Raw genomic sequence first — 109,017 nt, forward strand, 5'->3', positions numbered from 1 at the left:
GGCGCCCCCAGCGTCATTTACGAAGACCTGGGCCTGGCCCTGCGTACGCTGCGCGATCTGGTCAGCCCGAAGATCGAGAAGATCCGCATCGACTCCCGGGAAACCTTCCAGAAAACCACGCAGTTCGTCGCCGAACTGATGCCGGAAATCGCCGATCGCCTGGAGCACTATCCGGGCGAGCGGCCGATCTTCGACCTGTATGGCGTCGAAGACGAAATCCAGAAAGCCCTGGAGCGCAAGGTGCCGCTCAAGTCCGGTGGTTACCTGGTGGTCGACCCGGCGGAAGCCATGAGCACCATCGACGTCAACACCGGGGCTTTCGTCGGTCACCGCAACCTCGAAGAAACCATCTTCAAGACCAATCTCGAGGCGGCGACCGCCATTGCCCGCCAGCTGCGCCTGCGCAACCTGGGTGGGATCATCATCATCGACTTCATCGACATGGAAGATGAAGAACACCAGCGCCAGGTGCTGCGCACCCTGGAAAAACAGCTGGAGCGCGATCATGCCAAGACCAACATCATCGGCATCACCGAGCTGGGCCTGGTGCAGATGACTCGCAAGCGTACCCGGGAGAGCCTGGAGCAGGTGCTGTGCGAACCCTGCAGCAGCTGCCAGGGCCGCGGCAAGCTGAAAACCCCGGAGACCATCTGCTACGAAATCTTCCGGGAAATCCTGCGGGAGGCGCGGGCCTATCAGGCCGAAGGTTATCGGGTCCTGGCGAACCAGAAAGTGGTCGACCGGCTGCTCGACGAAGAGTCGGGTAACGTCGCGGAATTGGAGGCTTTTATCGGCCGGACCATCCGTTTTCAGGTCGAAACCATGTATTCCCAGGAACAATACGACGTGGTGCTGCTCTGAGTCCGCGTACCTTACATTTACCGGATACAGCTGGCCTCGTTGTGCATGACTCTTGCCACGGGGGCCAACTGACATGGAGCGTCTGATGCGCTTTCTCGCTGCTCTGACCCGCTGGGGGCTGGGGCTTTGTGCATTGCTGCTGGTGCTGACGGCCTTGTACGTCAGCCTGGGTCGGGAACTGACCCCGCTGGTGGCTGAATATCAGGCCGAGGTCCAGGCCAAGGCTCAGGAAGCCCTGGGCATGCCGGTGCAGGTCGGCCGGCTGGAAGGCAGCTGGAGCGGTTTTTCGCCGATCCTGCTGGCCCGCGACGTGATAGTCGGCGAGGGCGCCAACGCCTTGCGCCTGGATCAGGTGCGGGTGGCGCCCGATCTGCCCGGCAGCGCCCTGGCGCGCCAGCTGCGGATCAAGCATCTTGAGTTCAGTGGCCTCAACCTGAGCCTGAAGGAAGGTCTGGATGGGCGCTGGGCGCTCGAAGGCCTGCCAGTGCGGGATAACCAGCCTATCGACCCCGAGCAGTTGCTCAACCGCATGCAGATGGTCAGTGAGCTGTCGGTGCTCGACAGTCAGGTGACCCTGCAACCGCTCGACCATCCCGCGATCGCCTTGACCTACGTTGGCCTCAATCTGCGTGCCGGCCCCAGCCGTCAACGCCTGGATGCGCGCCTGACCCTGCCGGATGGTCAGCCTCTGGCGGTCAGCTTGCGCACGCGAATCCGCGCCAGCGCCTGGCGCGAAGGGCAGGTCGACGCTTACCTGAGCCTGCCACAAAGCGACTGGGCGAAATGGCTGCCGCCGCACGTGACCCAGCAGTGGAAGTTCTCCGAGCTCAAGGCCGGTGGCGAGTTCTGGCTCAGCTGGGGCGATGGTTTATTGCAGAGCCTGGTCGCGCGCCTGAATGCACCGCAGGTCAGCGGGGCCTATGACGAGCGCAAACCAATCACCGTGAAGAACCTGGCGCTCAATGCCTATTTCCAGCGCAACGACCAGGGCCTCAGCGTCGCCTTCGACTCGCTGGCCATGAACATCGGCGAGACGCGCTGGGAGTCCCGCCTGCAGTTGCAACAGACCGGTACCGTCAACAGTGCCGAAGAGCTCTGGCACTTGCAGGCCGACCGCCTCGACCTGACGCCGCTCACGCCGGTCCTGGATGCCTGGGCGCCGTTGCCGGAAAAGGTCGCGACCATCATCGACAACCTCAAGGTCACGGGCGCGCTGCGCAACATCCTGTTCGACTTCCGGCCGCAGGTCAGCGGCGATCAGCGCCTGAGTTTTGCTGCCAACCTGGAACAGGTCGGGTTCAACGCCTATCACGGCGCGCCGGCGGCCCGTAACGTCAGCGGCAGCATCAGCGGCGACCTGGGGCAGGGCGAGTTGCGCATGGACAGCAAGGACTTTGCCTTGCACCTGGACCCGATCTTCGCCAAGCCCTGGCAGTACCTCCAGGCCAATGCCCGGCTGACCTGGAAGCTCGACCAGCAGGGTTTCACCCTGATCGCGCCGTACCTCAAGGTCCTGGGCGAGGAGGGCAAGATCGCCGGCGACTTCCTGATCCGCCTGCATTTCGACCACACCCAGGAAGACTACATGGACCTGCGGGTCGGCCTGGTCGATGGCGACGGTCGTTATACTGCCAAGTACCTGCCCGAAGTGCTCAGCCCGGCCCTGGACGAATGGCTGCGCACGGCGATCCTCAAGGGCGCGGTGGATGAAGGTTTCTTCCAGTACCAGGGTTCGCTGAACCATGGCGCGGCCGACACCGCGCGCAGCATCAGCCTGTTCTTCAAGGTGCACGATGCCGAGCTGGCCTTCCAGCCGGGCTGGCCGCATATCGGCAAGGTCAGCGGCGATGTGTTCATCGAGGACAGCGGTGTGCGCATCCTGGCCAGCAAGGGCCAGTTGCTCGACACCCAGGTGAGCGACGTCTACGTCAATATTCCCCATGTACCCGCGGGGCAAAGCCCCCATATGTTCATCGACGGCGAGTTCGCCGGCGGCCTGGGTGATGGTCTGAAAATTCTTCAGGAAGCGCCGATCGGCACGGGCCCGACCTTTGCCGGCTGGCAGGGCGAGGGCGACCTGCAGGGCAAGCTGAAGCTGGATATCCCGCTGGTCAAGGGCGAAGAGCCGAAGGTGCTGGTGGACTTCAAGACCAACAAGGCACGGCTCAAGTTGAGCGAACCGGAGTTGGAGTTGAGCCAGCTCAAGGGCGATTTCCGTTTCGACAGCAGCAAAGGCTTGAGCGGCCAGGGCATCAGCGCCCAGGCCTTCGAGCGCCCGGTGACCGCGCAGATCTTTGCCGATGGCCGTCCCGGCAAGCTCGATACCCGGGTCGTCGCCAAGGGCCAGGTGTCGGTCAATAAGCTCACGGAGTGGCTGAAATACAACCAGCCGTTGCCGGTTTCCGGCGATATTCCCTACCAGCTGCAGCTCAACCTCGACGGTGCGGACAGCCAACTGATGGTCAGTTCCAGCCTCAAGGGGGTTGCCGTCGACTTGCCCGCGCCTTTCGGCATAGCGGCCAGCCAGGGGCGTGACAGTGTATTGCGCATGACCTTGCAGGGCGCCGAGCGGCGTTACTGGTTCGATTACGGCGATCTGGCCAACTTTACCTTCGCTGCGCCGAGCGGCAATTTTGCCGATGGCCGTGGCGAGTTGTTCCTCGGCGAGGGCGACGCCGTGTTGCCGGGGGGCAAGGGCCTGCGGGTGCGCGGTGTGCTGTCGGAACTGGATGTGGAGCCGTGGAAGGCGCTGGTCGATCGCTATGCCGGGCAGGACGCGGGCGGTAGCGCCAAGCAACTGCTCAGTGGCGCCGACTTCCGGGTCGGCAAGCTCAGCGGTTTTGGCACAACCCTGGATGAGGCCCGTGTGCAGTTGACGCGCAAGCCGTCCTCCTGGGCCCTGCAGCTCGACAGCCAGCAGGCCAAGGGCAACGTGGCGATTCCCGATGCCAAGGCCGCGCCGATGGCGGTCAATCTGCAGTACGTGCGCCTGCCAGCCGCCGATCCGACGGTGCAGGCCGACGAGAACGCACCGGACCCGCTGGCCTCGGTCGACCCGAAGAAAGTCCCGGCGCTGGATCTCTCGATCAATCAGCTGTACCAGGGCAACGACCTGATCGGCGCCTGGTCGCTGAAAGTGCGCCCGACCGCCAAGGGCATGGCCTTCAACAGCCTCGACCTGGGCCTCAAGGGCATGGTCCTGCAAGGCGCCGGCGGCTGGGAAGGCGAACCCGGCGCGGCCACCAGCTGGTACAAGGGCCGCCTGGGCGGCAAGAACCTGGCGGACGTGCTCAAGGGCTGGGGCTTTGCGCCGACCGTGACCAGCGAAGAATTCCATATGGATGTGGACGGGCGCTGGCCCGGGTCGCCGGCCTGGGTCGGGCTCAAGCGGTTCTCGGGCAGCCTGGATGCGACCCTGCGCAAAGGCCAGTTCGTGGAAGTCGAAGGCGGGGCGCAGGCCCTGCGGGTCTTCGGCCTGCTGAACTTCAACTCCATCGGCCGGCGCCTGCGCCTGGACTTCTCCGACCTGTTCGGCAAGGGCCTGAGCTACGACCGGGTCAAGGGTTTGCTGGTGGCCAGCAACGGCGTCTACGTGACCCGCGAACCCATCACCCTGACCGGGCCGTCGAGCAACCTGGAGCTCAATGGCACCCTGGACCTGGTGGCCGACCAGGTGGACTCGAAGCTGCTGGTGACGCTGCCGGTGACCAACAACCTGCCGATCGCCGCGCTGATCGTCGGTGCGCCGGCGGTCGGCGGTGCGCTGTTCCTGATCGACAAGCTGATCGGCGACCGGGTGTCGCGCTTCGCCAGCGTCCAGTACAGCGTCAAAGGGCCCTGGAAGGACCCGAAAATCACCTTCGACAAGCCTTTTTGAAAAACCGCGGCCCGGGCCTATGGAGTAGCATGGCCACATATCCAACCTGGAGTGCGCCATGTCTCTTGCGGTGATTCAAATGGTCAGCCAGAGCGACGTGCTGGCTAATTTGCAGCAGGCGCGCAGCCTGCTGGAACAGGCGGCTGCCGGCGGTGCGCAGCTGGCTGTACTGCCGGAAAACTTCGCCGCCATGGGACGCCGCGACGCGGCGGCCATCGGTCGTGCCGAGGCCCGGGGCGAAGGTCCGATCCTGCCCTGGTTGAAACAGACCGCCCGCGACCTCAAGTTATGGATAGTGGCCGGCACCTTGCCGCTGCCCCCGGTGGACCAGCCGGAGGCCAAGGCCCGTGCCTGTTCGCTGTTGATCGACGAGCACGGCGAGCAAGTGGCGCGCTACGACAAGCTGCATCTGTTCGACGTGGACGTGGCCGACAATCGCGGCCGTTACCGGGAGTCGGATGACTATGCTCATGGAGAGCAGGTGGTGGTGGCGGATACGCCGGTGGGCCGGGTTGGCCTGACCGTGTGCTACGACCTGCGTTTCCCCGAGCTGTACAGCGAATTGCGAGCCGCCGGGGCGGAACTGATCAGCGCTCCTTCGGCGTTCACCGCCGTGACCGGCGCGGCGCATTGGGACGTATTGGTCCGCGCCCGGGCCATCGAAACCCAGTGTTACCTGCTGGCGGCGGCGCAGGGCGGCATTCATCCGGGACCCCGGGAGACCTTCGGCCATGCGGCCATCGTCGACCCCTGGGGCCGGGTGCTGGCGCAACAGGATCAAGGCGAGGCCGTGCTGCTGGCCGAGCGCGACAGCAGCGAACAGGCGTCCATCCGGGCGCGCATGCCGGTGGCCAGTCACCGGCGCTTTTTCTCGCAAGGCGCGCAGCGACTTGCTTAAGAACGACGAATTTAAGGCGTAAAGCATATGAGCGGGTTTTTATCTTCAGTCAGTGAACACCTTCTGGCGCCCGGCGGCGTGACCCTGGAAAGCCTGCAGGGCGTGCTCGGCGATCTGGCCGGCCCGGGCATCGATGCCGCCGACCTGTATTTCCAGGGGCAGATTTCCGAGTCCTGGTCGCTGGAAGACGGCATCGTCAAGGAAGGCAGCTTCAATCTGGACCAGGGCGTTGGCGTGCGGGCGCAGTCGGGTGAGAAAACCGGTTTTGCCTACAGCAATGCCATCACCCTCGAAGCGCTTGGCCTGGCTGCCCGGGCCGCGCGCTCGATTTCCCGTGCCGGGCAGAACGGCACCGTGCAGGCCTTTACCACCCAGGACGTGGCCCAGCTGTATGCGCCGGACAACCCCCTGGAAGTCATCAGCCGCGCGGAAAAGGTCGAGCTGCTCAAGCGTGTCGACGCCGCGACCCGCGCTCTGGACCCACGCATCCAGCAGGTCAGCGTCAGCATGGCCGGGGTCTGGGAGCGCATTCTCGTAGCCTCCACCGATGGTGGCCTGGCGGCGGATGTGCGGCCTTTGGTGCGCTTCAACGTCAGCGTAATCGTCGAGCAGAACGGCCGCCGCGAGCGTGGCGGTCATGGCGGCGGCGGGCGCACCGATTACCGTTATTTCCTCAGTGAGGACCGCGCCATGGGTTACGCCCGTGAGGCTTTGCGTCAGGCCCTGGTCAACCTGGAAGCCATCCCTGCGCCAGCTGGCACTCTGCCGGTGGTACTGGGTTCCGGTTGGTCCGGCGTGCTGTTGCACGAAGCGGTGGGTCACGGCCTGGAAGGCGATTTCAACCGCAAGGGCAGCTCGGCCTACAGTGGGCGCATGGGCGAGATGGTGGCCTCGAAACTCTGCACCATCGTTGACGATGGCACCCTGGCCGGGCGGCGTGGTTCGCTGAGCATCGACGACGAAGGCACCCCGACCGAGTGCACTACCCTGATCGAGAACGGTGTGCTCAAGGGCTATATGCAGGACAAGCTCAATGCCCGCCTGATGGGCGTGGCCCGCACCGGCAACGGTCGCCGCGAATCCTATGCGCACCTGCCGATGCCGCGCATGACCAACACCTACATGCTGGGTGGCGAAAGCGATCCGGCGGAAATCATCGCCTCGGTGAAAAAAGGCATCTACTGCGCCAACCTGGGTGGCGGTCAGGTGGACATCACCAGTGGCAAGTTCGTGTTCTCCACCAGTGAGGCGTATCTGATCGAAGACGGCAAGATCACCGCGCCGGTCAAAGGCGCAACCCTGATCGGCAACGGGCCGGAAGCCATGAGCCGGGTGTCGATGGTCGGTAACGACCTGGCGCTGGACAGTGGCGTGGGGACGTGTGGCAAGGATGGGCAGTCGGTGCCGGTGGGTGTCGGCCAGCCGACCTTGAAGATCGATGCGATCACCGTGGGTGGCACGGGCGCTTGAGGCGTGAAGCGGCGGGTGAGTTGCAGGGCAACCCACCCGGATCGAGGCTCAGCGCAGGCCGCGTTGAGTCTCGTCCAGCTCGCGGATGTATTTGAAGATTTTACGGCTGGAGGCAGGCGGCTTGTTATGGGCCACCTCATGCTGGGCCTGACGGATCAGGGAACGCAGCTGCTGACGATCCGCTTCCGGATAGTCAGCGATGAACTTCTCCAGGACCGCGTCATCGCCGGCGATCAAGCGATCGCGCCAGCGCTCCAGGCCATGGAAACGTTCGTTGTACTGGCGAGTCGAGGCGTCGAGCTGGTCCAGCAGCACCAGGATCGCGCTGGTGTCCTGATCGCGCATCAGCTTGCCGATGAATTGCAGGTGGCGTTTACGCGCGATATGGGCGACATGCTTGGGCGCATCCGCCAAGGCCCGGCGCAGGGCGTCGGTCAACGGCAGTTTGTTCAGCAAGTCGGGCTTGAGTGTTGTAAGGCGCTCGCCGAGGTCAACCAGAGCATGCAGCTCGCGTTTGACCTGGGATTTGCTTTTCTCCCCATCGAGGGAGTCGTCGTAAGAATCAACCATGGTGGCAGTCCGCAAAGAAACGCCGCCATGATAACCAGTCGGGGGCCGCTTGTCCGGCCCGGTCGCTCGAAGGCCTTAACCGAAAGCAGAATTTGAGTGGAGAAAACCATGAGTGCAGCACAAAGCGTCGGCCCGCAGGCTTTGCCGGCACTGCAGGAACAAGTCGAGCAGATCATCGCCGAGGCCAAGCGCCAGGGCGCCAGTGCCTGCGAAGTGGCGGTTTCTCTGGAGCAGGGCCTGTCGACTTCGGTTCGCCAGCGGGAAGTGGAAACCGTCGAATTCAATCGCGACCAGGGTTTTGGCATCACGCTCTACGTCGGTCAGCGCAAGGGCTCGGCCAGCACTTCGGCCAGTGGTCCCGAGGCGATTCGCGAAACCGTTGCCGCGGCCCTGGCCATCGCCAAGCACACCTCGGAAGACGAAAGCTCGGGGCTGGCCGATGCCGCGCTGATGGCCCGGGACGTGCCGGACTTCGACCTGTTTCACGCTTGGGACATTACCCCGGAGCAAGCCATCGAACGGGCACTGGCCTGTGAAGCCGCGGCTTTTGCCGCCGACAGCCGGATCAAGAACGCCGACGGCACTACCCTGAGCACCCACCAGGGCTGCCGTGTGTACGGCAACAGCCACGGTTTTATCGGCGGTTACGCCTCGACCCGACACAGCTTGAGCTGCGTGATGATCGCCGAGGCCGACGGCCAGATGCAGCGTGACTACTGGTATGACGTCAATCGCCAGGGCCATCTGCTGACGGACCCGGTGACCATCGGCCAGCGCGCCGCGCAACGGGCCGCGAGCCGTCTGGGCGCGCGCCCGGTACCGACCTGCGAAGTGCCGGTGCTGTTTTCCGCGGAACTGGCTGGTGGATTGTTCGGCAGTTTCCTGGGGGCGATTTCCGGCGGCAACCTGTACCGCAAGTCGTCCTTCCTCGAGGGCGCGCTGGGACAGCGGCTGTTCCCCGAGTGGCTGACCATCGATGAGCGTCCGCACTTGATGCGCGCCCTGGGCAGTTCGGCCTTCGATGGCGATGGCCTGGCTACCTACGCCAAGCCTTTCGTCGAGAACGGCGAACTGGTGTCCTACGTTCTGGGGACTTATTCCGGGCGCAAGCTCGGCCTGCCCAGCACCGCCAACGCCGGTGGCGTGCACAACCTGTTCGTGACCCATGGCGAGGAAGACCAGGCGGCCTTGCTGCGCCGCATGGGCCGGGGCCTGCTGGTCACCGAGCTGATGGGCCACGGGCTGAACATGGTCACCGGCGATTACTCTCGGGGCGCGGCCGGTTTCTGGGTCGAAAATGGCGAAATCCAGTTCGCTGTCCAGGAAGTGACCATTGCCGGCAACATGCGCGACATGTTCAAGCAGATCATCGCCGTGGGTAACGATCTGGAGCTGCGCAGCAATATCCGCACCGGTTCGGTATTGATCGAACGCATGACGGTCGCCGGCAGCTAAATCGCAGCAGCGGCAACGAAAGCGCGCGTCCCGTCCGGGGGCGCGCGCTTTTTTATTGCCCGGCTTTTGAACACTGACCAACCCTAGCCACCTGTGCAGGGCTCGCTTGGTTTCGAGCTTGTTTTGATTCTCAATATTATATAATAATAAATCTCATTATCGAATGAGCCCAGGTCATGAGTTCTGCCTTGCACGAGCAGCCTTACCTCGAAAGCTGGCGCTGGATGAGCCGCCAGATCCGTTGTGCCCTCGATCCGGACGAGCCGCGCCTGATCGAGCATTACCTGGCTGAAGGGCGCTATCTGGCGTGTTGCACCGCCACCTCGCCCTGGCTGATCGCCGAAACCTCATTTCGCCTGTTGCTCGATACCGCTACCGATACCGCGCTGCCCTGGCATTGGCGCAGCCAGTGCCTGGACCAGGCCTGGCGTCCGTTGCGTGACCTGGAACGCCTGTCTTTCTGCAAATGCCGGCTCAAGCGCTGGCAAAGCCATGCCTGGCAACTGGCGACCTGCTCGTTGCTGCCATCCATTCCCCTTATCGAACTGGTGCAAGGATTTCCCGATGAGTAATACCCGTATCGAACGCGACAGCATGGGCGAGCTGCATGTTCCGGAGCAGGCGCTGTATGGCGCACAGACCCAGCGTGCAGTGGATAACTTTCCCATCAGCCACCAGCGCATGTCGGCGCAGTTCATCCGCGCGCTGATCCTGGCCAAGGCGGCCGCGGCCAAGGCCAACGTCGAACTCAAGCAACTGAGCGAATCCCAGGGCAAGGCCATAGTCGATGCCGCCCAGGGCCTGCTGGAAGGCGATTTCATGCAGCACTTCCCGGTGGATATCTTCCAGACCGGGTCCGGCACCAGTTCCAACATGAACGCCAACGAAGTCATCGCCACCCTGGCCAGCCGTCTGCTCGGCGAGCCGGTCAACCCCAACGACCATGTGAACTGCGGGCAGAGCAGCAACGACATCATCCCGACCACTATTCACGTCAGCGCCGCGCTGGGCTTGCATGAACAACTGCTGCCGGCGCTGGTGCATCTGGTACAGGTCATCGAACGCAAGGCGGTCGAGGTCCATCCGTTCATCAAGACCGGTCGCACTCACCTGATGGACGCGATGCCAGTGCGCATGAGCCAGGTGCTGGAAGGGTGGGCGCAGCAGCTCAAGGCCAATATCGGTCATCTGCAGGATCTGCTGCCGAGCCTGCAATCCCTGGCCCAGGGCGGTACCGCGGTGGGCACCGGGATCAACGCCCACCCGCAGTTCGCCGTGGGTTTCAGCCGGCAACTGAGCAGCCTGACCCAGGTGCAGTTCACACCGGGCAAGAACCTGTTTGCCCTGATCGGTTCCCAGGACACCGCGGTGGCGGTCTCGGGCCAGCTCAAGGCCATCGCGGTCACCTTGATGAAGATCGCCAACGACCTGCGCTGGATGAACTCCGGGCCTCTGGCCGGCCTCGGCGAGATCGAGCTGGAAGGGTTGCAACCGGGTTCCTCGATCATGCCGGGCAAGGTCAACCCGGTGATTCCGGAAGCCACGGCGATGGTGGCGGCCCAGGTGATCGGCAACGACACCACGATCACGGTGGCGGGGCAGTCGGGCAACTTCGAGCTGAACGTCATGCTGCCGATCATCGCCCAGAACCTGTTGAGCAGCATCGAGCTGCTGGCCAACTCCAGCCGCCTGCTGGCGGACAAGGCGATTGCCAGCTTCAAGGTCAACGAGCCCAAGCTCAAGGAGGCGCTGTCGCGCAACCCGATCCTGGTCACGGCGCTCAACCCGATCATCGGTTACCAGAAGGCCGCTGAAATCGCCAAGACCGCCTACAAGCAGGGGCGCCCGGTAATCGACGTCGCCCTTGAACACACTGATCTGTCACGCAGCCAGCTGGAGATCCTGCTCGATCCGGAAAAACTCACCGCGGGCGGCGTGTAAATCCCGACATTGCTTTGGAGGTTCACCATGGAGCACTGGAAACGCACGATCGAAAGGGCAAACCGTTTCTTCATGCAGGGCGACCTGGTGGACGCCCGTGAGTATTACTTGCAGGCCCTGGCCCTGGCGCAGGTGTTGTTCGAGCGCTGGAGCGATGCCGATGAAGCGGTCGCGGCCTGTGTCATCTCCCATCACAACCTGGCGGACCTGCACCTGCGCCTGAACCAGCCGGAGGAGAGCGCGGAATACCTCTGCGCCATCCATCAGCGGCTGTTGCAGACCATGCAGGACAACCGTCTGGCTCCAGCGCTGCGGGAAGCTGCGTTGCGCCAGAGCAGCAAGACCTACGTCGAGTTGCTCAACTTCATCAGTGAGCACGGTGAATACCCCCGTACGCATCGCCTGCTGGAGCGCAATGTCGCGCAATCGACTTCTGGCGCCGCGGCCCCGAATGCCCCTCATTACGGAGCACATTGATATGTCCTTTACCTTGCCTGCATTGCCCTACGCCTACGACGCCCTGGAACCGCACATCGACGCGCAGACCATGGAGATTCACTACACCAAGCATCACCAGACCTATATCAACAACCTCAACGCGGCCGTGGAAGGCACCGAATGGGCCGACTGGTCGGTGGAAAGACTGGTGGCCGGGGTCCAGCAGTTGCCGGAGAAGCTGCGGGCGGCGGTCATCAACCAGGGTGGTGGCCATGCCAACCATTCGTTGTTCTGGGCAGTGATGGCGCCAACCGGCGGAGGCAAGCCGGACGGTGCGCTGGCCAAGGCAATCGATGAGCAGTTGGGTGGTTTCGAGCGCTTCAAGGAAGTCTTCACCAAGGCCGCGCTCACCCGTTTCGGCAGCGGTTGGGCCTGGCTCAGCGTGACCCCGCAAAAGACCCTGGTGGTCGAGAGCAGCGGTAACCAGGACAGCCCGTTGATGAATGGCAATACCCCGATTCTCGGTCTGGACGTGTGGGAGCACGCGTATTACCTGCGTTACCAGAACCGGCGGCCGGAATACATCAATGCGTTCTACAACGTGATCAATTGGCCTGAAGTAGCCCAGCGCTATCAGGCCGCACTGGTTTGAGCCCCCACCGATAAAAAGACCTAAGGCTGACTATGGGCACTGAAACACTGACGATCAGCAGCGGGCGGATGTTTCGTTACGCGTTCGGTTCGCTGTTGCTGTTGGCGGGTACTGCATTGCTGGTTGCCCAGGGCTTGTCCTGGCTGGAGCTGGAACCGCGCTTGTTGCGTGCGTTGCAGGGCGGGGCGGTGTGTGCCCTGGGAACCGCGCTGGGGGCAGTGCCGGTGCTGGTCATTCGCAAGATGCCGCTGGCGCTGAGTGACACCCTGTTGGGATTCGGCGCCGGGGTGATGCTGGCGGCCACGGCCTTTTCGCTGATCGTGCCCGGGATCGCCGCGGCGGAAAAACTCGGGTTGTCGCCCTGGGCTTCGAGCGGCCTGATCAGCTTCGGCATCATGCTCGGTGCCTTGGGGTTGTTTCTAGTGGATCGCAAGGTGTCGGGGGGCAGCCCGGAGAAACTGATGGGCACCCTTGAGCACCCGGTCATCCCGCCGCGAATCTGGCTGTTTGTGTTTGCCATCATCGCCCACAACATTCCCGAGGGAATGGCCGTGGGCGTTTCCGCGGGTGGCGGTATGCCGGAGGCGGATAGCCTGGCCATGGGCATCGCCTTGCAGGATGTACCGGAAGGCCTGGTGATTGCTCTGGTGCTGGCTGGCGCCGGCATGTCCCGGGTCAAGGCATTCCTGATCGGTGCCGCTTCGGGCCTGGTGGAGCCGGTGTTCGCCTTGCTTTGTGCGTGGCTGGTGAGCCTGGCCGAGATGCTGTTGCCGCTCGGGTTGGCGTTGGCGGCGGGGGCCATGCTGCTGGTGGTGACCCACGAAGTGATCCCCGAATCACGACGCAACGGTCATGAAAAGCTGGCGAGCCTGGGCTTGTGTGTCGGCTTTTGCCTGATGATGGTCATGGATACGGCACTCGCCTGAGTGCCTTTCGGCGGGCTTGCCCCGCCGACCTTACTCGCCTTCGTCGAAGAAGTTATTGATCAGTGCCACCAGCGCTTCCAGCGCCTCCTGCTCCTGTTCGCCTTCGGTCTTCAGATGAATCTTGGTGCCTTTGCCGGCGGCCAGCATCATCATCGCCATGATGCTCTTGCCGTCGACCATCGACTCCGGCGTTCTCCCTGCACGGATCTGGCAAGGAAACTGACCGGCCACGCCGACGAACTTTGCCGAGGCACGGGCATGCAGACCCAGTTTGTTGATGATTTCAATTTCCAGAGCAGGCATCGCGGGGTAGATCCTTTCAGCTAAGGTCGCGGTGGCGAACCTGGACGTTCTTCAGGGACTTTTGCAGGACTTGGCCCAAGCGTTCGGTCAGGTAGACCGAGCGATGGTGGCCGCCCGTACAGCCAATGGCAATAGTGACGTAGGCGCGGTTGCTGGCGGCAAAGCGTGGCAACCATTTCAGCAGGTAGCTGGAGATGTCCTGGAACATTTCCTCGACGTCCGGCTGGGCGGCCAGGTATTCGGCAACCGGCTGGTCGAGCCCGGACTGGGCGCGCAACTCGGGCTTCCAGTACGGGTTGGGCAGGCAGCGCACATCGAACACCAGGTCGGCGTCGACCGGCATGCCACGCTTGAATCCGAAAGACTCCACCAGGAAGGCGGTGCCCGGTTCCGGCTGGTTCAACAGGCGCAACTTGATGGTATCGCGCAGTTGGTACAGGTTCAGGTTGGTGGTGTTGACCTTGAGGTCGGCGAGGTCGGCAATCGGACCCAGCAGGTGGCTTTCGTCTTGAATCGCCTCGGCCAGCGAGCGATTGTTGCTGCTCAAGGGGTGGCGACGGCGGGTTTCGGAAAAGCGCTTGAGCAGGGTTTCTTCGTCAGCGTCCAGGTACAGCACATCGCACTGGATATGCCGGCTGCGTACTTCCTCGAGCAGTTCGGGAAAGCGCGACAAGTGGCTTGGCAGGTTGCGGGCGTCGATCGACACGGCGACCAGTGGCTGCGTCAGCTCGGTATGGATCAGCGCTCGCTCGGCCAATTCGGGCAACAGCCCGGCCGGCAGGTTGTCGATGCAGTAATAGCCATTGTCCTCGAGTACATCGAGGGCGGTGCTTTTACCCGAGCCGGACCGGCCGCTGACGATGATCAAACGCATGATTACTGACCGTTCTGTTCGTCCAGGACAACCTTGTACAAGGCTTCATTGCTGGTGGCGCTGCGCAGCTTGTCGCGCACCTCTTTGCGGTCCAGCATGCTGGCAATCTGCCGGAGCAGTTCCAGGTGCGCATCGGTGGCGGCTTCCGGGACCAGCAGTACGAACAGCAGGTCGACCGGTGCGCCGTCGATGGCGTCGAAATCGATGGGGGCGTCCAGGTGCATCAGGGCACTGATGGGCGACTCACAGCCTTTGAGGCGGCAGTGTGGAATGGCGATGCCGTTGCCAAAACCGGTAGAACCCAGCTTTTCACGGGCAATCAGGCTTTCGAAGACATCTTGCATCTCCAGATCAGGCACTTCGCGGCTGATCAGGTTGGCAATTTGTTCGAGGGCACGTTTTTTACTGCCGCCCGGCACGTTCACCAGGGAACGGCCGGGGGTCAGGATGCTTTCAAGTCGGATCATGGGAGGGGAGTGTTAGCGACCCGTGCCTTGGAGAAGGTGGAGTTGCTTTTCCTTATGCTTTTTCAGTTGGCGGTCAAGCTTGTCCGTGAGCAAGTCGATTGCGGCATACATATCGTCATGTTCTGCATTGGCGACGACTTCCCCACCATGGATGTGCAGCGTGGCCTCGATTTTCTGCTTCAGTTTCTCGACGGCCAGCGTTACCTGCACATTGGTAATCTTGTCAAAGTGCCGCTCCAGTCGGTCGAGTTTTTCGCCGATGTAAGCGCGCAGAGGTTCGGTCACTTCCAGTTGGTGTCCACTGATGTTGACTTGCATACAGCTTCTCCTTCGTTGCCAGTGCATAAAGCGGCAGGTCGATTGACCTGCCACTGGAACGCTGTGGCGAGCCCGGCGGCTACATCAACCGCTTCCGTTCGCTGGAAGGCGCGATCCCCAGGGATTCGCGGTACTTGGCGACGGTACGACGGGCTACCTGAATGCCTTGTGCCTCCAGTAAACCAGCGATCTTGCTGTCACTCAACGGCTTTTTCTGATTTTCCGCGGCGACCAGTTTTTTGATGATCGCGCGGATCGCCGTGGACGAGCATTCACCGCCTTCGGAGGTACTTACGTGGCTGGAGAAAAAGTATTTCAGTTCATAAATGCCCCGTGGGGTATGCATGAATTTTTGCGTGGTCACCCGGGAAATCGTCGACTCGTGCATGCCCACCGCTTCGGCGATGTCATGCAGGACCAACGGTTTCATCGCCTCATCGCCGTACTCGAGGAAGCCGCGCTGATGCTCGACGATCTGGGTGGCGACTTTCATCAGGGTTTCGTTACGGCTCTGCAGGCTCTTGATGAACCAACGGGCTTCCTGCAGCTGGTTGCGCATGAAGGTGTTGTCAGCGCTAGTGTCGGCGCGTCGCACGAAACCGGCGTATTGCGGGTTGACGCGCAGGCGCGGCACGGACTCCTGGTTCAGCTCCACCAGCCAGCGTTCGTTGTCCTTGCGCACGATGACGTCGGGAACCACGTATTCGGCTTCGGTGGATTCGATTTGCGAGCCCGGTCGTGGGTTGAGGCTCTGCACCAGTTCGATGACCTGGCGCAGTTCGTCTTCCTTGAGCTTCATGCGCCGCATCAGCTGGCTGTAGTCGCGGCTGCCGAGCAGGTCGATGAAGTCGGTGACCAGGCGCTTGGCTTCAGTCAGCCAAGGGGTCTTGGCGGGTAGCTGGCGCAGTTGCAGCAGCAGGCACTCACCCAGGTTGCGGGCGCCGATGCCGGCGGGTTCGAATTGCTGGATGCGATGCAGGACGGCCTCGATTTCGTCGAGTTCGATGTCCAGCTCCGGATCGAAGGCTTCGAGGATTTCCTCGAGGGTTTCGTCCAGATAGCCCTGATTGTTGATGCAGTCGATCAGGGTCACGGCGATCAGGCGATCGGTGTCGGACATGGGCGCCAGGTTCAACTGCCAGAGCAGATGGCTCTGCAGGCTTTCGCCGGCCGAAGTGCGGGTGGTGAAATCCCACTCGTCGTCATCGTTGCTGGGCAGGCTGCTGGCGCTGGTCTGGTAGACGTCTTCCCAGGCGGTGTCGACCGGCAGGTCGTTGGGAATGCGCTCGTTCCATTCACCGTCCTCGAGGTTGTCCACCGTCGGGGCGGTTTCCTGGTAAGAGGGTTCCTGGATATCGGTATTGGGCTTCTGCTCGGCGTTGTCGGCCAGCGGATCGGTGTTATCGAAGTCGTCGCCTTCTTCCTGGCGCTCGAGCATCGGGTTGGACTCCAGGGCCTCCTGGATTTCCTGTTGCAGGTCCAGGGTCGACAATTGGAGCAGGCGGATGGCCTGTTGCAGCTGCGGTGTCATCGTCAGCTGCTGGCCCATTCTGAGGACTAGCGATGGTTTCATGGCAGGGGCTTAACACCTTATTCGCCGGCGCACATGCGCCATCCACTACAGGGCGCGTGAGCGCCAAACATAAGCAAATTATATGCCTGAAACTGAAGTGTTTGCCTAGAGCGCTGTAACAATAAAAACAGCAGGGTTTTATTGGGGCGGGCGCTCTGGCGACCAGCCAAACACCTCAGGGCTTACAGGCGGAACTCATGGCCCAGGTAAACTTCCTTGACCAGCTCGTTGGCGAGGATGGTTTCGGCGTCGCCTTCGGCGATCAGCTGACCGTCGTTGACGATATAGGCGGTTTCGCAGATATCCAGGGTTTCACGGACGTTGTGGTCAGTGATGAGTACGCCGATGCCCTTGGCTTTCAGGTGATGAATGATCTGCTTGATGTCGCCTACCGAGATCGGGTCTACGCCGGCGAAGGGTTCGTCGAGCAGGATGAACTTGGGGGCGGTGGCCAGTGCGCGAGCGATTTCCACGCGGCGACGTTCACCGCCGGAAAGGCTCATGCCCAGGTTGTCGCGAATGTGGTTGATGTGGAATTCCTGCAGCAGGCTTTCCAGTTCCTGGCGACGGCCGGCCTTGTCGAGCTCCTTGCGGGTCTCGAGGATGGCCATGATGTTGTCGGCCACCGAGAGCTTGCGGAAGATCGAGGCTTCCTGCGGCAGGTAGCCGATCCCGGCGCGGGCGCGGCCGTGCATCGGCTGGTGGCTGACATCCAGGTCGTCGATCAGGATGCGTCCCTGATCGGCCTGGACCAGGCCGACGATCATGTAGAAGCAGGTGGTCTTGCCGGCGCCGTTAGGGCCGAGCAGGCCGACGATCTGGCCGCTGTCGATGGACAGGCTGACGTCACGCACGACCTGGCGGCTCTTGTAGCTCTTGGCCAGGTGCTGAGCTTTCAGAGTTGCCATTACTGGGCCTTTTCGTCAGTTTTCTTTTTCGGCTGGATGACCATGTCGATCCGTGGGCGCGACTCGGTGACCTTGCTGCCGGTAGCGCGACCGGCGCTGGCCAGCTTCTTGTTGGTGTCGTAGACGATTTTCTCGCCCTGGGTGATGTTGCCGTCCTTGTCGACGACCTTGGCACGGTCGATCAGCACGACGCGGTTCTGCGCAGCGTGGTACTGGATGGTCACGCCATAGCCCTGGACCGGCTTGGTATCGCCCTGGGTTTGGATCTGCTCGAAGTAGGCCAGGTTGCCCACCGAGGTCACCACGTCGATGTCACCGGTCTGGGTGCGGGTGATGGTCACGGTATTGCCGGTGACCTTCATCGAGCCCTGGGTGATGATCACGTCGCCCCTGTAGGTGGCTACGCCATTCTTGTCGTCCAGTTGAGCGTCGTCGGCCTGGATGCGGATTGGTTGCTGGCTATCGTTCGGCAGAGCCCAGGCGCTCACGCTTCCCAGTGCTGCGCCCAGACCGAGCAAAATAGGGAGGGTTTTAACGAGCCTCATACTGTCCTCTTACGTTCGATAGCAGGTTCATCCTGCCGTCTTTCAAATACGCTTTCATTCCCTTGCCAGTCGTCACGCCGCCGGCGCCGTCGATTCTAACGTCTTGATCGGTCTGCGCATATTGCTTCTGCGGGAATACTGTCATGCGGGTCGTGGTGATCAGCAGGTTGCGATTTTTCTCGTCGGTGCGCGAAACCCGTACCGAATCGATCAGCTCGACCTGGGTGCCATCCGGGTTGACTTCGCCGTGCTCGCTCTGGACGTGCCAGGGGAAGGCGGTGCCGCGATACATCTGCAGGTCCGGCTTGGTCAACAGTGTCACCTCGGTGGCCTTGAGGTGTTCGACCTTGTCGGACGTCATTTCGTACTGCAGCTTGCCGTCGGGCAGGTACTGCACGCTACGGGCGTTGATGGCGTAGTAGTCGATGGCGCTTTCGTCGACCTGCGCGACCGGCTTGTCGAGGAAGCGTTCCGGGCTGATGTTCCAGTACCCCACCGCCAGGAACAGCACGGTGATGATGCCGAAGATCAGGATGTTGCGAATCTTTTTGCTCAGCATGGGAGGCTCTATAAGTAGGCGGCGTGGGCCGCTTCAAGGCTGCCTTGGGCGCGCAGGATCAACTCGCAGAACTCGCGGGCGGCACCTTCGCCGCCACGGGCCTGGGTGACGCCATGGGCGTGTTCACGGACAAAGCTGGCGGCATTGGCGACGGCCATGCCCAGGCCGACCCGGCGGATTACCGGCAGGTCCGGCAGGTCGTCGCCCAGGTAGGCGACCTGCTCATAGCTTAGGCCCAGTTGGGCAAGAAGCCCGTCCAGCACCACCAGTTTGTCTTCGCGACCCTGAAACAGATGGGGAATCCCCAGGTTTTTCGCCCGGCGCTCGACCACCGGCGTCTTGCGACCGCTGATAATTGCCGTCTGCACGCCCGTGGCCATCAGCATCTTGATGCCCTGGCCATCGAGGGTGTTGAAGGTCTTGAACTCGCTGCCGTCTTCAAGGAAGTACAGGCGACCGTCGGTCAGTACGCCATCCACGTCGAATACCGCCAGCTTGATGTTCTTGCCGCGTTGCAGCAGATCCGTGCTCATTACATGACTCCCGCGCGCAGCAGGTCGGACAGGTTGAAGGCGCCGATCGGGCGATCGTCCTTGTCCACTACGACCAGTGCGTTGATTCGATTGTCTTCCATGATTTTCAGGGCTTCGGCCGCGAGCATTTCGGCGCGGGCGGTCTTGCCGTGAACGGTCATGACTTCATCGATGGTGGTGTGGTGAATGTCGATGGTGCGGTCCAGGGTGCGGCGCAGGTCGCCGTCGGTGAAGACCCCTGCCAGGCGGCCGTCGGCCTCGACAATGACGGTCATGCCCAGGCCCTTGCGGGTCATTTCCATCAGGGCGTCCTTGAGCAGCGTGCCACGCTGGACCTGCGGCAGCTGCTCGCCGGCATGCATGACGTTCTCGACTTTCAGCAGCAGGCGCCGGCCCAGCGCGCCGCCCGGATGGGAGAAGGCGAAGTCTTCGGCGGTGAAGCCGCGGGCTTCCAGCAGCGCCACGGCCAGGGCGTCGCCCATGACCAGGGCGGCGGTGGTCGAAGAGGTCGGGGCCAGGTTCAGCGGGCAGGCCTCTTGCTTGACCTGGACGTTGAGGTTGACCTCGGCGGCCTTGGCCAGCGCCGAATCAGGGTTGCCGGTGATGCTGATCAGCTGGATGCCCAGGCGCTTGATCAGCGGCAACAAGGTCACGATTTCATTGGTCGAGCCGGAGTTGGACAGGGCCAGGATCACGTCGTCCCGGGTAATCATGCCCATGTCGCCATGGCTGGCTTCGGCCGGATGGACAAAAAACGCGGTGGTGCCGGTGCTGGCCAGGGTGGCGGCGATCTTGTTGCCGATATGCCCGGACTTGCCCATGCCGACCACGACTACGCGGCCTTTGCTGGCCAGAATCATCTCGCAAGCGCGTACGAAATCTGCGTCGATATGTGGCAGCAAGCCTTGTACGGCTTCTATCTCGAGGCGGATGGTGCGTTGTGCCGATTGAATCAGGTCGCTGGATTGGCTCATGTCAGAAATCGTATAGCCTGATGAAAAGGCGGCGATTATAGCGGTAATGATCGATTCCCTCACGCAAGTTCGTCAGCCTTTGTCCTTCTATAGGCTGGAATTGTCCTGTAAAGCCCGTTTTAGCCTGTCGTGAACCTGAACGCGGATGGCTTCGGCCTTGGGGGCTCCGTATCAGCAGTGATATAGTTCGCCGCCAGTTCGGCCTGCCCTGGGTGCATGTACTCCCGGCAGGGAGCCAAGCGTCCGAGTGAGAGGCTGCATCGCAAGGAGTTTAGATGAGTGCCGATAACGCCTACGCGGTCGAGCTGAAGGGACTGTCCTTCAAGCGCGGTGCGCGCAGCATCTTCAATAATGTCGATATCCGTATTCCGCGGGGCAAGGTCACCGGCATCATGGGGCCTTCCGGTTGCGGCAAGACCACGCTCCTGCGGTTGATGGGCGCGCAATTGCGTCCCAGCAGCGGTGAAGTCTGGGTCAACGGCCAGAACCTGCCCAAATTGTCGCGCGGCGATCTGTTCGACGCCCGCAAGCAGATGGGCGTGCTGTTCCAGAGCGGCGCGCTGTTCACCGATCTCGATGTGTTCGAGAACGTCGCCTTTCCGCTGCGCGTTCATACCCAGCTGCCGGATGAAATGATCCGCGATATCGTCCTGCTCAAGTTGCAGGCGGTCGGGTTGCGCGGTGCCATCGACCTGATGCCCGACGAGCTGTCCGGCGGCATGAAGCGTCGTGTGGCCCTGGCCCGGGCCATCGCCCTGGACCCGCAGATCCTCATGTACGACGAGCCGTTCGTAGGCCAGGACCCCATCGCCATGGGCGTGCTGGTGCGCCTGATCCGTCTGCTCAACGATGCGCTGGGTATCACCAGTATCGTGGTTTCCCATGATCTGGCGGAAACCGCGAGCATCGCCGACTACATCTATGTGGTGGGCGATGGCCAGGTGCTGGGGCAGGGCACGCCCGACGAGTTGATGGATTCCGATAACCCGCGGATCCGCCAGTTCATGAAAGGCGATCCCGACGGTCCGGTACCCTTTCACTTTCCAGCGCCGGATTACCGCGCAGATCTTCTGGGGAAGCGCTGATGCGCAAAGTATCTTTATTGGAGCGAATTCGTCTGTTCGGTCACTCGGGCATCGACGTTCTCGCGGTGCTCGGGCGTTCGAGCCTGATGCTGTTTCATGTGTTGTTCGGTCGCGGCAGTATCGGCGGCAGCTTCGGCCTGTTGGTCAAGCAGTTGCATTCGGTGGGGGTGATGTCGCTGGTGATCATCGTGGTCTCCGGGATATTCATCGGCATGGTACTGGCGCTGCAGGGCTTCAATATCCTGTCCAGCTACGGTTCGGAGCAGGCGGTGGGGCAGATGGTCGCCCTGACCCTGCTGCGTGAACTGGGGCCGGTGGTCACGGCATTGCTCTTCGCGGGCCGGGCCGGCTCGGCGCTGACCGCGGAAATCGGCAACATGAAAGCCACCGAACAGCTCTCCAGCCTGGAGATGATCGGTGTCGACCCGCTCAAATACATTGTCGCGCCACGTCTGTGGGCCGGTTTCATTTCTCTGCCGTTGCTGGCGATTATCTTCAGCGTGGTGGGCATCTGGGGCGGTTCGTGGGTGGCCGTCGACTGGCTGGGGGTCTATGAAGGTTCCTACTGGTCGAACATGCAAAACAGCGTGACGTTCAATGAGGACGTGCTCAATGGCATCATCAAGAGCATCGTTTTCGCCTTTGTCGTGACCTGGATCGCCGTATTCCAAGGCTATGACTGCGAGCCCACTTCAGAGGGGATCAGTCGTGCCACTACCAAGACCGTTGTGTACGCCTCGTTGGCTGTACTCGGCCTGGACTTTATTCTGACCGCCTTGATGTTTGGAGATTTCTGATGCAAAACCGCACCCTGGAAATCGGTGTCGGCCTTTTCCTGCTGGCTGGCATCCTGGCTTTGCTGTTGCTTGCCTTGCGGGTCAGTGGCTTGTCCCCGACCTCGAGCACCGATACTTATAAACTTTACGCATATTTCGACAATATCGCCGGTTTGACGGTCAGAGCTAAGGTGACCATGGCCGGTGTGACCATCGGCAAGGTCACGGCTATCGATCTGGACCGCGACAGTTTCACCGGTCGGGTCACGCTGCAGTTGGAAAAGCGCGTAGATAACCTGCCGACCGACTCGACTGCATCTATCCTGACCGCTGGGCTGCTCGGCGAGAAATACATTGGTATCAGCGTCGGCGGCGAAGACACGTTGCTCAAGGATGGCGGGACCATCCACGACACCCAGTCTTCACTGGTGCTTGAGGACCTGATCGGTAAATTCCTGCTCAATACCGTTAGCAAAGACGCCAAATGAGGATTTTTTCATGATCTCTACCTTGCGACGTAGCCTGTTGGTATTACTGGCGGCATTGCCGTTGATGGCTCACGCCGTGGCGGCGCCTTCCGCGCATGATCTGGTACAGGACACCACCAACCGTCTGCTGGCCGACCTGGCCGCCAACAAAGAAAAGTACAAGCAGGACCCGCAAGACTTTTATGCGGCGCTGAACAGCATCGTGGGCCCGGTCGTGGATGCCGAAGGTATTTCCAAGAGCATCATGACGGTCAAGTACTCGCGCAAAGCCACGCCGGAACAGATGCGCACCTTTGAGGAAAACTTCAAGAAGGGCCTGTTCCAGTTCTATGGCAACGCCTTGCTGGAGTACAACAACCAGGGCATCGTCGTTGATCCTGCCAGGGACGAGTCGGGCGACCGTACCAGCGTCGGCATGACGGTCAAGGGCAGCAACGGCGCGATCTATCCTGTGTCGTACACGCTGGAGAAGATCAACGGCGAGTGGAAGCTGCGCAACGTGATCATCAATGGCATCAATATCGGCAAGCTGTTCCGCGATCAGTTCGCCGATGCCATGCAGCGCAACGGCAACGACCTGGACAAGACCATCAACAACTGGGCCGGCGAAGTGGCCAAGGCCAAGGAAGCGACCGAAAACTCGCCTGAGAAGGTCACGCAATGAGTGAGTCGGCCGTCCGTCTGGGTGAAGCCGGTGAATTGCTGATCAGCGGTGTGCTGGACTATCGCTCCGGCCCGGGCCTGCGCAAGCAGGGGCAGGCCCTGATCGCCTCGAGCACCGCGGCGGCGCTGGTGCTCGACTGTTCGGCGGTGGAGAAGTCCAGCAGCGTCGGCTTGTCGTTGCTGCTGGCCTTCATGCGCGATGCCGCGGCAGCCGGCAAGGCCGTCAGCATTCGTGCGTTGCCTGACGACATGCGCGAAATCGCCGAGGTTTCCGGTTTGACCGAGCTGCTGGCGCAGCCTTAGTAACCCATCGACAAGCAAGCCCCCCGTCAGAGTCCTGCTATGCGGGGTTCGCAGGCGCGGGGCTTTTTTGTATGATGTCCGACCCGCGCGCACAGGGCGCCGATTGAGGTTGAGCATGCAGGCCAACGAAGTGAAGAGCTTCCTTGAAGGAAAGCTGTCCGAGACTCTTTCATCCGTTCAGGTAGAAGTTGAGGGCGAAGGCTGCAACTTTCAGCTGAACGTGATCAGTGACGAACTGGTGGCCTTGAGTCCGGTCAAGCGTCAGCAGAGCATCTATGCCCATTTGAACCCGTGGATCGCCGATGGCAGCATCCATGCGGTCACTATGAAATTTTTCAGCAGCGCGGCCTGGGCCGAGCGCACCTGAGCCCAAGGGCGTCGAGATTCTTATGGATAAATTGATTATTACCGGCGGCGTTCGTCTTGATGGCGAGATCCGCATTTCCGGGGCAAAGAACTCTGCCCTGCCGATTCTGGCTGCAACCCTGCTGTGCGATGGCCCGGTCACGGTCGCCAACCTGCCGCACCTGCACGACATCACCACCATGATCGAGCTGTTCGGTCGCATGGGCATTGAGCCGGTGATCGACGAGAAGCTCAGCGTCGAAATCGACCCGCGCACCATCAAGACCCTGGTCGCGCCGTACGAGCTGGTCAAGACCATGCGTGCCTCGATCCTGGTGCTGGGCCCGATGGTTGCCCGTTTCGGCGAAGCCGAAGTCGCGCTGCCTGGCGGTTGCGCCATTGGTTCGCGTCCGGTCGACCTGCACATCCGTGGCCTCGAAGCCATGGGTGCGGTGATCGACGTCGAAGGCGGCTACATCAAGGCCAAGGCGCCTGAAGGCGGCCTGCGCGGTGCGCACTTCTTCTTCGATACCGTGAGTGTGACCGGTACCGAGAACATCATGATGGCCGCTGCCCTGGCCAAAGGCCGCAGCGTGCTGCAGAACGCCGCCCGTGAACCTGAAGTGGTCGACCTGGCGAACTTCCTCAACGCCATGGGCGCCAAGGTTTCCGGCGCCGGTACCGACACCATCACCATCGACGGTGTCGAGCGCCTGCACTCGGCGACCTACAAGGTCATGCCTGACCGTATCGAAACCGGCACCTACCTGGTCGCCGCCGCCGTGACCGGCGGTCGCGTGAAGGTCAAGGATACCGATCCGACCATCCTCGAAGCCGTCCTGGAAAAACTCAAGGAATCCGGCGCCGAAGTCACCACCGGCGAGGACTGGATCGAGCTGAACATGCACGGCAAGCGTCCGAAGGCGGTCAACGTGCGCACCGCGCCGTACCCGGCGTTCCCGACGGACATGCAGGCCCAGTTCATCTCGCTCAACGCCATTGCCGAAGGCACGGGCGCAGTGATCGAGACCATCTTCGAAAACCGCTTCATGCACGTCTACGAACTGCACCGCATGGGCGCGAAGATCCAGGTCGAAGGCAACACCGCCATCGTCACCGGCACCGAAATCCTCAAGGGTGCCCCTGTCATGGCCACCGACCTGCGGGCTTCGGCCAGCCTGGTGATCTCGGCCCTGATGGCCGAAGGCGACACCCTGATCGATCGCATCTACCACATCGACCGTGGTTACGAGTGCATCGAAGAGAAGCTGCAGATGCTCGGCGCCAAGATCCGCCGCGTACCGGGCTAGTTTGCGTGATGGGCACAGGGACGTGCCCCAAGGTTTCGTTCCAAGTCGAGCCTGTGTTCAGGCTCGATGCGTGTCTGGCGCTGTTTGCGACCGGGCATGAGTATCCTGATAAGGACTTACGTTTCCCATGTTGACCATCGCACTGTCCAAGGGCCGCATCCTTGATGACACCTTGCCGCTTCTGGCTGAAGCCGGCATCGTGCCCACCGAGAATCCGGACAAGAGCCGCAAGCTGATCATCCCCACGACCCAGGCCGACGTGCGCTTGCTGATCGTGCGCGCCACCGACGTGCCGACCTATGTCGAACATGGTGCCGCCGACCTCGGCGTCGCCGGTAAAGATGTGCTGATGGAATACGGCGGCCAGGGCCTGTACGAGCCGCTGGACTTGCAGATCGCCCAGTGCAAGCTGATGACCGCCGGTGCCATCGGCGCGGTCGAGCCCAAGGGCCGCCTGCGCGTCGCCACCAAGTTCGTCAACGTTGCCAAGCGTTACTACGCCGAGCAGGGTCGCCAGGTCGACATCATCAAGCTGTACGGCTCGATGGAGCTGGCGCCGCTGATCGGTCTGGCCGACAAGATCATCGACGTGGTCGACACCGGCAACACCCTGCGGGCCAACGGCCTGGAGCCCCAGGAGCTGATTTCCATGATCAGTTCCCGTCTGGTGGTCAACAAGGCCTCCATGAAAATGCAGCACGCCCGCATCCAGGCACTGATCGACACCCTGCGCAAAGCAGTGGAGTCGCGACACCGCGGTTGATTCACTCGCGCGGCGCGAGCCGCGCCCGTCTATCCGTGTCATAGCCAATTTTCTCAGGTGCCCGCGCGAATGGACTGGTAGCTTAGGGTGCCTGAGCATTAGCCATTCAATGAGGCCCTCGCTATGACCGCTCCCACTTCGATTCGCCGACTCAACGCTGCTGACCCGGATTTCGCGCATCATCTGGATCATCTGCTGAGCTGGGAAAGTGTGTCTGACGACTCGGTCAATCAGCGGGTGCTGGACATCATCAAGGCGGTGCGCGAGCGCGGCGACGCGGCGCTGGTGGAGTTCACCCAGCGTTTCGACGGCCTGCAAGTGGCGTCCATGGCCGACCTGATCCTGCCGCGCGAGCGCCTGGAACTGGCCCTGACCCGGATCACCGTGGCCCAGCGCGAAGCCCTGGAAAAAGCCGCGGCGCGGGTGCGCAGCTACCACGAAAAACAGAAACAGGACTCCTGGAGCTACACCGAAGCCGACGGCACGGTGCTGGGCCAGAAGGTCACGCCGCTGGATCGCGCCGGCCTGTATGTGCCGGGCGGCAAGGCGTCTTATCCATCCTCGGTGTTGATGAATGCCATCCCGGCCAAAGTGGCGGGCGTCACCGAAGTGGTGATGGTGGTGCCGACCCCGCGCGGCGAGGTTAACGAACTGGTGCTGGCCGCGGCCTGTATCGCTGGCGTCGACCGGGTGTTCACCATCGGTGGCGCCCAGGCCGTAGCCGCCCTGGCCTATGGCACCGAGAGCGTGCCGCAGGTGGACAAGGTGGTCGGCCCGGGCAACATCTATGTGGCCACCGCCAAGCGTCACGTATTCGGCCAGGTCGGCATCGACATGATCGCCGGTCCTTCGGAGATCCTGGTGGTGTGCGACGGCCAGACCGATCCGGACTGGATCGCCATGGACCTGTTCTCCCAGGCCGAGCACGACGAAGACGCCCAGGCGATCCTGGTCAGCCCGGACGCGGCGTTCCTCGATCAGGTCGCCGCCAGCATCGCCAAGCTGCTGCCGACCATGGAGCGCGCGGAAATCATCAACACGTCGATCAACGGCCGTGGCGCCCTGATCCAGGTGCGCGACATGCAACAGGCCATCGAAGTGGCCAACCGCATCGCTCCGGAGCACCTCGAACTGTCTGTCGCCGATCCGCAGGCCTGGTTGCCGCAGATCCGTCACGCCGGTGCGATCTTCATGGGGCGTCACACCTCCGAGGCCCTGGGCGACTACTGCGCGGGTCCGAACCACGTGTTGCCGACTTCCGGCACGGCGCGCTTCTCTTCGCCGCTGGGGGTGTATGACTTCCAGAAACGTTCGTCGATCATTTTCTGCTCGGAGCAGGGCGCTTCCGAACTGGGCAAGACCGCCTCGGTGCTGGCCCGTGGCGAGTCGCTGAGCGCCCACGCCCGCAGTGCGGAATACCGGATCATCGCTGACTAGGAACAGGGGCAATAAGCATGAGTAAATTCTGGAGTCCGTTCGTCAAGGGCTTGGTGCCCTATGTGCCGGGCGAACAGCCGAAGCTGACCAAGCTGGTCAAGCTCAACACCAACGAAAACCCTTACGGCCCTTCGCCCAAGGCGCTGGCCGCGATGCAGGGTGAACTGAACGATAACCTGCGCCTGTACCCCGACCCCAACAGCGACCTGCTCAAGCAGGCGGTGGCCCGGTATTACGGGGTACAGAGCAACCAGGTGTTCCTCGGCAACGGTTCCGACGAAGTGCTGGCGCACATCTTCCACGGCTTGTTGCAGCACGACCAGCCGCTGCTGTTCCCGGACATCAGCTACAGCTTCTATCCAGTGTATTGCGGCCTGTATGGCATCGACTTCGACGCGGTGCCGCTGGACGAGCAGTTCCAGATCCGCCCAGCCGATTACGCCAGGCCGAACGGCGGGATCATCTTCCCCAACCCGAACGCGCCGACCGGCTGCCTGCTGGCCCTGGAGGCCGTCGAGCAGATCCTCAAGGCCAGCCCGGATTCGGTCGTGGTGGTGGACGAGGCGTACATCGACTTCGGCGGTGAAACCGCCATCAGCCTGGTGGACCGTTATCCGAACCTGCTGGTGACCCAGACCCTGTCCAAGTCCCGTTCGCTGGCGGGCTTGCGGGTCGGCCTGGCGGTGGGGCACCCGGACCTGATCGAAGCGCTGGAGCGGATCAAGAACAGCTTCAACTCCTACCCGCTGGATCGCCTGGCGATCGTCGGCGCCGCGGCGGCATTCGAGGATCGCGAGTACTTCGCCAAGACCTGCCAGCTGGTGATCGATAGCCGCGAGCAGGTGGTGGCGCAGTTGCGTGCCAAGGGCTTTGAAGTGCTGCCGTCGGCCGCCAACTTCATTTTCGCCCGTCATCCGCAACACGATGCGGCGGGCCTGGCGGCCAAGCTGCGGGAGCAGGGGGTGATTGTCCGGCACTTCAAGCAGGAGCGGATTGCCCAGTTCCTGCGGATCAGTATCGGCACGCCGGAGCAGAACCAGGCCCTGATCGACGGCCTGGGCGAGCTGTAAGCCCTATCGCCAGCCAGCTCTCTCCCGTTGGAGCGAGCTGGCTGGCGATGCTTTTACTCTTTTTCCTTGACCGGCGCCGGTGGCGGGCGCAGGCCGATTTCGGCGGTGAGCTTGAGCTCCTTGCCGTTGCGCATCACCTGGATGCTGACCTTGTCGCTGGGTTTGATCCGCGCCACCTGGTTCATCGAGCGACGGCCATCGCCGGCCGGTTCGCCATCGATGCTGAGAATCACGTCACCCAACTGCATGCCGGCCTTTTGCGCCGGACCGTCGCGGAAAATCCCCGCCACCACGATGCCCGGACGCCCGGACAAGCCGAACGATTCGGCCAGTTCCTGGGTCAGCGGCTGCACCTCGATGCCCAGCCAGCCACGAATCACCTGGCCGTGCTCGATGATCGACTTCATCACCTCCATGGCCAGCTTGATCGGGATGGCGAAGCCAATGCCCTGGGAGCCGCCGGACTTGGAGAAGATCGCCGTGTTGATCCCGGTCAGGTTGCCGTTGGCATCCACCAGCGCGCCGCCGGAGTTGCCCGGGTTGATCGCCGCGTCGGTCTGGATGAAGTCTTCGTAGTTGTTCAGGCCCAGCTGATTGCGTCCGGTGGCGCTGATGATGCCCATGGTCACGGTCTGGCCGACCCCGAACGGGTTGCCGATGGCCAGGGTCACGTCACCGATGCGGATGCTGTCGGAGCGCCCGACGGTGATCGAGGGCAGGTTCTTCAGGTCGATCTTGAGGACCGCCAGGTCGGTTTCCGGGTCGCTGCCGATTACGTGGGCCAGGGTTTCACGACCGTCCTTGAGCGCCACCACAATCTGCTCGGCGCCGGAGGTCACGTGGTTGTTGGTCAGCAGATAACCTTCGGGGCTCATGATCACCCCGGAACCCAGGCTCGACTCCATGCGCTGCTGCTTGGGCAGGTTGTCACCGAAGAAGCGGCGGAACTGCGGGTCCTCGAACAACGGGTGCGCCGGTTTGTTGATGACCTTGGTGGTGTACAGGTTGACCACCGCCGGCGCGGCGATTGCCACGGCATCGGCATAGGACACCGGGCCTTGTCGAAGCGCCTTGGTTTGCGGGGCTTGCTGCAGGTTGACGTCCAGGCTGGGCAGGCCGACCCATTGCGGGTAACGCTGAATTATCAGCAACGCGATAAGCACGCCGGCCAACAGCGGCCAGCCAAAAAAACGCAGAGCCTTGAGCATTGAGCAAGTCCTGAGAGGTTGCAGGCCGCCCGGGACGGCCCATAATGTCGCGCATTATACGAGGCCGCGCGCGCCTCTGAACGGGATATTTAGGAGTCTTTTATGGCCGTTGCCCTGAGCACTCTGGTAGAGGAGGCGGACCGCTACCTGGGCAGTTCGCGAATTGCCGATTACTGCCCCAATGGCCTGCAGGTCGAAGGTCGTCCACAGGTACTGCGTATCGTCAGCGGCGTCACGGCCAGCCAGGCATTGCTCGATGCCGCGGTGGAGGCCAATGCCGATCTGGTGCTGGTGCATCACGGCTATTTCTGGAAAGGCGAGAACCCTTGCATCACCGGCATGAAGCAGCGTCGGCTGAAAACCCTGCTCAAGCACGATATCAGCCTGCTGGCTTATCACCTGCCGCTGGACCTGCACCCGGACGTCGGCAACAACGTGCAACTGGCGCGGCAACTGGATATTACTGTGGAAGGCCCGCTGGACCCGGACAACCTGAAGATCGTCGGGCTGGTCGGTTCCCTTGCCGAGCCCATGACCGCGCGGGACTTCGCGCGCAAGGTCCAGGAGGTGATGGGGCGCGAGCCGCTGGTGGTCGAAGGCAGCAAGATGATCCGGCGTGTCGGCTGGTGCACCGGTGGCGGCCAGGGCTACATCGACCAGGCGGTGCTGGCCGGCGTCGATCTGTACCTGAGCGGCGAGGCCTCGGAGCAGACCTTCCACAGCGCCCGGGAAAACGACATCAGTTTTATCGCCGCCGGTCACCACGCCACCGAGCGTTACGGCGTGCAGGCGCTGGGGGATTACCTGGCCCGCCGCTTCGCCCTCGAGCACTTGTTCATCGACTGCCCGAACCCTATATAAAGCCTTGTCCTGTAGCCGCTGCCGCAGGCTGCAACAAAGCCCCCAGGGCCTTCAGAGCACGCCTGCGGCAGCGGCTACAGAGAGGCGTAAACACAGCAAACAGGCGGGTATATTCATATACCGTTTCGATCTAGCTGGCGTCCTGATTAGAAGAGGTCGCTGTGCTAGCATGCCCCGCTCGAACACGGCCCGCAGGCCGTCCATAAGAAAGCTTTCGTGAGTAGCCATGGTCGACAAACTGACGCATCTGAAACAGCTGGAGGCGGAAAGCATCCACATCATCCGCGAGGTGGCCGCCGAGTTCGACAACCCGGTGATGCTGTACTCCATCGGTAAAGACTCCGCCGTGATGCTGCACCTGGCGCGCAAGGCGTTCTTCCCGGGCAAGCTGCCGTTTCCGGTGATGCACGTCGACACCCAGTGGAAATTCCAGGAGATGTACAAGTTCCGCGATCGCATGGTCGAGGAGCTGGGCCTGGAACTGATCACCCACGTCAACCCGGAAGGCGTTGCGCAGGGCATCAACCCCTTCACCCACGGCAGTGCCAAGCACACCGACATCATGAAAACCGAGGGCCTCAAGCAGGCGCTGGACAAGTACGGTTTCGATGCGGCGTTCGGCGGTGCCCGGCGTGACGAAGAGAAGTCCCGCGCCAAGGAGCGCGTGTACTCGTTCCGCGACAGCAAGCATCGCTGGGACCCGAAGAACCAGCGCCCCGAGCTGTGGAACGTCTACAACGGCAAGGTCAACAAGGGCGAGTCGATCCGCGTCTTCCCGCTGTCGAACTGGACCGAGCTGGACATCTGGCAATACATCTACCTCGAAGGCATCCCGATCGTGCCGCTGTACTTCGCCGCCGAGCGCGAAGTGATCGAGAAGAACGGCACCCTGATCATGATCGACGACGAGCGCATCCTCGAGCACCTCTCCGACGAGGAGAAGGCCCGCATCGTCAAGAAGAAGGTGCGTTTCCGTACCCTTGGCTGCTACCCGTTGACGGGCGCGGTGGAGTCCGAGGCCGAAAGCCTGACGGACATCATTCAGGAAATGCTCCTGACGCGAACTTCCGAGCGCCAGGGCCGGGTCATCGATCACGATGGCGCCGGTTCCATGGAAGACAAGAAACGTCAGGGCTATTTCTAAGTAGGGTCTAACATGTCGCATCAATCCGAATTGATCAGCGAGGATATCCTCGCCTACCTGGCCCAGCACGAACGCAAAGAACTGCTGCGCTTCCTGACTTGCGGTAACGTCGACGACGGCAAGAGCACCCTGATCGGGCGCCTGCTGCACGACTCGAAGATGATCTACGAAGACCATCTGGAAGCCATTACCCGCGACTCGAAAAAAGTCGGCACCACCGGTGACGACATCGACCTGGCGTTGCTGGTCGACGGCCTGCAGGCCGAGCGTGAGCAGGGCATCACCATCGATGTCGCCTACCGCTATTTCTCCACCGCCAAGCGCAAATTCATCATCGCCGACACCCCCGGCCATGAGCAGTACACCCGCAACATGGCCACCGGTGCTTCCACCTGTGACCTGGCGATCATCCTGGTGGATGCCCGCTACGGCGTGCAGACCCAGACCCGTCGCCACAGCTTCATCGCTTCCCTGCTGGGCATCAAGCACATAGTCGTGGCCATCAACAAGATGGACCTCAAGGACTTCGACCAGGGCGTGTTTGAGTCGATCAAGGCCGACTACCTGAAGTTCGCCGAAGGCTTGAAGATGAAGCCCACCAGCCTGCACTTCGTGCCGATGTCGGCCCTCAAGGGCGACAACGTGGTGAACAAGTCCGAGCGCTCGCCGTGGTACACCGGCCAGTCGCTGATGGAAATCCTCGAGACCGTGGAAGTGGCGGGCGATCGCAACTTCACCGACCTGCGTTTCCCGGTGCAGTACGTCAACCGTCCGAACCTGAACTTCCGTGGTTTCGCCGGGACCCTGGCCAGCGGCATCGTGCACAAGGGCGACGAAGTCGTGGTGCTGCCGTCGGGCAAGAGCAGCCGAGTGAAATCCATCGTCACCTTCGAAGGCGAGCTGGAGCATGCTGGCCCGGGCCAGGCCGTGACCCTGACCATGGAAGACGAGATCGACATCTCCCGTGGCGACCTGCTGGTGCATGCCGACAACGTACCGCCGGTGACCGACAGCTTCGAAGCCATGCTGGTATGGATGGCCGAAGAGCCGATGCTGCCGGGCAAGAAATACGACATCAAGCGCGCCACCAGTTACGTGCCGGGCTCCATCGCCAGCATCGTCAACAGAGTCGACGTGAACACCCTTGAAGAAGGTCCGGCCAGCGCTCTGCAGCTGAACGAGATCGGCAAGGTCAAGATCGCCCTCGATGCGCCGATCGCCCTCGACGGTTACGACAGCAACCGCACCACCGGTGCCTTCATCGTCATCGACCGCTTGACCAACGGCACCGTCGGCGCCGGCATGATCGTCGCCCAGCCTGTGGTGCATGGCAGCGCCACGCACCATGGCAAGCTGGCCCATGTCGCCACCGAGGAGCGCGCCCAGCGCTTCGGCCAGCAACCGGCCACCGTGCTGTTCAGCGGCCTGTCCGGCGCCGGCAAGAGCACCCTGGCCTATGCGGTCGAGCGCAAGCTGTTCGACATGGGTCGTGCGGTGTTCGTCCTCGACGGCCAGAACCTGCGTCACGACCTGAACAAGGGCCTGCCCCAGGATCGCGCCGGGCGCACCGAGAACTGGCGGCGTGCCGCACACGTGGCGCGTCAGTTCAACGAAGCCGGCCTGCTGACCCTGGCGGCATTCGTCGCACCGAGTGCGGAAGGTCGTGAACAGGCCAGGGAGCTGATCGGCAAGGAGCGTCTGCTGACGGTCTACGTCCAGGCTTCGCCGGCGGTCTGCGCCGAGCGTGATCCGCAGGGCCTGTACGCCGCGGGTGGGGATAACATCCCGGGCGAGTCCTTCCCGTACGACGTGCCGCTGGATGCCGATCTGGTGATCGACACCCAGTCCGTGTCGCTGGAAGAAGGCGTCAAGCAAGTGCTGGAACTGCTGCGCAAGCGCGGCGCGATCTAAGCCTTAGCGTCCAATAAAAAGCCCGCCGTCGAGTGATCGACGGCGGGCTTTTTTGTGGCCTTGAGAAGGCTATCGCGGGCAAGCCTCGCTCCTGCACAGGAGCAACACGCTCGCTTCTGTAGGAGCGAGGCTTGCCCGCGATGAGGCCCTTACAGGCGCTTCATTACTTCCCCGGATACTCCCGATGCATCTGCTCCAGCAGCGCATCCTTGTTCTGCCACAGCTGGTTGATCCAGCCCTGGAACTCCAGGCGGTACACGCCATCCTGGTCGTAGTTCTTGCCGATGAACTGCGGTGGAATCGGCAGCTCCTCGAAATGCACCACCACTTCATTGACCTTGCCGCACAACAGGTCCCAGTAACCCGGCTGGCCCGCCGGGTAGTGGATGGTGACGTTGACGATGGACTCCAGTTGCTCGCCCATGGCGTCCAGCACGAAGGCAATGCCGCCGGCCTTGGGCTTGAGCAGGTGGCGGAACGGCGAGGCCTGTTGCGCATGCTTGGCCTTGGTGAAGCGTGTGCCTTCGACGAAGTTGAAGATGCCCACCGGGTTGTCGCGGAACTTCGCGCAGGTCTTGCGGGTGGTCTCCAGGTCCTTGCCCTTTTTCTCCGGGTGTTTTTCCAGGTAGGCCTTGGAGTAGCGCTTCATGAACGGGAAGCCCAGGGCCCACCAGGCGAGGCCAATCACCGGGACCCAGATCAGTTCCTGCTTGAGGAAGAACTTCAGCGGGCGGATACGCCGGTTGAGCACGTACTGCAGGACCATGATGTCGACCCAGCTCTGGTGGTTGCTGGTGATCAGGTACGAGTGCCGGTAGTCCAGGCCGTCGAGCCCGCTGAGGTGCCAGCGGGTGTGCCCGAGCAGGTTCATCCAGGCCTTGTTGTTGCTGATCCAGGCTTCATGGATGTGGCTCATCAGCCAGTCGGTGAAGCGCTGGGCCGCCGGGAAAGGCAGCAGCAACTTGAAGATCGCCACCACGAACAACGGTGTACAGCAGACGATGGTGTTGAGCGCCAACAACAGCGAGGCGATCACGCCTCGCAGCGGTGCAGGTAGAAAATCCAGCATTTACACATCCAGAGGTCGGTTGGCGGCTTGAATCGCGGTCAGGGCAATGGTGTAGACGATGTCGTCGACCTGGGCGCCACGGGGCAGGTCGTTCACCGGCTTGCGCAGGCCTTGCAGCATCGGCCCGAGGCTGACGCAGTCGGCGCTGCGCTGCACGGCCTTATGGGTGGTGTTGCCGGTGTTCAGGTCGGGGAACACGAACACCGTGGCCTTGCCGGCGACCTGGCTGTTGGGTGCCAGTTGCTGGGCCACGGCTTCGTTGGCCGCGGCGTCGTATTGCAACGGGCCGTCGATCAGCAGCGAGTTCTGGGCTTCATGGGCCAGCAGGGTGGCTTCGCGGACTTTCTCCACTTCTTCACCGCTGGCCGACTCGCCGCTGGAGTAACTGATCATCGCCACCCGCGGGGTGATGCCGAACGCGGCCGCCGAGTCGGCGCTTTGCAGGGCGATCTCGGCCAGTTCGCTGGCGCTCGGGTGCGGGTTCATCACGCAGTCGCCGTAGACCAGCACCTGCTCGGGGAACAGCATGAAAAACACCGACGACACCAGGGTGCAGCCCGGCGCGGTCTTGATCAGTTGCAGGGCCGGGCGGATGGTATTGGCGGTGGAGTGGATCAGCCCTGACACCAGGCCATCGACCTCGTCCAGGGCCAGCATCATGGTGCCGATCACCACCGGGTCTTCCAGTTGCTGTTCGGCCATCGGCGCGTTGAGGCTCTTGCTCTTGCGCAGCGCCACCATCGGCTCGACGTAGCGTTCGCGGATCTGGTCCGGGTCGATGACTTCCAGGCCAGGCGGCAACTCGATGCCCTGGGCCCGGGCGACCGCCTCGACATCCGCCGGCTTGGCCAGAAGCACGCAACGGGCGATGCCGCGCGCCTGGCAGATCGCCGCGGCCTGCACGGTCAGCGGTTCGCTGCCTTCGGGCAGGACGATGCGCTTGTTGGCTTCCTGGGCGCGCTGGATCAACTGGTAGCGGAACACCGCTGGCGACAGGCGCATTTCCCGCGGCGTGCCGCAACGCTGGTGCAGCCACTTGGCGTCCAGGTGGCTGGCGACGAAGTCGGTGATGATCTCCGCGCGCTCGCGGTCATCGATGGGGATTTCCTTGTTCAGGCTGTTCAGCTGGTTGGCGGTGTCGTAGGAGCCGGTGCTCACCGACAGCACCGGCAGGCCGGCATTCAGGGCGCCACGGCACAGGTCCATGATCCGCGGGTCGGGCAGGGTGTCGCTGGTCAGCAGTAACCCGGCCAGGGGCACGCCGTTGATCGCCGCCAGGCTCACGGCGAGGATGATGTCGTCGCGATCGCCGGGCGTCACCACCAGCACGCCGGGCTTGAGCAGTTCCACGGTGTTACGCATGGTGCGCGCGCAGATGATGATCTTGGTCATGCGCCGGCTTTCGTAGTCGCCGGCGTTGAGCACCTGGGCGCCCATCAGGTCGGCGACGTCGCGGGTGCGCGGTGCGTTCAGTTCCGGCTGGAAGGGGATGCAGCCGAGCAGGCGGAAGTCGCCGCTGCGCAGCAGGGGCGAGTGCTCTTTCAGACGGGCGGAAAAGGCCTCCATGCTTTCGTCGGTATGCACCTTGTTGAGGATCACCCCCAGCACTTTCGGGTCGCGCGGGCCGCCGAACAGTTGCGCCTGCAACTCCACGCGGCCGGACAGCTCGGTGAGCACTTCGTTTTCCGGGGCGGACACCAGGATCACCTCGGCATCCAGGCTTTTCGCCAGGTGCAGGTTGACCCGTGCGGCATAGCTGGCGCTACGGGTCGGCACCATGCCTTCGACCACCAGCACGTCCTTGCCGACGGCCGCCTGCTGGTACAGGGTGATGATTTCTTCCAGCAACTCGTCCAACTGGCCGTCGCCGAGCATTCGTTCGACATGGGCCAGGCCCAGCGGCTGCGGCGGTTTCAGACCGTGGGTGCGGGCCACCAGCTCGGTCGAGCGCTCAGGGCCGGTATCGCCTGGGTGCGGCTGGGCAATGGGTTTGAAGAAGCCGACCTTGAGGCCGGCCCGTTCCAGGGTACGCACCAGCCCGAGGCTGATGGAGGTCAGACCCACGCCAAAATCGGTGGGTGCGATAAAAAAAGTTTGCATGCGGATTCTCGAAGGGTGCATGGCAACGGTGAGTCGCTTATGTGTACTGCTCTACCGGAAATTCAGGCGCCAAGGTTAGCGCTAACCGAGCCTTGTGCGCACCAACCGCAGGCAAAGGGCTGGCCTATTTTTTCCAGGCGTTTGTGCGGATCCAGGATCCAGGCCCGTGATTGCCAGGGCGGCTGGTGGCGCAGGTGCTGGGTATGGCCACAGGACAGCTCGACGACCCAGTGGCCGTCTTCATCCTGATGAAAGCCGACGATCGTCGAGCCTGGCGCCGCGTTCCGTTTGTCCGGGTTCCGTTCGCTTTCGGGCGATTGCTTCGCTAAACTTGGACGTTCTTCATTCTTATGCAAAAGGTCTCGCCCCATGCTGATCGCCGCCAATAAGGCTGTCTCCATCGACTATACCCTCACCAACGACGCTGGTGAGGTCATCGACAGCTCTGCCGGCGGCGCCCCGCTGGTCTACCTGCATGGCGCAGGAAACATCATTCCAGGCTTGGAAAAGGCCCTGGAAGGCAAGAACGTCGGCGACGAGCTGAGCGTTGCCGTTGAGCCGGAAGATGCCTACGGCGAATACGCCGCCGAACTGGTCAGCACCCTGAGCCGCAGCATGTTCGAAGGCGTCGACGAACTGGAAGTGGGCATGCAGTTCCACGCTTCCGCTCCGGACGGCCAGATGCAGATCGTCACCATCCGCGACCTGGACGGCGACGACGTGACCGTCGACGGCAACCACCCGCTGGCCGGCCAGCGCCTGAACTTCAAGGTCAAGGTTGTCGACATCCGTGACGCCAGCCAGGAAGAAATCGCCCATGGTCACGTCCATGGCGAAGGTGGCCATCACCACTGATTTCTGCGCTAAGCTCAAATCTGACTGGAGAGGCGCCCGAGGGCGCCTTTTTAGTCGGCGGCTTTTATCGCCGGACAACAGGCGGTACTGTCGAGTGGCTGTTTTCTGCAAGAACACGGGAATTTGGAGTTCGTCATGAGTGCTTTTCACGACCTTAAATTGAAAGCCCTGGATGGTCAGGAGCTACCGCTCGCGCCTTTCAAGGGGCACGTCGTGCTGGTGGTCAACGTCGCCTCCAAGTGTGGTCTGACACCACAATACGCGGCGCTGGAGAACCTCTACCAGCAATACAAAGGCCAGGGGTTCAGCGTGCTGGGCCTGCCGTGCAATCAGTTCGCCGGGCAGGAGCCGGGCTCCGAGCAGGAGATCCAGGAGTTCTGCAGCCTCAACTACGGGGTGACCTTTCCGTTGAGCAGCAAGCTGGAGGTCAACGGTCCGGAGCGCCATCAGTTGTACCGTCTGCTGGCGGGCGAAGGGGCGGAATTCCCGGGCGACATCACCTGGAACTTCGAGAAGTTCCTGCTGGGCAAGGACGGTCGCGTCCTGGCGCGTTTCTCCCCACGTACCGCACCCGATGATCCGACCGTGGTCCAGGCCATCGAAAAAGCCTTGAGCTGAATCTGCACGCCGGGCCCCGCTGCCCGGCCGGTTTTACCGCGCGTTCGCGCATCCCTCGCTTCTCTGCGCTTTGGCACCTTAATCACCCCGGTCAATAGTGCTGGGCGTTGCCTGGGGTACGGAATATTATCGCCATCATAAGGCCGTCGGCGTACCCGCCCGACCTGCCGCTTCCTGCGATTCAGACCCTCAGCCCTGGAGTACAGCATGCCCGTTCAAGCCTTGTTCAAACCCTTTCAGCTGGGTGCCCTGGAGCTGTCGAGCCGTGTGGTGATGGCGCCGATGACTCGTTCGTTTTCCCCGGGTGGCGTGCCGAACTCGAAAGTCATCGAGTACTACCGTCGTCGCGCCGCGGCCGGGGTCGGCCTGATCATCACCGAAGGCACCACGGTCGGGCACAAGGCCTCCAACGGTTATCCGAACGTGCCGCGCTTTTATGGCGAAGCGGCCCTGGCCGGCTGGAAGAAGGTGGTGGACGCGGTGCATGCCGAAGGCGGCAAGATCGTTCCGCAGCTGTGGCATGTGGGCAACGTGCGCCGCCTGGGCACCGAGCCGGATGCCAGCGTGCCGGGTTACGGCCCGTCGGAAAAACTCAAGGACGGCCAGGTGGTGGTCCACGGCATGACCCAGGACGATATCCGTGAAGTGATCGCCGCCTTCGCCCAGGCCGCCAAGGATGCCCAGAGCATCGGCATGGACGGCGTGGAGATCCATGGCGCCCACGGCTACCTGATCGACCAGTTCTTCTGGGACGGCAGCAACCAGCGCACTGACGAATACGGTGGCGACCTGGCCCAGCGCTCGCGGTTTGCCATCGAACTGATCCAGGCCGTGCGCGCCGCGGTGGGCCCTGGCTTCCCGATCATCTTCCGCTTCTCGCAATGGAAGCAGCAGGACTACAGCGCCCGCCTGGTACAAACCCCCGAGGCCCTGGGTGAGTTCCTCAAGCCGCTGGCGGAGGCCGGTGTGGATATCTTCCACTGCTCCACCCGGCGTTTCTGGGAGCCGGAGTTCGAAGGATCCGAGCTGAACCTGGCCGGCTGGACCCGCCAGCTCACCGGCAAGCCGACCATCACCGTGGGCAGCGTCGGCCTCGACGGCGAGTTCCTGCAGTTCATGGTCAACACCGACAAGGTGGCGCAGCCGGCAAGCCTGGAAAAGCTCCTGGAGCGCCTGAACAATGATGAGTTCGATCTGGTGGCGGTAGGGCGCGCATTGCTGGTGGACCCGGACTGGGCGCAGAAGGTGCGTGACGGCCGCGAGCAGGACATCCTGCCGTTCAGCCGTGAGGCGTTGATGACGCTGGTCTGAGCGCAGCGCCTGGAAAGGCTATCGCGGGCAAGTCGGATCGCCTCCCGCTCGCTCCTGTACGAACGGTGATTCTGTAGGAGCGAGGCTTGCCCGCGATGCTTTTTAATCTAGGGCAACAACCGCCCCTCAGGCACCAGCACTTCTTCCGTACAGACGCCCCGCAGCTGGGTTTCAAACTGTTCGATGATCGCCGCCCAGCCCTGACGGCTGGCGTGCTGGCGGGCATTGAGGCGTACCCGGCGCAAGGTCTCGCGCTCCTCCAGCAGCCAACTGGCCGCATCACAGAACGCAGATTCGTCCCCGGGCATTGCCAGCACGCCGTTGTAGCCATGGCGAATATGCTGGGCCGCCGCGGCCTGGTCGTAAGCCACTACGGCCAGCCCCGAGGCCAGGGCCTCGAGCACCACGTTGCCGAAGGTTTCGGTCAGGCTCGGGAACAGAAACAGATCCCCCGAGGCATAGTGACTGGCCAGTATTTCACCGCGCTGCGAGCCGCAAAACACTGCGTCCGGCAACTCCTTCTGCAGCACCGCGCGTTGCGGGCCATCGCCCACCACGATCAACTTCATGGACTGCTGTGGATAAGTCTCCTGCAGCTGGGCGAAGCAGCGCTTGAGCAGGCCCAGGTTCTTCTCCGGCGCCAGGCGGCCGACATGGATCACCGCGATATCGTCGCTGCCCAGGCCCCAGCTTTCGCGCAGCTTGTTGAGGCGTTTGGCTGGGTGGAACAGTTGGCTGTCGACCCCGCGGGACAGCAGTGCCAGGCGTTCGAAGTTACGCCGCTCCAGTTCCAGGCGTTGGCTGGCGCTGGGCACCAGGGTCAGCTTGGAGCGGTTGTGGAACCAGCGCAGGTAGTGGGTCAGCAGGCGCGTCAGCAAACCCAGGCCGTACTGGCTGGAGTACTGCTGGAAGTTGGTGTGGAAACCGCTGACCACGGAAATCCCCAGGCGCCGCGCCGCTCGTAGCGCGGACAGGCCCAGCGGGCCTTCGGTGGCGATGTACAGCACATCCGGGCGATGGCGTTTCCAGCGCCGCAACAACTTGTGCATCGACGACTGGCCCCATTGCAGCCCCGGATAGCCTGGCAGCGGCCAGCCACGGCACAGCAGCAGACCGTCGTCGCTGACCCGGCTCTGATCGCTGCCCTGGCGCGGGCGGATCAGTTCCACCTGGTGGCCACGGGCGCGCAATCCATCGCACAAGCGGCCAAGGGTATTGGCCACGCCATTGATTTCCGGTGGGAAGGTTTCGGTGATCAGAGTGATATGCAGAGCTGTCGTCATGACCTCAGTGTCAGCCGAGGCCATGTCGTCATTGTGACGTTGCGATGATGGATTTATGACCTGCTCAGCGTTGCTGGACCACCAGGTTTTCCGCGCCGCGCTCACGCACCCAGAACAGCGTCGCCCCGGCCACCGCCGCCGGCATCATCAGGATGTTGACCACCGGGATCAGCAGCACCAGGTAGACGATCCCGCCAAAGCTCATGCTCTGCCAGCGCTTTTCCCGCAGCCAGGCGAGCATCTCGTTCCAGCCCAGCTTGTGGTTGTCCGCCGGGTAGTCGATGTACTGGATCGCCATCATCCACACGCCGAACAGCAGCCACAGCGGCGCGGCCACCAGGTTCACCACCGGAATGAAGGACAGGATGAACAGGCCGATGGCCCGCGGCAGGAAATAGCCCAGCTTGCGCATTTCCCGGGCCAGGGTGCGCGGGATCATGGCCAGCAGTTCGGCCCAACTGAAGGGCGGGAAATTGTCGGTGCCGCGGACCACCACTTCGACTTTCTCCGCGAGAAAACCGTTGAAGGGCGCGGCGATCACGTTGGCCAGCATGGTGAAGGTGAAAAACACCATCAGCAGCACCAGCACCACGAACAGCGGCCAGAGGATGTAGCTGAGAAAGCTCAGCCAGTCCGGCAAAGAAGGCATCAGGGTGTCGACCCACAGGCTGAACTGGTGGCCGGCGAAATAGATCAATCCGACGAACAGCACCAGGTTGATGGCCAGGGGCAAAAGGACGAACAGACGCAGGCCGGGGCTGAGCACCAGCTTGAGGCCTTCGCGCAGGTATTGCGGGCCGGACAGAACGGGGGCGGGCATAGGGAGCTCCGTGCAAGGGGAAAACGCGCCGACCTTACCGGCTTTGCCCCACCGGCGAAAGCGCGGTCGCAAGGTCGACATCAACTGTAACAAAGGCGCCGGTAAATACACCGATACCGGATAGAGACCTCCTATGAGCTGGATTGTTAAACCGTATTTCCTTAATCTTCGCCCCCTCTATACGCTGCACCCATTATTTTCGGACGGGCGAACCTGAAGCCTTCCCCAAGTGCTTTCGCCGTCCTTTTTTATTCCAGCCGGCAATCCGGCGTTCCGCGCCAGAGATCCGGGCCGGTCGATAGGAGTGAGTCATGTCTGATGTACGTCATTCGCGTGTGATTATTCTCGGTTCCGGCCCTGCCGGTTACAGCGCCGCGGTCTATGCCGCCCGCGCCAACCTGAAGCCGCTGTTGATTACCGGCATGCAGGCCGGCGGTCAGCTGACCACCACCACCGAAGTCGACAACTGGCCGGGCGACGTCCACGGCCTGACCGGCCCGGCGCTGATGGAGCGCATGCGTGAACACGCCGAGCGTTTCGAAACCGAAATCGTCTTCGATCACATCAATGCCGTGGACTTCGCCGCCAAGCCTTACACCCTGACCGGCGACAGCGCGACCTACACCTGCGACGCCCTGATCATCGCCACCGGCGCCAGCGCCCGTTACCTGGGCCTGCCTTCGGAAGAAGCCTTCATGGGCAAAGGTGTGTCGGCCTGCGCGACCTGCGACGGTTTCTTCTATCGCAACAAGCCAGTGGCCGTGGTCGGTGGCGGCAACACCGCTGTCGAAGAAGCCCTGTACCTGGCCAACATCGCCAGCAAGGTCACCCTGATCCACCGTCGCGATACCTTCCGCGCCGAGAAGATCCTGATCGACAAGCTCAATGCCCGGGTTGCCGAAGGCAAGATCGAGCTCAAGCTGAACGCGAACCTGGACGAAGTGCTGGGCGACAACATGGGTGTCACCGGTGCGCGCCTGAAGAACAACGACGGCAGCTTCGACGAGATCAAGGTCGACGGCGTGTTCATCGCCATCGGCCACACCCCGAACACTTCGCTGTTCGAAGGCCAGCTGGAACTCAAGGATGGCTACCTGGTGGTGCAGGGCGGCCGTGAAGGCAACGCCACCGCGACCAGCATCGAAGGCATCTTCGCCGCCGGTGACGTGGCCGACCACGTGTACCGCCAGGCCATCACCTCGGCCGGCGCCGGCTGCATGGCTGCGCTGGACACCGAGCGCTACCTGGACGGCCTGCAGAACGCTTCGTTCTGAGACCGTTGAAATGAAAAAACCGGCCCAGGCCGGTTTTTTTGTATCTGTTGCTTCTATAGGAGCGAGCGGGCGGCGATCCGACTTGCCCGCGATCCAGACAACGCGGTGCTTCAGATAGACCGCATGGTGATCATCGCGGGCAAGCCTCGCTCCTACAGAGATCAGCGGCGCTTGAGTGGCTGCTGCGCGAACTTCACACCCGCCAGGCCATGGGCGATCAGCGCGCGGATATTGCCGTGGTCGCTGCCTTCAGGGGTGGCCAGCACCGAGCGGTAATGCTCGCCGAACGCCAGCAGCGCTTCTTCGTCGCTCAAGCCTTCCAGCAGGGCCAGGCCCAGGGTCTTGCACGAACCTTCGTTCTGCCCGGCGGCGTTCTCCACGCCGCCGTTGTCGAAGGCCTGTGGCTGGTAGTCGTAGCCAGCGGCGATAAAGGCCAGGGTGTCGGCGAAGACGTGCTCGCCGCTCTTGAGGCTGGCGCGCAGGGTGTTCAGGTCAGTCATGGGGTTTTCCTTTGGCGAACGCCGCTTGCTGCTCGGCGCTGGCTTCTTTCTGGTAGAGAGTCTTCCACTCGGCGTAGGGCATGCCATACACCACTTCACGGGCGTCATCGAGGCTGACCTCGATCTGGCGCTCGTCGGCCTCGGCCTTGTACCACTTGGACAGGCAGTTGCGGCAGAAGCCGGCGAGGTTCATCAGGTCGATGTTCTGCACGTCCTTGCGGCTGTCCAGGTGCGCGACCAGGCGGCGGAAGGCGGCGGCTTCGAGTTCCAGGCGTTGTTGCTCGGTCATGTTCGGCTCTGTGCGATCAAATGTGGCGCGGATGATATCAGCGGCTGGCCGCGAGGGTGATCGACACCGACTCGGCGAAACGCAGGGCGTGGGGTTTGTCGACCTCGACCTCGGCGTACAGCACCGATTCGTTGGCCATGATCAGATCGAGGATCTCCTGGGTCAGGCGCTCGAGCAGGGCAAAGCGGTTGCCCTCCACGTGGGCGATGATCGCCTTGGTGATGGTGCGGTAGTTCAGCGCATGGTCGATGTCGTTGTCGCGCACGGCTTCCTGCGCGGCATACAGGATGGTCAGGTTGATCAGCACATCCTGCTTGTTGAGGATCTCGTCCTCGTTGATTCCGATGAAGGTCCGCAGGCACAGGTCCTTGACCCGGATGCGAGCCATTCCTGGCTGAAGTTGTGGCATTGCTACTTGCTCCGTCCGATCAATTGCAGGAATTCCTGGCGCGTGGTGCTCGACTCGCGAAAGACGCCGAGCATCACCGAGGTGTGCATGGTCGAGTTCTGCTTCTCGACGCCGCGCATCATCATGCACATGTGCTGGGCTTCGATGACCACCGCGACGCCGGCGGCCTGGGTCACCCGCTGCACCGCGTCGGCGATTTCCCGCGTGAGGTTTTCCTGGATCTGCAGGCGGCGGGCGAACATGTCGACGATCCGGGCGATCTTCGACAGGCCCAGCACCTTGCCGGTGGGAATATAAGCCACATGGGCCTTGCCGATGAAGGGCAGCAGGTGATGTTCGCACAGCGAATAGAGCTCGATGTCGGCGACTATGACCATTTCATCGTTGTCGGAGGCGAACAGCGCGCCATTGACCACCTCGTCCACCGACTGGCTGTAGCCATGACACAGGTACTGCATGGCCTTGGCCGCGCATTGCGGGGTGTCGAGCAGACCTTCGCGCTCGGGGTCTTCGCCGAGATCCTTGAGGATCTCGCGGTAATGCTGGGGCAGGGAAAGCGTCATGTAACGTCCTCGCGGGAAGCCTTACTTGAGGTGCCGCCCGCCGTTGACGGTCAGGGTAGTGCCGGTGACATAAGGGTTGTCGAGCAGATAACGCAGGCTCTGGTAGATCACTTCGCAACCGGGCTCGATGCCCAGGGCGGACTTGGCCAGGGCCTTGGCGCGGTAGGCCGCGTCGTCGTCGGGATTGAACATTAACAGAGCCGGGGCGATGCCGTTGACCTTGATCGTCGGGGCATATTTCGCCGCGAAGGACAGGGTCAGGCTGTCGAGGCCGGCCTTGGTGGCGCAGTAGGCAATGTGCTTGCTGCTGCCGCGGCGGGTGACGTCGTCGCCGATATGCACAATGTCGGCGGGGCTTGCGCGTCGCAGCAGGTCGGCGCAATGCAGATTGATCAGGTAGGGCGCGAGCATGTGCACGCTGAACATGTCGACGAAGGCCGCGCTTTCCTGGCCGGGTGTTTCCTCCAGCCATTGCGAGGCGTTGTGCACGATCGCCCGCAGGCTGTCGGTGTGCTCGTGCAATTGGCTGATGAAGGCCTGGATCCCGGCTTCGCTGGAGAAGTCGGCGAACAGGGCCATCGCGCCACGCTCGCGCAAGGCCTGCACGCCCGGGCGCTCGGTGCGGTAGCTGATGATCACCCGATGACCGTCTTCCAGCAGGCGCAACGCGCAATGCAGGCCGACACGCTGGCCGGCGCCGGTGATCAGGATCGGGGCAGGGGAAGTAGTCATGAACGGCTCGCGTCGCAGGTAGAGCAAAACTATACCAGCGCCGGGCGGGGTTCGCCCAAGCCGCTGCAGGAGCGAGCGGACGGCGATTCGACTTGCCCGCGATGATGGCGCCGCGGTCTGTCTGGCAGACCGCGTTATCGCTCATCGCCGGCGAGTCGGCTGCTACAGGTGGCTCTGTGGGGACGGTGCTGTCGGCAGCGGACGGGCTGGCGTGCTGTTCAACCATCCGGACAACAGGCGGGTGGACAGCGGAATGAACCAGTAGACCATCAGCGGCGTCAGGGCCAGGGTGCTGACGAGCACCCGCGGCACCAGGCTGAGTTCACCCAGCAGCGGGTTGAGGATAAAGTTGAAGATCAGCGACACCGGGAAGAAGGCCAGCCAGATGGCCACCGCCTGTTTCCAGCGGGGTGGACGCTGGTCGGCCGCGCCGAACCAGCCGTCTATGCCGCTGACCCGGTGTTCATGGGGATGGGCGAACAGGTCGCTGCCGCGGGCCAGCCAGGCCGTGCGCGAGGCGGAGTGTTCCCAGACGTGCAGGGTCTGCTCGTCGGCGAAGCGGAAGATGATCTGGAATTCGTCATCGTCGGGCGGCGGGGCGAGCACGCCGGAGCCGAGATAACCGGGGAAGTCGGTGGCCAATTGTTCGCCTTCGCGCAGCCAGGCGATCAGGTCCTGGTAACGGCCATCGGCGACACGCCGGGCGACCATCAGGGTGACGGGTGAGGTAGACATTATGTATCTCCGTAAAACCAATGCGTTGCCTGGGTAAGGCAGTACGCCGGACGCAGCTGCGGGGTATTGGGCTGCGTCTTGGAAGCAAGCAAGGATTATTCCTGATTGTGACAAATACACCAGAGGCAGCGGTCGCTTTGCCCTGTGTTGAAGAACTGTCACCGATGGGGAGTAGAATGGCCGTCACTTTATCCATCGGTGTTTTCTGCCCAGATGCCCGTCATTACTGAACTTGCCCGCCCGACACAGCCCCTCGACCAGCCCTCGCAGGACGATCTGTTTCCGATCCGGGAAGTTTCACGGCTCACGGGGATCAACCCGGTGACCCTGCGGGCCTGGGAGCGTCGTTATGGCTTGATCCAGCCGACACGCACCGAAAGTGGGCATCGTCTGTATTCGATGCACGATGTCGAGACCGTCCGCGAGATCCTCGGCTGGATCGATCGTGGTGTCGCGGTCAGCAAGGTCGGCAAGATCCTCGCCAAGACCCGGGCCGCCCGCGAGGCGCCACAGGCCATGCCGGGCGACAGCGAATCGGGCGATTACCTGCAGTGGCAGGGGCAGCTCAAGCGGGCGGTTGGCGAATTCGACGAGCCGTACCTGGAGCGGCTGTACGGCCAGATCTTCTCCAGCTATTCGCTGTCGGTGGTGTTCCAGGACATTCTCATGCCGTTCTGGCGGCAGCTGGCGCAGCACCAGGAACCTTACGGCCACACCAGCGAATGGCTGTTCTTCGATCAATTCCTGCGTTCGCGGATCTCCCAGCGCCTGCTGTTGCAGCGCGGCAGCCAGCCGCGCCCGGTGCTGCTGGCGGCGCTTGCCGGGCAATGCCGGGAGCTGGAGTTGCTGGTGGCGGCGCTGATGCTTGGCAGTGCTGAAGTGGAAGTGCGGGTGCTGGCGCTGGGGCAGCCGTTCGATGAGCTGACCCTGGTCTGCGAGAAGATCAAACCCCAGGCACTGGTGCTGTTTTCCAATCACGCCCCGGCGCCAGAGCTGCCTCGACGCTTGAACCGCCTGGCGCTGACCCTGGAGTGTCCGCTGATGCTGGCGGGAGATGTCGCCGAGTTGGCCCAGGACAGCCTGAGCGCTTCGCCGGTGGGCTGCCTGGGGAGTGACGGACGTTTGATGATGCAGCGCCTGCGGCAGTTTCTCAGCGGCACGCTCGATACCTGAGTTCATACCCAGGCAGAGAAACGCGCGACTTCAGACGTGCAGGTTGGGGTGTGCCAGGCGGTGCTGCTGCAGGATGAACTGGCGCAGGCGCTCGGTTTCATCCTTGTCGCTCTGGTTCAACCGATAGGCATAGAAGCCTGCCTCGGTCTGGCGTTCGAGGCGGCCGCGCAGGGCGATGCGCTCGTAGCCCGACGGGCTGAACCACTGGGCGAACTGCTTCGGCGCTTTGGCCCGGTTGCGGATCTCCAGCAACACGCTGTTGAACGACACCTCATGCACCCACAGCGCAGTGGGCTGCCCCTTGGCGTTTTCCAGGGCCACCGGCTCCGCCAGCGTCAGGCGCCATGGGCGGACCCTCGGCCCGTCCTCGAAGATGCTCGGCACGCCCAGGCGCAGATGCAGGGCGTGGAATTCGTCCTCCACCAGATGCAGGGGAAAGGTTATCTGCTGGTTTTCAAAGTGCGCCTGGATGGTCACTTGCTCGTTGGCCGCCAGGCGGGTGAGCAAGTCGCGGATCTGTGAGCCCCCGTTGACCAGCAGGCTCGAGTTCGCATCCCGCACGTTGAGTTGCGGGTTGTGCTGCATGGTCTGAATGAAGTCCAGTTCATCCTGGGTGAGGAGAGCGTCACGGCGCATGATGTTGCTCGAAGGAGAAAGTGACAAAATCATTGGTGATTAAGCGTACTGACAACTAATTCGACATCTTGTTAGCGCCATTCGTCGCCTGGTAATCGGCGAGTTTCGCGCGGGTTTCGGCCAGCTCCTTTTCCACCTGCGCCAGCCGTTGCTGGGCCTTGATCTGGACCGTCACATCTTTCTGCACACCGACAAAATAGGTCAGTTGGTCGCTTTCGTTGAACACCGGGGTGATCGACAGCTCGTTCCAGAAGTGACTGCCGTCCTTGCGGTAGTTGCGCAGTACCTGGCGGCAGGGCTGGCCGCTATCCAGGGCCTGGCGAATCAGCGGGATTCCCGGTTGGTCACGGTCGCCCGACTGGAGAAAGCGGCAGTCCTGATACAGCACCTCGTCGGCGCTGTAGCCGGTGAGGCGTTCGAACGCCGGGTTCACGTAGATGATGATGTTGTCTTCGCCTTCCTGTTCGGCAACGACGATCCCGTCGTTGGAGGCGTTGATCACCAGTTGCAGCAGGTGGGCGTTGATCATCGGGAGCTTCCGCAAGCGATCGGCAAGTGGCGGCAATTCTAAGACATGGCGCGAAGCTGTCCACTGGCCATTATGGGTAAATCGCGCTACAAGGCTGGATTTTATCGCGCAGCTGCTAATATCCCAGCCTTTTACTCAGCTTCAGGATCAGATTGATGAAAGTCGCCATCCTTTCCGGCTCGGTGTACGGCACGGCTGAAGAAGTCGCCCGGCACGCCGCCAAACTCCTCAATGCCGCAGGTTTCGAGGCCTGGCACAACCCGCGCGCGACCCTCGCGGACGTCCAGGCGTTCGGCCCCGAGGCCTTCCTGGCCGTGACCTCGACCACCGGCATGGGCGAGCTGCCGGACAACCTGCTGCCGCTGTATTCGGCCATTCGCGATCAACTGCCGGCGGCCTGGCGCGGTTTGCCCGGCGCGGTGATCGGCCTGGGCGATTCGAGCTATGGCGACACCTTCTGCGGCGGTGGCGAGCAGATGCGCGAGTTGTTCGCCGAACTGGGCGTGCGGGAAGTGCTGGAAATGCTGCGCCTGGACGCCAGCGAAAGCGTGACCCCGGAAACCGACGCCGAGCCTTGGCTGGCCGAGCTGATCAGCGCTCTGCGCGGCTGACCGGACGCTCGCGCAGCAGCGCCAGCCAGGCTTGCGCGGCCTTGGACAGATAGGCGCCCTGACGCCAGATGAAGGCGATGTCCCAACGCAGGTAGTCGGGCGCTTTCAGCGTCAGGCGCACCACGCCGGGCCGGACCAGGCCGCGCGCCACCACGCTGGGCAACAGCACCACGCCTTGCCCGGCGGCCACCAGGGCGGCGAGAAAGTCCGCCTGGCCGCTGCGCCCGCCTTCCTTCGGGGTGAACCCCACCTGCTGACAGGCCTGCAACAGCCGGTCGTTGAGCACGAAACTGCGCTGATAAAGCAGGAACGGCGTGTCCGCCAGTTCCTCCAGGCGCACCTGGGCGTTCATAGCCAGCGGATGATCGGCCGGTAGCAAGGCGTCCAGCGGTTCGTCGCAGAACGGCTGGTAGGCGAAGGTCGGATCCTTGGGCGTCAGGCTGCCGCCGATCTCCAGTTCCCCATTGAGCACTGCCTGCTCGATATTCAGGCTGCCGCCTTCCAGCAGCTGCACGCTGATGTTCGGGTAGCGTCGGCGGTACTCGGCGAACAGGCTGGCGAACAGTGCGTCGCTGCCCAGCAGGGGCAGGCCCAGGCGCAATTCCCCGCGGGCCAACTGGCTCAGGTCATCGAGCTCGCTGAGCAGCTCATTGCGCAGGCGCAGCATGCCCTCGGCGCGTTGCAGCACCACGCTGCCGGCGGCGGTGAGGTGAATGTGCGAGCCCTGGCGATCTAGCAATGGCGTGCCCAGGCTCTGCTCCAGCTGGGCGATCTGCTTGCTCACCGCCGACTGGCTGATATGCAGGGTCTTGGCGGCCTGGGTGAAGCCGCCCTGGTGAATCACTTCGACAAAGCTGCGCAGCTGTTTGAAATCCATGTTTTGGGTCCGTGTTCTGAATTCCATTCTGGAATGGCTTCCAGTCTAACAATTCGCTTCGGTGATGGCAGGCGCTTGCCTAAAATGCAGGCCTGCGAGGACCGAATTCCATGAACGCTTCCACCTTGAAACACCTGGGTCGCCTGTTATCCGAACTGGCGGTGTTGCTGGCTATTTATCTGTTCGGCTGCCAGCTGGCCGGGTGGCTGGCGTGGCCGATTCCTGGCGGGGTGGTCGGGCTGGCCCTGCTGTTGCTGGCGTTCGCCCTGGGCTGGATCAAGCCGGCGGCATTGCAGATGGGCGCGGGCCTGCTGATGGCCGAGATGCTGCTGTTCTTCATTCCGGCGCTGATGAGCCTGCTGGACTACGGCGGCCTGCTGCGCCAGGACGGCTGGCGGATCCTGTTGGTAATCGGCGTCAGTACGCTGATGGTGATGCTGGTCACCGCGTTCACGGTGGAATGGGTGTGCCGCTGGAGAATGCGCCATGACGCTTGAACCCATGCCGATGTTCTGGCTGCTGCTGACACTCGCGGCCTATCTGTTCAGTCGCTGGATCTACCGGCGCACCGGGCGCTACCTGCTGTCGCCGCTGATCCTGGTGCCGGCCCTGTTGCTGGCGATCGCTGTGCCGCTGCACACCGCCTATGCCGAATACTCCGCCAACACCCACTGGCTGATGCTGGTGCTGGGACCGGTCACCGTGGCCTTCGCGGTGCCGATCTGGCAGCAGCGGCAACTGCTGATACGCCATTGGCCGGCATTGCTGCTGGGCATGCTGGCGGGCAGCGCGGCGTCCATCGCCAGCTCCTTCGGACTGGCGCGGGTGCTGGCCCTGGACAGCTCGGTGACTATGTCCCTGGTGCCGCGTTCGATCACCACGCCCTTCGCCATGCCGCTGGCCCATGACCTGGGCGGCGTACCCGAACTGACGGCGGTGTTCGTGATGTTCACCGGGGTGTTCGGCGCCATGCTCGGCGGTGTCCTGCTCAAGTGGCTGCCGCTGCGCAGCGCCCTGGCTCGCGGTGCGTTGTTTGGGGTCGGCGCCCACGGCGCCGGGGTCAGCCGCGCCCATGAAGTCGGCGGTGAAGAGGGCTCGGTGGCGGGGCTGGTGATGGTTCTCACCGGCCTGCTGAACCTGTTCGCCGCCCCTTTATTGGCGTCGTTGCTTTGACGTTTGACCTGTGCCGATTGGAACTAAAATGACCACTGACTCGCTCGGTCAGTAAGCTGGCTGCAAAGGCAACTACCTGAACCCGAGGGGCTGACTAGACTGACTCCACGTCCGAAAAAATAATAAAAAAACTGCCGTCACTGAGGTCCTTGCCGTGAGCCTATCCTCCGTTCCGTCGACATCGAGTGTGAAAGACCAGGTCAGCGCCGCCGAATGGCAGACCCGCGTCGATCTGGCCGCCTGCTATCGCCTGGTGGCGATGCATGGCTGGGACGATCTGATCTTCACCCACATCTCCGCCAAGGTCCCTGGCACCGAAGATTTCCTGATCAACCCGTTCGGCCTGATGTTCCATGAGATCAGCGCCTCCAGCCTGGTGAAGGTCGACCAGGCCGGCAACAAGCTGATGGACAGCCCCTACGAGATCAATCCCGCCGGCTACACCATCCACAGCGCCGTGCACGAAGTGCGGCACGATGTGGCCTGTGTGCTGCACACCCACACCGCGGCCGGGGTCGCGGTGTCCGCACAACAGCAGGGGGTGTTGCCCATCAGCCAGCAGTCGCTGTTCGTGCTGTCGAGCCTGGCCTATCACGCCTATGAAGGCGTGGCCCTGAACCACGAGGAAAAGGCCCGGCTGCAGGCCGACCTCGGCGACAGCAATTTCCTCATGCTGCACAACCACGGTCTGCTGACCTGTGGTGGCACCATCGCCGACACCTTCCTGATGATGTTCACCTTCCAGCGCGCCTGCGAGATCCAGGTGCTGGCGCAGAACGGTGCGGCGCAATTGATCGCCATCGAGCCGCAGATTCTGGCCGGGGCCAAGGCGATGATCGCCGGGGTCACCAAAAGCGCTCAAGGCATGGGCGGCGCGCTGGCATGGCCGGCACTGCTGCGCAAACTCGATAAACACGACGCGGGTTATAAACTCTGATGCCTATGGCCGAGATTCCTCTGTGCGTGTGGCGCAAGCGCGGACATAGCTTCGCGTTTCGCGGCCATGCCATTCGCTACTGGACCGCGGGGCAGGGCGAGCCACTGCTGCTGATCCATGGTTTTCCCACCGCCGCCTGGGACTGGCACTACCTGTGGCAACCCCTGGCCCAGCGCTATCGAGTGATCGCCTGCGACATGCTGGGGTTTGGCGATTCGGCCAAGCCGCGGAACCACGAGTACAGCCTGCTGGAGCAGGCGGACCTGCAACAGGCCTTGCTCGAGCACCTGGGGGTCGATACCCCCGTGCACCTGCTGGCCCACGATTATGGCGACAGCGTCGCCCAGGAAATGCTCGCCCGGCACTACGAAGAGCGCTGCGACATTGCCAGCTGTGTGTTCCTCAATGGCGGCCTGTTCCCGGAAACCCATCGTCCGGTGCTGACGCAGAAGCTGCTGCTCAGCCCGCTGGGCTGGATGCTCGGCCGCGTCTTCAGCCGTGAGGGCCTGGCCAAGAGCTTCGCCCAGATCTTCGGCCCGCAGACCCGGCCCAGCGAAAGCGTGCTGGATGACTTCTGGAGCCTGGTGGAGGCCAATAACGGCCCGCGGATCCTGCACAAGCTGATCGGCTACATTCCCGAGCGCCGGGTGCAGCGCGACCGCTGGGTGAGTGCGATGCAGCGCGGCGACGTGCCGCTGCGGGTGATCGACGGCGCGGTGGATCCGATTTCCGGGGCGCACATGGTCGAGCGTTACTGCGAACTGATCCCTGCCCCGGATACCGTGCTGCTGGCCGGTATCGGTCACTACCCGCAGACCGAAGCCCCGGTCCAGGTGCTCAAGCACTATCTGGCCTTTCGCGACAGCCTGGAGTTTCCACCGCGCAAACTGGCCTGTTCCTGAGACACCCGCTGTCCGCAGCTATCGCGATGCTGCGAACTTGGCCTGTGCACGCCAGGCCCTGATACGCCCCACACCGTCGTTACCCCTCGATCATCCCCCTGCCTTATTGCGCACCATTCAGCTCCAGCCGTGTTTATTGTGACCGCCAGCCGCGTGCCTGAGACTCGAAGTCGTTGTCCGTCTGTTGTCCATCTGGCCTGTGGGAGTTCGGTATGAGTGAGTCTGTACGCTTCGAGAATAAAGTCGTGATCGTCACCGGTGCCGGCGGCGGTCTGGGGCAGGCTCATGCATTGCTGTTCGCCAGGCACGGGGCGAAGGTCCTGGTCAACGACCTGGGTGGCTCGACCCAGGGCGAGGGCGCCAATGCCTCGGCGGCGGACCGGGTGGTGGCGCAGATCCGCGAAGCCGGCGGCATCGCCGAGGCCAACCATGACTCGGTGACCGACGGCGACAAGATCGTGCAGAACGCCCTGGATGCCTTCGGCCGGGTGGATGTGGTGGTGAACAACGCCGGCATCCTGCGCGACAAGACCTTCCACAAGATGGAAGACGCCGATTGGGACCTGGTGTACCGCGTCCACGTCGAAGGCGCCTACAAGGTGACCCGCGCCGCCTGGCCGCACATGCGCGAGCAGGGTTATGGCCGGGTGATCTTCACCGCGTCCACGTCCGGCATCTACGGCAACTTCGGCCAGTCCAACTACGGCATGGCCAAGCTCGGCCTCTACGGCCTGACCCGCACCCTGGCCATCGAAGGCCGCAAGAACAACATCCTGGTCAACGCCATCGCACCGACCGGCGGCACGCGGATGACCGAAGGGCTGATCCCGCCGCAGGTGTTCGAGCAACTCAAGCCGGAGCTGGTCAGCCCGCTGGTGGTGTACCTGGGCAGCGAGAACTGCCAGGAGACCTCCGGCCTGTTCGAGGTCGGCGGCGGCTGGATGGGCAAGGTGCGCTGGGAGCGCAGCCTGGGCCTGGGCTTCGATCCGCGCGAAGGTTTCTCCCCGGAAGATGTCGCCGCACACTGGCAGCAGATCTGCGACTTCGAAGGCGCGGTGCACCCCAAGGACAATATCGAAGCCTTGAGAGAGATGATGCAGAACCTGCAGAAATACACGATCTGAAGCAGCCCTCCGGCCGACCCGTACAGCCGCGGCCCGCGCGGCTGTACGCCTGATGTGTGGGTCACTATGCTCGTCGAACATCGACCGCATAAGGACACGCAGCCCATGTACGAATCCAAGACCCAGCCGCTGTTATCGCGCCTGTTGTTTCTGCGCCGCTTGTTTCTGCACGTCCTGGCCACCCTGGGCCTGATCGGCGTCTCGCTGTTGCTGGGGATTGCCGGGCATCTGTATTTCGAGCCGGGTGTCAGCGGCTACGACGCCCTGTTCAACGCCGCGATGATGCTCGGCGGTATCGGGCTCGCGGCCATGCCCGCCACGGCGGGGGGCAAGCTGTTCTTCGCCAGCTACGGCCTCTATTATACCAACCTGGTGTTCGTTGCCGCCTTCGGCCTGATCCTGGCGCCGGTGGCCCATCGTCTGTTGCATCGCTTCCACTGCGAACCCGACGAGCCCAAAGGCTGAAATGCCCCCCCTGTAGGAGCGAGCTTGCTCGCGATAGCCGCAAAGCGGCGCTCCATCAGCCACACCGCATCATCGTTGAGGTTCTTCGCGAGCAAGCTCGCTCCTACAGAAAACTGTGGGCATAAAAAAGGCCGCTGCAAGGCAGCGGCCGAAGGAAGACGTTAGATCAAGGAGCAACAAATCAACGTCAGTGAACACCCGGTGAAGATCTGAATATCCTTGCTTCAAACCTTCTGAATCCTCTTGCCCCAAGGTGGCGTGATCACACCTCTGGGCGACTCTGCGTGGCTGTTTGCCGTGAGAGCGAGGCCAGAATAAGGGCTGGCCGCTCAATGAAAAATAGCGATTGTGGACAAGGACTGTTACAGCCTGGGCAATAGTAGTGCACGCCGTGCGGACATGCCCTGCAAGTGCGCAATCCATCCACCTGATACCCGTCCATCCAGCCCGTCGATGCACCGCGCAAAGGCCCGGCTGGCGGGGGCATTCATCCTTTCGGGCGACAGCGCGAATACCTCCTTGGTGCGCTTATCGCTCCCGTGCCCCGGCAGTAGGGTGAGGCCTTCTGTCACTCACCGGGGAAGACGCATGACAAAAACAACAATGCGCGCCATCTTCACACCGCGGACGCTGGCCGTCGCGGTGGCCTTGGGGGGCTGCGCCCAGGCGCAGGCCGTTTCATTCAACATCGGGGAGATCGAGGGGCAGTTCGATTCTTCGCTGTCCATCGGCGCCAGCTGGGGCATGCGCGATGCCGACAAGGACCTGGTGGGTGTCTCCAACGGCGGTCGCGGGCAGTCCTCCACTGGCGACGACGGGCGCCTGAACTTCAAGAAGGGCGAGACCTTCTCGAAGATCTTCAAGGGCATCCACGACCTTGAATTGAAATACGGCGACACCGGCGTCTTCGTCCGGGGCAAATACTGGTACGACTTCGAACTCAAGGACGAAGACCGCGAGTTCAAGCCCATCAGCGACCACAACCGCAAGGAGGGCGCCAAGTCGTCCGGCGGGCAGATCCTCGACGCCTTCATCTATCACAACTATTCCATCGCCGACCTGCCGGGCACCGTGCGCGCCGGCAAGCAGGTGGTCAGCTGGGGCGAGAGCACCTTCATCGGCAACTCGATCAACAGCATCAACCCGATCGACGTGTCCGCTTTCCGTCGTCCTGGCGCGGAGATCAAGGAAGGCCTGATCCCGGTGAACATGCTGTTCGCTTCCCAAGGCCTGACCGACCAGCTGACCGTGGAAGGTTTCTATCAGCTGGAGTGGGACCAGACCGTGGTCGACAACTGCGGCACCTTCTTCGGCAACGATGTGGTGGCGGACGGCTGCACCACGGGATACACCGTCGGCAGCCCGGCGATCCGGCCGCTGCAACCGATTGCCGCGGCGTTCGGCCAGGGCTTCACCGTGGCCCCCGAAGGCGTGGTGATCGGCCGCGCCGGCGACCGCGATGCCCGCGACTCCGGGCAGTGGGGCACCGCTTTGCGCTGGCTGGGCGACGACACCGAGTACGGCCTGTACTTCATGAACTACCACGCGCGCACCCCGACGGTCGGCACCATCACCGCCGGCAGCAGCACCCTGGCGAGCATCCCGGGGATCGTCAGCAGCGCCAACAGGATCGCTCCGGGCACCGGTTCGGCCCTGGCCCAGAGCGTGATGCTCGGGCGCGGCCAGTACTACCTCGAATACCCGGAAGACATCCGCCTGTACGGCGCCAGCTTCTCCACCACGCTGCCCACCGGCACCGCCTGGACCGGCGAGATCAGCTACCGGCCCAACGCCCCGGTGCAGGTCAACACCAACGACTTGACCCTGGCCCTGGTCAACCCGATCGCCGGTGGCCTGGCGTCGCCGGTGCGGACCTCGGCGGGGGCCGACAACACCGGTTATCGGCGCAAGGAAATCACCCAGGTCCAGAGCACCCTGACCCAGTTCTTCGATCAGGTGCTGGGCGCCGACCGCCTGACCCTGGTGGGCGAGGCGGCCATCGTGCATGTCGGTGGCCTGGAGTCGAAAAGCCAGCTGCGCTACGGCCGCGACTCGGTCTACGGCCAGTACGGTTTCGGCGGCGATACCGACGGTTTCGTCACGGCCACGTCCTGGGGTTATCGCGCCCGGGCGATCCTCGACTACAACAACCTGATCGCCGGGATCAACCTCAAGCCCAACCTGTCCTGGTCCCACGACGTCAACGGCTACGGGCCCAACGGCCTGTTCAACGAAGGCGCCAAGGCGGTGAGCCTCGGGGTCGATGCCGACTACCGCAACACCTATACCGCCAGCCTCAGTTACACCGACTTTTTCGGCGGCGACTACAACACCCTCAAAGACCGCGACTTCCTCGCGTTGAGCTTTGGCGTGAACTTCTGACCCGACCCAGGAAGGACAACTTTATGCGCAAGACGATTTTGCAATGCGGTGCCCTGGCCTTGACCCTGCTGGCGGCCAACGTGATGGCGGCGGTCACCCCGCAGGAAGCGGACAAGCTCGGCACCAGCCTGACCCCGCTCGGTGCCCAGAAGGCCGGCAATGCCGACGGCTCGATCCCGGCCTGGACCGGCGGCATCGGCAAGAACGCCGGGGCGGTGGACGCCAAGGGCTTCCTCGCCGACCCGTTCGCCAGCGAAAAGCCGCTGTTCACCATCACCGCGGCCACTGTCGACAAGTACAAGGACAAGCTCTCCGACGGCCAGGTGGCGATGTTCAAGCGCTACCCGGAAACCTACAAGATCCCGGTCTACCCGACCCATCGCACGGTCGGCCTGCCGGCGGACATCTACGAGTCGGCCAAGCGCAGCGCGCTGAATGTCACCTCGATCAACGAAGGCAACGGCCTGGCCAACTTCACCGGCAACCGCTACTACGCCTTCCCGATTCCGAAGACCGGTGTGGAAGTGTTGTGGAACCACACCACCCGTTATCGCGGCGGCAACCTGCGCCGGATCATCACCCAGGCCACGCCACAGACCAACGGCAGCTACACGCCGATCCGCTTCGAGGAAGAAGTGGCGGTGCCGCAGCAGATCCCGGACCTGGACCCGGAAAAAGGCGCCAACGTGCTGACCTTCTTCAAGCAGGCGGTGACCGCTCCGGCGCGCCTGGCCGGCAACGTGCTGCTGGTGCACGAAACCCTCGACCAGGTGAAGGAGCCGCGCCTGGCGTGGATCTACAACGCCGGTCAGCGCCGGGTGCGCCGCGCCCCGCAAGTGGCCTACGACGGGCCGGGCACCGCCGCCGACGGCCTGCGCACCTCGGACAACTTCGACATGTTCTCCGGCGCGCCGGACCGCTACGACTGGAAGCTGGTGGGCAAGAAGGAGATGTACATCCCCTACAACAGCTACAAGCTGGATTCGCCGAGCCTCAAGTACGACGACATCATCAAGGCCGGGCATATCAACCAGGACCTGACCCGCTACGAGCTGCACCGGGTCTGGGAGGTGATCGGCACGGTCAAGCCCAGCGAGCGGCATATCTATGCCAAGCGCCACATGTACATCGACGAAGACAGCTGGCAGGTGGCGCTGGTGGATCACTACGACGGTCGCGGCCAGCTGTGGCGGGTGGCCGAAGGGCATGCGCAGTTCTATTACAACGCCCAGGTGCCGGCCTACACCCTCGAAGCGCTGTACGACATCATCGCCGGGCGCTACATCGCCCTGGGGATGAAGAACGAAGAGAAGCACAGCTTCGAGTTCGGCTTCGCCGCCAAGGCCGCCGACTACACCCCGGCCGCCCTGCGCGCAGCCGGCGTGCGGTAAGGCCCGGGATACAAACGATGGCAAAAGGCGACCGATCGGTCGCCTTTTTTATGGGCGCGGATCAGCGCGCTGAATACTTCTCAACAAGCACCGGCGACAAGGCTAGGGTGAGGGCACGCAGGCTAAAACTATAAAAAAGGCACGCCGCAATGACCGCCATGACCCCCTGTCCTGGATTCCTGCCCCGTTTGTCCTCCCACCACCTGTCCCGCAGCCGTCTGAGTGCCCCGCTCCTGGCATCGCCGGCGCGGGTGAAGCTGCTCTGTGCGCCGGCCGGCAGCGGCAAGACGGCCCTGCTCGCCGAGTGCCTGTTGCAGGCGCCGGCCGAATGCCGGGTGTGCTGGTTGCCCCAGGCCGGGGCGGCGCAGACACCGCTGCAACTGTGCGCCGAGCTGGCGCGGGCGCTGGGCCTGGCCGCGGCGGACGAGGCTGCGGTGCTGGAGCATCTGGCGCAGGTGCAGGCCCCGACCTGGCTGTTCCTCGACGACTACTGCCGGGTCGCCGCGCCGCAGCTGGACCTGCTGCTCGACCGCCTGCTGGCGATCGGCAACCCGGCGCTGACCTGGTGGCTGGGTGGCCGCCGCCGGCCGCAATGCAACTGGCCGCGGCTGCTGCTCGACGACCAGCTCCACGAATGCACGGGGCCCGAGCTGGCATTCACCCAGGAGGACATCGAGCGACTGCTGCAGCAACTGCCGCAACCCTTGTCGATCCATACCGCCAGCCGGATTTTCCAGCGCAGTGCCGGCTGGTGCGCCGGGGTGCGCATCGCCCTGCTCGAAGGCAGCGACCTGGCGGCCGCGCCGTGCCGGCAGGGGCGGCCCAATACCCTGCTGGAATACCTGGAGCACGAACTGTTCAGCGTGTTGCCGGCGGAACTGTCCGAGGTCTGGCATGTGCTGGCGCACCTGCCGCGTTTCAATGCCGCGTTGTGCGAGCACCTGTTCGGCGCCGGGGAGGGGGCTCAGTATCTGCGGGCGTTGCAGGAGCTGGGCTGCTTCATCGAACCCTGGGACCCTGCGCCGGAGTGGCTGCAAGTGTTCGCCCCCCTGGCCCGGCTGATGCGTGACGAGCCCTGGCCGGCGGGACGCTCCTGGCATCGCCGCGCCTGCCAGTGGTTCGCTGCGCAGGAGGACTGGCAGGTGGCGTTCGAGCAGGCGTTGCTGGCGCAGGAATACGAAGTGGCGGTCAGCCTGTTGCAGCACTTCAGTTTCGAGCAGCTGTTCGAGCAGCAGAACGTGGTGTTGCTGTTGCGTCTGCATGAACAGCAGGGCGACGAACTGCTGCTCGGCAGCCCGCAACTGGTGGGGCTGTTGACGGCGGCCTTGCTGTTCGCCGGGCGTTTCGATCAGGCGCAATCCTGCGTGGCGCAGATGGCGCGTTTCGCGCCGCAGCCGACGGCCTCCGGGCAGCGGCAACTGGTGGCGCGCTGGCAGGCGCAGCAAGGGTGGCTGCTGCATCTGCAAGGGTTGATGGAACCGGCGCGGATGCATTTTCTCGAGGCGCTGACCGAACTGCCGGCCCATGCCTGGCCGACCCGCCTGCTGTGCCTTTCGGGCCTGACCCAGCAGGCTTTGCTCAGGGGTGAACTGGAGGTGGCGCAGATGCTCAACCGCGAGGCGCTGTGCCTGGCCCGGGCCCAGCATTCATTGGTGTTCGAAGCGCTGCTGGAGCTGGACCATGCGCAGTTGCTGGAGCAGCGCGGGGCGCCCCACAGGGCGCAGAGCCTACTGGACGAGGTGCAGCGATTATTGAGTCGCCAGGCTTATCGGGTCGGCCCGCTGCTGGGGCGGATCGCCTTGCGTCGCGGGCGCCTGGCCTTGCGTCAGGGCCAGGCGGAACAGGCCGCCGGGCATTTCCAGGACGGGCTCGAGCTCTGCCTGCTCAGTCATGACAAACGCGCCTTGTACGGATTTCTCGGCCAGGCGTTTCTGGCCGCCAACCAGGGCGACTACGCCTATGCCTTTGTACGCCTGCGCGATGCCGAGCGACTGATGCAGCAACGGCAGATTCCCGACACTGTGTACCGCGCCGTGCTGCTGCAGGTCAGCAGTGTGTTCTGGTTGCAGCAGGGGCGGCCGGAACTGGTTCAGGAGGCCTTGAGGCGGGTGCTGCGTCACTACCGCGGGCCGCAGGCGCGTCAGGCGCCACCGGCCAGCCTCGAGCTGATTCCGCGTATCGAATACCTGCTGGTACTGGCCGAGGTGTACCTGCAGCGCGCCGAGGCGCCTGTGGCAAGTTTGCAGCGCCTGCTCGAACAGGCCCGGCAACGGGGCATGTTGTGCCTGCAAACCGAGTTGCAGCTGGCCCTGGCGGAGGTGGCTTTTCTGCTGGGGGACCGGGCGTTGTCCACCCGTGCCTTGCAGGAGGGGCTGGCGCTCGGTGCGCGCTGCAACCTGCACCAGGCACTGCATGAATTGCGTTTGCGTCAGCCGCGGATGTTTGAAGTCCAGCAAGTGGCTGAACCCGAAGAAGTGCCGCTGCCGGCGGCAGGGGAGAGCCCGCTGAGCCAGCGGGAACTGGAAGTGCTGCAACTGATTGCCCTGGGCAGTTCCAACCAGCAGATCGCCGAGCAGCTGTTCATTTCCCTGCACACGGTGAAAACCCATGCGCGGCGTATTCATAGCAAGCTCGGGGTGGAGCGTCGCACTCAGGCAGTGGCCAAGGCCAAGACGTTGGGGTTGATGCTGTAGCCGCTGGCGGAGCCTGAGATCGGTGTGGGCGGTATTCCGATGTAGCCGTCGTAACGGAAAGGTTTCGCGAATTATCGGAGGTACCGCGTCGTCAGGGGGGGCGACGGCTGCGCCGCCGATCGCAGCCTGCGGCAGCGGCTACAGGGGGCTTCAGGGCTGGTAACCCATGCGCCAGCTCACCGCCTGGGACGCCGCCAGCAGGCGCTGCGCCGCCGGGCCGTTTTCGTCGGCGTGGAACAGCGAGGTCGGGCCGACCACCGTCAGCACGGCGGCGACCTTGCCGGTGGCGTCGAACACCGGGGCCGACAAGGCATCCACACCGGGCATCAGCAGGCCGTGCACATGGTGCAGGCCGCGCTGGCGAATCTGCTCGCACAGGGCGGCATACACCTGATCGTCCGCCAGCGCGTGAGGCGCGTGGGCCTTGAGTTCCTGCTCGCGTAAATCGACGGTCTCGCGGTTCGGCAGGTAGGCACCGAATACCAGCCCGGTGGACGAGCTGAGCAACGGCAGCACCGAACCCAGTTGCGTCACTACCGTCACCGCACGCACGGCCGGTTCGATATGCACCACGGTCGCGCCCTGGTTGCCCCATACCGCGAGAAAGCAGGTCTCGTTCAACTCATCCCGCAGCTCGGCCAGGGGCAGGGCGGCGACCTTCAACACGTCCATGCTGCCCAGCGCCGCCATGCCGACCCGCAAGGCCTCGCGGCCCAGGCCATAGTGGTTGGTGGCGGTGTTCTGTTCGGCGAAACCGCTGGCGATCAATGCCTGCAGATAACGGTGGACCTTGCTCGCCGGCATCTGCACGTGTTCGGCCAGGCGCGACAGCGAGGTGGCCGGCGACAGCTCGGCCAGCGCCTTGAGGATGTCGGTGCCGACCTCGGCCGAGCGGACTTTCTGTTTACCGTTGCTGTCGCTGGTACTGCGCGGCTTTTCCATGGAGGCGGTGTGATCCCGGGACGAATGGGCGTCTTTATAGCTTGACGGTCAATACCAATCAAATTACGTTATCCGTAATTGGATTACGATAAAAATAACGCAGGCGTGCCGAGAGCTCTTCCCATGGAGTCGCTGGCCGCTGCCAACTCCACTTCCAGGAGGCTCCATGAACCTCGATTCCACGGCGTCCGGGCTGGCGTACCAGTCGGGCTTCGGCAACCAGTTTTCCAGCGAGGCCCTGCCAGGCGCCTTGCCCGTCGGCCAGAACTCCCCGCAAAAAGCTCCGTACGGTCTCTACACCGAACTCTTCTCCGGCACGGCCTTCACCATGGCCCGCAGCGAAGCGCGGCGCACCTGGATGTACCGCATCCAGCCGTCGGCCAACCACCCGGCCTTCGTCAAGCTTGACCGCCAGCTGGCGGGCGGGCCGCTGGGCGAAATCACCCCCAACCGGCTGCGCTGGAACCCGCTGGATATTCCCAGCGAGCCCACCGATTTCATCGACGGCCTGGTGAACATGGTCGCCAACTCGGCGGCGCAGAAACCGGCCGGGATCAGCATCTACACCTACCGCGCCAACCGCTCCATGGAGCGCGTGTTCTTCAACGCCGACGGCGAGTTGCTGCTGGTGCCCGAACAGGGCCGCCTGCGTATCGCCACCGAGCTTGGGGTACTGGAAGTCGAGCCGCTGGAGATCGCGGTATTGCCCCGCGGCCTGAAATTCCGCGTCGAACTGCTCGACCCGCAGGCCCGCGGCTATGTAGCCGAAAACCACGGCGCACCCCTGCGCCTGCCCGACCTGGGGCCGATCGGCAGCAACGGCCTGGCCAACCCGCGGGACTTCCTGACCCCGGTCGCTCACTACGAAGACCTCAAGCAGCCGACCACTCTGGTGCAGAAGTTCCTCGGCGAGCTGTGGGGCTGCGAGCTGGATCATTCGCCGCTGAACGTGGTGGCCTGGCACGGCAACAATGTGCCGTACAAATATGACCTGCGCCGTTTCAACACCATCGGCACCGTCAGCTTCGACCATCCGGACCCGTCGATTTTCACCGTGCTGACCTCGCCCACCAGCGTGCACGGCCTGGCCAACCTCGACTTCGTGATCTTCCCGCCGCGCTGGATGGTGGCCGAGAACACCTTCCGGCCGCCGTGGTTCCACCGCAACCTGATGAACGAATACATGGGCCTGATCCAGGGCGCCTACGATGCCAAGGCCGAAGGTTTCGTGCCCGGCGGCGCTTCGCTGCACAGCTGCATGAGCGCCCACGGTCCGGATGGCGAAAGCTGCACCAAGGCCATCAACGCCGAGCTGCAACCGGCGAAGATCGACAACACCATGGCCTTCATGTTCGAGACCAGCCAGGTGCTGCGTCCGAGCCAGTTCGCCCTGGAGTGCCGGCAATTGCAGAACGACTACGATGCTTGCTGGGCCTCGCTGCCCGCCACCTTCAACCCGAATCGGAAATAACCCATGAATCAGCCAACCATCACCCGCAGCTGGGTTGCCTCCGCCAACGACCACGCCGACTTCCCGTTGCAGAACCTGCCGCTGGGGGTGTTCAGCCACAAGGGGTCGGCGCCACGCAGCGGCGTGGCCATCGGCGAGCACATCTTCGACCTGGAAGCGGCGCTCGACGCCGGGCTGTTCGAGGGCCCGGCCAATGCCGCGGTGGAAGCCACCCGTGGCGGCCAGTTGAATGCCTTTTTCGAACTGGGCCGCCCGGCCCGAGTCGCCCTGCGCGAACGCCTGCTGGAGTTGCTCGGCGAAGGCAGCAGCCTGCGCGGCAAGGTCGAGGCCCTGGGGGCGAAGCTGTTGCCCCTGGCCGCCGATTGCCAGATGCACCTGCCGGCGAAGATCACCGACTACACCGACTTCTATGTCGGCATCGAGCACGCGCAGAACGTCGGCAAGCTGTTTCGCCCGGACAACCCGCTGCTGCCGAACTACAAGTACGTGCCGATCGGTTACCACGGCCGCGCGTCCACCATCCGCCCCTCTGGTGCCGACGTACGCCGGCCGAAAGGCCAGACCCTGCCCGCCGGCCAGAGCGAGCCGACTTTCGGCCCATGCGCGCGCCTGGACTACGAGCTGGAACTGGGCATCTGGATCGGCCAGGGCAATGAAATAGGCGAGCCGATCGCCATTGGCGACGCCGCCGAGCACATTGCCGGTTTCTGCTTGCTCAACGACTGGTCGGCGCGGGATATCCAGGCCTGGGAATACCAGCCGCTGGGCCCGTTCCTGTCGAAAAGCTTCATCACCAGCATCTCGCCGTGGGTGGTGACGGCCGAAGCCCTGGAGCCGTTCCGCCGTGCCCAGACGCCACGTCCCGAAGGCGACCCGCAGCCGCTGCCGTACCTGCTGGACAAGCGCGACCAGGCCGCCGGTGGTTTCGACATCGAGCTGGAAGTGCTGCTGCTCACCGAAGCGATGCGCGAACAAGGCCTGCCGGCCCACCGCCTGACCCTGAGCAACACCCAGTACATGTACTGGACCGTGGCGCAGATGGTCGCCCACCACAGCGTCAACGGCTGCCAGCTGCAGGCCGGCGACCTGTTCGGTTCGGGCACCTTGTCGGGCCCGCAAAGCAGCCAGTTCGGCAGCCTGCTGGAGATCACCGAAGGCGGCAAGAAGCCGATCGAGCTGGCTTCCGGCGAAGTGCGCAAGTTCCTCGAGGACGGCGACGAAATCATCCTGCGCGGCCGCTGCCGCCGCGAGGGTTTCGCCTCCATCGGTTTCGGCGAATGCCGCGGCAAAATCCTGCCTGCCCGTTAAGAAGAGGTGCGCGTCATGGAGCTCTATACCTACTACCGCTCGACCGCCTCCTACCGGGTGCGCATCGCCCTGGCGCTCAAGGGCCTGGATTACCAGGCGCTGCCGGTCAACCTGCTGGTCCCCGCCGGCGGTGCCAACCGCCAGCCGGAATACCTGCGGATCAACCCCCAAGGCCGCGTGCCGGCCTTGCGCACCGATGACGGCGAGCTGCTGATCCAGTCGCTGGCCATCATCGAGTACCTGGAGGAACGTTATCCACAGGTGCCGCTGCTCTCCCAGGAGCTGGCGGCCCGCGCCCACGAGCGGGCAGTGGCGTTGCTGATCGGCTGCGATATCCATCCGCTGCACAACTCCAGCACGCAGAACCTGTTGCGCCAGTGGGGCTACGACGAGGCCCGGGTGCTGGAGTGGATCGGCCACTGGATCAGCAATGGCCTGGCGGCGGTCGAGCAGTTGATCGGCGAGCAGGGTTATTGCTTCGGCGAGCAACCGGGGCTGGCCGACACCTTCCTGATTCCCCAGCTGTACGCGGCCGAGCGTTTCAAGGTGCCATTGGACGCCTACCCGCGGATTCGCCGGGTCGCCGCCCTGGCCGCCGAACACCCGGCGTTCCAGAAGGCCCATCCGGCCAACCAACCCGATACACCTGCCTGACCTCTGTAGCCGCTGCCGCAGGCTGCGATCGCCCCAAAGGGGCGTAGGTCTTCAGATCGCTGAAGGTCTTCGGCCTTATCGCAGCCTGCGGCAGCGGCTACAGGGTGACCACGCCCGTCCAGAGGCGTAGCGCCCCATAACCATAAAAAACTATCAGGTACCTTGCGATGCACAATCAGATTGCCAGCTTCCGGGAGGCGCTCGACGCCCGTCCCGTGTCGCGTTATCAGTGGTTGCTTCTTCTGCTTCTGGCCCTGTTGCTGGTCACCGATGGCTACGACGCCCAGGTGCTGGGTTATGTGGTGCCGGCCCTGGCCCAGGACTGGGGCCTGGAGAAAGCCGCGTTCGGTCCGGTGTTCAGTGCCAACCTGCTGGGCCTGACCCTGGGCTCGCTGGCGGTGACGCCGCTGGCGGACCGTTTTGGCGTGCGGCGGATCCTGCTGGCCTGCGTGCTGATCTACGCCAGCCTCACGGTGATGATGGTGTTCGCCGATTCGCTGAACAGCCTGATGGTCGCGCGTTTTATCTGCGGCATCGGCATGGGCGGGGCGATGCCCAGCGCCATGGCGTTGATGTCGGAATATTCGCCGCCGCGTCTGCGCACCCTGATGGTGACCCTGGCCGCCTGTGGTTTCTCCTTCGGTGGCGCGGCCGGCGGTTTTGTCGCCGCGGGCTTCATCGACAGCTTCGGCTGGCAGGCGGTGTTCCTCGCCGGCGGTGTCACGCCGTTGCTGCTGTTCCCGTTCCTGGTCTGGTTCCTCCCTGAGTCGCTGCCGCGCCTGCTGCGCGATCAGCCGCCTTATGCCCGCCTGCGCAAGGTCACCGCGCGCATGTTGCCGGACTGGCAGCCACCGGCCGCCTCGGCCGCGCAGAACCAGGCCGAGCAGGGCAGCAAGCTCACGGTGATCGAGTTGTTCCGCCACGGTTATGCGCGTCCGACGCTGCTGATCTGGTCGACCTTTTTCGTCAGCCTGATCCTGCTGTATTTCATGATCAGCTGGTTGCCGTCGCTGCTGCTGGAAAGTGGCCTGGGCCTGAACGAGGCGAACCTGGTGACCTCGATGTTCCTGTTCGCCGGTACCCTGGGGGCGATCTGCATGGCCTGGTTCGCCGACCGCCTGCAACGCAAGGTGCGGCTGCTCTCGGCGGTGCTGGCCGGCGCGGCGCTGTGCACCCTTCTGTTGGGCCTGAACCACGACAACCCGCGCTACCTGGTGGCCTTCGTCTTCGCCGCCGGCTTCTGCATCATTGGCGGCCAACTGACCCTCAACGCCTTCGCCAGCAACTTCTACCCGGCCCATGTCCGCGCCACCGGCACCGGCTGGGCCCTGGGCGTCGGCCGCTTCGGCTCGATCCTCGGCCCGCTGTTCGGCAGCCTGCTGCTGGCGATGCACATCCCGGTGCAGCAGATCTTTTTCTTCTGCGCGATTCCGGCGGTGATTGCGGCGTTGCTGATCATCCAGGTGCGTTCGCCGTCCGAGGCTTCTTCGGCAGGCGCGGGGCCTGCCCCGGAACTGCAGGCGCCGCTCAAACCCTGAACGAGCGCGGGCTCAGCGTGCCAGATGCTTGATCATCGGCACGCAGGCCAGGGTCAGGCCCCGGGGCGACTGGTACTGGGCAATCCGTTCGCCGACGAAGCCGCAGTGGCGATAGAAGTCCGCAGCGTTCAGGGTCGAGTCCAGGGCCAGGTGCGGCAGGCCGGCCTGCCGCGCCAGTTGTTCGAGGTAGTTCATCATCTGCCGGCCGATCCCGCGGCCCATGTACGCCGGATCGACAAACACCGCATCGACCTGCCCCGACTCGAGGTCGAGCATGCCGCTGGCGGCGATCTGGTCGTCGATGACGGCTACGTGCCCGGTCTTCTCCAGGACTTCGACGAAGTAGTCCCCCAGGTTGCCGGCGGTCCAGACCTGCAGGTCCGCGGCGGGGTAATGGCCGCTGCACTGGTGGTTGATGGCTTGGTTGCGAATGACGAAGACGCGTTGCGCGTCGTCGCCATGAGCTTTTCTGATCAGCATGCTGTGCCCATTCCCTGGTGTGAGCCGAGCATCCTGGCAGAACCCGGACGGGGCTGTCATGCCGCCCTGGCCTGGATCAGCAGCAGCCCCCAGCCGGTCAGCAGCGTGCCGTCCGCCCGGAGCAAGGGTTGTGTGGCCGTGCGCAGTTCGCTCTTCATCAAGGCGCGATTGGCGGGTGTCAGGCGATCCAGGTCGTAGGTTTCTCTCAACGAGTCCCAGAGCTCCTCGAAGGTGGGCGTCCACTCAAGGTCCAGTTCCTCGAATTGCAGTGAGCTGAAGTGGTGGTCCAACAGCGCCCGCCATCCACTCTGTGACTGAGTACGGGGATCCACCAGGGGCAGGGGACGGAGCTGGTCGCGCCGGGCGGCGGCGCGGAAGGCCTGCACGTAGTGCTGGCCCGGCTCGCCCAACAGAAAGGCCCGGCCGACGATGGCCGAGAGTTGCCCGCCCTTGGCCAGGACCCGATGGATTTCCTCCAGCACCTGTTCGATATCGCTCATCAGCATCAGGGCCAGGTGCGAGACCACGGCATCGACGCTGCCGGTGGCCATCGACAGGCACTGGGCCCGCTCATTGAGCAGCACGCTGCGGTTCGCGAGGCGGGTGTGTGCCGCCTGCAGTTCGGTGGCGCTCATGTCCACGCCGATCAACCGCGCTTCGGGATATTCCCTGGCCAGCAGATCCAGGAGGAAACCGTCGCCGCAGCCCAGGTCCAGCACCCGTGCGCGAGGCTGAGCGGTGGCGAGCGTGGCTGCCAGCATCTCGTAGGATGAACCGCGCCCTGGCAGGCTCAGTCCGGAAAAGGCCGGCGGTGTGGTGCCGGGACGACGCTGGTGAAAGTCCTGAAGAAAGCGTTCGGCGCTGTTCATGCTGTTCATCCTTGAAGCAAACGGAGAGTCGTTGCCGGGCATTGTGGCATGGAGGCAGAGCGCCCCGTCAGTGCACGATGGTATTGGGCGGCAGATGGCCCAGGCGTTCGGTCAGGCGCAGGCGCTGGATCGGGTCTTCGCTGAGCAGCAGGGCGTGCTCCAGGTCGAAGCGTTCGGCGTTGGGGCAGTCCAGGTGCTGGTAGAGGCTGGCGCGGGCCAGGTAGTCGGAGGCGCTGCCATTGCCCAGTTCCAGGACCCGCTCGGCATCGATCAGCGCATTGAGGTGGTCGTCGTGGCTCAGGTGCAACTGGCGCAGGTTGCGCGACAGGCGCTGGAGCATCTGCTGCGGGCTGGCGGTGGCCAGGTGCTCGGCGGCCAGCTTGATGTTCGGCCCGTACTGGCGTTCCAGCAGTTCACGGCAGTCGTTGGGGTACAGGCGACGCCCGCCGCAGGGATCGAGCAGGTGATCGGCGCCGGGCACGCGCAATAGAAAGTGCCCGGGGAAGTTGACCCCGACCATGGGGATTTCCAGGCGCCGCGCCAGCTCCAGGGCGATCAGCCCCAGCGCCAGCGGTTGCCCGCGCCGGGTGTGCAGCACCTTGTCCAGCAGCGCTGCCTGTGGCCGCAGCGGCAGGAACTCGTCCTGCTGGAAGCCCAGGTCGTTCATGCGCCGCAGCAGCGGCTGGCCCAGTTCGCTGACCGGCAGCAGCGGCAAGCCGGAGCTGACCCGCTGTTGCAGCTCCTTGAAATCCTGCAGCAACTGTTCGGGCGACACCTCTTTGTCGTGCTCGGCGGCGATCCACAGCGCCGCCTCGAAAAGGGCGGGCGGGGACTGTTGCAGGCAGGCGAAAAAAGCTTGACGCGGGTTCATCGAAATCTCCGGCGAATGCCTCGTTTTAGCCCCGTCGCGGGCGTTCGTCCAGTGCCGCACACATGCCGTAGCAGGTTATTTCCTAAAGCCTGAAAAGGTGTCCGGCTTATTCCCGCGCGCTCCAGCAATTTTCATGCACAAGCCTATACTGGCGACTACAAGAAGTGATTCGGGAGCCCGACGATGTTCGCTCTCATGCAAAGCACTCGCCTTGAATCGCTGCACCTGAGCGTTGACCCGGCCACCGGGTTGAAGGCGGTGATTGCCATTCATAGCAGCCGCCTGGGGCCTGCCTTGGGAGGCTGTCGTTACCTGGCCTACCCCGACGACGAAAGTGCCGTGGTCGATGCCGTGCGCCTGGCCCAGGGCATGAGCTACAAGGCCGCCCTGGCCGGCTTGCCCCACGGTGGCGGCAAGGCCGTCATCATCCGTCCGCCACACGTCGAAAGCCGTGCCGCGCTGTTCGAAGCCTTCGGTCGCTGCGTCGAGCAACTCGATGGCCGCTACATCACCGCCATCGACAGCGGCACCTCGGTCGCCGACATGGACTGCATCGCCCAAACCACCCAGCACGTCACCAGCACCACCGCTTCCGGCGACCCGGCACCGCATGCCGCCATGGGCGTGTTCGCCGGCATCCGTGCCACCGCCATGGCTCGTCTCGGCAGCGACAACCTCGAAGGTTTGCGGGTGGCGATCCAGGGCCTGGGCAATGTCGGCTTCGCCCTCGCCGAACAGCTGCATGCCGCGGGTGCCGAGTTGCTGGTCAGCGATATCGATTCCGGCAAGGTGCAACTGGCTATGGAGCAACTGGGCGCCCATCCGATCGCCAACGAAGCCTTGCTCAGCACCCCGTGCGATATCCTCGCGCCCTGCGGGCTGGGCGGCGTGCTCAACAGCCACAGCGTGGCGCAACTGCGCTGCTCGGCGGTGGCCGGTTCGGCCAACAACCAGCTGACCAACCTGCAGGTCGCCGACCAGCTGGAAAACCGCGGCATCCTCTACGCGCCGGATTACGTGATCAACGCCGGCGGGCTGATCTACGTTTCGCTCAAGCATCGCGGTGAAGACCTGGCGACCATCACCGCCCACCTGTCGAAGATCAGCCAGCGGCTCACCGAAGTCTTCGCCCATGCCCAGGCTGAAAAGCGCTCCCCGGCGCGGGTGGCCGACGATTTGGCGGAGCGCGTGCTGTACCGCTAGGGGCGAAGGCCTTACCCGGCATTTCGCCCTGTAGGCCCCGCGCCACAAGCGCGAGGCGCAACAACTGCACGCTGACCCGGCGTGCCAGGAGCCATGTGATGCCTCACAAGGTTGCACTTCCCTATACCCGCTATTTGTCCCCGGACGGCCAGTTGCTCGGCGACCTGCCGGCCTGGGCCGACGACTTCAATCTGCTGACCCGGCTCTACCGGCAGATGGTCCTGACCCGCCTGTTCGACCAGAAAGCCGTGGCCCTGCAACGCACCGGACGTATCGGCACCTACGCGCCGACCCTCGGCCAGGAAGCCATTGGCGTGGCCATCGGCAGCCTGATGCGGCCCGAAGACGTGCTGGTGCCCTATTACCGCGACACTGCCGTGCAATTGATGCGCGGGGTGCGCATGGAGGAGATCCTGCTGTACTGGGGCGGCGACGAGCGCGGCAGCGATTTCGTCGACCCGGCGGTGGCCGAGGATTTCCCGATCTGCGTGCCGATCGCCACCCAGGCCCTGCATGCCTGTGGCGTGGCCAGCGCGTTCAAGATCCGTGGCGAGCACCGGGTGGTGGTGACCACCTGTGGCGATGGCGCCACCAGCAAGGGCGACTTCCTCGAAGCCCTCAATGTGGCGGGCACCTGGCAGTTGCCGGTGGTGTTCGTGGTCAACAACAACCAGTGGGCAATCTCGGTGCCACGGCGTATCCAGTGCGGCGCGCCGACCCTGGCGCAGAAGGCCATCGGCGCCGGCTTCCACGGCGAACAGGTCGATGGCAACGACATGCTCGCGGTGTACGACCGGGTGCAGGCGGCCCTGGAGCGTGCCCGGCATGGCAAGGGACCGGTGCTGCTGGAGTGCCTGAGCTATCGCCTGGGCGATCACACCACCGCCGACGATGCCACGCGCTATCGGGCCGCGGATGAGGTCAAGCAGGCCTGGCTGGAAGAGCCGATCAAACGCCTGCAACGCTTCATGGTCGGGCAGGGTGTCTGGGAGGGAAACCGCGAGCAGGCGCTGATGGTGGAATGCCAGGCGCTGGTGCAGCACGCTGTGGATAACTTCGAGGCGGCGGGCACCCAAGCCCCCGAGTCGGTACTGGATTACGTCTACGCGCAATGGCCGGCGGCCCTGGCCGAGCAGCGCGAGATGTTCCTCGAACGGCTGGCGCGGCGTGCGGGAGGTGCGGACCATGAGTAACGGCACATTCAGCTTGCTGGAAGCGGTGAACCTGGCGTTGCACCGGGCCATGGCCGAGGACGAGAACGTGATTGTCCTGGGTGAGGACGTGGGGGTGAACGGCGGGGTGTTCCGCGCCACCCTGGGGCTGCGCGACAGTTTCGGTTTCAAGCGGGTGATCGACTCGCCACTGGCGGAAACCATGCTCGGCGGTCTGGTGATCGGCATGGCCGCCCAGGGCCTGAAGCCGGTGGTGGAAATCCAGTTCATGGGTTTTATCTACGCGACCATGGAGCACCTGGTGTCCCACGCCAGCCGCATGCGCAACCGCACCCGCGGGCGCATCACCTGCCCGATGGTGCTGCGCACGCCCATGGGCGCGGGCATTCGCGCACCGGAGCACCACAGCGAAAGCACCGAGGCGCTGTTCGCCCATATCCCGGGGCTGCGGGTGCTGGTGCCGTCCTCGCCGGCGCGGGCCTACGGGCTGCTGCTGGCGGCCATCGACGATCCCGATCCGGTGCTGTTCCTCGAGCCGACCCGGCTCTACCGCATGAACCCGCAACCGCTGGTGGACGACGGCAAACGGCTGCCGCTGGACAGTTGTTTCACCCTGCGCGAAGGCAGCGACATCACCCTGGTCAGCTGGGGCGCGAGCATTGTCGAGACCTTGCAGGCCGCCAACGCGCTGGCCGAGCAAGGCGTGTCGGCGGAGGTGATCGACGTCGCCAGCATCAAGCCGCTGGACCTCGACACCCTGGAAGCCTCGGTGCGCAAGACCGGGCGCTGCGTGATCGTGCACGAGGCGCCACGCACCTGCGGCGTCGGCGCGGAAATCGCCGCCAGCCTCTACGAGCGGGCGTTGCTGGAATTGCAGGCGCCGATTCTGCGGGTCACCGCGCCGGACATTCCACCGCCGCTGTATCGCCTGGAGTCGCTGTACATCCCCGGCGTCGAAGACATTCTTCACGCCTGCGACAGCACCCTGAACTTCGCCTGAGGAGGCTGCGATGAAATATTTCAAACTGCCCGATCTGGGCGAAGGCCTGCAGGAAGCGGAAATCGTCGAGTGGCACGTCAGGGCCGGCGATAGGGTCAAGGCCGATCAGTTGCTGGTGTCGGTGGAAACCGCCAAGGCCCTGGTGGACATTCCCGCGCCCTATGACGGGGTGGTGGCGAAAACCTACGGCGCGCCGGGCGACATCCTGCATGTCGGCGAACCCTTGCTCGGCTACGAAGGCGAGGCGGATGCCGGCACCGTGGTCGGGCGCCTCGAGGGGGGCGGGGCCAGTCAGGAAGACCGGTTTTTTGTCGGTGCCGCGCCCTCGACCCGCGAACACATGGCGGCCCGCGCCACGCCAGCGGTGCGCCAACTGGCCCGGCAACTGGGCGTGGACGTGAATGCCTTGAGCGGTTCGGCCAAGGACGGGCTGGTCACCCGCGGCGATGTGGAAAACGCCGCGCAGCAGGAACGCGAGCGGTTCGGCGGCGACCGGCTGCGCGGGGTACGCCGGAGCATGGCACTGAACATGGCCCGCTCCCATGCCGAGGTGGTGCCGGTGACGATTTACGGCGATGCCGACCTGCACCGCTGGGGCCAGGCCCGCGACCCGCTGATCCGCCTGGCCAAGGCGCTGGCGGCGGCCTGCGCGGTGGAGCCGGTGCTCAACAGCGCGTTCGACGGCAAGACCCTGTCGATCAAGCAGCACCAGCACCTCGACCTGGGCATTGCCGTGGACACCCCCGATGGCCTGTTCGTGCCGGTGCTGCGCAATGTCGGCCAGCGCGACGCGGACGACCTCAAGGCTGGAGTGACGCGCTTGCGCGCCGATGTGCAGGCGCGTTCGATTCCCCCCCAGGAGATGATGGGCGCGACCCTGACCCTGTCCAACTTCGGTACCCTGTTCGGCCGTTATGCCAACCCGGTGGTGGTGCCGCCGCAAGTGGCAATCCTCGCCGCCGGGGTGATCCGCGACGAGCCGGTGGCCGTGAACGGCGCGGTGGTGGTGCATCCGCTGCTGCCGCTGTCGTTGACCTTCGATCATCGGGTGGTGACCGGCGGCGAGGCGGCGCGGTTTTTCAAGGCGCTGGTCGAAGCGCTGGAGCAACCCGAGCTTTAGTTTTCCACAGGCATGAAAAAGGCCCTGAGCCAAAGACTCAGGGCCTGTTCAATTCGAGCCTGCTTACTTGGCGGCTTTGCTCGCCTTGGCGGGCTTGGCCGGTGCTGCGGGTTCCGCGGCTTCGGGGGCTGCCACCTGAGCCTCTGGCTCGGCCGCCGCAACCGGCGCGCTGAGCAGTTCGGACAGAGCGTCCGGCTGGCTCTTGAAGGCCTTGGCGAACACATCGCGGTTCTTCGCCATGTAGATCCCGGCTTCTTCCACCTGCTGCTCGCTCAGGGACGGCACAGCTTTTTGCAACACTTGCGCCAGCAATTCAGCCAGTTCGAGCATTTTGTCATGACGGTCAGCTTCGGCTTTATCCATGAACAAGCGCTCCAGATCTCGGCTGCTGCGGTATACCACTTCGACGGCCATTCACCACCTCACATGCCTTCACGATAATGGGTCTTTGCTACTACTGTATTTATATACAGCGCGCAGAATAAGCGAATCCTGCTGCTTTGAATAGTGGCTTTTTAATCTAGCCGGGTTTCAGGGTTTGTCAGCCCTCCCCCTGTAGGAGCGAGCTTGCTCGCGATCCGCGCAGCGGCCATTCACCACCTTGTCTGAACAGACGCTATCGCGAGCAAGCTCGCTCCTACAGATTGCCGCCGGCCTGAACGTGCCTTGTCTGCATCAGCCACCATCTCACCCCCAGACGCTGGCCTTTTTTCTGCATGCAGAACAACCGTCACGTCCAACCCGCATCATCCGGTCGAGTCGACCTAAGGAAAAACCATCGTGAAAATCAATTGGGCCGAGAAACTGCGGCAGAACGTCCACCAGCTGGCCGAGTCCCTGGGCAACCTGTTCGTCGAGACCTTTCACTACCTGGCGCTGTTCGCCATCGGCGCGGTGACGGCCTGGGCGGCGGTGATGGAATTTCTCGGGATGCTCGAAGAAGGTCATATCAAGATCGATGACATTCTCCTGCTGTTCATCTACCTCGAACTGGGCGCCATGGTCGGCATCTACTTCAAGACCAACCACATGCCGGTGCGCTTCCTGATCTACGTGGCGATCACCGCGCTGACCCGCCTGCTGATCTCCAACGTGTCGCACCACAACCCGCCGGACCTGGGGATCATCTACCTGTGTGGCGGCATCCTGCTGCTGGCCTTCTCCATCCTGGTGGTGCGCTATGCCTCGTCGCAGTTCCCGTCGGTGAAGATCGAACACCCGCAACGCAAGGTCGGCGCGGGTTCCAGCGAGCATCCGGAAGTCGAGAAGGGCGAGCTTTAAATCGCTACGGTCAGGGGCGGCCGGTTAGCGGGCCGGCCCTTGGCGGCCGGCAGCGGCAGCTTGAAGCTGTCGCTGTTGGTCATGGCTTCGAGGATGGCCATGGCGCTGTGGCCCTGCTCGATGGCGATGCCGAACTGAATGCTTTGCACCAGGCGCTTGAGCCGCTGCGGATCGTTGCGCTGCTCGGCGCTGATCATGCGCTTGGCCACAACCCGGCCGGCCTTGGACAGGGTCAGCATGATGCTGCCGTCCAGGCCCTGGATGCTCAGGTTGACCCGGTATTCCGGGGCGAAAGCATCGGTAATCAGCTGAAAGGGGTTATCCATGTGCGTCACCGCCTGATTGTATCGTGCAGTCATTGACCGGCTGTGGTCGGGATTAGTTCGCATCTCCAGACCACTGGCAGGCCGTTCGCTGAGGTTGGTTAACGTCCGTATTCCTCCGCTCTTGCAAAGCAAAGGGCATGCCGGGAAAACCGCCGGCCAATAAATCCGGGGGCGAAAAAAAACGGACCCAAAGGTCCGTTTTTCTTTGGCTACCCGTTTCAGGGCATGAACGAATAAATGATCGCTGACAGTGCGATCAGGCCGATCAGCACCACGAACAGATTCGACAGCTGGCCCGAATACTGGCGCAGCGATGGCACCCGCCGGATCGCGTACATCGGCATCAGGAACAGCAGGCAGGCGATCACCGGCCCGCCCAGGGTTTCGATCATGCCGAGGATGCTCGGGTTGAAGGTGGCCACGGCCCAGCAGGTCAGGACCATGAACAGCGCGGTGCAACGCTCCAGCCAGCGCGACGACAGGCTCCGGCCACGGCTGCGCAGGCTTTTCACGATCAGCCCCTGGAAACCTTCGCTGGCGCCGATGTAGTGGCCGAGGAAGGATTTGGTGATCGCCACCAGCGCGATCAGCGGCGCCGCATAGGCGATCACCGGGGTCTGGAAGTGGTTGGCCAGGTACGACAGGATCGAGATGTTCTGCGCCTTGGCCGCGGCCAGGTCGGCCGGCGACAGGGCCAGCACGCAGCTGAAGCAGAAGAACATCACCGTCAGCACCATCATGCCGTGGGCCACGGCGAGGATGCCGCGGCTCTTGCGCTCGGCCTGGGCACCGTAGTGGCGCTTCTGGTCGACGGCGAAGGCGGAGATGATCGGCGAATGGTTGAACGAGAACACCATCACCGGGATCGCCAGCCACAGGGTCTTGAGGAACAGCGGCATGGACATGCCGTCATTGGCCGAGGCGAAGAAGGCGCCGTTCCAGTTCGGGATCAGGCTGAGGGCCAGCAGCAACAGCGCGGCGACAAAGGGATAGACCAGCACGCTCATGGCCCGCACGATCACGCCCTGGCCACAGCGCACGATGGCCATCAGGCCGAGGATCAGCACCAGGGACAGGATCGCCCGCGGCGGTGGCGTCATGTGCAGTTGGTGTTCCATGAAGCTGCCCAGGGTGTTGGTCAGCGCCACGCTGTACACCAGCAGGATCGGGAAGATGGCGAAGAAGTAGAGCAGGGTGATCAGCTTGCCGGCGCCGATGCCGAAGTGTTCTTCCACCACTTCGGTGATGTCGCCGGAGCGGCCGGACAGGACGAAGCGGGTCAGCCCGCGGTGGGCGAAGAAGGTCATCGGGAAGGCCAGCAGCGCCAGCACGATCAGCGGCCAGAAGCCGCCGACCCCGGCGTTGATCGGCAGGAACAGGGTGCCGGCGCCGATGGCGGTGCCGTACAGGCCGAGCATCCAGGTGGTGTCGTGTTTGCTCCAGCCCTGGCTGGTGGTCGTGGTGTCGCGGGCAGTCTCTACGGCAGGGTTTTCGGCAGCGGGTGTTCGTACATCGGTCATCGGTATCGCCTCGTTATTATTTTTGCTCGGGCTCACGTGGGTCGGACGGTCAGGAGAGGGGGATCAGCACTCCACCCAACTCACGGCCAGGCCGCCCCGTGAAGTTTCTTTGTATTTGTCGTGCATGTCGGCGCCGGTATCGCGCATGGTGCGGATCACCCGGTCCAGGGAAATGAAGTGTTTGCCGTCGCCGCGCAGGGCCATCTGGGTGGCGTTGATCGCCTTCACCGCGGCGATCGCGTTGCGCTCGATGCAAGGCACCTGCACCAGGCCGCCGACCGGGTCGCAGGTCAGGCCGAGGTTATGTTCCAGGCCGATTTCCGCGGCGTTTTCCAGTTGCTCCGGCGTGGCCCCGAGCACCTCGGCCAGGCCAGCCGCAGCCATCGCGCAGGCCGAGCCCACCTCGCCCTGGCAGCCGACTTCGGCGCCGGAGATCGAGGCGTTTTTCTTGCAGAGGATGCCCACCGCGGCGGCGCCGAGGAAGAAGTCGATCACGTCGTCGTCCGACGCTTCGGGGTTGAACTTCATGTAGTAATGCAGCACCGCCGGGATGATCCCCGCCGCGCCGTTGGTCGGTGCGGTGACCATGCGCCCGCCGGCGGCGTTTTCCTCGTTCACCGCCAGGGCGAACAGGTTGACCCACTCCATGGCCGACAGGGTCGAGCTGATGACGTTGGGCTTGCCGATTTCCAGCAGGTTGCGATGCAGCTTGGCGGCGCGGCGCGGCACATCCAGGCCGCCGGGCAGGGTGCCTTCGTGGCGCAGGCCCTGCTCGACGCATTCGCGCATCACCGCCCAGATGTGCAGCAGGCCGCTGCGGATTTCGGCGTCGCTGCGCCAGGCCCGTTCGTTGGCCATCATCAGTTCCGAGACCCGCAATTGATGCTGTTGGCACAGGGCCAGGAGTTCCACCGCGCTGTTGAAGTCGTAGGGCAGCTCGACGCTGTTGGCCGCCGGAGCGCCTTCGGCCACTTCGGCCTCCTCGACGATAAAACCGCCACCCACCGAGTAGTAGGTCTGCCGCCACAGCAGGCCGTCCGCACCGAAGGCCGACAGCGACATGGCATTGGGGTGGTAGGGCAGGCTTTCGTCGAGCAGCAGCAGGTCGCGGTGCCAGTCGAAGGCGATGGTCGAGCGGCCACCGAGGCTCAGCTCGCCGCTTTCGCGCAGTTGCTGGATGCGCGGGCCGATGCTGCGAGGGTCGATGCTGTCGGGCCATTCGCCCATCAGGCCCATGACGCAGGCGCGGTCGGTGGCATGGCCGACGCCGGTGGCGGACAGCGAGCCGTACAGGCGGATTTCCACCCGCTGCACCTGCGCCTGCAACCCTTGCTCGAACAGCCCCTGGGCGAAGGTCGCGGCGGCGCGCATCGGGCCGACGGTGTGGGAACTGGACGGGCCGATGCCGACTTTGAAGAGATCGAAAACACTGATAGCCATGCTAAAGCCTTACAAGCAATGGAAGAGAAATCGCTGCCATTTTTTGTAGGCCGAGCGTTAGGTCGGCGATACTGCCTAGCTCGGTCAATACTGACCAACGAATTTTCCTAAGACAGCCTTTAGCAGGACTAAACGATGAGTCGTCAATTTCATGCCCAGACCTATGTCTGGCTGCATGTGTTTTCCTGTGCCGCGCGGCACTTGTCGTTCACCCGTTGCGCGGAAGAACTGCACATCACCCCGGGGGCGGTCAGCCAGCAGATCCGCCTGCTGGAAGAGCGGCTCGGTTTTCGCCTGTTTCACCGCCGCGCCCGCGGAGTGGAACTGAGCGCCGAGGGGCAGCGGCTGGCGATCACGGTGAACGAGGCCTATGGCAGCATCGACGCCGAACTGCGCCGGCTGGATGCCGGGATGATCAGCGGCACCTTGCGCCTGCGCTCGATCCCGTCGTTTCTCGGCAAGTGGCTGACCCCGCGCCTGCCCCGGCTGCAGCAGCGTTTTCCGGACATTCAGCTACGGCTGGTGGCCGAGGACAGCAGCGTGGCCTTGCATGAAGGTGATTTCGACCTGGCCATCGACCTCAATGACGGCAGCTATCCGGGACTGTTATCCACAGCCCTGCTGGATGAGCAGATCTTCCCGGTCTGTGCCCCGGGCCTGTTGCGCGGGCGGCCGCCGCTGCACGGTCCGGCAGACCTGGTGCATTTCCCGTTGCTGCACGACATCACTGCCTGGCGCGGCAGCTACGAGTACGCGGAGTGGGAGTTCTATCTCAATGCCATCGGCTTCGAGGGCGCGGATGTGCGGCGCGGGCACACCTTCAACCGCAACCACCTGACCATCGAGGCGGCGACTGCCGGGATGGGGGTGGCGATTGCCCGGCGCACCCTGCTCAACGATGAACTGGAGCGCGGCACCCTGATCGTGCCGTTTGGCCTCGCGGTGCCCAATCACAAGCGTTATGTGCTGCTGTATGCGCCGGGCGCGCTGAGCCATCCGGGCGTGCGCGCGGTGCACGACTGGCTGGTGGAAGAGGCGGAGATATTTCGCGGTTTGCACCCGCTGGGAGGGGGACACGGGTAAGCAGAAAGGACAGGGGAGTGAGGCGACCCAACTCCCGACATTAACAGCGCTTTTGCGCTTTGTCCGGCTTTATTTGCCAATAGATATTTATCTTTTTTAAGGGGTTGAATTGTTCTGCGCTCTGCCCAACTCTGTAACCAAGAGGCCGCAAAAAGTACGCCCTCAGGGGCACGCGGTTCCTCTCGCGAGCTAGCTGAAATAAGGGAAGAACTATGCAAATCCAGGTCAATAGCGATAACCATATTCAAAGCAGCATCCGACTGGAGGAGTGGGTACGTACTACCATTGAGAGCACGCTCGAACGCTACGAGGAGGACCTGACCCGAGTCGAGGTTCATCTGCGGGACGAGAACGGCGACAAGCCCGGTCCCCACGATTTGCGCTGCCAACTGGAGGCGCGGCCAAAAGGCCATCAACCGATTTCCGTGACCCACAAAGCCGAATCCCTGGAACTGGCCATCGAAGGAGCGGCCACCAAGCTGGAGAACTCCCTGGAACACCTGTTCGGACGGTTGCGCAACAAGCGCGCCGCGGCAGCGCCAAGCGCCCGCGCCGGTCAGGCCGACGCCTTGCTTGAAGAGGAATTCCTGGAAAACGAACAGGCCGCGCTCAATAGCTGACGGCGCAAGTACCCAACCAAGAAGCACCTAGCAAAAAGGGCCTGCACATGCAGGCCCTTTTTTGTGCGCCGCGTTTCTGTAGGAGCGAGCGGGCGGCGATCCGACTTGCTCGCGATGCAGACGCCGCGGTGTGTCAGGCTGGACGCCATCGCGAGCAATCGAGCGTCGACCGGCCGCTCCTACAGAAGCACGGGGACGTGCTGTTCTGCAGGAGCACGTTGGATCAGAACGCCACGGAGGTCTGTACGTACAGGGTCCGTGGTTCGCCCACGTATTTGCCTTTGTTGTTGTCGTCGAACGAGCGGGTGAAGTACTGGTGGTTGAAGATGTTCTTCACCCCGACCGCCACGTTGAGGTCCGACAGTTGCGGGCCGAAGTCGTAGGCGGCGCGGCTGCTGAACAGCATGTAGCCGGGAATCCGTCCGGTGCTGCCGTCGGCGCTTTCGGTGGAGGTGTTGGCGTTGTCGGCGAACTGGCTGCTCTGGTAGCTGCTGTCGAAGTTCAGTTTCCACGGGCCTTCGGTGTAACCGATGCCGAGGGTGCCTTTGTGCTTGGACGAGAACGGCACGCGGTTGCCCTTGTTCGGCCCGTCTTCACGAATGGTGGCGTCGACGTAGGCGTAGGTGGCGTACAGATCGAAACCGGCCAGCGCCGGACTCAGGCCGTCCAGTGCGTAATTGACGCTGGTCTCGATGCCCTGGTGGCGGGTTTCGCCACGGGCGATCACCGAGTCGTTGGTCTGGTTGCTGTCGTACTGGTTGTCGAAGTTGATCAGGAACGCGCCGATCTCCGCCCGCAGACTGCCGTCGTCATAGCGGGTGCCCAGTTCCCAGGTGCGGGCCTTTTCCGGTTTCACTTCGCCGCTGCTCACGCGGTTGGGCATCTGGCTGTACTGCACGCTGCCGAACGAACCCTCGGTGTTGGCGTAGAGGTTCCAGCTGTCGGTCAGGTGGTACATCACGTTCAGTGCCGGCAGCGCGGTGTTGTAGTCGCCCTTGTATTTGACGTTGGTCAGGTTGTTGGTCTGCTGGGACTCGATCATCTCGTAGCGGATCCCCGGGGTGAGGGTCCACTTGCCGATGTCGATGCGGTCGTCGACGAAGAACGCATTGGCCTCGGTGCCACCGCGGGTATCGCGGTCGTTGCGGCTGCTGGTGCTGGGCAACTGCTGGTTGGCGCTGATCGGCGTGCGGTAGCGCAACTCGTGCCCGGCCTCGTTGATGTAGCGGTAGCCGATGCCCAGCTCATGGCTGGTCGGCCCGAGGTCGAAGCCCTGGGCGAAGCGGGTTTCGATGCCGCGCACCCAGTATTCGCGTGGCGACAGCGACAGGAAGCTGCCCTGGTCCAGGTAGCCGCTGCGCAGGGTCTTGGTGAAGAAGCTGTTGACGGTGAATTCGCGGCGATCTTCCTGGTAGCGGTAGCCGAAGTTGATCAGCATACGGCGGCCCCAGAACTTGTCGTACGGGCGGGTCGACTGATACGGATCGGCCTTGTAGTCGGCAACGTTGAGGCCGCCGGGCATATCGGCCTCGCCCTCGTAGTACTGGGCCATGGCGTTGAAGCTGTTGGCGTCGTCGAGCTGGTAGTGGCCCTTGAGGATCAGGTCGTCGATCTGTGTGTCGCTGTGTTCGCGCCAGTCGCCGCCACGGGTGCCGGAGTACAGCAGGGCGCCGCCCAGGCCGTTGTCGGCGGTGCCGCCGGCCAGCAGGTTGCCGGTGGTCTTGAAACCGTCGTGGCTGGAGGACGGGCTGGTCTCGGTCTGGAAGCCGCCCTTGACCGTGGGCGCATCGGGGATGGCGCGGGTCACGAAGTTGACGATGCCGCCGACGTTCTGCGGCCCGTAACGCACGGCGCCGCCGCCACGCACCACGTCCACCGCGTCCATGTTGCCCATGCTGACCGGGGCGAAGGACAGCTGCGGCTGGCCATAGGGCGCGAAGGGTACCGGAATGCCGTCCATCAGTACCGTGGAGCGCGAGGCCAGGCGTGGGTTGAGCCCGCGAATGCCGAAGTTCAGCGCCATGTCGTGGCTGCCGGTGCCGTTGTTTTCCGGTGCGTTGACCCCGGGGATGCGGTTGAGCACGTCGCGGGCCTGGGTGGCGCCCTGGCGTTCGAATGCTTCGCGGCGGATCACGTCACGGGCCCCCGGGTGTTCGAAGACGTTGGTCTGCTCCGCATCGCCCAGCCAGTCGCCGACCACGCTGGACGTGCCCAGCTCCAGGGCCGCCGGTGCGCCCTCGGCGCTCACCGGTTGCAGGCTGAAGGCATTGCCGCCTTCGGCGCGGGCTTGCAGGCCGGTACCCTTGAGCAAGGCATTCAGACCTTCTTCGGTGGTGTAGCTGCCTTCCAGGCCCTGGCTCTGCACGCCGCTGGCGACCTGGGAACCGAAGGAGATCAGCACCCCGGCCTCACGGCCGAACTGGTTCAGGGCGTTTTCCAGCGATGAGGCGGCGATGTGGTAATCGCGCGACAGGCCATCGGCGGCCATGGCCGGCGGCAGGGCGGCCAAGCTCAGGCTGGCGCCCAGCAGCAACTGGCGCAGGGTGCGGGCAAGGGGCGTGAGGCGAGTGGGTTGCTGGGGCATGGACATCGATCCTGAGAAGGTTGCAGTCAAGGGGGCTTTCCTTCTCTGTCACGCGAGTGCTGGAAAACGGCTCACACAAAATGAAAAAAACGGCACACCGGGAAAAACATTGAATCGACGCCTGTAGCCGCTGCCGCAGGCTGCGATAAGGCCCGAAGGGCCTTCGAGGGCCTCAAGAGCACGTCCCCTTCGGGGCCGATCGCAGCCTGCGGCAGCGGCTACAGGTCACGCGCGGGCTTCGACCGTGACCCAGTAGCGGGTGAAGCGACGGACCTTCACCGGAAGGCTGATTTCCAGCAGGTCGAGGATCCGTTCGCTGTCGTCCAGTGGATAACTGCCGGAGATCAGCAGGTCGGCGACCTGTGGATCGCAGTTGAGCTGGCCGCGACGGTAGCGCCCCAGCTCGTCGAGGAAGTCCGCCAGGCGCATCTGGGCGGCCACCAGCATGCCTTCGCTCCAGGCGCCGCTGCCGGCGTCCAGCGGCCGCGGGTTGTCCCAGGCGCTGCGGGTGAAGCTCAATTGCTGTTCCTTGCTTACCACTAACGGCGCTCCCGAATAATCCGACGGGCTGAGGCTGACGTTGCCTTCGAACACCGCCAGCTGGGTGCGCTGGCTGAACTGGCGCAGGTTCAGCCGTGCGCCTTGCGGACGTAAAACACCCTGGGCGCTCTGTATCAACAGCGGCCGGCGGTCGGCCGCGGCGGTCAGCAGGATCTCCCCGGCCAACAGCCGGATCAGCCGTTGCTGGCCGTCGAAACTTACGTCCACCGCGCTGTCGGTATTGAGCTGCAACTGGCTGCCATCGCTCAATTGCAGTTTGCGCCGCTGGCCCACCGGGCTGCGGTAGTCGGCCATCAGCGGGGTCAGCGGGTTGTGTTCGCGCAAGCCCCAGGCCGCGGCGGAACCGGCGCCGAGGATCAGCAGCAGTTTCAGCGCCTGGCGCCGGCTGGAGGACTTCGGCGCAGCGAGCGCGGCATGGGCCAGGGGCGAAGACAGGCCGCGCAGCCGCGAATTGACCCGCTGGATATGTTCCCAGGCCCGTTGATGTTCGCTGTGGGCGTCGTGCCATTGCTGCCAGGCCCGTTGCTGGCGTGGGCTGAGTGGGCCCGCCTGCATTTCGAGCAGCCAGTGCACGGCCTGTTCGGCGACCTGGGCGCCGATGTCCGGCGGGCGGGGGAGGCCAGTGTTCACAGGGCGAAGTAGCAGCGCAGGGCTGCCTTGTGCAGGTGGCGCTTGACCGTGGCGATGGAGATCCCCAGCTCGCGGGCGATCTCGCCATGTTTCAGGCCATCGACCTGGGCCAGCAGGAACGCGCGTTTCACCAGGCGCGGCAAACCGTCGAGCAACTGGTCCAGCTCCAGCAGGGTCTGCAGGATGATCGCCTTGTCTTCCTCGGACGGCGCCAGCAGTTCCGGCATCTGCGCCAGCGTCTCAAGATAGGCCCGTTCCAGGTCCTGGCGCCGGTAATGGTTGCACAGCACCCGCTTGGCGATGGTGGTGAGGAACGCCCGTGGCTCGACGATCGACGGCGTTTCCCGGGTGCTGAGCACCCGCATGAAGGTGTCCTGGGCCAGGTCGGCGGCGCTGTCGGGGCAGCCGAGCCGACGCCGCAACCAGCCGTTCAGCCAGCTGTGATGGGCGTGATAGAGGACTTCGACGGTAGAGGAGTGAGCCAAGCCGAACGCTCCGGCAGCATGAAAACGCTTAAGAGAACAAGAATTGTTCGCATTGTAGTGGCCTGGCATGGCATTGGGCAATCAACCCGGACCGGCGGAAGATCCCGCTGCGGGTCAGTGAATTTTTGCGCATGAGAATATTTATCATTAATATTGCGCCGACTTGAGTCCGGGTAGGGGAATTCCCTGCGCCGGGCGGTCCTGGTTTCAAGGTCGAAACATGAAAAGCAAAGTTGCCACGATCCCCTCTTCCTACCGTCTGGCGGTGACGTCGCGAGTGCTGGCCGCGGTATTCGGCGGTTACCTGCTGGCGGCGTTGTCCAGCGTCTGCATGACCCTGCTGCTCCCCGTGTCCCGCGCCGATGCGGTGGTCAGCGGCATGATGACCTCCTTCCTGTTCTATCTGGTGGCGGTGCTCTGGTGCTTTGCCTGCCGCACGGCCTGGCAGGCCTGGCTCGGTTTGCTGCTGCCGGCGCTGGGGTTGGCGGCGATTTCTGCGTGGGCGCACGGGATGAATCTTTCATGAAGGAGGGATTTCGCCAGTCCATGGCCTGGCTGCACACCTGGGCCGGGCTGGTATTCGGCTGGCTGCTGCTGGCGATTTTCCTGACCGGCACCCTGGCCTACTTCAAGGACGAAATCAGCCACTGGATGCAGCCCGAAGTGCCGTCGCGCTCGGTCAGCAACGAAACCAGCCTGATCCTCGCCCAGAGTTATCTGCAGCAGCACGCCCAGGGCGCCTCGCGCTGGTTCATCAACCTGCCCGATGCCCGTGAGCCGGGGTTGTCGGTGATGTGGCAGTTCCCGGGCAAGCCCGGCGAGCGCGGCGCCTTCACCCAGAAACTGCTGGACCCGGCCACCGGTGCCGAACTGCAGGTCCGCGATACCCGCGGCGGCGAGTTCTTCTACCGCTTCCATTTCCAGTTGCAGATGCCTCATCCGTGGGGCCGCTGGCTGTCCACCGCGGCGGCCATGCTGATGTTCGTCGCCTTGATCAGCGGCATCATCACCCACAAGAAAATCTTCAAGGACTTCTTCACCTTCCGCCCCAGCAAGGGCCAGCGCTCCTGGCTCGACGGGCACAACGCGGTGGGCGTGCTGGTGCTGCCGTTCCACCTGATGATCACCTACAGCAGCCTGGTGATCTTCATGTCGATGGTCATGCCGGCGAGCATCCTGGCCACCTACGGCAACGACACCCGGGCGTATTTCAACGAAGTGTTCCCCGCCAGCAAAACCGCCCCGGCCGCAGGCAAGCCGGCGCACCTGGTGCAACTCGAACCGCTGCTGGAGCAGGCCCGCGAGCAGTGGCCGGGTGGCCGCGTGGGGCGGATCACGGTGAACAATCCGGGGGACGCCAATGCCTCGGTGAATGTCATGCGTCATGGTGGCGACCAGGTGGTCCGCGACTTTGGCAATGTGGTCACGTTCGACGGGGTCAGCGGCAAGCTGTTGCAGGTGTCGCCGCCGCAGTCGACGGCCCTGGCCATCAACGGCAGTTTTTACGGGCTGCACATGGGCCTCTTCGCCGGGCCGCTGTTGCGCTGGCTGTACTTTATCTGCGGCCTGGCCGCCACCGCGATGATCGGCACCGGGCTGGTGATCTGGCTGGGCAAGCGCCAGCTCAAGCATGCCAAGAGTGGAGTGACGCCCTTCGAACTGCGCCTGGTGGAAGTGCTGAACATCGCCAGCATGTCTGGCCTGGTGCTGGCCGTCGCCGCCTTCTTCTGGGCCAATCGCCTGTTGCCGGTGAGCCTTGCCGGGCGGGCGGACTGGGAAGTGAACAGCTTCTTTATCGTCTGGGGCCTGAGCCTGCTGCACGCCGCGCTGCGTCGCGGGCGCAAGGCCTGGGTCGAGCAATTGGGCCTGGCGGCGCTAATGCTGGCCAGCGTGCCGCTGCTCGATGCGCTGACGATGCCCGATGTGCTGGATGGTTTCCTGGTGCATGGCGACTGGGTCCGCGCCGGCTTCGACCTGACCTGCCTGGCGGCGGGGCTGTTCCTGGCCTGGGGGGCCTGGAAGATGTCGCGTCCTGTCGCCCAGCCTACCGTTGCCGCCCGCTCGCGACGGGCCGCCCTTGAAACCGAGGTGAACTGAATGCTCCTGGCGCTGCTGTTGTGTTACCCAGGCTTTGCCGGGTTGTGCCTGTCGATGGACCGTCATCACGCCGAACTCCTAGGCTACAAACCCACGGCCTGTCGCCGCTCTGGCTTGCGTATTGGCGGCTGGCTGCTGCTGGCCGGCTCGCTGTGGGCGGCGATCGCGGCGGCTGGCTGGGGCCTGGGCCTGGTGCAATGGTGCGCGGCCTTGATGCTCAGCGCCTTGTCGCTGGTGCTGTTGCTGCCGTATCAACCGCGACTGGCGTTGCTGGCGGCGGGGCTGGGATTACTGGTCAGCCCGCTGGCCGCGTTGGCGCAATGAGCGCTCCGCAGCGCCGGGCCTGAGGGGCTGGCTTCGATTGTTCGTTGACACGAACCCCTCGCCAATCGTTATCTGGGCGCCCGTCGCCGCGGCTGCAAGGTTGTCGGCGCGGGTTCGAGGTCATCAAGGAAATACGTTTTTCATGGGTTCAGCACATCGTTTCTACACTCGCGGGCTGGGGTTGTTCCTGGCCCTGTCACTGGCGGCTTGCGCCAGCCATCCCGGCGCCCGCTACGCCGCCAGCCTGGATCAGGTCCTGGCCGACCCGGCGCTGCAGGGCGCCACGGTGTCGCTGACGGTGCGCGATGCCGAGAGCGGCGCGGCCTTGTATCAGCACAACCCCGACAGCCGCCTGATCCCGGCTTCGAGCCTCAAGCTGCTGACCACCGCCGCCGCGCTGGACGTCCTCGGCCCCGACTACCGTTTCGCCACCGAGGTGCTGGGCGACGGCGCGCAGCAGGGCGAGCGCCTGCAGGGCAATCTCTACCTGCGCGGTTCCGGCGACCCGAGCATGCAGGTCGCGGACTATCGGGAGTTGGCAGCGGCGGTGGCGCGCACCGGCATTCGTCAGGTCGCGGGCGACCTGGTGCTCGACGACACCGCCTTCGATGACCAGCGGCTCGGCGTCGATTGGGCCAGCGACGATGAAAGCCTGTATTACGCGGCGCAGATTTCCGCCCTCAATATTTCCCCCAACGACGACTTCGACGCCGGCAGCGTGCTGGTGTCGGTCACCGCGCCGACGATGCCGGGAGCGTCGCTGGCGGTGCGCATCAGCCCGGAAAACCGGCTGATGAGCCTGCGCAATCAGGGCCGGGTCGGAACGACGGACAGCCTGCAGGTCGGCCGTGAGCATGGCAGCAACCTGCTGCTGGTCAGCGGCGCCTTGCCGCCGGGGCAGTCGCGGCGCCATTGGGTCAGCGTGTGGGAGCCGACCCGCCTGGTGGCGGACGTGTTCCAACAAGCGCTGGCCGAGCAAGGCGTGACGGTACAGGGCCAGGTGCGCATAGGCCAGCCCACGGCACCCCCCGCCCGGGTGCTGGCCAGTCACTCGTCGATGCCGCTGGCGGGCTTGATCACGCCGCTGCTCAAGCTGTCGAACAACAACATGTCGGAAGTGCTGCTCAAGGCCATGGGCCGCAAGACCGCCAATGCCGGCACCGCCGCTGCCGGGGTGGCGGCCATCGAGGGCTTCCTGCGGCGCCAGGGCCTGAGCCCGCAAGGGCTGGTGCAGGTGGACGGCTCGGGGCTGTCGCGGCGCAACCAGATTTCCAGCCAGAGCCTCAGCGACCTGTTGCTGGTGGCGCGCAAGCAGCCCTGGTTCGCCACCTGGTACGCGGCGTTGCCGGTGGCTGGCGATGCCCAGCGCATGACCGGCGGCACCCTGCGTTATCGCCTGCAAGGCACAGGGGCTGTGGATAACCTGCATGCCAAGACCGGCTCGATGCAGGGCGTGTCGTCGCTGTCCGGGTATCTGCGCGCGGCCGATGGCCGTCGGCTGGTGCTGGTGATGCTGTCGAACAACTACCGGGCCGACGGCGCGCACATCAAGGCCCTGGAAGATCGGGTGACGCAGGTGCTGTTGCAATAACGCTGGGGATCGGCTTTGCCTGACACATCGCCATCGCGGGCAAGCCTCGCTCCTACGGGGTGTGCGGTGTGAGGGCGGGCGCGGTGCTTCTGTAGGAGCGAACGGGCGGCGATCCGACTTGCTCGCGATGAAGGCGACGCGGTGTAACTGGCGGCTGCGCTCAGCCAAGAAGCGCCTGGCGATATTCCCCGGGCGTGCCACCCAGGGCCTGGCGAAAGCGATTGGTGAAGTGGCTGGCGCTGGCGAAACCGCAGGCCAGGGCAATCTCGCCCAGGGGCAGGCGGGTGCCGCGCAGCAGGTCGCGGGCATGCTTCAGGCGTCGCGCCAGCAGGTATTGGTGGGGCGGCAGGCCGAAGCTCGCGCGGAACATCCGCGCAAAGTGGTATTCCGACAAGGCGCAGCGCGCGGCCAGTTGCCCGAGGCTGAGCGGTTCGGCCAGCTGGCTGTCGATGTACTCCACCAGTTGCCGACGCTGATGCGCCGCCAGCCCGCCCTTGAGGCGCAGGCCCTGGCGCTGGCCGACCTGGGTCAGCAGGGCGTGGCTGAGCATCTCGTGGGCCAGGCTGCTGGTCAGCAGGCGCTCGCCGGGTTCGTCCCAGTTCAGCTGGATCAGTTGCCGAAAGCGCCTGGCCTGCTGCGGATCGTCGAGGAAGGTGGTTTCCTGCAATTGCAGCTCGCGGGGTTCGCGGTCCAGCAGGGTCACGCAGCCCAGGGCAAATTGTTCCGGGCTGAAATACAGGTGGGCCAGGCGGATCTCGCCGTTGATCACCCAGGCCGAACGGTGCTCGGCGGGCAGGATGCACAGCTTGTCCGGGCCGCCCTTGGTCCCCGGCTGGCCGCGGCGAAAAGTCCCGGTGCCGCCGGCGATGTAGCACGACAGGGTGTGATGGCTCGGCGCTTCGTAGTCCTGGGCGTCGTGATGGTTGCTCCACAAGGCTGCGGCCAGGCCGTCACCGAGCTCGGCGCTGTGCTCCAGGCGAGCATTGGGCGAGCGGTTCAGGGCTTGAAAGACTTGCAGGGTTTCCAGGGTAGACATGGTTTTGATTCGATAAAGGGTGGCACGTTGTAGCCGCTGCCGCAGGCTGCGATCGGCTCCGCAGGAGACGCGCTTTTGAGATCGCAAGAAGGTCCTGCGGGTCGAGCGCGACCCCGGCCTATCGCAGCCTTCGGCAGCGGCTACAGGAGCGAAGTCAGATGTTTCGCATCCTACTCCGTAGGCAACGCGCTGCCAGCCCGGTAACCGACAAAAGCGCAAGTTTATGCAAGCGCCCGGGCGCGCAATGGCCTGAGACTGGGTTGCCCTGCACAGGAGTCCCGCGCCATGAACCTCTCGCTTTATCTGCTCACCGTCCTGATCTGGGGCACCACCTGGATCGCCCTCAAGCTGCAGCTGGGGGTGGTGGCGATTCCGGTGTCCATCGTCTATCGCTTTGCCCTGGCGGCCCTGGTGCTGTTCGTCATGCTGCTGCTCAGCCGCAAGCTGCAAGTGATGAACCGTCGCGGGCACCTGATTTGCCTGGCCCAGGGGCTGTGCCTGTTCTGTATCAATTTCATGTGTTTCCTGCATGCCAGCCAGTGGATTCCCAGCGGCCTGGTGGCGGTGGTGTTTTCCACGGCGACCCTGTGGAACGCCCTGAATGCCCGGGTGTTCTTCGCCCAGAAGATCGCCCGCAACGTACTGCTGGGCGGGGCGCTGGGGCTGCTGGGGCTGGGCCTGCTGTTCTGGCCGGAGCTGGCGGGCCATAGCGCCAGCCCGCAGACCCTGCTCGGCCTGGGGTTGGCGCTGTTGGGGACCCTGTGTTTCTCGGCGGGCAACATGCTGTCCAGCCTGCAACAGAAAGCCGGCCTCAAGCCGCTGACCACCAACGCCTGGGGCATGGCCTATGGCGCGGCGATGCTGGCGGCTTATTGCCTGGTCAAGGGCATCCCTTTCGATATGGAGTGGAACGCGCGCTACCTCGGTTCCTTGCTGTATCTGGTGATCCCGGGCTCGGTGATCGGCTTCACCGCCTACCTGACCCTGGTTGGCCGCATGGGCCCGGAGCGGGCGGCCTACTGCACCGTGCTGTTCCCGGTGGTGGCGCTGAATGTCTCGGCCTTCGCCGAAGGTTACCAATGGACCGCCCCGGCGCTGGCCGGGCTGGTCCTGGTGATGCTGGGCAACGTGCTGGTGTTCCGCAAGCCCAAGCCGCTGGCCGTCCGCGATCCCCGGCTCGCCTGATGGGTAGCGCGGCTGCTGCAGGGTTTGAGGAGCTTCTGTAGGAGCGAAGCTTGCTCGCGATAGCGGTGTCTCAGGTACACCGCGTCGTGCCTATCGCGGGCAATCGAGCGTCGACCGGCCGCTCCTACAGTGGACCGCGTTGGTTTCAGCCTTTCCACACCTGCGGGTTGACCAGGTCCTGCGGGCGTTCGCCGAGCAGGGCGCTGCGCAGGTTGGCCAGGGCGCGGTTGGCCATGGCGTCGCGGGTTTCATGGGTGGCCGAGCCGATGTGCGGCAGGGTCACGGTGTTTTTCAGCTGGAACAGCGGCGACTCGGCCAGCGGTTCCTTCTCGTAGACGTCCAGGCCGGCCCCGCGAATCGTGCCGTTGCGCAGGGCCTCGATCAGCGCCGGCTCATCCACCACCGGACCGCGGGAGATGTTCACCAGGATCGCGCTCGGCTTCATCAGCGTCAGTTCGCGGTGGCTGATCAGGTGCTTGGTCTTTTCGCTCAACGGCACCACCAGGCAGACGAAATCCGCTTCGGCCAGCAACTGCTCGAGGCTACGCAATTGCGCGCCCAGCTCCTGTTCCAGGGCGGTCTTGCGGCTGTTGCCGCTGTAGATCACCGGCATGTTGAAGCCCAGGCGACCGCGTCGGGCGATGGCCGCGCCGATATTGCCCATGCCGACGATGCCCAGGGTCTTGCCATGCACATCGCAACCGAACAGCGGCGCGCCGACGCTGGCCTGCCATTGCCCGGCCTTGGTCCAGGCGTCCAGTTCGGCGACGCGCCGGGCGCTGCTCATCAGCAGGGCGAAGGCCAGGTCGGCGGTGCTTTCGGTGAGCACGTCCGGGGTGTTGGTGAGCATGATCCCGCGTTCGTTGAAGTAGGCCAGGTCATAGTTGTCGTAGCCCACCGAGACACTGGAGACCACTTCCAGCTGGCTGGCGTTTTCCAGCTGCGCGCGGCCCAGCTTGCGACCGACGCCGATCAGGCCGTGGGCGTGGGGCAGGGCTTCGTTGAATTGCGCGCCGATATCGCCCAGCTTGGGGTTGGGCACTATCACCTCGAAGTCCTGGCGCAGGCGCTCGATCATGTCCGGGGTGATGCGGCTGAAGGCAAGTACGGTCTTTTTCATCGCGGGAAAGCTCGTCAGGCGGAGGAGAATGCCAAGCAAGCTAACATTCCCCACGGGCTTTTTGTAGCGGCTGCACAGGGCTGTGAGGGCAAGAAGGTTCTGCGACTGTAGCCGCTGCCAAAGGCTGCGATCGGCTCCGCAGGAGACGTGCTCTTGAGATCGCAGGAGGTCTTGCGGACCTTTCGCAGCCTGCGGCAGCGGCTACAGGGGGGAAGCATGACAAAGCCCCGAAGGGCTTGGCTCAAGTGGTCAGGCGTACGCCGCTGAGGCCGCCGCTCAGTTCATAGGCCGCGAGCTCCGCCTGATGGGCGGCGAGAATCTCCGGCAGGGTGTTGCGCAGGTACTCGACCCAGGTCTTGATCTTGGCGTCCAGGTACTGGCGCGATGGGTAGATGGCGTACAGGTTCAGCTCCTGGGAGCGGTACTTGGGCATGACCCGCACCAGGGTGCCGTTGCGCAGGCCCTCGATGGCCGCGTACACCGGCAGCACGCCCAGGCCCATGCCGCTGGTGATCGCGGTTTTCAGCGCGTCGGCGGAGTTCACCAGGAACGGCGAGCCGTTGAGCGTGACCCCTTCCTGGCCCTCGGGGCCGTCGAACAGCCATTTGTCCAGGGCGATCACCGGGCTCACCAGGCGCAGGCAGGCATGGTTCGACAGGTCGCTGGGGCTGCTCGGGCAGCCATTGGCTTTCACGTAGGCCGGCGAGGCGCAGACGATGCTGTAGGTGATGCCCAGGCGCTGGGAGACGAAGCCCGAGTCCGGCAGTTCGCTGGCCAGCACGATGGACACGTCGTAGCCCTCGTCCAGCAGGTCCGGCACGCGGTTGGCCAGGGTCAGGTCGAAGGTCACGTCCGGGTGCGACTTGCGGTACCGGGCGATGGCGTCGATCACATAGTGCTGGCCGATGCCGGTCATGGTGTGCACTTTCAGCTGGCCGGACGGGCGCGCGTGGGCGTCGCTGGCCTCGGCCTCGGCTTCTTCGACATAGGCCAGGATCTGCTCGCAGCGCAGCAGGTAGCGCTTGCCGGCCTCCGTGAGCGCGATGCGGCGAGTGGTGCGGTTGAGCAGGCGGGTTTGCAGATGGGCCTCCAGATTGGAGACCGCGCGCGAGACGTTGGCCGTGGTGGTGTCGAGCTGGACGGCGGCGGCGGTGAAGCTGCCGGCTTCGGCGACACAGCTGAAGGCGCGCATGTTTTGCAAAGTGTCCATGGGGTGCTCTCTCGGGAGATGGCAAATTGTGACACGAAGTAACAGATTGTTGGCTATTCCACCAAGGGATTATCGCGCGAACGGTAATAAAGATTCACAGGAATCCCAGCTTATCGCCGCAAAGCCCGCCGCCTAGAATTGCGCCGATCTGTAGGGGCCGGCTGCCGGAGCCCCGTGCAATGCGGTGGGTCAGTGACACCGTCTCGCGAGCAAGCTCGCTCCTACAGGGATCCGCCTTCTCCCTATTTCAGGAATTCGCAGCAGTGCCGCGTCGCATCAGCAGAGAGCTGAAGACTCTCAGTGTTTGGGCTTTATCGTTAGCAATCAGCGGCTGCATCGGAACCGGGGGCATTGCCCCGCAAGGCAAGGCACTACCGGCCAATACACTGGCCACCGACGAGGCGATCCAGAGCGCCGCGCGCGACGCCCGCTGGCCCGCCGCCCAGTGGTGGCAGGCCTATGGCGATGCGCAGTTGAACCAGTGGGTGACCCTGGCGGTGCAGGGCAGCCCGAGCATGGCCATGGCCGCCGCCCGGGTACGCCAGGCGCGTGCCATGGCCGGCATCGCCGAGTCGGCCGAGTCGCTGCAGATCAAGGGCGACGCCACCCTCAAGCGCCACAACTGGCCCACCGACCAGTTCTATGGCCCGGGCGAGCTGGCCAACAGCACCACCTGGGACAACAACGCCGCGCTCGGCTTCAGCTACGCCCTCGACCTCTGGGGCCGGGAAAGCAATGCCAGCGAGCGTGCCGTGGACCTGGCGCACATGAGCGCCGCGGAGGCGCGCCAGGCCCAGCTGGAACTGCAGAACAATGTCGTGCGCGCCTATATCCAGCTGTCGCTGCAATACGCCCAGCGCGACATCGTCCTGGCCACCCTGAAACAGCAGGAACAGATTCTCGAACTGGCGCAAAAGCGCCTGGCCGGCGGCATCGGCACCCACTTCGAGGTCAGCCAGGCGCAGACCCCGCTGCCGGAAACCCATCGCCAGCTGGATGCCCTGGACGAAGAAATCGCCCTGGGTCGCAACCAGATCGCTGCCCTGGCCGGCAAGGGACCGGGGGCGGGCGCGCAGTTGCAACGGCCGAGCCTGTCCCTGGCCGCGCCGCTGAAACTGCCGTCGGCGCTGCCCGCCGAACTGCTCGGCCAACGCCCGGACGTGGTCGCCAGCCGCTGGCAGGTGGCGGCCCAGGCGCGCGGCATCGATGTCGCCCACGCCGGCTTCTACCCCAACGTCGACCTGGTGGGCAGCCTTGGCTACATGGCCACCGGCGGCGGGGCGCTGGAGTTCCTCACCGGCAAGAAGCTCAATTACAACGTCGGCCCGGCCATCAGCCTGCCGATCTTCGACGGCGGCCGCCTGCGCGCTGAACTGGGCGAGGCCGCGGCCGGCTACGACATCGCCGTGGCCCACTACAACCAGACCCTGGTCAACGCCCTGAAGAACATCTCCGACCAGTTGATCCGCCGCGAGTCCATGGACAAGCAGGCCGAGTTCGCCGCCGAGTCGGTGGCGTCGGCGCAGAAGACCTACGACATCGCCATGGTCGCCTTCCAGCGTGGCCTGACCGACTACCTCAATGTGCTCAATGCCCAGGGCATGCTGTTCCGCCAGCAACAGGTCCAGCAGCAGGTCCAGGCCGCGCGCCTGAGCGCCCATGCCGAGCTGGTGACGGCCCTGGGTGGCGGCCTGGAGGCGGGCCGGGATGTGCCCGAGGACAGCAAGACCCAACCGAGCAAGACCCCGGCGGCGCTGGCTGTCTTCGATCATTAAGAGCTGACCATTAAAAGCCGACCCCCAAGTGCTGATCACTGAGTAAGACCCATGACTTCCTTGCCTGCACCCTTGCGCTGGCTGTACTCCCTTGAATGGCGCCGGGGCTTCTTCGACTGGGCACGCAGCGACGGCGTGACCTGGGTCTATATCTTCAAGGTGCTGGCCGCCGCGTTCCTCACCCTGTGGCTGGCCATGCGCCTGGAGCTGCCGCAACCGCGCACGGCGATGATCACCGTGTTCATCGTCATGCAGCCGCAGAGCGGCCAGGTGTTCGCCAAGAGCTTCTATCGCTTTCTCGGCACCCTGGCCGGGTCGGCGGTGATGGTGGCGCTGATCGCCCTGTTCGCCCAGAACACCGAACTGTTCCTCGGTTCGCTGGCGATCTGGGTCGGCATCTGCTCGGCCGGCGCCGCCCGTTATCGCAACTTCCGCGCCTATGGCTTCGTGCTTGCCGGCTACACCGCGGCGATGGTCGGCTTGCCGGCCCTGGCCCATCCGGACGGGGCCTTTATGGCGGCGGTGTGGCGGGTGCTGGAAATCTCCCTGGGGATTCTCTGCTCGACCCTGGTCAGCGCTGCGATCCTGCCGCAGACCGCCAGCGCGGCGATGCGCAACGCCTTGTACCAGCGCTTCGGGGTGTTCGCCCTGTTCGTCACCGACGGTTTGCGCGGCCGCAGCCAGCGCGATGCGTTCGAGAGCGGCAATGTGCGTTTCATCGCCGAAGCGGTAGGCCTGGAAGGCCTGCGCAGCGTCACGGTGTTCGAAGACCCGCACATGCGCCGGCGCAACGGCCGCCTGAGCCGTTTGAACAGCGAGTTCATGGGCATCACCACCCGCTTCAACGCCCTGCATCAGTTGCTCGAGCGCCTGCGCGGCAGCGCCGCCGAGTATGTGCTGGCGGCGACCAAACCCGGGTTGCAGGACCTTGCCGAACTGCTGGACGGCTTCTCCGGCCGCGCCCTGACCAGCCCCGATGCCGCGCGCCTGGCCGAGCAACTGGCAAGCTACAAGGCCGAGCTGCCGGCGCGGGTGCGCAGCATGCGCGCGCTGTTCCAGGAGCACGAACCGAGCGATGCCGAGCAGCTGGATTTCCACACCGCCTATGAGCTGCTCTATCGCTTCGTCGACGAACTGCACAGCTACGCGCAGACCCATGCGTCCCTGGCCGAGCACAGTCATGAGCGCGAGCGCTGGGACGAGCCCTTCACCCCCCAGACCAACTGGCTGGCCTCGGCCGCCTCGGGGATCCGCGCCTCGTTCATCCTGATCGTGCTCGGCAGTTACTGGGTGGCCACCGCCTGGCCCAGCGGCGCCACCATGACCCTGATCGCGGCGGCCACCGTCGGTCTCTCGGCGGCGACGCCGAACCCGAAACGCATGGCCTTCCAGATGGCCTGCGGCACCTTGATCGGGGCCGTGGTCGGCTTCGTCGAGATGTTCTTCGTGTTCCCCTGGATCGACGGTTTTCCGCTGCTGTGCGTGATGCTGGCGCCGGTGATCGTGCTCGGTTCGTTCCTCGCTTCACGCCCGCAGTACGCTGGCGTGGGCCTGGGGTTGCTGATCTTTTTCAGCACCGGTTCGGTGCCGGACAACCTGACCGTCTACAACCCCTACGCCTTCATCAACGACTACATCGCCATGATCATGGGCATGCTGGTCTGTGCCGCCGCCGGGGCGATCATCCTGCCGCCCAACAGCCGCTGGTTGTGGCGCCGCCTGGAGCAGGACCTGCGCGGCCAGGTGGTGTACGCCATCAGCGGCAAGCTCAAGGGCCTGGCGTCGAGCTTCGAAAGCCGCACCCGCGACCTGCTGCACCAGGCCTATGGCCTGGCGGCGGGGCAGCCGCAGGTGCAGCGCGAGCTGCTGCGCTGGATGTTTGTGGTGCTGGAGGTGGGGCACGCCATCATCGAGCTGCGCAAGGAACAGGCGATCCTCCCGGTGCACCCGGCCTACGCCGAATCCCAGCCGTGGCGCCAGGCGATCCGGGTGATGGGCCGCTCGTTGGTGCGGCTGTTCCTGCAACCGGGCCAGAGCAACCTGGAGCGCGCGCTGGTCGCGGTCGATCATGCGATCAGCCGGGTCCAGGCCAGCGACGAACCCTTCGCCCCGCACTTCGATACCTCGGTGTTGCGCCGGGTGAAGAGCTACCTGCACTTCATCCGCAGCTCATTGCTCGACCCGCAATCGCCGCTGGCCGCCTATGCCGCGCCGCCAGCCGTACAGGCCCCGCCCCAAGGACTTGAACATGCCTCGTGAAATCGCCTTCCACGGCGTGTACATGCCGACCATGACCCTGATGTTCTTCATTGCCGCGGCCCTGGCCTGGGCCCTGGACCGCTTCATCTCGGGTTATGACCTGTACCGTTTTTTCTGGCACCCGGCGCTGCTGCGCCTGAGCCTGTTCTGCTGTCTGTTCGGCGCCATGGCGCTCACTGTTTACCGTTGAGAGTCCCACGATGAAAAAGTTTTTCAGCCTGCTCGCGACCCTGCTGGTGCTGGCCCTGGCCCTGTGGATCGGCCGCACCCTGTGGGTGCATTACATGAACACGCCGTGGACCCGCGACGGCCGGGTGCGCGCCGACATCATCAACGTCGCCGCCGACGTCACCGGGGAAGTGGTGGACGTGCCGGTGCGCGACAACCAGCTGGTGAAAAAGGGCGACCTGCTGATGCAGATCGACCCCGAGCACTACCAGATCGCGGTCAAGCAGGCGCAGTCGCTGGTGGCTTCGAGAAAGGCCACCTGGGAGATGCGCAAGGTCAACGCCCACCGCCGCGCCGACCTGGACAACCTGGTGATCTCCAAGGAAAACCGCGACGACGCCAGCAACATCGCCGACTCGGCCCTGGCCGACTACCAGCAGGCCCAGGCCCAGCTGGAGGCCGCGGAACTCAACCTCAAGCGCACCCAGGTGCGCGCCGCGGTGGACGGCTACGTCACCAACCTCAACGTGCACCGCGGCGATTACGCGCGCATCGGCGAGCCGAAGATGGCGGTGGTCGACATGCATTCGTTCTGGGTCTACGGCTTCTTCGAGGAGACCAAGCTGCCCCATGTGCGCGTCGGCGATAAGGCCGATATGCAGCTGATGAGCGGCGAGGTGCTCAAGGGCCATGTGGAGAGTATTTCCCGCGGCATCTACGACCGCGACAACCCGGAAAGCCGCGAGCTGGTCGCCGACGTCAACCCGACCTTCAACTGGGTACGCCTGGCCCAGCGCGTGCCGGTGCGCATCCATATCGATGAAGTGCCGGAAGGCGTGCTGCTGGCTGCGGGGATTACCTGCACCGTGGTGGTGAAGGAGGGCGGGGAGGCGCAGTGATCGGGCCGCTGCCGGGCGTGCCTGCACGGCATCTCTGGCGAGCCGGCTCCCGCGATATCTTGCGGGAGCCGGCGGGCGACCAGACGCTAGCGCGCCGGGGGAACCAGGGTTACTTGTAGCTTTTCTGCATGATCGCCAGGGACTTCTTCGCCGTGGCTTCCAAGCCGTCGTTAACGTGGTTGATGGCGGCCACCAGCTTCGGGTTCTGCAGTACGTCGACGCCGGGGTAACGCTGCTGGGCCAGGCGCGAGACGATGATGTACTGGGTCACCGCGTAATGCAGATCGAACTTGCCGCTGTCCCGGGCCTTGGCGATGGCCGCTTTGACAAAGGCCTGGCGCTCGGCCGTCGTCATGCCCTTGAACAGGTCGGGGATATCGAAATGGATCTCGGCCGAGAAAATGGCCACCTCCTCAGCCCGCGCCTCGTCGTACATCACCTGCTTGCTGGTCACGCTCGCCTTCAGCTCGCTGAAGCGTTGTTCGCCTTCGGCCAGTTGCTCAGGGCTCATCTTGCCTTTCAAGGCATCCAGCTGGCTGGTGTCCTCGGTGTTATCGATAACCTTCAGCCAGGCGTAGGCCTTCACCAGGTCGCCGGACTCTTCGGCGGCGTCGGCCAGGCTCTGCTGCGGTTCCGGGTTGCCATGCAGGGCCGAGCGCTCCAGCCAGCGCACCGCCAGCTGCCGGTCCTGGGGGATGTCCTTGTCGCCGAACCAGTAGGTGGCGTACATGCCGTACTCGGCGCACCAATCGTTCTGCGACGCCGAGTAGGCGATGTAGTTGAAGGACTCGCGGTCGCGCTCGGCCTTGGGTCTGTCCGTTTCCTGATCGGTGCTGGTGGACAGGTAGCAGAAGGCCCGGGTGTAGTTCGGCGCGGCCATGGCGAAGCAGCTCTTGGCGCTCTTGAAGTCCTCGGCCTCGTACAGCTTGTAACCGGCGCCGTACAGCACATCGGCGTCCATGGCCGGGTTGCAGTACTCGTTGGCGCTGACCTTGGGCAAGACGCTTTCCAGCGTCAGCTTGGGCAGGGTGTCATTCAGCTCGGGGATTTTCGGCTCGGTCTTTTCCGGAGCCGTGGTGGCGCAGGCCGCCAGCAAGACAGCCAATGCCAGTGGCAGCACGTTGAACAATTTCAATGGATATTCCCTGATCTGCGATTGAATGAAGAGGCGCATGGAATGACGCAGGGACAGGACGGGAGAGGGGGAGCTTGAGCAGTTCCGTGCTTCAGTGTCGACGCCAGCGATTCCATGCTGCTTGAGCGCGGGCGCTCAAGGCCGGGGATTCTACTGGGTTTGAGAGGGCGTACAACCGAAACCGCAGCATCTGTTTGGCCACGGCAAAGGGCTCTTGGGCCTTGCGCACGCGACACCTCGGCGGCGCTTCAAAAGAAGTAGCGCCAGCCTCTCAAGCTATTGCTTGCGCTTGGCCAGGATGGTTTTGGCCTTGGCCACGGTCTCTTCCACGCTCAGGTCATCATTGACCAGCAAGGCATGCAGTGCCGGGTCCTGCCACAGGTCCACGGCCGGTCCGGTACTTTGCACAAGGCGGGAAATCAAGGCGTAGGCCACCACTTGGCCTCGCGTGTGGAACTTCGGGTAGAGGTCCAGCATGTCCACCAACTGGGCCACGAAAGCATGCCGTTGCACAGGGGACATGCCCTCGAATACCTCCGGGTGGCTGTAGTACAGATCCCCTGAGCTCAGGGCGATGAGGTCCTTGCGCAGCGCCTGCTCAATATCCTTTTCGGGGGTGAGTTGGCTGAGCAGCCGGGTGTAGTGCTGCTCGCCCTCGGCCATTTGCTGAGGGCTCATTTTGCGCTGCACGGCCTCGATTGTTTTTGCCTCATTCAGGACCCTGGCCCAGGCATAGGCCACCGGGAAATGGTCCTGTTCGCTGCTCCAGCGCACCATGTCCTGTTGCGCGTCCTGGTCGCCGTGCCGAGCGGCGCGCTCAAGCCAGCCCATGGCCAATTCCTTGTTCGGTGGCTGGCCCAGCTTGCCAACGCTGTAGATGTCGTACAGGCCTGCTTCCGCGCAGGATTCATTGTGCTTGGCGGCGTAGGCGATGTAGTTGAAGGCTTCGCTTTTGTCATAGTTGTTTTGCCTGGCGCCGACAATCTTGCCCAGGATGCACAAGCTCGTGGTGTAGCGGGGGGCGGCCATGATCAGGCAGCTGCGGGCCATTTTTATTTCCTTGCTCGCCAGCAAGGTACGGCCTGCGCCATACAGTACCTCGTCCTCATCGATCAGTCGGATGCCGAGGCCGAGCAGCAATTCGCTGTCCATCTCCGGTGTGCAGTATGGGTTGGCCTCGACCTTGGGCAGGATCTGCTCGAGGCTCAGGTCCGGCAGGGAGTTATTGAGTTTTTCGTCCGGTGACGAGGCATCGCAGCCCAGCAGCAGAGTGAAGATGGCCAAGGGCAGCAGGCTACGAGATTTCAATGGAGAGTCCCTGAGGTTCAATCGTAAAAGGGAGGACGCCAAGAGGGCATGAGCAGGGGCGGGGTGCAGTCGTTCCGTGCTTGAGGTGCCGCTTCCTTGCGATTGGAGTGCGGGCATTCTACGGGCATCGGCGCGGCATACAACGGTGTCATGCGCGTGATGGCCGGCGTTGAATGCTCAGAGCCTGGCGCTTAATCCGAAACGCTTCATCAGCTGGGTGAACAACCTGACGCCGCCCCCTTGTAGGAGCTGGCACCTACAAGACGCGGCCATGTATAAGGCCCCCGTAGGCGCGGCCGGCGGTGTTCCCGCTGTTACAGGGCGGCCTGGCCGAGGATCACGTCGGCTTTCTTCACCGCCTCACTCACTTGCAGCTCGGTATCGCTGAGCAGCTGCACAATCTGCGGGTTCTGCAGTACATCGACGCCGGCCTGCTTCAACTGGGCCTGCCGCGCGATGATCACATAGGCGTAAAGCTGGCCACGGGTGCTGAACTCGGGACGGGCGCTCACCGTGGCCACGGCCTGCTCCATGAGCGCATGACGCTCGGCCACCGACAGGCCCTTGAAGGTCTCGGGGTATTCCATATGGATGTTCGCCGAGTACACCGCGATGTTCTCCTCGCGGGCCTCTTTGCGCACGGCGTCCTTGCTGGTGACGATCTTGCCCAGTTGCTCGAAGCCTTGTTCGCCTTCGCTGATTTGCTGCGGGTTCATCCGTTGTTTCAGGGCGTCGATCTGTGCCTGGTCATCGAGGATCCTGGCCCAGCGGTAGGCCAGCGGCAGATTGCCCTTGTTACTGTGCAGGCGTACCAGGGTCTGTTGCGCATCCGCATCGCCGTGACGCGCGGAGCGTTCCAGCCAGCGCAGGCCCAGGTCGCTGTCCGGGGTCTGCCCGCGCATGCCGTAGGTGAAGTTCTGGAACATGCCGAACTCGGCGCAGGCGTCATTCTTCACCGCGGAATAGGCCATGTAGCCGAAGGCTTCGCGGTCGCGCTCGGCGCTGTCCTTGCTGCTGTCCTGTTCCGCGATGCTCGCCAGGTAGCACAGGGCCCGGTCGTGGGTGGGCGCGGCCATGATCAGGCAACTGCGGGCTTGCTCGGGTTTGTCGTCGTTGTACAGCTGGTAGCCGATGCCATACAGCAGATCGCTGTCCAGCTTGGGGTTGCAGTACTCGTTGGCGACGGCTTGCGGCAACAGCTCCTTGAGACTGAGCTGGGGCAGGGTGGCGTTCAGCTCCTCGTCTGGCGACGGCGCGCAGCCGATCAATACAGTGGCCAAGGCCAGCGGCAGCAGGTGTTGAGGTTTCAATGGATATTCCCTGATCGACGATTGAATGGCGGCGAGCATGGAAGAAGGGGAGTTTCAGCGGTTCGCCAGCGATCCATGCGGCCTGATCGAGGCCCTGGAGGCCTCGAGTGCGCGCATTCTACTGGGATTGGGAGAGGGCACAACCTTAACCGCAGGGGCTGCGTCGCCGGCGACTAAAAGGAATTTTCTAGAACCTGCGGGAATGGCCGGGCGACGCTCCGCCGCCAGTGATCGGCCGTTACAGCTTTGCGCCCAGGCCAAAACGCTTCATCAGCACCTTGTCCAGCAAGCCTCTGGGCAACAGGCTGGCCATCAAGGGCAATGCGCGGCTGCCATTACCAATCCGAACCAGACGCGCAGGCTTGTCCTGCTGCACCGCCTTGAGCAGCCTGGCGGCAAATTCGTTGGCGGGTGTCGGGTGGTCCTGTGAGGCCCGGGCCCGTGCGCGGATGCCTTCGCGCAGCGGCCACCAGGGCGATTGTTCGGTGAGCAGTTGCTCGGCTTGATGCCCGGCATTCTTGGCGAAGCTCGAGGCGATGGCGCCGGGCTGGACCTCCATCACGCGGATGTCGAACGGCGCCAGCTCCATGCGCAACGCATCGCTCAAGGCATGCACCGCCGCCTTGGAGGCGCAGTAGGCACCGGCAAAAGGCGTGACCAGGACGCCCGACACGCTGCCGATATTCACCACCAGCCCGCGGCTGCGGCGCAGCACTGGAAACATCGCCCGGGTCACGCCGACCAGGGCGAACACATTGGTTTCGAACTGCCGCTGCATGGCCTCGACACCGCCATCCAGCAGCGGGCCCATGGCGCCGTAGCCGGCGTTGTTGATCAGCAGGTCGAGGCCGCCGTGTTGCTGGTTGATGCGCTCGCCCAGGGCGGTGAGCGCCGGCCCATCGTTGACGTCCAGTTGCACCGCGTTGAAACCCGCGGCTTGCAGCATGGCCACGTCTTCGGCCCTGCGGGCGGTGGGCAGGACGGTGAAGCCGGCGGCCTTGAAAGTATCCGCCAGGGCGCGGCCGATGCCGCTGGAACAACCGGTGATCAGCGCAACGGGCATGGCGCGGTCCTTGTGCAAAAAGAGGGAAGGGGGAATCAGTCGGAGAAACTACCCTGCAAGCGCTCGGCGCGAAACTCCAGGGTTTGCGGGCGATAGCCGGGACGCAGCGGTGGCAGGGGCAGGCAGTCTTCCCAATTGGCGCCGGCCTGCAACTCGCCGGGGCCGCGATAACGCGGGGCGCTGTACTGGTTGTCGGCCAGGTTTACCGTGTCGCCCGGCGCATAGGCGGCGACGCGCCAGCGCAGTTCGGTCAGCGGCACATCGTTGCCGTTGTTCATCTTCAACAGCAGCGGGCGATCCGCCGGGCAATGCTCGGGGGCATAGCTGATGCGCAATTCCAGGCGCGCCAGTTGCTGGGCTTCGCGGTTATCCATCCAGACCACCCACACCGCCACCAGGCCCAGGCCGACAGCGGCGGCCATGGACACCGGCAAGGCCTTGGCGGGGTAGCGGACCAGCAGGATCAGCCAGGTGATAACCAGCAGAACGCCGATGAACATGAGGTGAACCTCGGGGGAAATAGTGCAGCCATCCTACCTAAGCGTAGGTGGGATTGACCAACCCTGATCCCGGGACTGAGCCCCCTGGTGACTTATCGGGGGGAGGAGACCGGGATCGCTGTTGTTCGGAAAAACTTTGAAAAGGATTGTTGATTGTATGTTTTTTGAGCATTCGGCAGAGTCGGTTTTCTCGCCAGTTTCGATAGGGAAGTTGAAATGTCTGGGAAACCTGCCGCGCGCGTTGGAGATCCAACCGTCTGTCCTTTGCCTGGCCACGGTACCAATCCGATTACCAGTGGCTCGCCTGATGTCCTCTTTGATCACCTGCCCGTCGCACGGGAAGGTGACCCGACGGCTTGCGGTTCAGCATTGAACGCCAATGTCATTCCCAACGTACTGATCAACGGAAAGCCGGTCGCTGTCCTGGGTTCCCTGGGCAGTCACGGCAATGTGATTGTGGGTGGTTCGGGGACGATCATCATCGGCAACAGTGGCGGCGGTGCGGCGTCTTCCGCAGTAGCCGCATTCCCCTCCGTGCCCGGATTATGTTTGAAGTGCCTGCTGCTGGCCGCTCAGCGCAATCAGACCTTTGTACCGCTGGAAGCCCTGGGGAGCAGCGCATGAGGCGTGTCGGCTCCTTGTTCTGGCGGCTCTCGGAGCCCTCCGGGTCATCGTCCAGACTGCTTGCCCTTATCGATGGTGCCCGCTATCTGACGTTGAACAAACGCCTTGAAGAGGCGGACGACAGCATCCGTTTTCACTGGCTCCTGAGCGCTGGCGCACTGGATGAAATTCGCCATGCCGGCCCGGTACTGGTTGAGTTTCCTGACTCCAGGAGCGGTTTGCGCGGGGCATTCGGCAATTGGCTGGTTACACGAGACCAGCAGGCACCGATGGTTTCCTGGCTTTGGAGTGATCAGCCGTTCGAAACCCTGCGCGACTATCACCAGGATCTGTTGTTCAGCCAAATGCCGGATGGGCGTCGAGCACTGTTTCGTTACTACAGTCCTGAGGTCAGGCGTGCGCTGGACAAGGTGATATCACCCTCCCAGATCCAGCAGCTCATGCGTCATGTCCAGGACTGGCTGGTCTGGCAACCCCTGCAAGGTTGCTATCTCAGCTACGGCGTCGAGCAAGTGGGGGAGCAACATGCTTGAGTTGAGTGCCGAACAGCTTTCACAACTGGATGACATTCGTCAGAACGAAGTATTTGAGCGGCTGTTACTGGAAGTACAGCAAGAGAACCCTGAGTGGTTGTCCAGAAAGGGGCTGATGCCAGCTTTGCAGATGTTGAAAGACCTGCGTGAGCGTGCGTGGGGTTTTGGCATCAGGGAGCCCGAGTCCGTCGAGCATTTTCTGCGGCATGGATTGACCTTTACCGACTTTGACAAGCAGCCGGCCTTTATCGAGTTCATGAACAGGCCTGTAGCGGATAGCCCCGAGCGGCGGTTCGAGGATTACGAGGATATCGTGGTGTTCAGGATGAACATGCAGCACTGGCGGGACATGCAAACCGTCGGGGAGATTCGACCATGAGTGGATTGGGGATTCTGCCAAGCACAGGGCCCATGGCTCTACGCATGACGCCTCGCTTGGGGCCACGTTTACCATTCGAGATTCCAACCCCGACTCCCAGGCTGCCGATGCCCCCTCCACGGCCAATGCCGATGCCGACGCCCAGGCCCACTCAGCCACTGCCGGCGCCCCGGCCAATCCCGCAGCCCGTCCCTTTGCCGCAGACGCAACCCCAGGCAAAACCCAGGGTGGATGCGCCTCCGACGACCGCTGAACGGACTCGGGAAGCCGAGCGCGACTGCAAGGCCAAGCGGGACAAGGACTGTGTGAAATGCCCCCCCGAGCAGGGGACCATGACGATACCCAATAACGGCAAAGGTCATAGTATGTCCGCCCAGTCCGCGCTCTATCAGGCGTGGGTGACTGCTTTCCCGACGCCCTACGAGTGGTGGTGGAACAACACCTGGTGGGATGGTTTCGACAAACCGCGTTGCACCTTGCTGGAAGCCAAGGCCAATTATGCGTTCATGTTCATTCCGCTTATCGGGCTGCCGCGCCCCTGGGCCAATGTGGAGAAAACCCTGATTACCCCGGCCGAGATACATTCCCTGAAAGCCCGGCCCAGCCCACCGGTTTCGGTGGAATGGCATTTCCTGCAAAGGGTGGTCTATGAGTATTGTGCCGAACAGTACGCAGAGAAGGGGCTTACCAACCTGACCGCCTACTGGAACCCGATGCCGGGCACCAAGGATCATGATGAGTACATCAAGCAACGTGCAAAAGAGCAGAAAGAGTGGGATGAGTACCGCCGTGAAAATCCCGACCGTGTTTTTGAAGCCTGACTGAGGACGAGCGCTTGTTCAGAAAATTTTCATTCGTTCTGCGTTTCGACAAACAGAAGATCTCCGCGGTCCCGCATGAGGAGCAGCTGGAAAGAGCCGAGCGCTTTTTCCAGGGCCTTGGCGAGATTCATCCTCTGTTGCAGGACTGGTATCTGCAGGCCGGTTCCAGGGAGGAGTCGCTGCGCAAGCGGATCAATGACGACTTCGAGTACCTGCGTGAAGAAGCGCGGAGCAACCATAACGACGACTTCCCCACGAAGTTGCAGTTTTCCGTGTGGAATGGCCTGGATGATCCCCTCAAGGGTGGGTTGGCCTTTCATTACAACGCCCACGACCTGGACTCAGTCGCCAGCATGCGCTTCGAAGATGGCGGGGCGCTTGTGGCAGCCATTCCCGATGTGAGACCGATAGTGATCAGGGTGATTCAGTTGGCCGTTGAACTGTGGCCAGAACTTGACTGGTGTGTGCTGGCGCCAAAAGACCACTATTTGCGCACCAAGGTGTTCAAGGACCGGCAGACCGTCGGCTGGGTCGGGTTTTGTCCACACGTGTTGCGGGCCGGGGATTTTCCGAGCGCCGACCAGCTCATCGACATTCCAAAACGCGGCACGCTGATCGTGAGTTGTCCACAGGTGATGGATGAGGGCAAACGGGCTGATGTCCAGCGAGTGGCGGAGATCGATATCAAGCTGGTGGAGCTGGGGTATTTGCCACTGTTCATGAACTAGGTCGGTGGGCCTCGCCAGGGCACAATAGAATCCCCCGTCCAGCCGGCTGCGGATAGGAACCACAGCCAGCTGGAAGGTGCTGTGACAGTGCTACTGCATCCGTACCCGCGCGCCACGTCAGTGCTTAGTCAGTTTCAACAGCGTATACATGATCGAACCCCAGACCAGAAGCACGACATCCATCCAGTTTCTGATGGTCAGCAGGCGCTGGAGATGGGGAGGGAAATTGTCTACGTCTTCCGAGGAAAGAAAGCCTCTGCGAACCGCAGGGCCGGGCCAAAGCATCGATCCTCGAACGGCTGCCAGCATTAGAAAATGCGTGAACCATCCCTCGTGAGGAAGGCTGTCGGTCCAGCGATAAAAGTGCTGGCTTCTCCGTAGGGCTTCCAGCATCTCTTTCAGGTATCGCCGGCTTAGGTAGTAGCTGAAGGAGAGGTTTGTCACGGCCAGCAACAATGGATATAACAAAAGGATGAAGGCGAGCCAGGAATGCCAGAATTGTTGCCCTGTCATGGCGATGTCTGTTCGCAAAGATCTTGTGCATGCATAAAAGCTTTCCATGGATAGTTGGGAAGGTGCACTGGTCAGTGGTTGCAGATGAATGACTAAAGCTTTATCAGCAGGTACACAAATGTGCCCCACACGACAATCACGCCATCGAGCACGTTCTGTGTTTTTAAAAGGCGCTTGTACTGCGGTGGGAAGTTGCGCACATCGTCTGGGGAAATTATCCCCCTGCGTATTCCCGGCCCAGGCCAGAACATCATGCCCCTGAGTTTTGCGAACATCAGATAGCGAGGATGCCATCCCTGATGAGGCAGGTAGGTTGCCCAGCCTGCGAAATAGTTACTCCCCTTTAGCGCACCCAGCATCCCGTCGAGGTAGCGTCGACTCATGTAGTAGCTGAAGAGGAGACTGATGAGGGCAAGTAAAAGCAAGCCTCCAGTCAGAATAAGGGCGATTAGCGGAGGGAGCGTATGCATCGTCAGCCCGTCAACTTCAGCAACGCATACATGATTGCGGACCAGACGAAAAGAATACCGTCCAATCTGTTCTGTATGCTCAGAAGGCGTTTGAGTCGGGGGGGGAAGTTGTGTACATCCTCCGGTGAAAGTAGTCCTTTACGTAGTCCTGGACCGGGGCAGAGCATCATTCCTCTTACGCGGCCAAACATCAGAAAGTGTTCGAACCATCCCAAGTATTGAAGCCTGTCAGTCCATCGATGGAAATAGCGGCTCCGCTGAAAGGCCTCGAGCATTTCCCGCAAGTAGCGCTGGCTGAGGTAGTAGCTGAATGCAAGGCTTGTGGCGGCTAACAGAATCGGACCTAGCAAAAGCGCAAAGGCGAGCCAGGAGTGCCAGAACTGTTCTGTCATCATGGGAGTGTTCTCTCGTAAAGAATTTCACCCATTCTTTCTCCATATGCGCCAAGAGTATCTGACCCAAGCCATGCTCCAGTGCCTATCAGAATGGCACCGCAGATCACTCCTCCTACCCCGCCGAATGCAGCACAGACAAATGTACTCCCTACATATCCGGCGTTCGCCCCTAGGTTTCCTCCGAATGCAGATCCCGCAAACTTCCCCGTCTCAGTAAACATCACCTTCCTGCAACTCTCATCACCCGAACCCGCCTGACAAACCTCCTGAATCCTCAACGCCGACGACACCCCGCCAATCGCAATGCCGATGTACCCACCCGTCTGCATGTACTTCGCCGCGCGGCTGACGGCGTTCACGTGGGTGGCGTATCCCGGGATCTGGCCGGGGGCGCCGGCTTTGTTCCAGTGGTGTACCAGGCTGCGGCTGGAGAGGCCGAGGGCGGTTTTCAGTTTGGGGTGGTCGCCCAGGGGCGTGTAGCCGCGCAGGCGGGTGGAGTTCAGCAGTTGCGCGTCCAGCTGCGCCAACAGGCGCCGGCGGCGGGCGAGGAATTCGGGGGATCTGAGGTGGCCGTGTTGGCGGTAGCTGTCCTGATGCAGGCGTTCCATGTCTTGCAAGGTCTCGCGTAGTTTGTCCAGGTGTTTACCCATCACCGAGGTGCCGATGCCCAGCCAGGTCGAGGCCTGGCTGGTGAAACCGGCGATCTCGGCCTGATGGCGAACCATGAAGTCGGCGGCTTCGGGTGTCAGGGGGGCGAGAGCGATCTTAACCTGCTCGGCGGCGAGCATGAGTTGCGCTTCCTCGTAGGTGCAGGCGTGGTTGGCCGGATCGCTGAGCACGATCAGGCTGCCGGCTTTGACCGTATCGCCAAGGCCTGGATTGAGGGCCAGGTATTTGGCCAGGACGCCGGGTGAGGGGCTGTCGAACAGGTGGCGCTGCAACTCGCTCAGCGGCATGCTCCGGGGCACGATGTAGAAGCCGGGAGCGACCGGTGCCGGGGGCTGGACTTGTGGCGGTTTCACCGGAGTGTCGAGGCCTTGAGGCGTGGTCAGTATCGAGGTGTTCTTTATCCGTGCACCCGGCAGCGGAGGATTCGGGTTGGCAGGGCGCAGCACATGAGGCATCGGGGTCGGTTCGCCACGGGAATCGGTGGTGTATTTGTTGCCGGAGGGTTGCTCAGCCATCGGTCTTTGTCCCGTGGCTGTGGCAGGCACCATGGTCGGTGCAGGCAGCACTTTCGGTTGCCTTTTCTTGCGTGTGTATCCGCTGCCCCATCGCTGTTTTCGCTATGTGTCTTTACCTCCCGAAACCCTAATGAGCTGCATGGATGAAGTCGTTGAGAGCTATCTGAAACGCCCGGCGGCGCTTTCTAAATGTCTCGTAGGAATGGCTGAACGCCTATCCCTGTAGCCGCTGCCGAGCCCTGGCGAGGCTGCGATCGACCGCGCAGCGGGCGCAG

Annotated in this window: 111 protein-coding genes and 1 pseudogene (1 of these 112 cut by a window edge); 63 read left to right on the top strand and 49 right to left on the bottom strand. The window is 63.6% G+C overall.

All coding sequences use genetic code 11. The features are described from left to right. From rng to tldD, 4 genes are all read left to right on the top strand, one after another. On the top strand, positions 1 to 861 hold the 3' portion of the coding sequence (gene rng / locus PVZ80_RS02970; protein WP_007929907.1) for a ribonuclease G. The gene continues 597 nt to the left of window position 1, outside the view; 861 of the gene's 1,458 nt are visible here — the last part of the coding sequence; the start codon falls outside the window, past its left edge; its stop codon occupies positions 859 to 861. 73 nt (positions 862 to 934) lie between these two features. Beyond that, the gene (locus tag PVZ80_RS02975; protein WP_273863405.1) at positions 935 to 4,738 is read left to right on the top strand and encodes a YhdP family protein; all 3,804 of its coding nucleotides are present in this window, start codon (positions 935 to 937) and stop codon (positions 4,736 to 4,738) included. Positions 4,739 to 4,796: 58 nt separating this feature from the next. Continuing rightward, positions 4,797 to 5,636 (top strand): carbon-nitrogen hydrolase family protein, encoded by an 840-nt coding sequence (locus tag PVZ80_RS02980; protein WP_009046992.1) that lies wholly within the window; start codon positions 4,797 to 4,799, stop codon positions 5,634 to 5,636. A 27-nt stretch (positions 5,637 to 5,663) separates the two neighbouring features. Next, positions 5,664 to 7,106, top strand: coding sequence for a metalloprotease TldD (gene tldD / locus PVZ80_RS02985; RefSeq protein WP_273863407.1), 1,443 nt, complete (start codon positions 5,664 to 5,666; stop codon positions 7,104 to 7,106). 48 nt (positions 7,107 to 7,154) lie between these two features. Here the strand turns inward: tldD and yjgA are convergent, their stop codons facing one another. Next, complete coding sequence (gene yjgA / locus PVZ80_RS02990) at positions 7,155 to 7,676, bottom strand: ribosome biogenesis factor YjgA (RefSeq protein ID WP_273863408.1); 522 nt, start codon at positions 7,674 to 7,676, stop codon at positions 7,155 to 7,157. Positions 7,677 to 7,784: 108 nt separating this feature from the next. Between yjgA and pmbA the strand changes: the two genes are divergently transcribed. From pmbA to PVZ80_RS03020, 6 genes are all read left to right on the top strand, one after another. Then, the gene (pmbA, locus tag PVZ80_RS02995; RefSeq protein WP_009046994.1) at positions 7,785 to 9,131 is read left to right on the top strand and encodes a metalloprotease PmbA; all 1,347 of its coding nucleotides are present in this window, start codon (positions 7,785 to 7,787) and stop codon (positions 9,129 to 9,131) included. 176 nt (positions 9,132 to 9,307) lie between these two features. Then, complete coding sequence (locus PVZ80_RS03000; protein WP_007929895.1) at positions 9,308 to 9,703, top strand: hypothetical protein; 396 nt, start codon at positions 9,308 to 9,310, stop codon at positions 9,701 to 9,703. Further along, positions 9,696 to 11,072: a class II fumarate hydratase gene (locus PVZ80_RS03005; protein ID WP_273863409.1), complete on the top strand. Its 1,377-nt coding sequence runs from the start codon at positions 9,696 to 9,698 to the stop codon at positions 11,070 to 11,072. Before PVZ80_RS03000 ends, PVZ80_RS03005 begins: the two co-directional genes overlap by 8 nt. Before the next feature lie 27 nt (positions 11,073 to 11,099). Next, positions 11,100 to 11,549, top strand: coding sequence for a hypothetical protein (locus tag PVZ80_RS03010; RefSeq protein ID WP_273863410.1), 450 nt, complete (start codon positions 11,100 to 11,102; stop codon positions 11,547 to 11,549). A 1-nt stretch (position 11,550) separates the two neighbouring features. Further along, the gene (locus PVZ80_RS03015) at positions 11,551 to 12,162 is read left to right on the top strand and encodes a superoxide dismutase (RefSeq protein WP_053268219.1); all 612 of its coding nucleotides are present in this window, start codon (positions 11,551 to 11,553) and stop codon (positions 12,160 to 12,162) included. Between the two features lie 32 nt (positions 12,163 to 12,194). Beyond that, complete coding sequence (locus PVZ80_RS03020) at positions 12,195 to 13,088, top strand: ZIP family metal transporter (RefSeq protein WP_009046998.1); 894 nt, start codon at positions 12,195 to 12,197, stop codon at positions 13,086 to 13,088. A gap of 30 nt (positions 13,089 to 13,118) precedes the next feature. Here the strand turns inward: PVZ80_RS03020 and PVZ80_RS03025 are convergent, their stop codons facing one another. The 10 genes from PVZ80_RS03025 to PVZ80_RS03070 all read right to left on the bottom strand — a co-directional run bounded on the left by PVZ80_RS03025 (position 13,119) and on the right by PVZ80_RS03070 (position 20,142). Then, positions 13,119 to 13,391 (bottom strand): HPr family phosphocarrier protein, encoded by a 273-nt coding sequence (locus tag PVZ80_RS03025; protein ID WP_009046999.1) that lies wholly within the window; start codon positions 13,389 to 13,391, stop codon positions 13,119 to 13,121. 16 nt (positions 13,392 to 13,407) lie between these two features. Next, positions 13,408 to 14,265 (bottom strand): RNase adapter RapZ, encoded by an 858-nt coding sequence (rapZ, locus tag PVZ80_RS03030; protein ID WP_007929875.1) that lies wholly within the window; start codon positions 14,263 to 14,265, stop codon positions 13,408 to 13,410. 2 nt (positions 14,266 to 14,267) lie between these two features. Then, positions 14,268 to 14,732 (bottom strand): PTS IIA-like nitrogen regulatory protein PtsN, encoded by a 465-nt coding sequence (ptsN, locus tag PVZ80_RS03035; RefSeq protein ID WP_007929873.1) that lies wholly within the window; start codon positions 14,730 to 14,732, stop codon positions 14,268 to 14,270. A 12-nt stretch (positions 14,733 to 14,744) separates the two neighbouring features. Continuing rightward, positions 14,745 to 15,050 (bottom strand): ribosome hibernation-promoting factor, HPF/YfiA family, encoded by a 306-nt coding sequence (gene hpf / locus PVZ80_RS03040; protein WP_007929872.1) that lies wholly within the window; start codon positions 15,048 to 15,050, stop codon positions 14,745 to 14,747. Between the two features lie 79 nt (positions 15,051 to 15,129). Then, positions 15,130 to 16,623 carry an RNA polymerase factor sigma-54 gene (locus PVZ80_RS03045; protein ID WP_009047001.1) on the bottom strand — a complete coding sequence of 498 codons (1,494 nt, stop codon included), beginning with the start codon at positions 16,621 to 16,623 and terminating at the stop codon, positions 15,130 to 15,132. Between the two features lie 182 nt (positions 16,624 to 16,805). Then, a complete protein-coding gene (lptB, locus tag PVZ80_RS03050) occupies positions 16,806 to 17,531 on the bottom strand; it encodes an LPS export ABC transporter ATP-binding protein (RefSeq protein WP_007929870.1) in 726 nt (241 codons plus the stop codon). Continuing rightward, the gene (lptA, locus tag PVZ80_RS03055; protein WP_007929869.1) at positions 17,531 to 18,076 is read right to left on the bottom strand and encodes a lipopolysaccharide transport periplasmic protein LptA; all 546 of its coding nucleotides are present in this window, start codon (positions 18,074 to 18,076) and stop codon (positions 17,531 to 17,533) included. Before lptA ends, lptB begins: the two co-directional genes overlap by 1 nt. Further along, positions 18,063 to 18,635 carry an LPS export ABC transporter periplasmic protein LptC gene (gene lptC / locus PVZ80_RS03060; protein ID WP_009047003.1) on the bottom strand — a complete coding sequence of 191 codons (573 nt, stop codon included), beginning with the start codon at positions 18,633 to 18,635 and terminating at the stop codon, positions 18,063 to 18,065. Before lptC ends, lptA begins: the two co-directional genes overlap by 14 nt. 8 nt (positions 18,636 to 18,643) lie before the next feature. Beyond that, positions 18,644 to 19,168 carry a KdsC family phosphatase gene (locus PVZ80_RS03065; protein WP_007929867.1) on the bottom strand — a complete coding sequence of 175 codons (525 nt, stop codon included), beginning with the start codon at positions 19,166 to 19,168 and terminating at the stop codon, positions 18,644 to 18,646. Then, entirely contained in the window at positions 19,168 to 20,142 is a 975-nt protein-coding gene (locus PVZ80_RS03070) for a KpsF/GutQ family sugar-phosphate isomerase (RefSeq protein ID WP_009047004.1), read from the bottom strand. Before PVZ80_RS03070 ends, PVZ80_RS03065 begins: the two co-directional genes overlap by 1 nt. Before the next feature lie 275 nt (positions 20,143 to 20,417). Here PVZ80_RS03070 and PVZ80_RS03075 point away from each other — a divergent pair, with 275 nt between their 5' ends. The 10 genes from PVZ80_RS03075 to hisC all read left to right on the top strand — a co-directional run bounded on the left by PVZ80_RS03075 (position 20,418) and on the right by hisC (position 28,382). After that, complete coding sequence (locus PVZ80_RS03075) at positions 20,418 to 21,227, top strand: ATP-binding cassette domain-containing protein (protein ID WP_009042197.1); 810 nt, start codon at positions 20,418 to 20,420, stop codon at positions 21,225 to 21,227. Further along, positions 21,227 to 22,024: a lipid asymmetry maintenance ABC transporter permease subunit MlaE gene (gene mlaE, locus PVZ80_RS03080; RefSeq protein ID WP_009047005.1), complete on the top strand. Its 798-nt coding sequence runs from the start codon at positions 21,227 to 21,229 to the stop codon at positions 22,022 to 22,024. The genes PVZ80_RS03075 and mlaE overlap by 1 nt, the downstream gene beginning before the upstream one ends. After that, positions 22,024 to 22,491 (top strand): outer membrane lipid asymmetry maintenance protein MlaD, encoded by a 468-nt coding sequence (gene mlaD, locus PVZ80_RS03085; RefSeq protein ID WP_007929863.1) that lies wholly within the window; start codon positions 22,024 to 22,026, stop codon positions 22,489 to 22,491. The genes mlaE and mlaD overlap by 1 nt, the downstream gene beginning before the upstream one ends. Before the next feature lie 10 nt (positions 22,492 to 22,501). Then, the gene (locus tag PVZ80_RS03090) at positions 22,502 to 23,155 is read left to right on the top strand and encodes an MlaC/ttg2D family ABC transporter substrate-binding protein (protein WP_009047006.1); all 654 of its coding nucleotides are present in this window, start codon (positions 22,502 to 22,504) and stop codon (positions 23,153 to 23,155) included. Beyond that, positions 23,152 to 23,457, top strand: a complete 306-nt coding sequence (locus PVZ80_RS03095) for an STAS domain-containing protein (RefSeq protein ID WP_009047007.1) — start codon at positions 23,152 to 23,154, stop codon at positions 23,455 to 23,457. Before PVZ80_RS03090 ends, PVZ80_RS03095 begins: the two co-directional genes overlap by 4 nt. A gap of 115 nt (positions 23,458 to 23,572) precedes the next feature. Further along, on the top strand, positions 23,573 to 23,824 hold the full coding sequence (locus PVZ80_RS03100) for a BolA family protein (RefSeq protein ID WP_007929860.1): 252 nt from the start codon (positions 23,573 to 23,575) through the stop codon (positions 23,822 to 23,824). Positions 23,825 to 23,846: 22 nt separating this feature from the next. Further along, positions 23,847 to 25,112 (top strand): UDP-N-acetylglucosamine 1-carboxyvinyltransferase, encoded by a 1,266-nt coding sequence (gene murA / locus PVZ80_RS03105; protein WP_007929859.1) that lies wholly within the window; start codon positions 23,847 to 23,849, stop codon positions 25,110 to 25,112. Between the two features lie 127 nt (positions 25,113 to 25,239). Further along, entirely contained in the window at positions 25,240 to 25,875 is a 636-nt protein-coding gene (gene hisG / locus PVZ80_RS03110; protein ID WP_007929858.1) for an ATP phosphoribosyltransferase, read from the top strand. Positions 25,876 to 25,998: 123 nt separating this feature from the next. Then, positions 25,999 to 27,312, top strand: coding sequence for a histidinol dehydrogenase (gene hisD, locus PVZ80_RS03115; protein WP_273863411.1), 1,314 nt, complete (start codon positions 25,999 to 26,001; stop codon positions 27,310 to 27,312). A gap of 17 nt (positions 27,313 to 27,329) precedes the next feature. Continuing rightward, positions 27,330 to 28,382, top strand: a complete 1,053-nt coding sequence (gene hisC, locus PVZ80_RS03120) for a histidinol-phosphate transaminase (RefSeq protein ID WP_009047009.1) — start codon at positions 27,330 to 27,332, stop codon at positions 28,380 to 28,382. 53 nt (positions 28,383 to 28,435) lie between these two features. On the opposite strand, the gene algW is transcribed toward hisC, so the two are convergent. Continuing rightward, positions 28,436 to 29,590 (bottom strand): Do family serine endopeptidase AlgW, encoded by a 1,155-nt coding sequence (algW, locus tag PVZ80_RS03125; RefSeq protein WP_025806436.1) that lies wholly within the window; start codon positions 29,588 to 29,590, stop codon positions 28,436 to 28,438. A gap of 102 nt (positions 29,591 to 29,692) precedes the next feature. Between algW and PVZ80_RS03130 the strand changes: the two genes are divergently transcribed. The 3 genes from PVZ80_RS03130 to cysN all read left to right on the top strand — a co-directional run bounded on the left by PVZ80_RS03130 (position 29,693) and on the right by cysN (position 33,506). Then, entirely contained in the window at positions 29,693 to 30,451 is a 759-nt protein-coding gene (locus tag PVZ80_RS03130) for a Nif3-like dinuclear metal center hexameric protein (protein WP_009047010.1), read from the top strand. Positions 30,452 to 30,677: 226 nt separating this feature from the next. Beyond that, positions 30,678 to 31,595, top strand: coding sequence for a sulfate adenylyltransferase subunit CysD (cysD, locus tag PVZ80_RS03135; protein ID WP_007929849.1), 918 nt, complete (start codon positions 30,678 to 30,680; stop codon positions 31,593 to 31,595). 12 nt (positions 31,596 to 31,607) lie between these two features. Continuing rightward, positions 31,608 to 33,506 (top strand): sulfate adenylyltransferase subunit CysN, encoded by a 1,899-nt coding sequence (gene cysN / locus PVZ80_RS03140; RefSeq protein ID WP_009047011.1) that lies wholly within the window; start codon positions 31,608 to 31,610, stop codon positions 33,504 to 33,506. Between the two features lie 163 nt (positions 33,507 to 33,669). On the opposite strand, the gene PVZ80_RS03145 is transcribed toward cysN, so the two are convergent. The 3 genes from PVZ80_RS03145 to PVZ80_RS03155 form a co-directional block, all read right to left on the bottom strand. After that, complete coding sequence (locus PVZ80_RS03145; protein ID WP_124339610.1) at positions 33,670 to 34,575, bottom strand: acyltransferase; 906 nt, start codon at positions 34,573 to 34,575, stop codon at positions 33,670 to 33,672. Then, the gene (gene pta / locus PVZ80_RS03150) at positions 34,576 to 36,675 is read right to left on the bottom strand and encodes a phosphate acetyltransferase (RefSeq protein WP_028681669.1); all 2,100 of its coding nucleotides are present in this window, start codon (positions 36,673 to 36,675) and stop codon (positions 34,576 to 34,578) included. It lies immediately after the preceding gene. Positions 36,676 to 36,737: 62 nt separating this feature from the next. Beyond that, positions 36,738 to 37,076, bottom strand: a complete 339-nt coding sequence (locus tag PVZ80_RS03155) for a DUF3565 domain-containing protein (protein ID WP_016701719.1) — start codon at positions 37,074 to 37,076, stop codon at positions 36,738 to 36,740. On the opposite strand from PVZ80_RS03155, the gene PVZ80_RS03160 reads away from it, so the two are divergent. From PVZ80_RS03160 to PVZ80_RS03170, 3 genes are all read left to right on the top strand, one after another. Beyond that, positions 37,045 to 37,530 (top strand): FKBP-type peptidyl-prolyl cis-trans isomerase, encoded by a 486-nt coding sequence (locus tag PVZ80_RS03160; RefSeq protein WP_007929845.1) that lies wholly within the window; start codon positions 37,045 to 37,047, stop codon positions 37,528 to 37,530. The two genes, PVZ80_RS03155 and PVZ80_RS03160, sit on opposite strands and share 32 nt — an antisense overlap. A 135-nt stretch (positions 37,531 to 37,665) precedes the next feature. Continuing rightward, the gene (locus tag PVZ80_RS03165) at positions 37,666 to 38,148 is read left to right on the top strand and encodes a glutathione peroxidase (protein WP_009047015.1); all 483 of its coding nucleotides are present in this window, start codon (positions 37,666 to 37,668) and stop codon (positions 38,146 to 38,148) included. Between the two features lie 207 nt (positions 38,149 to 38,355). Continuing rightward, entirely contained in the window at positions 38,356 to 39,459 is a 1,104-nt protein-coding gene (locus tag PVZ80_RS03170; protein ID WP_038630618.1) for an NADH:flavin oxidoreductase, read from the top strand. Positions 39,460 to 39,566: 107 nt separating this feature from the next. On the opposite strand, the gene PVZ80_RS03175 is transcribed toward PVZ80_RS03170, so the two are convergent. Both PVZ80_RS03175 and cysZ read right to left on the bottom strand, forming a co-directional pair. Next, positions 39,567 to 40,766 carry a glycosyltransferase family 4 protein gene (locus PVZ80_RS03175; RefSeq protein ID WP_124314749.1) on the bottom strand — a complete coding sequence of 400 codons (1,200 nt, stop codon included), beginning with the start codon at positions 40,764 to 40,766 and terminating at the stop codon, positions 39,567 to 39,569. 40 nt (positions 40,767 to 40,806) lie between these two features. Further along, a complete protein-coding gene (cysZ, locus tag PVZ80_RS03180) occupies positions 40,807 to 41,562 on the bottom strand; it encodes a sulfate transporter CysZ (protein WP_009047018.1) in 756 nt (251 codons plus the stop codon). A gap of 311 nt (positions 41,563 to 41,873) precedes the next feature. On the opposite strand from cysZ, the gene trxB reads away from it, so the two are divergent. Further along, the gene (gene trxB, locus PVZ80_RS03185; RefSeq protein WP_009047019.1) at positions 41,874 to 42,836 is read left to right on the top strand and encodes a thioredoxin-disulfide reductase; all 963 of its coding nucleotides are present in this window, start codon (positions 41,874 to 41,876) and stop codon (positions 42,834 to 42,836) included. A 161-nt stretch (positions 42,837 to 42,997) separates the two neighbouring features. Here trxB and PVZ80_RS03190 read toward each other — a convergent pair whose 3' ends face one another. The 6 genes from PVZ80_RS03190 to PVZ80_RS03215 form a co-directional block, all read right to left on the bottom strand. Continuing rightward, entirely contained in the window at positions 42,998 to 43,336 is a 339-nt protein-coding gene (locus tag PVZ80_RS03190) for a HopJ type III effector protein (protein ID WP_009047020.1), read from the bottom strand. Next, a complete protein-coding gene (locus tag PVZ80_RS03195; RefSeq protein ID WP_009047021.1) occupies positions 43,329 to 43,625 on the bottom strand; it encodes a DUF1244 domain-containing protein in 297 nt (98 codons plus the stop codon). Before PVZ80_RS03195 ends, PVZ80_RS03190 begins: the two co-directional genes overlap by 8 nt. A 37-nt stretch (positions 43,626 to 43,662) precedes the next feature. Next, positions 43,663 to 44,034: a dihydroneopterin triphosphate 2'-epimerase gene (gene folX / locus PVZ80_RS03200; protein ID WP_007929829.1), complete on the bottom strand. Its 372-nt coding sequence runs from the start codon at positions 44,032 to 44,034 to the stop codon at positions 43,663 to 43,665. Positions 44,035 to 44,036: 2 nt separating this feature from the next. Next, positions 44,037 to 44,597, bottom strand: a complete 561-nt coding sequence (gene folE, locus PVZ80_RS03205) for a GTP cyclohydrolase I FolE (RefSeq protein WP_273863412.1) — start codon at positions 44,595 to 44,597, stop codon at positions 44,037 to 44,039. A gap of 21 nt (positions 44,598 to 44,618) precedes the next feature. Further along, positions 44,619 to 45,329, bottom strand: coding sequence for a dihydromonapterin reductase (gene folM, locus PVZ80_RS03210; protein WP_028681671.1), 711 nt, complete (start codon positions 45,327 to 45,329; stop codon positions 44,619 to 44,621). 162 nt (positions 45,330 to 45,491) lie between these two features. Next, entirely contained in the window at positions 45,492 to 46,064 is a 573-nt protein-coding gene (locus PVZ80_RS03215) for an antibiotic biosynthesis monooxygenase (RefSeq protein ID WP_273863413.1), read from the bottom strand. Positions 46,065 to 46,277: 213 nt separating this feature from the next. On the opposite strand from PVZ80_RS03215, the gene PVZ80_RS03220 reads away from it, so the two are divergent. After that, positions 46,278 to 47,237 (top strand): MerR family transcriptional regulator, encoded by a 960-nt coding sequence (locus PVZ80_RS03220; RefSeq protein WP_009047025.1) that lies wholly within the window; start codon positions 46,278 to 46,280, stop codon positions 47,235 to 47,237. 30 nt (positions 47,238 to 47,267) lie between these two features. Here the strand turns inward: PVZ80_RS03220 and PVZ80_RS03225 are convergent, their stop codons facing one another. Beyond that, complete coding sequence (locus tag PVZ80_RS03225) at positions 47,268 to 47,873, bottom strand: hypothetical protein (RefSeq protein ID WP_028681672.1); 606 nt, start codon at positions 47,871 to 47,873, stop codon at positions 47,268 to 47,270. 55 nt (positions 47,874 to 47,928) lie between these two features. Beyond that, on the bottom strand, positions 47,929 to 48,402 hold the full coding sequence (locus tag PVZ80_RS03230; RefSeq protein ID WP_053268226.1) for a PAS domain-containing protein: 474 nt from the start codon (positions 48,400 to 48,402) through the stop codon (positions 47,929 to 47,931). Positions 48,403 to 48,557: 155 nt separating this feature from the next. Here PVZ80_RS03230 and PVZ80_RS03235 point away from each other — a divergent pair, with 155 nt between their 5' ends. Continuing rightward, positions 48,558 to 49,013, top strand: a complete 456-nt coding sequence (locus tag PVZ80_RS03235; protein ID WP_016701722.1) for a flavodoxin — start codon at positions 48,558 to 48,560, stop codon at positions 49,011 to 49,013. On the opposite strand, the gene PVZ80_RS03240 is transcribed toward PVZ80_RS03235, so the two are convergent. After that, positions 48,994 to 49,890, bottom strand: coding sequence for a LysR family transcriptional regulator (locus PVZ80_RS03240; protein ID WP_273863414.1), 897 nt, complete (start codon positions 49,888 to 49,890; stop codon positions 48,994 to 48,996). The genes PVZ80_RS03235 and PVZ80_RS03240 overlap by 20 nt on opposite strands. A gap of 110 nt (positions 49,891 to 50,000) precedes the next feature. Between PVZ80_RS03240 and PVZ80_RS03245 the strand changes: the two genes are divergently transcribed. From PVZ80_RS03245 to PVZ80_RS03285, 9 genes are all read left to right on the top strand, one after another. Continuing rightward, entirely contained in the window at positions 50,001 to 50,387 is a 387-nt protein-coding gene (locus PVZ80_RS03245; protein ID WP_016701724.1) for a CidA/LrgA family protein, read from the top strand. Further along, the gene (locus PVZ80_RS03250) at positions 50,377 to 51,063 is read left to right on the top strand and encodes an LrgB family protein (RefSeq protein ID WP_016701725.1); all 687 of its coding nucleotides are present in this window, start codon (positions 50,377 to 50,379) and stop codon (positions 51,061 to 51,063) included. Before PVZ80_RS03245 ends, PVZ80_RS03250 begins: the two co-directional genes overlap by 11 nt. Positions 51,064 to 51,217: 154 nt before the next feature. Continuing rightward, positions 51,218 to 52,000: a class II aldolase/adducin family protein gene (locus PVZ80_RS03255; protein WP_028681674.1), complete on the top strand. Its 783-nt coding sequence runs from the start codon at positions 51,218 to 51,220 to the stop codon at positions 51,998 to 52,000. Then, positions 52,000 to 52,902 (top strand): alpha/beta fold hydrolase, encoded by a 903-nt coding sequence (locus tag PVZ80_RS03260; RefSeq protein ID WP_273863415.1) that lies wholly within the window; start codon positions 52,000 to 52,002, stop codon positions 52,900 to 52,902. Before PVZ80_RS03255 ends, PVZ80_RS03260 begins: the two co-directional genes overlap by 1 nt. Positions 52,903 to 53,114: 212 nt before the next feature. Further along, complete coding sequence (locus PVZ80_RS03265; RefSeq protein WP_016701727.1) at positions 53,115 to 54,026, top strand: SDR family oxidoreductase; 912 nt, start codon at positions 53,115 to 53,117, stop codon at positions 54,024 to 54,026. A gap of 105 nt (positions 54,027 to 54,131) precedes the next feature. Then, positions 54,132 to 54,491, top strand: a complete 360-nt coding sequence (locus PVZ80_RS03270; protein WP_273863416.1) for a hypothetical protein — start codon at positions 54,132 to 54,134, stop codon at positions 54,489 to 54,491. Between the two features lie 588 nt (positions 54,492 to 55,079). Then, on the top strand, positions 55,080 to 56,873 hold the full coding sequence (locus tag PVZ80_RS03275; RefSeq protein WP_009047036.1) for a DUF1302 domain-containing protein: 1,794 nt from the start codon (positions 55,080 to 55,082) through the stop codon (positions 56,871 to 56,873). Positions 56,874 to 56,896: 23 nt separating this feature from the next. Beyond that, positions 56,897 to 58,264: a DUF1329 domain-containing protein gene (locus PVZ80_RS03280; protein WP_273863417.1), complete on the top strand. Its 1,368-nt coding sequence runs from the start codon at positions 56,897 to 56,899 to the stop codon at positions 58,262 to 58,264. 149 nt (positions 58,265 to 58,413) lie between these two features. Then, positions 58,414 to 60,957: a LuxR C-terminal-related transcriptional regulator gene (locus tag PVZ80_RS03285; RefSeq protein WP_273863418.1), complete on the top strand. Its 2,544-nt coding sequence runs from the start codon at positions 58,414 to 58,416 to the stop codon at positions 60,955 to 60,957. Positions 60,958 to 61,107: 150 nt separating this feature from the next. Here PVZ80_RS03285 and PVZ80_RS03290 read toward each other — a convergent pair whose 3' ends face one another. Beyond that, complete coding sequence (locus PVZ80_RS03290; protein WP_009047039.1) at positions 61,108 to 61,899, bottom strand: IclR family transcriptional regulator; 792 nt, start codon at positions 61,897 to 61,899, stop codon at positions 61,108 to 61,110. A 166-nt stretch (positions 61,900 to 62,065) separates the two neighbouring features. Here PVZ80_RS03290 and hmgA point away from each other — a divergent pair, with 166 nt between their 5' ends. The 4 genes from hmgA (at position 62,066) to PVZ80_RS03310 (ending at position 66,870) form a co-directional block, all read left to right on the top strand. Next, positions 62,066 to 63,370 carry a homogentisate 1,2-dioxygenase gene (hmgA, locus tag PVZ80_RS03295; protein ID WP_041985896.1) on the top strand — a complete coding sequence of 435 codons (1,305 nt, stop codon included), beginning with the start codon at positions 62,066 to 62,068 and terminating at the stop codon, positions 63,368 to 63,370. A gap of 3 nt (positions 63,371 to 63,373) precedes the next feature. Continuing rightward, positions 63,374 to 64,678 (top strand): fumarylacetoacetase, encoded by a 1,305-nt coding sequence (fahA, locus tag PVZ80_RS03300; RefSeq protein ID WP_150085045.1) that lies wholly within the window; start codon positions 63,374 to 63,376, stop codon positions 64,676 to 64,678. Between the two features lie 15 nt (positions 64,679 to 64,693). Next, the gene (gene maiA, locus PVZ80_RS03305; protein ID WP_016701733.1) at positions 64,694 to 65,332 is read left to right on the top strand and encodes a maleylacetoacetate isomerase; all 639 of its coding nucleotides are present in this window, start codon (positions 64,694 to 64,696) and stop codon (positions 65,330 to 65,332) included. Positions 65,333 to 65,499: 167 nt separating this feature from the next. Next, on the top strand, positions 65,500 to 66,870 hold the full coding sequence (locus tag PVZ80_RS03310) for an MFS transporter (protein WP_009047043.1): 1,371 nt from the start codon (positions 65,500 to 65,502) through the stop codon (positions 66,868 to 66,870). Positions 66,871 to 66,882: 12 nt separating this feature from the next. Here PVZ80_RS03310 and PVZ80_RS03315 read toward each other — a convergent pair whose 3' ends face one another. From PVZ80_RS03315 to PVZ80_RS03325, 3 genes are all read right to left on the bottom strand, one after another. Further along, entirely contained in the window at positions 66,883 to 67,350 is a 468-nt protein-coding gene (locus tag PVZ80_RS03315; protein ID WP_124354614.1) for a GNAT family N-acetyltransferase, read from the bottom strand. 56 nt (positions 67,351 to 67,406) lie between these two features. After that, entirely contained in the window at positions 67,407 to 68,219 is an 813-nt protein-coding gene (locus PVZ80_RS03320) for a class I SAM-dependent methyltransferase (RefSeq protein ID WP_435307270.1), read from the bottom strand. A gap of 67 nt (positions 68,220 to 68,286) precedes the next feature. Further along, positions 68,287 to 69,090 (bottom strand): SirB1 family protein, encoded by an 804-nt coding sequence (locus tag PVZ80_RS03325; protein WP_009047046.1) that lies wholly within the window; start codon positions 69,088 to 69,090, stop codon positions 68,287 to 68,289. 183 nt (positions 69,091 to 69,273) lie between these two features. Between PVZ80_RS03325 and PVZ80_RS03330 the strand changes: the two genes are divergently transcribed. From PVZ80_RS03330 to PVZ80_RS03345, 4 genes are all read left to right on the top strand, one after another. Then, positions 69,274 to 70,293, top strand: a complete 1,020-nt coding sequence (locus tag PVZ80_RS03330; RefSeq protein WP_007932382.1) for a Leu/Phe/Val dehydrogenase — start codon at positions 69,274 to 69,276, stop codon at positions 70,291 to 70,293. Between the two features lie 98 nt (positions 70,294 to 70,391). Next, on the top strand, positions 70,392 to 71,486 hold the full coding sequence (pdhA, locus tag PVZ80_RS03335) for a pyruvate dehydrogenase (acetyl-transferring) E1 component subunit alpha (protein WP_435307269.1): 1,095 nt from the start codon (positions 70,392 to 70,394) through the stop codon (positions 71,484 to 71,486). Further along, positions 71,479 to 72,465, top strand: a complete 987-nt coding sequence (locus PVZ80_RS03340) for an alpha-ketoacid dehydrogenase subunit beta (RefSeq protein ID WP_009047048.1) — start codon at positions 71,479 to 71,481, stop codon at positions 72,463 to 72,465. Before pdhA ends, PVZ80_RS03340 begins: the two co-directional genes overlap by 8 nt. 10 nt (positions 72,466 to 72,475) lie before the next feature. Continuing rightward, on the top strand, positions 72,476 to 73,585 hold the full coding sequence (locus tag PVZ80_RS03345) for a dihydrolipoamide acetyltransferase family protein (protein WP_038630629.1): 1,110 nt from the start codon (positions 72,476 to 72,478) through the stop codon (positions 73,583 to 73,585). 156 nt (positions 73,586 to 73,741) lie between these two features. Here PVZ80_RS03345 and PVZ80_RS03350 read toward each other — a convergent pair. Further along, positions 73,742 to 73,999: pseudogene (locus PVZ80_RS03350) on the bottom strand (YebG family protein); the annotation flags it as partial. 366 nt (positions 74,000 to 74,365) lie between these two features. Here PVZ80_RS03350 and PVZ80_RS03355 point away from each other — a divergent pair. After that, positions 74,366 to 74,866 (top strand): phosphate-starvation-inducible protein PsiE, encoded by a 501-nt coding sequence (locus PVZ80_RS03355; RefSeq protein ID WP_009042237.1) that lies wholly within the window; start codon positions 74,366 to 74,368, stop codon positions 74,864 to 74,866. Here PVZ80_RS03355 and PVZ80_RS03360 read toward each other — a convergent pair. The 3 genes from PVZ80_RS03360 to PVZ80_RS03370 form a co-directional block, all read right to left on the bottom strand. Then, complete coding sequence (locus PVZ80_RS03360; RefSeq protein WP_009047051.1) at positions 74,863 to 75,192, bottom strand: DUF3509 domain-containing protein; 330 nt, start codon at positions 75,190 to 75,192, stop codon at positions 74,863 to 74,865. The two genes, PVZ80_RS03355 and PVZ80_RS03360, sit on opposite strands and share 4 nt — an antisense overlap. Before the next feature lie 218 nt (positions 75,193 to 75,410). Beyond that, positions 75,411 to 76,712, bottom strand: coding sequence for a serine/threonine transporter (locus tag PVZ80_RS03365; protein ID WP_028681685.1), 1,302 nt, complete (start codon positions 76,710 to 76,712; stop codon positions 75,411 to 75,413). A 63-nt stretch (positions 76,713 to 76,775) separates the two neighbouring features. Next, complete coding sequence (locus PVZ80_RS03370) at positions 76,776 to 78,152, bottom strand: L-serine ammonia-lyase (RefSeq protein ID WP_028681686.1); 1,377 nt, start codon at positions 78,150 to 78,152, stop codon at positions 76,776 to 76,778. 135 nt (positions 78,153 to 78,287) lie between these two features. Here PVZ80_RS03370 and PVZ80_RS03375 point away from each other — a divergent pair, with 135 nt between their 5' ends. Together PVZ80_RS03375 and PVZ80_RS03380 are read left to right on the top strand one after the other, a co-directional pair. After that, on the top strand, positions 78,288 to 79,235 hold the full coding sequence (locus PVZ80_RS03375) for a LysR substrate-binding domain-containing protein (RefSeq protein WP_007932401.1): 948 nt from the start codon (positions 78,288 to 78,290) through the stop codon (positions 79,233 to 79,235). 212 nt (positions 79,236 to 79,447) lie between these two features. Continuing rightward, on the top strand, positions 79,448 to 79,855 hold the full coding sequence (locus tag PVZ80_RS03380) for an HPF/RaiA family ribosome-associated protein (RefSeq protein ID WP_009047054.1): 408 nt from the start codon (positions 79,448 to 79,450) through the stop codon (positions 79,853 to 79,855). A gap of 223 nt (positions 79,856 to 80,078) precedes the next feature. On the opposite strand, the gene fecA is transcribed toward PVZ80_RS03380, so the two are convergent. The 3 genes from fecA to PVZ80_RS03395 form a co-directional block, all read right to left on the bottom strand. Further along, the gene (gene fecA / locus PVZ80_RS03385) at positions 80,079 to 82,439 is read right to left on the bottom strand and encodes a TonB-dependent Fe(3+) dicitrate receptor FecA (RefSeq protein ID WP_273863421.1); all 2,361 of its coding nucleotides are present in this window, start codon (positions 82,437 to 82,439) and stop codon (positions 80,079 to 80,081) included. A gap of 225 nt (positions 82,440 to 82,664) precedes the next feature. Continuing rightward, positions 82,665 to 83,630: a FecR domain-containing protein gene (locus PVZ80_RS03390; RefSeq protein ID WP_110175444.1), complete on the bottom strand. Its 966-nt coding sequence runs from the start codon at positions 83,628 to 83,630 to the stop codon at positions 82,665 to 82,667. Further along, positions 83,627 to 84,115, bottom strand: coding sequence for a sigma-70 family RNA polymerase sigma factor (locus tag PVZ80_RS03395; protein ID WP_016703295.1), 489 nt, complete (start codon positions 84,113 to 84,115; stop codon positions 83,627 to 83,629). The genes PVZ80_RS03390 and PVZ80_RS03395 overlap by 4 nt, the downstream gene beginning before the upstream one ends. Before the next feature lie 220 nt (positions 84,116 to 84,335). Here PVZ80_RS03395 and PVZ80_RS03400 point away from each other — a divergent pair, with 220 nt between their 5' ends. From PVZ80_RS03400 to dacB, 4 genes are all read left to right on the top strand, one after another. Continuing rightward, a complete protein-coding gene (locus PVZ80_RS03400; protein WP_009047058.1) occupies positions 84,336 to 84,641 on the top strand; it encodes a DUF3649 domain-containing protein in 306 nt (101 codons plus the stop codon). Continuing rightward, on the top strand, positions 84,638 to 86,212 hold the full coding sequence (locus tag PVZ80_RS03405; protein ID WP_110175445.1) for a PepSY-associated TM helix domain-containing protein: 1,575 nt from the start codon (positions 84,638 to 84,640) through the stop codon (positions 86,210 to 86,212). Before PVZ80_RS03400 ends, PVZ80_RS03405 begins: the two co-directional genes overlap by 4 nt. Next, positions 86,213 to 86,536: a DUF3325 domain-containing protein gene (locus PVZ80_RS03410; protein WP_016703293.1), complete on the top strand. Its 324-nt coding sequence runs from the start codon at positions 86,213 to 86,215 to the stop codon at positions 86,534 to 86,536. Positions 86,537 to 86,678: 142 nt separating this feature from the next. After that, a complete protein-coding gene (gene dacB / locus PVZ80_RS03415) occupies positions 86,679 to 88,127 on the top strand; it encodes a D-alanyl-D-alanine carboxypeptidase/D-alanyl-D-alanine endopeptidase (protein WP_273863422.1) in 1,449 nt (482 codons plus the stop codon). A 160-nt stretch (positions 88,128 to 88,287) separates the two neighbouring features. On the opposite strand, the gene PVZ80_RS03420 is transcribed toward dacB, so the two are convergent. Then, positions 88,288 to 89,163 carry a helix-turn-helix domain-containing protein gene (locus PVZ80_RS03420; protein ID WP_273863423.1) on the bottom strand — a complete coding sequence of 292 codons (876 nt, stop codon included), beginning with the start codon at positions 89,161 to 89,163 and terminating at the stop codon, positions 88,288 to 88,290. A gap of 285 nt (positions 89,164 to 89,448) precedes the next feature. On the opposite strand from PVZ80_RS03420, the gene PVZ80_RS03425 reads away from it, so the two are divergent. Continuing rightward, positions 89,449 to 90,348, top strand: a complete 900-nt coding sequence (locus tag PVZ80_RS03425; RefSeq protein WP_016703291.1) for a DMT family transporter — start codon at positions 89,449 to 89,451, stop codon at positions 90,346 to 90,348. A gap of 145 nt (positions 90,349 to 90,493) precedes the next feature. On the opposite strand, the gene PVZ80_RS03430 is transcribed toward PVZ80_RS03425, so the two are convergent. Next, a complete protein-coding gene (locus PVZ80_RS03430) occupies positions 90,494 to 91,468 on the bottom strand; it encodes a 2-hydroxyacid dehydrogenase (RefSeq protein WP_101281839.1) in 975 nt (324 codons plus the stop codon). Positions 91,469 to 91,709: 241 nt separating this feature from the next. After that, a complete protein-coding gene (locus tag PVZ80_RS03435) occupies positions 91,710 to 92,678 on the bottom strand; it encodes a LysR family transcriptional regulator (protein ID WP_009047065.1) in 969 nt (322 codons plus the stop codon). 263 nt (positions 92,679 to 92,941) lie between these two features. Here PVZ80_RS03435 and PVZ80_RS03440 point away from each other — a divergent pair, with 263 nt between their 5' ends. From PVZ80_RS03440 to PVZ80_RS03455, 4 genes are read left to right on the top strand one after another with little or no spacing between them, the layout of a single operon-like run. Further along, a complete protein-coding gene (locus tag PVZ80_RS03440; protein ID WP_041985872.1) occupies positions 92,942 to 94,453 on the top strand; it encodes an efflux transporter outer membrane subunit in 1,512 nt (503 codons plus the stop codon). Between the two features lie 51 nt (positions 94,454 to 94,504). After that, a complete protein-coding gene (locus PVZ80_RS03445) occupies positions 94,505 to 96,712 on the top strand; it encodes an FUSC family protein (RefSeq protein ID WP_009047067.1) in 2,208 nt (735 codons plus the stop codon). Further along, a complete protein-coding gene (locus PVZ80_RS03450; RefSeq protein ID WP_007930063.1) occupies positions 96,702 to 96,902 on the top strand; it encodes a DUF1656 domain-containing protein in 201 nt (66 codons plus the stop codon). Before PVZ80_RS03445 ends, PVZ80_RS03450 begins: the two co-directional genes overlap by 11 nt. Before the next feature lie 10 nt (positions 96,903 to 96,912). Further along, entirely contained in the window at positions 96,913 to 97,779 is an 867-nt protein-coding gene (locus PVZ80_RS03455; RefSeq protein WP_009047068.1) for an efflux RND transporter periplasmic adaptor subunit, read from the top strand. 109 nt (positions 97,780 to 97,888) lie between these two features. Here PVZ80_RS03455 and PVZ80_RS03460 read toward each other — a convergent pair whose 3' ends face one another. The 5 genes from PVZ80_RS03460 to PVZ80_RS03480 all read right to left on the bottom strand — a co-directional run bounded on the left by PVZ80_RS03460 (position 97,889) and on the right by PVZ80_RS03480 (position 103,095). After that, complete coding sequence (locus PVZ80_RS03460; protein WP_256597553.1) at positions 97,889 to 98,914, bottom strand: sel1 repeat family protein; 1,026 nt, start codon at positions 98,912 to 98,914, stop codon at positions 97,889 to 97,891. Positions 98,915 to 99,190: 276 nt separating this feature from the next. Then, entirely contained in the window at positions 99,191 to 100,222 is a 1,032-nt protein-coding gene (locus tag PVZ80_RS03465; protein WP_110175448.1) for a sel1 repeat family protein, read from the bottom strand. A 314-nt stretch (positions 100,223 to 100,536) separates the two neighbouring features. After that, on the bottom strand, positions 100,537 to 101,532 hold the full coding sequence (locus tag PVZ80_RS03470; protein ID WP_232788604.1) for a hypothetical protein: 996 nt from the start codon (positions 101,530 to 101,532) through the stop codon (positions 100,537 to 100,539). A gap of 238 nt (positions 101,533 to 101,770) precedes the next feature. Further along, the gene (locus PVZ80_RS03475; RefSeq protein WP_124312778.1) at positions 101,771 to 102,595 is read right to left on the bottom strand and encodes an SDR family oxidoreductase; all 825 of its coding nucleotides are present in this window, start codon (positions 102,593 to 102,595) and stop codon (positions 101,771 to 101,773) included. 35 nt (positions 102,596 to 102,630) lie between these two features. Further along, a complete protein-coding gene (locus PVZ80_RS03480; protein WP_009047073.1) occupies positions 102,631 to 103,095 on the bottom strand; it encodes a hypothetical protein in 465 nt (154 codons plus the stop codon). A 216-nt stretch (positions 103,096 to 103,311) separates the two neighbouring features. Here PVZ80_RS03480 and PVZ80_RS03485 point away from each other — a divergent pair, with 216 nt between their 5' ends. From PVZ80_RS03485 to PVZ80_RS03505, 5 genes are all read left to right on the top strand, one after another. Then, positions 103,312 to 103,719 carry a PAAR domain-containing protein gene (locus PVZ80_RS03485; RefSeq protein WP_029526655.1) on the top strand — a complete coding sequence of 136 codons (408 nt, stop codon included), beginning with the start codon at positions 103,312 to 103,314 and terminating at the stop codon, positions 103,717 to 103,719. Then, positions 103,716 to 104,252, top strand: a complete 537-nt coding sequence (locus PVZ80_RS03490; protein ID WP_101281846.1) for a DUF4123 domain-containing protein — start codon at positions 103,716 to 103,718, stop codon at positions 104,250 to 104,252. Before PVZ80_RS03485 ends, PVZ80_RS03490 begins: the two co-directional genes overlap by 4 nt. Further along, positions 104,245 to 104,631 (top strand): hypothetical protein, encoded by a 387-nt coding sequence (locus tag PVZ80_RS03495; RefSeq protein WP_273863424.1) that lies wholly within the window; start codon positions 104,245 to 104,247, stop codon positions 104,629 to 104,631. Before PVZ80_RS03490 ends, PVZ80_RS03495 begins: the two co-directional genes overlap by 8 nt. A 365-nt stretch (positions 104,632 to 104,996) precedes the next feature. Continuing rightward, positions 104,997 to 105,452: a Tox-REase-5 domain-containing protein gene (locus tag PVZ80_RS03500; RefSeq protein WP_009047077.1), complete on the top strand. Its 456-nt coding sequence runs from the start codon at positions 104,997 to 104,999 to the stop codon at positions 105,450 to 105,452. A 14-nt stretch (positions 105,453 to 105,466) separates the two neighbouring features. After that, positions 105,467 to 106,180, top strand: coding sequence for an Imm52 family immunity protein (locus tag PVZ80_RS03505; protein WP_028681700.1), 714 nt, complete (start codon positions 105,467 to 105,469; stop codon positions 106,178 to 106,180). 117 nt (positions 106,181 to 106,297) lie between these two features. Here PVZ80_RS03505 and PVZ80_RS03510 read toward each other — a convergent pair whose 3' ends face one another. From PVZ80_RS03510 to PVZ80_RS03525, 4 genes are all read right to left on the bottom strand, one after another. Further along, positions 106,298 to 106,693, bottom strand: a complete 396-nt coding sequence (locus PVZ80_RS03510; RefSeq protein ID WP_110175489.1) for a hypothetical protein — start codon at positions 106,691 to 106,693, stop codon at positions 106,298 to 106,300. A 92-nt stretch (positions 106,694 to 106,785) separates the two neighbouring features. After that, complete coding sequence (locus PVZ80_RS03515; protein ID WP_028681702.1) at positions 106,786 to 107,163, bottom strand: hypothetical protein; 378 nt, start codon at positions 107,161 to 107,163, stop codon at positions 106,786 to 106,788. A 2-nt stretch (positions 107,164 to 107,165) separates the two neighbouring features. Then, entirely contained in the window at positions 107,166 to 107,558 is a 393-nt protein-coding gene (locus PVZ80_RS03520) for a hypothetical protein (protein WP_016703275.1), read from the bottom strand. Next, positions 107,555 to 108,514 carry a hypothetical protein gene (locus PVZ80_RS03525; RefSeq protein WP_110175451.1) on the bottom strand — a complete coding sequence of 320 codons (960 nt, stop codon included), beginning with the start codon at positions 108,512 to 108,514 and terminating at the stop codon, positions 107,555 to 107,557. Before PVZ80_RS03525 ends, PVZ80_RS03520 begins: the two co-directional genes overlap by 4 nt. Positions 108,515 to 109,017: the final 503 nt, after the last annotated feature.

It is taken from the genome of Pseudomonas sp. B3G-3, assembly GCF_028640915.1.
GTDB lineage: Bacteria > Pseudomonadota > Gammaproteobacteria > Pseudomonadales > Pseudomonadaceae > Aquipseudomonas > Aquipseudomonas chlororaphis_I.

What these genes read in the sequence shown, in the direction of transcription:
- PVZ80_RS03240 (WP_273863414.1), bottom strand. Translation starts at nt 49,890, where the DNA reads ATGGATTTCAAACAGCTGCGCAGCTTTGTCGAAGTGATTCACCAGGGC.
- PVZ80_RS03365 (WP_028681685.1), bottom strand. Translation starts at nt 76,712, where the DNA reads ATGACCGATGTACGAACACCCGCTGCCGAAAACCCTGCCGTAGAGACT.
- PVZ80_RS03345 (WP_038630629.1), top strand. Translation starts at nt 72,476, where the DNA reads ATGAAATATTTCAAACTGCCCGATCTGGGCGAAGGCCTGCAGGAAGCG.
- PVZ80_RS03015 (WP_053268219.1), top strand. Translation starts at nt 11,551, where the DNA reads ATGTCCTTTACCTTGCCTGCATTGCCCTACGCCTACGACGCCCTGGAA.
- PVZ80_RS03025 (WP_009046999.1), bottom strand. Translation starts at nt 13,391, where the DNA reads ATGCCTGCTCTGGAAATTGAAATCATCAACAAACTGGGTCTGCATGCC.
- PVZ80_RS03020 (WP_009046998.1), top strand. Translation starts at nt 12,195, where the DNA reads ATGGGCACTGAAACACTGACGATCAGCAGCGGGCGGATGTTTCGTTAC.
- PVZ80_RS03450 (WP_007930063.1), top strand. Translation starts at nt 96,702, where the DNA reads ATGCCTCGTGAAATCGCCTTCCACGGCGTGTACATGCCGACCATGACC.
- yjgA (WP_273863408.1), bottom strand. Translation starts at nt 7,676, where the DNA reads ATGGTTGATTCTTACGACGACTCCCTCGATGGGGAGAAAAGCAAATCC.
- PVZ80_RS03100 (WP_007929860.1), top strand. Translation starts at nt 23,573, where the DNA reads ATGCAGGCCAACGAAGTGAAGAGCTTCCTTGAAGGAAAGCTGTCCGAG.
- PVZ80_RS03155 (WP_016701719.1), bottom strand. Translation starts at nt 37,076, where the DNA reads ATGGAGACAGCCTTATTGGCGGCGATCAGCATGGGGCGAGACCTTTTG.
- PVZ80_RS03360 (WP_009047051.1), bottom strand. Translation starts at nt 75,192, where the DNA reads ATGGATAACCCCTTTCAGCTGATTACCGATGCTTTCGCCCCGGAATAC.
- PVZ80_RS03065 (WP_007929867.1), bottom strand. Translation starts at nt 19,168, where the DNA reads ATGAGCACGGATCTGCTGCAACGCGGCAAGAACATCAAGCTGGCGGTA.
- PVZ80_RS03455 (WP_009047068.1), top strand. Translation starts at nt 96,913, where the DNA reads ATGAAAAAGTTTTTCAGCCTGCTCGCGACCCTGCTGGTGCTGGCCCTG.
- PVZ80_RS03160 (WP_007929845.1), top strand. Translation starts at nt 37,045, where the DNA reads ATGCTGATCGCCGCCAATAAGGCTGTCTCCATCGACTATACCCTCACC.
- PVZ80_RS03325 (WP_009047046.1), bottom strand. Translation starts at nt 69,090, where the DNA reads ATGAACCCGCGTCAAGCTTTTTTCGCCTGCCTGCAACAGTCCCCGCCC.
- PVZ80_RS03375 (WP_007932401.1), top strand. Translation starts at nt 78,288, where the DNA reads ATGAGTCGTCAATTTCATGCCCAGACCTATGTCTGGCTGCATGTGTTT.
- PVZ80_RS03380 (WP_009047054.1), top strand. Translation starts at nt 79,448, where the DNA reads ATGCAAATCCAGGTCAATAGCGATAACCATATTCAAAGCAGCATCCGA.
- PVZ80_RS02975 (WP_273863405.1), top strand. Translation starts at nt 935, where the DNA reads ATGGAGCGTCTGATGCGCTTTCTCGCTGCTCTGACCCGCTGGGGGCTG.
- PVZ80_RS03095 (WP_009047007.1), top strand. Translation starts at nt 23,152, where the DNA reads ATGAGTGAGTCGGCCGTCCGTCTGGGTGAAGCCGGTGAATTGCTGATC.
- PVZ80_RS03400 (WP_009047058.1), top strand. Translation starts at nt 84,336, where the DNA reads ATGAAAAGCAAAGTTGCCACGATCCCCTCTTCCTACCGTCTGGCGGTG.
- murA (WP_007929859.1), top strand. Translation starts at nt 23,847, where the DNA reads ATGGATAAATTGATTATTACCGGCGGCGTTCGTCTTGATGGCGAGATC.
- PVZ80_RS03260 (WP_273863415.1), top strand. Translation starts at nt 52,000, where the DNA reads ATGCCTATGGCCGAGATTCCTCTGTGCGTGTGGCGCAAGCGCGGACAT.
- PVZ80_RS03485 (WP_029526655.1), top strand. Translation starts at nt 103,312, where the DNA reads ATGTCTGGGAAACCTGCCGCGCGCGTTGGAGATCCAACCGTCTGTCCT.
- algW (WP_025806436.1), bottom strand. Translation starts at nt 29,590, where the DNA reads ATGCTCAAGGCTCTGCGTTTTTTTGGCTGGCCGCTGTTGGCCGGCGTG.
- PVZ80_RS03405 (WP_110175445.1), top strand. Translation starts at nt 84,638, where the DNA reads ATGAAGGAGGGATTTCGCCAGTCCATGGCCTGGCTGCACACCTGGGCC.
- PVZ80_RS03170 (WP_038630618.1), top strand. Translation starts at nt 38,356, where the DNA reads ATGCCCGTTCAAGCCTTGTTCAAACCCTTTCAGCTGGGTGCCCTGGAG.
- cysZ (WP_009047018.1), bottom strand. Translation starts at nt 41,562, where the DNA reads ATGCCCGCCCCCGTTCTGTCCGGCCCGCAATACCTGCGCGAAGGCCTC.
- pmbA (WP_009046994.1), top strand. Translation starts at nt 7,785, where the DNA reads ATGAGTGCAGCACAAAGCGTCGGCCCGCAGGCTTTGCCGGCACTGCAG.
- PVZ80_RS03230 (WP_053268226.1), bottom strand. Translation starts at nt 48,402, where the DNA reads ATGATCAACGCCCACCTGCTGCAACTGGTGATCAACGCCTCCAACGAC.
- PVZ80_RS03005 (WP_273863409.1), top strand. Translation starts at nt 9,696, where the DNA reads ATGAGTAATACCCGTATCGAACGCGACAGCATGGGCGAGCTGCATGTT.
- PVZ80_RS03495 (WP_273863424.1), top strand. Translation starts at nt 104,245, where the DNA reads ATGCTTGAGTTGAGTGCCGAACAGCTTTCACAACTGGATGACATTCGT.
- PVZ80_RS03045 (WP_009047001.1), bottom strand. Translation starts at nt 16,623, where the DNA reads ATGAAACCATCGCTAGTCCTCAGAATGGGCCAGCAGCTGACGATGACA.
- dacB (WP_273863422.1), top strand. Translation starts at nt 86,679, where the DNA reads ATGGGTTCAGCACATCGTTTCTACACTCGCGGGCTGGGGTTGTTCCTG.
- PVZ80_RS03515 (WP_028681702.1), bottom strand. Translation starts at nt 107,163, where the DNA reads ATGCATACGCTCCCTCCGCTAATCGCCCTTATTCTGACTGGAGGCTTG.
- PVZ80_RS03195 (WP_009047021.1), bottom strand. Translation starts at nt 43,625, where the DNA reads ATGACCGAGCAACAACGCCTGGAACTCGAAGCCGCCGCCTTCCGCCGC.
- hmgA (WP_041985896.1), top strand. Translation starts at nt 62,066, where the DNA reads ATGAACCTCGATTCCACGGCGTCCGGGCTGGCGTACCAGTCGGGCTTC.
- PVZ80_RS03145 (WP_124339610.1), bottom strand. Translation starts at nt 34,575, where the DNA reads ATGCTGGATTTTCTACCTGCACCGCTGCGAGGCGTGATCGCCTCGCTG.
- maiA (WP_016701733.1), top strand. Translation starts at nt 64,694, where the DNA reads ATGGAGCTCTATACCTACTACCGCTCGACCGCCTCCTACCGGGTGCGC.
- PVZ80_RS03175 (WP_124314749.1), bottom strand. Translation starts at nt 40,766, where the DNA reads ATGGCCTCGGCTGACACTGAGGTCATGACGACAGCTCTGCATATCACT.
- PVZ80_RS03310 (WP_009047043.1), top strand. Translation starts at nt 65,500, where the DNA reads ATGCACAATCAGATTGCCAGCTTCCGGGAGGCGCTCGACGCCCGTCCC.
- mlaD (WP_007929863.1), top strand. Translation starts at nt 22,024, where the DNA reads ATGCAAAACCGCACCCTGGAAATCGGTGTCGGCCTTTTCCTGCTGGCT.
- PVZ80_RS03000 (WP_007929895.1), top strand. Translation starts at nt 9,308, where the DNA reads ATGAGTTCTGCCTTGCACGAGCAGCCTTACCTCGAAAGCTGGCGCTGG.
- PVZ80_RS03130 (WP_009047010.1), top strand. Translation starts at nt 29,693, where the DNA reads ATGGCCGTTGCCCTGAGCACTCTGGTAGAGGAGGCGGACCGCTACCTG.
- PVZ80_RS03285 (WP_273863418.1), top strand. Translation starts at nt 58,414, where the DNA reads ATGACCGCCATGACCCCCTGTCCTGGATTCCTGCCCCGTTTGTCCTCC.
- PVZ80_RS03430 (WP_101281839.1), bottom strand. Translation starts at nt 91,468, where the DNA reads ATGAAAAAGACCGTACTTGCCTTCAGCCGCATCACCCCGGACATGATC.
- cysN (WP_009047011.1), top strand. Translation starts at nt 31,608, where the DNA reads ATGTCGCATCAATCCGAATTGATCAGCGAGGATATCCTCGCCTACCTG.
- ptsN (WP_007929873.1), bottom strand. Translation starts at nt 14,732, where the DNA reads ATGATCCGACTTGAAAGCATCCTGACCCCCGGCCGTTCCCTGGTGAAC.
- hisC (WP_009047009.1), top strand. Translation starts at nt 27,330, where the DNA reads ATGAGTAAATTCTGGAGTCCGTTCGTCAAGGGCTTGGTGCCCTATGTG.
- PVZ80_RS03275 (WP_009047036.1), top strand. Translation starts at nt 55,080, where the DNA reads ATGACAAAAACAACAATGCGCGCCATCTTCACACCGCGGACGCTGGCC.
- folM (WP_028681671.1), bottom strand. Translation starts at nt 45,329, where the DNA reads ATGACTACTTCCCCTGCCCCGATCCTGATCACCGGCGCCGGCCAGCGT.
- hisD (WP_273863411.1), top strand. Translation starts at nt 25,999, where the DNA reads ATGACCGCTCCCACTTCGATTCGCCGACTCAACGCTGCTGACCCGGAT.
- PVZ80_RS03215 (WP_273863413.1), bottom strand. Translation starts at nt 46,064, where the DNA reads ATGTCTACCTCACCCGTCACCCTGATGGTCGCCCGGCGTGTCGCCGAT.
- PVZ80_RS03475 (WP_124312778.1), bottom strand. Translation starts at nt 102,595, where the DNA reads ATGCCCGTTGCGCTGATCACCGGTTGTTCCAGCGGCATCGGCCGCGCC.
- fecA (WP_273863421.1), bottom strand. Translation starts at nt 82,439, where the DNA reads ATGCCCCAGCAACCCACTCGCCTCACGCCCCTTGCCCGCACCCTGCGC.
- PVZ80_RS03320 (WP_435307270.1), bottom strand. Translation starts at nt 68,219, where the DNA reads ATGAACAGCGCCGAACGCTTTCTTCAGGACTTTCACCAGCGTCGTCCC.
- PVZ80_RS03490 (WP_101281846.1), top strand. Translation starts at nt 103,716, where the DNA reads ATGAGGCGTGTCGGCTCCTTGTTCTGGCGGCTCTCGGAGCCCTCCGGG.
- PVZ80_RS03520 (WP_016703275.1), bottom strand. Translation starts at nt 107,558, where the DNA reads ATGATGACAGAACAGTTCTGGCACTCCTGGCTCGCCTTTGCGCTTTTG.
- PVZ80_RS03190 (WP_009047020.1), bottom strand. Translation starts at nt 43,336, where the DNA reads ATGACTGACCTGAACACCCTGCGCGCCAGCCTCAAGAGCGGCGAGCAC.
- fahA (WP_150085045.1), top strand. Translation starts at nt 63,374, where the DNA reads ATGAATCAGCCAACCATCACCCGCAGCTGGGTTGCCTCCGCCAACGAC.
- PVZ80_RS03315 (WP_124354614.1), bottom strand. Translation starts at nt 67,350, where the DNA reads ATGCTGATCAGAAAAGCTCATGGCGACGACGCGCAACGCGTCTTCGTC.
- PVZ80_RS03410 (WP_016703293.1), top strand. Translation starts at nt 86,213, where the DNA reads ATGCTCCTGGCGCTGCTGTTGTGTTACCCAGGCTTTGCCGGGTTGTGC.
- PVZ80_RS03165 (WP_009047015.1), top strand. Translation starts at nt 37,666, where the DNA reads ATGAGTGCTTTTCACGACCTTAAATTGAAAGCCCTGGATGGTCAGGAG.
- lptA (WP_007929869.1), bottom strand. Translation starts at nt 18,076, where the DNA reads ATGAGGCTCGTTAAAACCCTCCCTATTTTGCTCGGTCTGGGCGCAGCA.
- pdhA (WP_435307269.1), top strand. Translation starts at nt 70,392, where the DNA reads ATGCCTCACAAGGTTGCACTTCCCTATACCCGCTATTTGTCCCCGGAC.
- PVZ80_RS03245 (WP_016701724.1), top strand. Translation starts at nt 50,001, where the DNA reads ATGAACGCTTCCACCTTGAAACACCTGGGTCGCCTGTTATCCGAACTG.
- PVZ80_RS03330 (WP_007932382.1), top strand. Translation starts at nt 69,274, where the DNA reads ATGTTCGCTCTCATGCAAAGCACTCGCCTTGAATCGCTGCACCTGAGC.
- PVZ80_RS03500 (WP_009047077.1), top strand. Translation starts at nt 104,997, where the DNA reads ATGTCCGCCCAGTCCGCGCTCTATCAGGCGTGGGTGACTGCTTTCCCG.
- PVZ80_RS03270 (WP_273863416.1), top strand. Translation starts at nt 54,132, where the DNA reads ATGTACGAATCCAAGACCCAGCCGCTGTTATCGCGCCTGTTGTTTCTG.
- PVZ80_RS03235 (WP_016701722.1), top strand. Translation starts at nt 48,558, where the DNA reads ATGAAAGTCGCCATCCTTTCCGGCTCGGTGTACGGCACGGCTGAAGAA.
- PVZ80_RS03220 (WP_009047025.1), top strand. Translation starts at nt 46,278, where the DNA reads ATGCCCGTCATTACTGAACTTGCCCGCCCGACACAGCCCCTCGACCAG.
- hpf (WP_007929872.1), bottom strand. Translation starts at nt 15,050, where the DNA reads ATGCAAGTCAACATCAGTGGACACCAACTGGAAGTGACCGAACCTCTG.
- PVZ80_RS03435 (WP_009047065.1), bottom strand. Translation starts at nt 92,678, where the DNA reads ATGGACACTTTGCAAAACATGCGCGCCTTCAGCTGTGTCGCCGAAGCC.
- PVZ80_RS03340 (WP_009047048.1), top strand. Translation starts at nt 71,479, where the DNA reads ATGAGTAACGGCACATTCAGCTTGCTGGAAGCGGTGAACCTGGCGTTG.
- PVZ80_RS03225 (WP_028681672.1), bottom strand. Translation starts at nt 47,873, where the DNA reads ATGCGCCGTGACGCTCTCCTCACCCAGGATGAACTGGACTTCATTCAG.
- PVZ80_RS03370 (WP_028681686.1), bottom strand. Translation starts at nt 78,152, where the DNA reads ATGGCTATCAGTGTTTTCGATCTCTTCAAAGTCGGCATCGGCCCGTCC.
- PVZ80_RS03250 (WP_016701725.1), top strand. Translation starts at nt 50,377, where the DNA reads ATGACGCTTGAACCCATGCCGATGTTCTGGCTGCTGCTGACACTCGCG.
- PVZ80_RS03510 (WP_110175489.1), bottom strand. Translation starts at nt 106,693, where the DNA reads ATGACAGGGCAACAATTCTGGCATTCCTGGCTCGCCTTCATCCTTTTG.
- PVZ80_RS03525 (WP_110175451.1), bottom strand. Translation starts at nt 108,514, where the DNA reads ATGCCGCTGAGCGAGTTGCAGCGCCACCTGTTCGACAGCCCCTCACCC.
- PVZ80_RS03280 (WP_273863417.1), top strand. Translation starts at nt 56,897, where the DNA reads ATGCGCAAGACGATTTTGCAATGCGGTGCCCTGGCCTTGACCCTGCTG.
- trxB (WP_009047019.1), top strand. Translation starts at nt 41,874, where the DNA reads ATGTCTGATGTACGTCATTCGCGTGTGATTATTCTCGGTTCCGGCCCT.
- PVZ80_RS03445 (WP_009047067.1), top strand. Translation starts at nt 94,505, where the DNA reads ATGACTTCCTTGCCTGCACCCTTGCGCTGGCTGTACTCCCTTGAATGG.
- PVZ80_RS03290 (WP_009047039.1), bottom strand. Translation starts at nt 61,899, where the DNA reads ATGGAAAAGCCGCGCAGTACCAGCGACAGCAACGGTAAACAGAAAGTC.
- PVZ80_RS03420 (WP_273863423.1), bottom strand. Translation starts at nt 89,163, where the DNA reads ATGTCTACCCTGGAAACCCTGCAAGTCTTTCAAGCCCTGAACCGCTCG.
- PVZ80_RS03480 (WP_009047073.1), bottom strand. Translation starts at nt 103,095, where the DNA reads ATGTTCATCGGCGTTCTGCTGGTTATCACCTGGCTGATCCTGCTGGTC.
- PVZ80_RS03070 (WP_009047004.1), bottom strand. Translation starts at nt 20,142, where the DNA reads ATGAGCCAATCCAGCGACCTGATTCAATCGGCACAACGCACCATCCGC.
- PVZ80_RS02980 (WP_009046992.1), top strand. Translation starts at nt 4,797, where the DNA reads ATGTCTCTTGCGGTGATTCAAATGGTCAGCCAGAGCGACGTGCTGGCT.
- PVZ80_RS03010 (WP_273863410.1), top strand. Translation starts at nt 11,100, where the DNA reads ATGGAGCACTGGAAACGCACGATCGAAAGGGCAAACCGTTTCTTCATG.
- cysD (WP_007929849.1), top strand. Translation starts at nt 30,678, where the DNA reads ATGGTCGACAAACTGACGCATCTGAAACAGCTGGAGGCGGAAAGCATC.
- folE (WP_273863412.1), bottom strand. Translation starts at nt 44,597, where the DNA reads ATGACGCTTTCCCTGCCCCAGCATTACCGCGAGATCCTCAAGGATCTC.
- mlaE (WP_009047005.1), top strand. Translation starts at nt 21,227, where the DNA reads ATGCGCAAAGTATCTTTATTGGAGCGAATTCGTCTGTTCGGTCACTCG.
- tldD (WP_273863407.1), top strand. Translation starts at nt 5,664, where the DNA reads ATGAGCGGGTTTTTATCTTCAGTCAGTGAACACCTTCTGGCGCCCGGC.
- hisG (WP_007929858.1), top strand. Translation starts at nt 25,240, where the DNA reads ATGTTGACCATCGCACTGTCCAAGGGCCGCATCCTTGATGACACCTTG.
- PVZ80_RS03425 (WP_016703291.1), top strand. Translation starts at nt 89,449, where the DNA reads ATGAACCTCTCGCTTTATCTGCTCACCGTCCTGATCTGGGGCACCACC.
- PVZ80_RS03075 (WP_009042197.1), top strand. Translation starts at nt 20,418, where the DNA reads ATGAGTGCCGATAACGCCTACGCGGTCGAGCTGAAGGGACTGTCCTTC.
- PVZ80_RS03090 (WP_009047006.1), top strand. Translation starts at nt 22,502, where the DNA reads ATGATCTCTACCTTGCGACGTAGCCTGTTGGTATTACTGGCGGCATTG.
- rapZ (WP_007929875.1), bottom strand. Translation starts at nt 14,265, where the DNA reads ATGCGTTTGATCATCGTCAGCGGCCGGTCCGGCTCGGGTAAAAGCACC.
- lptB (WP_007929870.1), bottom strand. Translation starts at nt 17,531, where the DNA reads ATGGCAACTCTGAAAGCTCAGCACCTGGCCAAGAGCTACAAGAGCCGC.
- folX (WP_007929829.1), bottom strand. Translation starts at nt 44,034, where the DNA reads ATGCCACAACTTCAGCCAGGAATGGCTCGCATCCGGGTCAAGGACCTG.
- lptC (WP_009047003.1), bottom strand. Translation starts at nt 18,635, where the DNA reads ATGCTGAGCAAAAAGATTCGCAACATCCTGATCTTCGGCATCATCACC.
- PVZ80_RS03265 (WP_016701727.1), top strand. Translation starts at nt 53,115, where the DNA reads ATGAGTGAGTCTGTACGCTTCGAGAATAAAGTCGTGATCGTCACCGGT.
- pta (WP_028681669.1), bottom strand. Translation starts at nt 36,675, where the DNA reads ATGCAAACTTTTTTTATCGCACCCACCGATTTTGGCGTGGGTCTGACC.